The organism is Microcoleus sp. T3_A4, assembly GCF_036700465.1.
Classification (GTDB): Bacteria; Cyanobacteriota; Cyanobacteriia; order Cyanobacteriales; family Microcoleaceae; genus Microcoleus.
Genome location: NZ_JAUBOY010000003.1, coordinates 63,805 through 179,147 on the forward strand (window position 1 = coordinate 63,805; position 115,343 = coordinate 179,147).

The 115,343-nt window shown below is 43.8% G+C and carries 68 protein-coding genes (1 of these 68 running past the window's edge); 43 read left to right on the forward strand and 25 right to left on the reverse strand.

All coding sequences use genetic code 11. The features are described from left to right. The 9 genes from QUA07_RS02550 to QUA07_RS29960 form a co-directional block, all read left to right on the forward strand. A protein-coding gene (locus tag QUA07_RS02550) for a GUN4 domain-containing protein (protein ID WP_333322360.1) crosses the window boundary here: on the forward strand, window positions 1-24 show its 3' end. The gene continues 2,151 nt to the left of window position 1, outside the view; 24 of the gene's 2,175 nt are visible here — the last part of the coding sequence; its start codon lies beyond the left edge, outside the window; its stop codon occupies window positions 22-24. Between the two features lie 84 nt (window positions 25-108). Further along, complete coding sequence (locus tag QUA07_RS29955) at window positions 109-264, forward strand: hypothetical protein (RefSeq protein WP_445305864.1); 156 nt, start codon at window positions 109-111, stop codon at window positions 262-264. Between the two features lie 88 nt (window positions 265-352). After that, window positions 353-1,891, forward strand: a complete 1,539-nt coding sequence (locus QUA07_RS02555; protein ID WP_333322362.1) for a VMAP-C domain-containing protein — start codon at window positions 353-355, stop codon at window positions 1,889-1,891. A 23-nt stretch (window positions 1,892-1,914) separates the two neighbouring features. Beyond that, window positions 1,915-2,961, forward strand: coding sequence for a MoxR family ATPase (locus tag QUA07_RS02560; RefSeq protein WP_333322364.1), 1,047 nt, complete (start codon window positions 1,915-1,917; stop codon window positions 2,959-2,961). After that, complete coding sequence (locus tag QUA07_RS02565) at window positions 2,958-6,911, forward strand: SAV_2336 N-terminal domain-related protein (protein WP_333322366.1); 3,954 nt, start codon at window positions 2,958-2,960, stop codon at window positions 6,909-6,911. Before QUA07_RS02560 ends, QUA07_RS02565 begins: the two co-directional genes overlap by 4 nt. Before the next feature lie 405 nt (window positions 6,912-7,316). After that, complete coding sequence (locus tag QUA07_RS02570) at window positions 7,317-8,705, forward strand: hypothetical protein (RefSeq protein WP_333322369.1); 1,389 nt, start codon at window positions 7,317-7,319, stop codon at window positions 8,703-8,705. Then, window positions 8,698-11,073, forward strand: a complete 2,376-nt coding sequence (locus QUA07_RS02575) for a hypothetical protein (RefSeq protein WP_333322371.1) — start codon at window positions 8,698-8,700, stop codon at window positions 11,071-11,073. The genes QUA07_RS02570 and QUA07_RS02575 overlap by 8 nt, the downstream gene beginning before the upstream one ends. Then, on the forward strand, window positions 11,070-13,256 hold the full coding sequence (locus tag QUA07_RS02580) for a WD40 repeat domain-containing protein (protein ID WP_333322373.1): 2,187 nt from the start codon (window positions 11,070-11,072) through the stop codon (window positions 13,254-13,256). Before QUA07_RS02575 ends, QUA07_RS02580 begins: the two co-directional genes overlap by 4 nt. Before the next feature lie 26 nt (window positions 13,257-13,282). Then, window positions 13,283-13,480, forward strand: coding sequence for a hypothetical protein (locus QUA07_RS29960; protein ID WP_445305865.1), 198 nt, complete (start codon window positions 13,283-13,285; stop codon window positions 13,478-13,480). Window positions 13,481-13,490: 10 nt separating this feature from the next. Here the strand turns inward: QUA07_RS29960 and QUA07_RS02585 are convergent, their stop codons facing one another. Together QUA07_RS02585 and QUA07_RS02590 are read right to left on the reverse strand one after the other, a co-directional pair. Beyond that, window positions 13,491-14,909 (reverse strand): hypothetical protein, encoded by a 1,419-nt coding sequence (locus tag QUA07_RS02585; protein ID WP_333322375.1) that lies wholly within the window; start codon window positions 14,907-14,909, stop codon window positions 13,491-13,493. A 14-nt stretch (window positions 14,910-14,923) separates the two neighbouring features. Then, window positions 14,924-16,153 carry a hypothetical protein gene (locus QUA07_RS02590; protein ID WP_333322377.1) on the reverse strand — a complete coding sequence of 410 codons (1,230 nt, stop codon included), beginning with the start codon at window positions 16,151-16,153 and terminating at the stop codon, window positions 14,924-14,926. 510 nt (window positions 16,154-16,663) lie between these two features. Between QUA07_RS02590 and QUA07_RS29965 the strand changes: the two genes are divergently transcribed. Continuing rightward, complete coding sequence (locus QUA07_RS29965) at window positions 16,664-16,843, forward strand: transposase (RefSeq protein ID WP_445305866.1); 180 nt, start codon at window positions 16,664-16,666, stop codon at window positions 16,841-16,843. Window positions 16,844-17,035: 192 nt separating this feature from the next. Continuing rightward, window positions 17,036-17,986, forward strand: coding sequence for a tyrosine-type recombinase/integrase (locus QUA07_RS02600; protein ID WP_333322381.1), 951 nt, complete (start codon window positions 17,036-17,038; stop codon window positions 17,984-17,986). A gap of 392 nt (window positions 17,987-18,378) precedes the next feature. On the opposite strand, the gene QUA07_RS02605 is transcribed toward QUA07_RS02600, so the two are convergent. The 6 genes from QUA07_RS02605 to QUA07_RS02630 form a co-directional block, all read right to left on the reverse strand. Further along, the gene (locus QUA07_RS02605) at window positions 18,379-18,525 is read right to left on the reverse strand and encodes a hypothetical protein (RefSeq protein ID WP_333322384.1); all 147 of its coding nucleotides are present in this window, start codon (window positions 18,523-18,525) and stop codon (window positions 18,379-18,381) included. A gap of 93 nt (window positions 18,526-18,618) precedes the next feature. Beyond that, on the reverse strand, window positions 18,619-19,938 hold the full coding sequence (locus tag QUA07_RS02610) for an MFS transporter (protein WP_333322386.1): 1,320 nt from the start codon (window positions 19,936-19,938) through the stop codon (window positions 18,619-18,621). Between the two features lie 19 nt (window positions 19,939-19,957). Then, window positions 19,958-24,910: an amino acid adenylation domain-containing protein gene (locus tag QUA07_RS02615; protein WP_333322388.1), complete on the reverse strand. Its 4,953-nt coding sequence runs from the start codon at window positions 24,908-24,910 to the stop codon at window positions 19,958-19,960. Beyond that, window positions 24,910-31,515 carry an amino acid adenylation domain-containing protein gene (locus tag QUA07_RS02620; RefSeq protein WP_333322390.1) on the reverse strand — a complete coding sequence of 2,202 codons (6,606 nt, stop codon included), beginning with the start codon at window positions 31,513-31,515 and terminating at the stop codon, window positions 24,910-24,912. Before QUA07_RS02620 ends, QUA07_RS02615 begins: the two co-directional genes overlap by 1 nt. Beyond that, window positions 31,515-34,910, reverse strand: coding sequence for an amino acid adenylation domain-containing protein (locus QUA07_RS02625; RefSeq protein WP_333322392.1), 3,396 nt, complete (start codon window positions 34,908-34,910; stop codon window positions 31,515-31,517). The genes QUA07_RS02620 and QUA07_RS02625 overlap by 1 nt, the downstream gene beginning before the upstream one ends. Then, the gene (locus QUA07_RS02630; RefSeq protein ID WP_333322394.1) at window positions 34,907-38,314 is read right to left on the reverse strand and encodes an amino acid adenylation domain-containing protein; all 3,408 of its coding nucleotides are present in this window, start codon (window positions 38,312-38,314) and stop codon (window positions 34,907-34,909) included. Before QUA07_RS02630 ends, QUA07_RS02625 begins: the two co-directional genes overlap by 4 nt. Window positions 38,315-39,630: 1,316 nt before the next feature. Here QUA07_RS02630 and QUA07_RS02635 point away from each other — a divergent pair. Continuing rightward, window positions 39,631-39,786: a hypothetical protein gene (locus QUA07_RS02635; RefSeq protein ID WP_333322396.1), complete on the forward strand. Its 156-nt coding sequence runs from the start codon at window positions 39,631-39,633 to the stop codon at window positions 39,784-39,786. Window positions 39,787-40,119: 333 nt separating this feature from the next. On the opposite strand, the gene QUA07_RS02640 is transcribed toward QUA07_RS02635, so the two are convergent. Further along, complete coding sequence (locus QUA07_RS02640; RefSeq protein WP_333322398.1) at window positions 40,120-40,797, reverse strand: hypothetical protein; 678 nt, start codon at window positions 40,795-40,797, stop codon at window positions 40,120-40,122. A gap of 58 nt (window positions 40,798-40,855) precedes the next feature. Between QUA07_RS02640 and QUA07_RS02645 the strand changes: the two genes are divergently transcribed. The 3 genes from QUA07_RS02645 to QUA07_RS02655 all read left to right on the forward strand — a co-directional run bounded on the left by QUA07_RS02645 (window position 40,856) and on the right by QUA07_RS02655 (window position 49,237). After that, window positions 40,856-42,226, forward strand: a complete 1,371-nt coding sequence (locus QUA07_RS02645) for a calcium-binding protein (protein WP_333322401.1) — start codon at window positions 40,856-40,858, stop codon at window positions 42,224-42,226. A 357-nt stretch (window positions 42,227-42,583) separates the two neighbouring features. Further along, complete coding sequence (locus QUA07_RS02650; RefSeq protein WP_333322403.1) at window positions 42,584-47,773, forward strand: tetratricopeptide repeat protein; 5,190 nt, start codon at window positions 42,584-42,586, stop codon at window positions 47,771-47,773. Window positions 47,774-47,794: 21 nt separating this feature from the next. Next, window positions 47,795-49,237: a tetratricopeptide repeat protein gene (locus tag QUA07_RS02655; protein WP_333322405.1), complete on the forward strand. Its 1,443-nt coding sequence runs from the start codon at window positions 47,795-47,797 to the stop codon at window positions 49,235-49,237. Window positions 49,238-49,257: 20 nt separating this feature from the next. On the opposite strand, the gene QUA07_RS02660 is transcribed toward QUA07_RS02655, so the two are convergent. From QUA07_RS02660 to QUA07_RS02680, 5 genes are read right to left on the reverse strand one after another with little or no spacing between them, the layout of a single operon-like run. Continuing rightward, the gene (locus QUA07_RS02660) at window positions 49,258-51,699 is read right to left on the reverse strand and encodes a glycosyltransferase (RefSeq protein WP_333322407.1); all 2,442 of its coding nucleotides are present in this window, start codon (window positions 51,697-51,699) and stop codon (window positions 49,258-49,260) included. Window positions 51,700-51,710: 11 nt separating this feature from the next. Next, window positions 51,711-53,984: a glycosyltransferase family 4 protein gene (locus tag QUA07_RS02665; protein ID WP_333322408.1), complete on the reverse strand. Its 2,274-nt coding sequence runs from the start codon at window positions 53,982-53,984 to the stop codon at window positions 51,711-51,713. A 48-nt stretch (window positions 53,985-54,032) separates the two neighbouring features. Next, a complete protein-coding gene (locus QUA07_RS02670) occupies window positions 54,033-54,683 on the reverse strand; it encodes a Uma2 family endonuclease (RefSeq protein WP_333322410.1) in 651 nt (216 codons plus the stop codon). Next, window positions 54,632-55,516 (reverse strand): hypothetical protein, encoded by an 885-nt coding sequence (locus QUA07_RS02675; protein ID WP_333322412.1) that lies wholly within the window; start codon window positions 55,514-55,516, stop codon window positions 54,632-54,634. The genes QUA07_RS02670 and QUA07_RS02675 overlap by 52 nt, the downstream gene beginning before the upstream one ends. Further along, entirely contained in the window at window positions 55,435-55,998 is a 564-nt protein-coding gene (locus tag QUA07_RS02680) for a phytanoyl-CoA dioxygenase family protein (RefSeq protein ID WP_333322584.1), read from the reverse strand. Before QUA07_RS02680 ends, QUA07_RS02675 begins: the two co-directional genes overlap by 82 nt. Before the next feature lie 25 nt (window positions 55,999-56,023). Here QUA07_RS02680 and QUA07_RS02685 point away from each other — a divergent pair, with 25 nt between their 5' ends. From QUA07_RS02685 to QUA07_RS02695, 3 genes are all read left to right on the forward strand, one after another. Continuing rightward, a complete protein-coding gene (locus QUA07_RS02685; protein ID WP_333322414.1) occupies window positions 56,024-56,872 on the forward strand; it encodes an AMP-binding protein in 849 nt (282 codons plus the stop codon). Window positions 56,873-56,951: 79 nt separating this feature from the next. Next, window positions 56,952-59,534 (forward strand): tetratricopeptide repeat protein, encoded by a 2,583-nt coding sequence (locus QUA07_RS02690; RefSeq protein ID WP_333322415.1) that lies wholly within the window; start codon window positions 56,952-56,954, stop codon window positions 59,532-59,534. 31 nt (window positions 59,535-59,565) lie between these two features. Further along, window positions 59,566-60,777: a sulfotransferase domain-containing protein gene (locus QUA07_RS02695; RefSeq protein WP_333322417.1), complete on the forward strand. Its 1,212-nt coding sequence runs from the start codon at window positions 59,566-59,568 to the stop codon at window positions 60,775-60,777. Between the two features lie 1,230 nt (window positions 60,778-62,007). Here the strand turns inward: QUA07_RS02695 and QUA07_RS02700 are convergent. Further along, a complete protein-coding gene (locus tag QUA07_RS02700; RefSeq protein WP_333322419.1) occupies window positions 62,008-62,169 on the reverse strand; it encodes a hypothetical protein in 162 nt (53 codons plus the stop codon). A 930-nt stretch (window positions 62,170-63,099) separates the two neighbouring features. On the opposite strand from QUA07_RS02700, the gene QUA07_RS02705 reads away from it, so the two are divergent. The 5 genes from QUA07_RS02705 to QUA07_RS02720 all read left to right on the forward strand — a co-directional run bounded on the left by QUA07_RS02705 (window position 63,100) and on the right by QUA07_RS02720 (window position 67,755). Next, the gene (locus QUA07_RS02705; RefSeq protein ID WP_333322421.1) at window positions 63,100-63,513 is read left to right on the forward strand and encodes a plasmid mobilization protein; all 414 of its coding nucleotides are present in this window, start codon (window positions 63,100-63,102) and stop codon (window positions 63,511-63,513) included. Between the two features lie 65 nt (window positions 63,514-63,578). Further along, complete coding sequence (locus QUA07_RS02710) at window positions 63,579-65,177, forward strand: relaxase/mobilization nuclease domain-containing protein (protein ID WP_333322423.1); 1,599 nt, start codon at window positions 63,579-63,581, stop codon at window positions 65,175-65,177. A 384-nt stretch (window positions 65,178-65,561) separates the two neighbouring features. Next, a complete protein-coding gene (locus QUA07_RS02715) occupies window positions 65,562-65,912 on the forward strand; it encodes a hypothetical protein (RefSeq protein ID WP_333322425.1) in 351 nt (116 codons plus the stop codon). Between the two features lie 70 nt (window positions 65,913-65,982). Continuing rightward, entirely contained in the window at window positions 65,983-66,267 is a 285-nt protein-coding gene (locus tag QUA07_RS29970) for a GIY-YIG nuclease family protein (RefSeq protein WP_445305863.1), read from the forward strand. Between the two features lie 213 nt (window positions 66,268-66,480). Next, window positions 66,481-67,755 (forward strand): alpha/beta hydrolase, encoded by a 1,275-nt coding sequence (locus QUA07_RS02720; RefSeq protein ID WP_333322427.1) that lies wholly within the window; start codon window positions 66,481-66,483, stop codon window positions 67,753-67,755. A gap of 75 nt (window positions 67,756-67,830) precedes the next feature. On the opposite strand, the gene QUA07_RS02725 is transcribed toward QUA07_RS02720, so the two are convergent. From QUA07_RS02725 to QUA07_RS29975, 5 genes are all read right to left on the reverse strand, one after another. Then, the gene (locus tag QUA07_RS02725) at window positions 67,831-68,316 is read right to left on the reverse strand and encodes a GNAT family N-acetyltransferase (RefSeq protein WP_333322429.1); all 486 of its coding nucleotides are present in this window, start codon (window positions 68,314-68,316) and stop codon (window positions 67,831-67,833) included. 27 nt (window positions 68,317-68,343) lie between these two features. Further along, window positions 68,344-73,305, reverse strand: a complete 4,962-nt coding sequence (locus tag QUA07_RS02730; RefSeq protein ID WP_333322431.1) for a CHAT domain-containing tetratricopeptide repeat protein — start codon at window positions 73,303-73,305, stop codon at window positions 68,344-68,346. 58 nt (window positions 73,306-73,363) lie between these two features. Then, window positions 73,364-74,134, reverse strand: a complete 771-nt coding sequence (locus tag QUA07_RS02735; protein WP_333322433.1) for a DUF1822 family protein — start codon at window positions 74,132-74,134, stop codon at window positions 73,364-73,366. Further along, the gene (locus QUA07_RS02740) at window positions 74,131-74,826 is read right to left on the reverse strand and encodes a hypothetical protein (RefSeq protein ID WP_333064885.1); all 696 of its coding nucleotides are present in this window, start codon (window positions 74,824-74,826) and stop codon (window positions 74,131-74,133) included. Before QUA07_RS02740 ends, QUA07_RS02735 begins: the two co-directional genes overlap by 4 nt. A 100-nt stretch (window positions 74,827-74,926) precedes the next feature. Beyond that, complete coding sequence (locus QUA07_RS29975) at window positions 74,927-75,172, reverse strand: HNH endonuclease (RefSeq protein ID WP_333064887.1); 246 nt, start codon at window positions 75,170-75,172, stop codon at window positions 74,927-74,929. 450 nt (window positions 75,173-75,622) lie between these two features. On the opposite strand from QUA07_RS29975, the gene recG reads away from it, so the two are divergent. Continuing rightward, window positions 75,623-77,716, forward strand: coding sequence for an ATP-dependent DNA helicase RecG (gene recG / locus QUA07_RS02745; protein WP_333322438.1), 2,094 nt, complete (start codon window positions 75,623-75,625; stop codon window positions 77,714-77,716). Between the two features lie 419 nt (window positions 77,717-78,135). Here the strand turns inward: recG and QUA07_RS02750 are convergent, their stop codons facing one another. Beyond that, window positions 78,136-79,182, reverse strand: a complete 1,047-nt coding sequence (locus QUA07_RS02750) for a Fic family protein (protein ID WP_333322441.1) — start codon at window positions 79,180-79,182, stop codon at window positions 78,136-78,138. Between the two features lie 74 nt (window positions 79,183-79,256). Further along, a complete protein-coding gene (locus QUA07_RS02755; RefSeq protein WP_333322444.1) occupies window positions 79,257-80,384 on the reverse strand; it encodes a hypothetical protein in 1,128 nt (375 codons plus the stop codon). Window positions 80,385-80,449: 65 nt separating this feature from the next. Here QUA07_RS02755 and QUA07_RS02760 point away from each other — a divergent pair, with 65 nt between their 5' ends. Together QUA07_RS02760 and QUA07_RS02765 are read left to right on the forward strand one after the other, a co-directional pair. Next, window positions 80,450-80,623, forward strand: a complete 174-nt coding sequence (locus QUA07_RS02760) for a hypothetical protein (protein ID WP_194060205.1) — start codon at window positions 80,450-80,452, stop codon at window positions 80,621-80,623. Window positions 80,624-80,625: 2 nt separating this feature from the next. Continuing rightward, entirely contained in the window at window positions 80,626-81,249 is a 624-nt protein-coding gene (locus QUA07_RS02765) for a siphovirus Gp157 family protein (protein WP_333322450.1), read from the forward strand. A 235-nt stretch (window positions 81,250-81,484) separates the two neighbouring features. Here QUA07_RS02765 and QUA07_RS02770 read toward each other — a convergent pair whose 3' ends face one another. After that, complete coding sequence (locus tag QUA07_RS02770) at window positions 81,485-81,724, reverse strand: hypothetical protein (RefSeq protein ID WP_333322453.1); 240 nt, start codon at window positions 81,722-81,724, stop codon at window positions 81,485-81,487. 174 nt (window positions 81,725-81,898) lie between these two features. Here QUA07_RS02770 and QUA07_RS02775 point away from each other — a divergent pair, with 174 nt between their 5' ends. The 3 genes from QUA07_RS02775 (at window position 81,899) to QUA07_RS02785 (ending at window position 88,982) form a co-directional block, all read left to right on the forward strand. Next, window positions 81,899-85,468, forward strand: a complete 3,570-nt coding sequence (locus QUA07_RS02775; RefSeq protein WP_333322457.1) for a hypothetical protein — start codon at window positions 81,899-81,901, stop codon at window positions 85,466-85,468. A gap of 357 nt (window positions 85,469-85,825) precedes the next feature. After that, window positions 85,826-88,234 carry a hypothetical protein gene (locus QUA07_RS02780; protein ID WP_333322460.1) on the forward strand — a complete coding sequence of 803 codons (2,409 nt, stop codon included), beginning with the start codon at window positions 85,826-85,828 and terminating at the stop codon, window positions 88,232-88,234. Window positions 88,235-88,370: 136 nt separating this feature from the next. After that, complete coding sequence (locus tag QUA07_RS02785) at window positions 88,371-88,982, forward strand: hypothetical protein (protein ID WP_333322464.1); 612 nt, start codon at window positions 88,371-88,373, stop codon at window positions 88,980-88,982. 311 nt (window positions 88,983-89,293) lie between these two features. Here QUA07_RS02785 and QUA07_RS02790 read toward each other — a convergent pair whose 3' ends face one another. Then, a complete protein-coding gene (locus QUA07_RS02790) occupies window positions 89,294-89,704 on the reverse strand; it encodes a four helix bundle protein (protein ID WP_333322468.1) in 411 nt (136 codons plus the stop codon). Between the two features lie 112 nt (window positions 89,705-89,816). Here QUA07_RS02790 and QUA07_RS02795 point away from each other — a divergent pair, with 112 nt between their 5' ends. The 14 genes from QUA07_RS02795 to QUA07_RS02860 all read left to right on the forward strand — a co-directional run bounded on the left by QUA07_RS02795 (window position 89,817) and on the right by QUA07_RS02860 (window position 113,900). Then, window positions 89,817-93,020, forward strand: coding sequence for a hypothetical protein (locus QUA07_RS02795; RefSeq protein ID WP_333322470.1), 3,204 nt, complete (start codon window positions 89,817-89,819; stop codon window positions 93,018-93,020). Window positions 93,021-93,034: 14 nt separating this feature from the next. Further along, window positions 93,035-94,030, forward strand: a complete 996-nt coding sequence (locus tag QUA07_RS02800) for a hypothetical protein (protein ID WP_333322473.1) — start codon at window positions 93,035-93,037, stop codon at window positions 94,028-94,030. A 23-nt stretch (window positions 94,031-94,053) separates the two neighbouring features. Continuing rightward, a complete protein-coding gene (locus QUA07_RS02805; protein ID WP_333048758.1) occupies window positions 94,054-95,139 on the forward strand; it encodes a hypothetical protein in 1,086 nt (361 codons plus the stop codon). A gap of 238 nt (window positions 95,140-95,377) precedes the next feature. Next, window positions 95,378-95,974 carry a hypothetical protein gene (locus QUA07_RS02810; RefSeq protein ID WP_150111742.1) on the forward strand — a complete coding sequence of 199 codons (597 nt, stop codon included), beginning with the start codon at window positions 95,378-95,380 and terminating at the stop codon, window positions 95,972-95,974. A 169-nt stretch (window positions 95,975-96,143) separates the two neighbouring features. Beyond that, on the forward strand, window positions 96,144-98,171 hold the full coding sequence (locus tag QUA07_RS02815; protein WP_333322475.1) for a hypothetical protein: 2,028 nt from the start codon (window positions 96,144-96,146) through the stop codon (window positions 98,169-98,171). Window positions 98,172-98,280: 109 nt separating this feature from the next. Continuing rightward, entirely contained in the window at window positions 98,281-99,006 is a 726-nt protein-coding gene (locus QUA07_RS02820) for a hypothetical protein (protein ID WP_333322477.1), read from the forward strand. 591 nt (window positions 99,007-99,597) lie between these two features. Continuing rightward, a complete protein-coding gene (locus tag QUA07_RS02825; RefSeq protein WP_333322479.1) occupies window positions 99,598-101,934 on the forward strand; it encodes an ATP-binding protein in 2,337 nt (778 codons plus the stop codon). A 227-nt stretch (window positions 101,935-102,161) separates the two neighbouring features. Beyond that, window positions 102,162-102,917 carry a ParA family protein gene (locus QUA07_RS02830; RefSeq protein ID WP_333048754.1) on the forward strand — a complete coding sequence of 252 codons (756 nt, stop codon included), beginning with the start codon at window positions 102,162-102,164 and terminating at the stop codon, window positions 102,915-102,917. Next, on the forward strand, window positions 102,914-103,855 hold the full coding sequence (locus tag QUA07_RS02835) for a ParB/RepB/Spo0J family partition protein (RefSeq protein WP_333322481.1): 942 nt from the start codon (window positions 102,914-102,916) through the stop codon (window positions 103,853-103,855). The genes QUA07_RS02830 and QUA07_RS02835 overlap by 4 nt, the downstream gene beginning before the upstream one ends. A gap of 374 nt (window positions 103,856-104,229) precedes the next feature. Further along, a complete protein-coding gene (locus QUA07_RS02840) occupies window positions 104,230-104,679 on the forward strand; it encodes a hypothetical protein (protein WP_333322483.1) in 450 nt (149 codons plus the stop codon). Window positions 104,680-104,681: 2 nt separating this feature from the next. Then, window positions 104,682-105,179 (forward strand): hypothetical protein, encoded by a 498-nt coding sequence (locus tag QUA07_RS02845; RefSeq protein WP_333322485.1) that lies wholly within the window; start codon window positions 104,682-104,684, stop codon window positions 105,177-105,179. Continuing rightward, complete coding sequence (locus QUA07_RS02850) at window positions 105,176-105,925, forward strand: HIRAN domain-containing protein (protein ID WP_190663952.1); 750 nt, start codon at window positions 105,176-105,178, stop codon at window positions 105,923-105,925. The genes QUA07_RS02845 and QUA07_RS02850 overlap by 4 nt, the downstream gene beginning before the upstream one ends. Window positions 105,926-106,509: 584 nt before the next feature. After that, on the forward strand, window positions 106,510-109,992 hold the full coding sequence (locus QUA07_RS02855) for a hypothetical protein (RefSeq protein WP_333322488.1): 3,483 nt from the start codon (window positions 106,510-106,512) through the stop codon (window positions 109,990-109,992). Between the two features lie 29 nt (window positions 109,993-110,021). Then, complete coding sequence (locus QUA07_RS02860) at window positions 110,022-113,900, forward strand: hypothetical protein (protein WP_333322490.1); 3,879 nt, start codon at window positions 110,022-110,024, stop codon at window positions 113,898-113,900. Between the two features lie 244 nt (window positions 113,901-114,144). Here QUA07_RS02860 and QUA07_RS02865 read toward each other — a convergent pair whose 3' ends face one another. Then, entirely contained in the window at window positions 114,145-115,119 is a 975-nt protein-coding gene (locus tag QUA07_RS02865) for a tyrosine-type recombinase/integrase (protein ID WP_333322492.1), read from the reverse strand. Window positions 115,120-115,343 lie beyond the last annotated feature (224 nt).

Consider the following 115,343-nt stretch of genomic DNA (forward strand, 5'->3'; position numbering starts at 1 on the left):
CTGGCTGCTTGTTCCAACCTATGAGTTCCCAAATAGACTTAACAACCTGGAGTTAGAAAACTTTTTACAATATAATGAGTGTTCGTGATGAGCTAGACTTGAGATCGTATTGCCAACCACCAGCAAAGTAAGGCTGATATTGCCGTCCTGGGACAGTGGCTCAGCGGTGGTAATCTGATTGTGTCTCAGAGTGGTAAGTATACCATCAATCTAGGACAGGGGGTAAGATATTCAGGTTGGCGAGCGCATTTACCAAGATGTTGATGCAGAAAGCCTCAATAAAGTTTTGCTGAAGCAGTTTTCAATACCAAAATGCTAACTCATACAACTCATACATACACAAAGATATCAAATGACACTTTCTGAAGATATCAATCAGATTCTGAATCGGGTTGAAAAGGGACAGCAAACCGATGAGGATAAGACCATTTTACGCCAGTGGCTGCTGGCTGGCGAGCGCCAACTGTCTATCCAACTAGGTAAGTACAATGTCAATATTACGGAAGGAAAAGAAATTCACATCGGCGATCGCATCTATCAACAGTGGGATAAGGAAGCAATGGAAGCCTTAGTTAAAGTCATTCAAGAAACAAGTGGTATTCATCAAAATACTCAGGGTGGAGATGCAGCAGGAAGAGATATTGATAAACGGAATATTTATAAAAATTGCACATTTATTCACTTGCTCATTCAAGACAGTAAATTGAGTAACTTTTCTCAAGAATCATTTCAAGATTTAGATTTTTCTGGTATCCCCTTAGAAAGCATTCAAAAAGCGTATCAAGATTCCTTACCGGCCGATGCGGATGTATGGGATTTATCACCTCCCAATGCCGATATGCCTGATTTAGCAGGAAATAATATCAAAGCATTTTTAAAAAACATGGAGGAATCTAGACAGCTTTTCCAGTTTTTAGAACGCTTAAGCCAAGACCAAAATCTACCTATAAAAGATCGAGAACGAATCGCCAACCAATTAGCGTCAAAAAACCATCCAGAGAATCATAATAATAAATCAGCAACCGATTTTTCTTGTAAGCAATTAGGACCAGTTAAATCATATCTTATTGCTACACTTAATCCTGGCGATGGTGATGATAAATTCTTGCTAAATGCGTGGTTAATTATTGATGATTTGGTACAAGACTTATCAAAGTTTCAGTCCCTGCTTGACCAGAATGAAGAACAGGCCGGAAAATTATGTAAATTGACTCAAATTCCTACAGAAATTAACAAGTTTCTCGAAAAAGCTCTTAGGTATCTTATAAACAGAAAGTATAACTTAACCATAGAAATTTTCTTGCCCTGCCATTTAATGTGTATGGAGATAGATCGCTGGAAAATTACTGACCCAATTGTAGATGACATTACTTTAGGAATTAGGTATCCAGTTCGACTGAGATCGATAGAACGTCTCAACCGTAGGTATTTGTATTCTTATTTGTCTCAATGGTATCAATCTTGGGATAAGGTTAGGGAGATTTTACAGAATGAGCCTACCCAAGAAATTTTTGAACATCTTCAAGAAATGGAAAGTTTTAACTGCAAGTTATTGACCAGTAAGTTAAAAGAAAAAATTGGACTGAAAGTTACTTGTAGTCATTCTAAATTTATCACGAAAGATTTATTTAAAGCTATTTTAGCAGCAACAACGCCTATTGCTATTTGGACAAGAGCTGATATTGCTAATTTGGATCAAGTAACAGCGATCAATGACATCTTAACTTTTAAACCATTATGTAATTTAAGTGAATCAGTTAGACGCAATAGGGAAGAGGCTGATAATGCTCAAACAGAGGAACATTTAGGGCATCATTTAGCTCTTCTTTGGGAAAATCCTTATCGTTTAACTCCTGATGCAATGCTTGAGTTGAACTCGCCCGTACAATAACAAAAGATTGGAAATTCAAACATATGACAGACTGGAAAATTTTTAAAGGCAATAACGAACCTCATGATGATATTAATCGTCTTCCTGAACCTCCTAGTTGGCGTAAATTTATCACGGCAGAGGATTCAATAGTTCGAGAAATTGAACAACGCTGGCAAAAATATTGTCAAGGTTTAGATGACAATACCAGGAATAAGGAAAGAGGGCAAAGTTTTAGAATTCATACCGATAATAGCAGCGCTCGCAATAGTGTGATTAATATGGTCAATGCTGCCCTGTATTTAAGACGACCTTTGTTAGTGACAGGAAAGCCAGGAACGGGGAAAACTTCTTTAGCTTATGCAGTGGCTTACGAATTGAGGTTGGGGACTGTATTGCCTTGGTATATTACCGCTCGTTCTACTTTACAGGAAGGATTGTATCGTTATGATGCGATCGCACGTCTCCAAGATGTGCAAATGAAGGATGAAAGTAAAGATATTGGTCGCTACATTCAGCTTGGGGCTTTGGGTACAGCCCTGCTTCCTTCCCGCCGTCCCCGTGTTTTGTTAATTGATGAAATAGACAAAAGTGATATTAATTTACCCAACGATTTACTTAATTTATTTGAAGAGGGAGAATTTGAAATACCAGAATTATCTCGGATTGCTAAAGAAGTAAATCGAGTAGAAGTTCGCACCTATGATGGCATAGATGTTCCCATTATTAATGGGCGAGTGGGCTGTCAGAATTTTCCCTTGATTATCTTGACTAACAACGGTGAACGGGATTTTCCGCCTGCTTTTCTCAGGCGTTGCCTGCGGTTAAATATGCCCTATGACCCTGATGCCAAAGCGTTGAAGGATATTGTCAAAGCACATTTGGGTAATGATGTGTTGACGCAGGATGAAGGTAAAATAGAGAATTTAATCGAGAAATTTATAGAATTACGAGAGGGAGGTGATATTGCCACCGATCAACTGCTGAATGCGATTTATATGGTTACTCGTGAGTTTAAGCCAGAAAAAGCCGATGAAAAAGATTTGGTTGATGTTTTGATGAAATACTTAACCAGTGCGGAGGACAGATGATTGATACTTTAATTACTGCACTTAGTAAGGAACTGGACTTATCAGCCGAAGAGATTGCTGATACGATTTGGCTGGCACTGCAAATACAAGAATCTCAATCTGAATCAACTGCTACCCAGAAGTTAAAAAATGATGTCTCCCAGCACTCCTTAAAAAGCAAGGAGCTAGAGGGGGAAACATTGCCAGAGATAAAAACTAAAACTTCAAACTCACGGGAAACCGCATCAAAACAGTCACCACAGGAACAAAAAGCGGGCATTTATCCTCGAAATCAACAAGAAACTCTTTTCAAATCAGAATTATCTTTTAAAGTCCCTGATGCCCCTTCTTTGCGCGAACCTCTAACCCTAGCCCGGGCATTAAAACCTTTGATGCGTCGTATTCCCTCTGGCACAACCTTGGTTTTAGATGAATCTGCTACTACTCAACGAATTGCTAATGAAGGGTTTTGGCTACCTGTATTAAGACCAACCCTAGAACCTTGGTTAGACCTGGAATTGGTGGTAGATGAGGGAATTTCGATGCAGATTTGGCGACATACTATCAGGGAATTGGAACGGTTACTGAAAAACTATGGGATTTTCCGAGATGTGCGGGTTTGGGGATTGATTGCGGATAATCTCGAACAAGTGCAGATTCGTCGGGGCATCGGCGCAACGGCTAAAAATCAATCTCCCCGTAGTCCAGCGGAATTAATTGACCCCAGCGGTCGTTGTTTGGTGTTGGTGGTGAGTGATTGTGTATCATCCCTATGGCGCGATGGGAAGGTGACAACTACGTTAGAAATCTGGGCAAAACAAGGTTCTATGGCAATTGTGCAAATGCTTCCTAAGTGGTTGTGGAAGAGAACCGCTTTGGGAAGGGCTTCAGAAGTACGGTTACAAGGGTTGAATCCTGGGGATTTTAACCAGAAATTAATCGCCAAGGAAGTGTCTTTGTGGGATGAATTGGAGGAGACGCGGGGGGTTAAAGTTCCTGTATTTACTTTAGAACCGGATAAGGTGGCGACTTGGGCGCAAATGTTGTCAGGAAAGGGGGGTATTTGGACATTGGGATATGTATTTAAGTTAGATCCAATTCCTGTTAATAAAGAAAGAGAGTTATTTAATTTGAATTATGGTCAACAGAGTGCGGAACAGCGCGTTCAGGCGTTTCGGGTGACGGCTTCACCAATGGCGCGTAAATTGGCGGGATTATTGGCGGCTGCACCTAGGATCAGTTTACCCATTGTGCGATTAATTCAGAAGACCTTGTTAAAAGAGTCTCAACAGGTTCATGTGGCTGAGATATTTTTAGGCGGATTGTTAAAGCCATTATCTGAGATTAATGCAGAGACGAATCCTGATTATGTTCAGTACGAGTTTATGGATGGGGTGCGGGAGTTATTGGTTGATTCGGTTCCTTTAGGATATGTGTTGAATGTGATGAATGAGGTGTCGAAATATGTGGCGAGGAAAGCGGGGTTATCCTTGGAGGACTTTGCTGCTGTTTTGAAGAATCCGCAACAGGTTAGGGATAGTGAGATTGCTGGAGGTGTTGGCTATTTTGCAACAGTTACGGCTCAGGTGTTGAGGCGTTTAGGTGGGGAGTATGTGAAAGTTGCAGAGGAATTGGAATTACACAATTATGAGTATATGCAGGCGAAGGTAGAGGAACAAGTGACGCTCAACGAAGCCAAGCTGATTATAATTGGTGAAGGCGAGGTAGGCAAAAGTTCTTTGCTAGCAGCATTGCGGGAGGATGAATGGCTAGAAAGTCGTCCTACCACTCACGGCATTGAAATTAAGCCAGTTATCGTCACCGATCCCGACAGTGGCACAGAGATATCACTCAATGGTTGGGATTTTGGCGGTCAACCGATTTATCGACCCACGCACCAGTTGTTTTTCAGTGCACCAGCCGTGTATCTGGTGGTGTGGAAGCCGCGGGAAGGCCCCCAGCAGGGCTTTGTCAAAGAGTGGATTACCCTGATCAAGCATCGGGAACCAGATGCCAAGGTGCTAGTAGTCGCAACCCACGGCGGCCCTGGACAGGGACAACCGGACATTGACAGACAGGAAATTCAGGATCAATTCGGGAGCGATACGGTGCTTGGTTTCTTCCATGTAAACAGCAAACCTGACCTTCAGAACTCCTGCACCGGGCTGGCAGAATTAAAAGCAAAGATTGCTAGTGTCGCCGCATCTCTTCCCGAAATGGGACGTTCTGTTCCCGCCAAGTGGCAGCGAGTGCGGGAAATCTTGCAGACAAACGACAAAGCCTATCTGCCCGACAATGATGTCCTTGCCATCTGCGCTCAACACGGAATCGATAAAGAACAAGCAGAACTTTTCCTTCGCATTTCCCATAGGTTGGGGTATTTGATCCATTACGATTACGATCCAATACTGCGGGATATCGTCATCCTCAAACCCGACTGGCTAGCAAAGGCAATCAGCTTCGTACTCGATGATGAATTGACACGCCGTCGCAACGGTTTAGTAGATTTTGAGCATCTGGGCGAATTATGGAGTAATCCCCCGTTTCCAGGCGAGGACGGCTACCCGCAAGAACTACATCCCATCTTTCTCAAGCTGATGGAACGCTTCGATTTGTCCTACCAGGTGGTAATCAACCCAGCTAAACCCAGCAATACCAGCTTGATTGCTCAACGTGTACGCGATACACGCCCGGAATTGCCCAATTGGGGAGAGCAACCCGAAGCGGGAGACAGACAACAAGTGCAAATCTGCCGGATTGTGGACAATCAAGGACAATTTGCAGTAGCAGAAGGATTGTTTTACCAGTTGATTGTGCGCTTGCACAAATACTCACTGGGGCGACGTAATTACGAAAAAAGTATCCATTGGCAACGGGGTTTGATGCTTGACAACGACTACAACGGTCGGGCATTGCTGGAATATGTTAAGACTGATGTAAAAATTACCGTGCGGGCAGCTTATCCAGAACGGTTTTTGTCTTATCTTATGGAAGAGATTAAATGGCTAGTCGAGAATTTCTGGGAAGGATTGCGATGTAATATAATGGTTCCCTGCATTACGCCCTGCGGTATGAATGCGCCGGGAAACGCGCTATTTGAAGTAGAGAAACTAATTGAAAGCAAAAAGAAGAATCGTCATGAGTATCCATGTTCCATTTCAGGTTGTGGTGAATGGCAAAACATCGATCGTCTGCTAAATAACGCGCCGACTACTCAACCCCCATCGCAAGAAATCGGCATTCAGCAGTTCCGAAATAGTGTCAAAGACGAGCTAGAAATTATCCGCAAAGATTTAGCGATATTCGATCGTCGAAGTGAAGAACGCTTTCAGTCATTGTCTCAGGATCAGCGGATCATTCTCAGCAAAGTCGATGAGGAATTTGCGTCACTGATGCAAATGTTCACTAATGAAGCGAAAGATGGCCCGCGCCTGTTCAGTTTCAAGCCCGTCGCTCCGAATCCTTGGGATAGCCCAAAATGGATAAGTACAAAATTGCAAATTACCCTCTGGTGCGAACACTCTCGTCAACCGCTTCCCGCCTTAAATCCTAACGACAAAAAGAAGGGAGTTTATGAATTGGAAGTGTCGCGCGAATGGTTTACCAAAGCAGCCCCCTATCTCAAAATTTTGACAGGAACCCTTAGTCTAGTCTTACCAGTCGCAGCCTTCGCAACCAAGCTAAGGCTAGATGAGGCAACCTACAAAGGTATTGAAGAAGAACTCGATTTAGGACAAAAAAGCATCGAGTCTACCTTGAAAGGAAGTGATTTAACGACTAACTTGTCTACCGAAAGTGATGCCCCTGATTGGCAACAGGGCGAAGCAGCCATCCGCGCCCAAGGCTCGATTTTGCGAGAATTACACGCCCTGCTAAAAGCAAAAGATCCTGGCTTTGGTGGCTTGGTGCGGGTGCAGAACAGACGCCGCGAATTTCTGTGGGTTCATCCTCAGTTTGTGGATGAGTATTAATTTATGCGATAAACTTTATTCTATCAAATACACCATATGAGTTATGTACCAGCCACTCTGCGTCGCGTCGTGATTCAACGCACCGGAGAACAATGCGAGTATTGCCGATTTCCTAAATCAGAAAAATGTCGATCGCGATCGCCCTTTTGATATGCTGAGTTCTTGATGTAGCGATCGCCGCGTTGCTAATTCTCAACAATTTCTCTATAATAAAGAGAATTCCAAACCATCAACCCCTATCTCTATAGCGATATCACTGTTTCAGCAGATTGCTTTTCTGTATGAAGAGGACGAAGATGTAAGGTAATTTCTGTATCGAGTCAGTTTAAAAAAATGAGTAGTTTACCCTCACGAACCGTTATCGATTTGTCTATTGGTATAGAACAAGTATGGAGAGCCTGAAAAATGATCGATCCTGATGAGCTAAGTGGTATTATTAGCCGGATTGCTACTAATAAGCAGACTGAAAAAGATATTGCTTTTTTGTGTCAGGTATTGAGTGCGGGCGATAATCGTCAAGCTAGCACCCAACTCGGCAAGTATAACGTCAACATCGGACAGGGGCAAGGAATACAGATAGGTGATCGTACTTACCTAGAACTAAACGAAGAAGCAATACAAGCCCTCATCCGCGCCATCCAAAAACCATCAACCGTTCTCAGTCAATTTCAGTCGCTGATTCAAGATAAAACAGAAGGCTTCGTTGGACGCGAATACGTGTTTGATGCCATACAAACCTTCATACAAGAAAACAAAAAAGGCTACTTCACTATTATTGGCGACCCCGGACAGGGCAAAAGCGCAATTCTTGCTAAGTACGTGCAGGATACGGAGTGCATCGCTCATTTCAACGTCCAACTGCAAGGGCCAAATCGGGCAGACCAATTCTTGGAAAGTGTCTGCAAGCAACTGGTTGCCCGCTACCAACTCCCTTATGACCCTTTACCATTCAATGCGACGCAAGATGGAGAGTTTCTGGGGCACTTGTTGGACGAAGTAGCCCAAAGAAGGAATGGTCAACCTGTAGTAATAGCTGTTGATGCTTTGGATGAAGTTGACTCAGGCAGTTACAGGGATGCAAATATCTTATACCTACCGCCTCATTTGCCTGATGGGGTGTATTTCATCATAACTAGACGACGGGGTGTCGAAGTGCCGTTGACAACCTACGCACCAAATCAGATTATCAATCTGCTGGACTATCAGATTGATAGCCAGCGTGATGTGCGCCTATACATCCAGAACCGGGTTAATGACAGTGAGAATCTACGGCAGCAGATTATTGAGGAACGCCAAGAAACAATTATTATATTCACTGACAAAATAGCCGATAAAAGTGAAAACAATTTCATGTACTTGCACTACGTGCTACTGGATATTGAAAAGGGATTATATAAGGACTTGAGCCTTGAAAGCTTCCCTCAAGGTCTGCAAGGCTACTATGACTTTCACTGGCGGCGCATGGAAATAACAGCGAATCCCTTGCCCGATGCTAAAATTAAAATTGTTTACATTCTAGGAGAGGTGAAGCAGCCTGTTTCTCGCCAGCAAATTTGTGATTTTTCTGGGGAGGATACTCGTACAGTACAGACTGTATTGAATGAGTGGGAACAGTTTTTACACGAGTTGCTTAAGGACAATTCAAGACGCTATAGTGTCTACCATTCCAGTTTCCGGGATTTTCTCCATCGTAAGGATATTTTGGATAAAACTGGGCTGACAATTCCAGGTATTCATCTACTAATTGCCAAAGACCAGTTAAATAAGTGGAAAAATCGTCGTCGCCGTGAGTGAGTTTGATAATCGTTCGCCTGAAGATGTGGAATATGGCTTGGATTTACCTTATCACCTAGCGGCAGCTTCTAGGAAAGAAGCTGCTATGGCAGATGAATTGTGTGAATTGTTAACAGAGTTTGAGTTTATTGAATATAAAGTTTCGGGGTTAGCACCACAGCCGCTGATTGATGATTACGAATTTGCTTTAGCACCTGAAATCCATATACCTGAAGATAAAAAAGAAAGCTTGAGATTAATTCAAGGTGCAATTCGGCTGTCAGCAAATATTTTGTTTAAGGAGCCAACGCAACTATCTGGACATTTACTAGGGCGCTTACTTGCTTACAAACTGCCAGTAATTCAGGAAATGCTTAAACAAGCCCGAGGAGAAAAAAAATTACCTTGGCTATGTCCATTAATAGCAAGCCTGACACACCCACATGGGCCACTATTAAGGACAATAGATGGACATACAGGTGCTTTACAGGCGTTGGCAATAACTCCCGATGGGAAAAACTTTATCTCGGGCGCTATCGATAATGAAATAAAGCTCTGGGATATAGAATCAGGAACACAAATAGGATTATTGAAAGGTCATAATCATGCAGTAACAGGTGACAAGAGAGCGGTATTAAGTTTGGCAATAACGCGAGATGGGAAGAAGATAATTTCTGCGTCAAATGACTTTACTATAAAAGTCTGGGATCTAGAATTAGGAGATGAAGTTTGTACCCTCAAAGGTCATAATGGAGAAATAGATGCAGTTGCAGTAACTCCAAATGGTCATTATGTTATTTCTGGTAGCAGCGACGACAATACCATCAGAATCTGGAATTTAGAACAAAAAAAAGAAATACGAACTATTAAAGGTCATAAATCATCATTTAAAAGTTTAGATATAACTCCCGATGGTAAGCAAATAATTGCTGGAGCAAATGATAGTACAATAAAAGCCTGGGATTTTAGTTCTGGAGAAGAACTATACACATTGATAGGTCATTCTAGAACAGTAGGAACTTTAGCCATTATTCCAGATGGTAAAATACTCATTTCAGGTTCTTTTGATAAAACGATAAAAATTTGGGATTTACAAACACAAAAGGAAGTAAATACACTTATTGGTCATAAAGGTGCTGTAATATGTCTAATTGTTACTCCCGATGGTAAACAGATAATTTCAGGTTCAACTGATAACACTATAAAAATATGGGATTTACAAACAGGAGTCGAATTAAATACCTTAATTGGTCATACCTTTTGGGTTAGGGCTTTGGCTGTAACTCCCAGTGGTAAATATTTAATTTCTGGCTCAGTAGATATGAATATAAAAATTTGGAGCTTGGGAATTAGCAAACAATCTCTTTCTCTAGAGAGTCATGGTCAATCAGTCGTAAAGGTCGCAATAACATCCCACTCAAAGCAGGTAATTTTCGCTTGTCATGACAACACTATTAATATTTATAGTTGGAAAAATAAAAACAAGTTATTTACTCTTAATGCTCATGATTCATTCGTAAGGGCTATAGCTTTAATTCCGAATACAAATATTTTAGTTTCCGGTTCTTACGACAAAACAATTAAATTGTGGAATCTGGAAACTCAAGAAAACATTGCTACTTTACTAGGTCACACAGGAAGCGTAAACTCCTTATTGATTACACCAGATTTTAGGCATATTATTTCTGCATCTGATGACAAAACTATTAAAATATGGAACTTAGACAACAGAGTAAATATATTGACTATTAAAGGTCATCTAAATTGTATAAACTCTATTGTCTGCACACCTGATGGAAAACAGTTAATATCAGCATCAAATGATTGCACTATCAAGCTATGGAATTTAAACACAGGAAAAGAAATATTTACTTTTATTGGCGACAATATATCAGCCGATTTAGAAAAATTCTTAGCAGAGCAAGATTTTACAACAGAAGATTCAGTACGAATGAGAATGGAATATTTGAGTAAAGGGGATTTTTTCATCAAGGAAAGTCAAACAAGTCACTGCCTAGCTGTAACTTCTGTAGTTTTTATTCCCCATAAAAATTGGGTGGTATCTGCTTCGTGGGACAATACTATTAAAGTATGGAGTATAGTTACAGGAAAAGAAGTTTTTACGCTTAAAAGTCATACAAATACTATCAAAGACCTAGCAGTTAATGCCGATGGCACTCTAATAGTTTCTGCTTCATCAGATCGTACTCTAAAAGTATGGAATTTAGAAAATCAGAAAGTGATTGCTAATTTTACAGGAGATAGTCGCTTTAATTGCTGTACTATTGCACCAGATGGAGCAACTATTGTAGCTGGCGAAGCATCGGGACGAGTACATTTCCTTCGCTTGGAAGGTATGGAAAAATTAGAAAGGCGATCGCACTTATGAATTATTTCAACAATCTTTCACCTGAAGATGCCGAATATGTATTGAATTTGCCTTACCATTTAGCGGAAGCTGGTAAGGAAAAAATGGTGATCGGTGATGATTTATCCGGGTTATTGACTGACTACGAATTTATCGAATATAAAAATTTCTCTCTCCCGCCCCAACCACTGATTGATGATTACGACTTAGCTTTGCATCCAGACATCCAAATTCATCAAAAAACAAAGGAAAGTCTGAAATTAATTCAAAGTGCTATTAAATTAGCCACCAATGTTTTGGCTGATGATCCAGCACAACTGGCAGGGCAGCTTTGGGGTCGTTTGCTGTCCTTTAAAAAGCCTGAAATTCAAGCGATGCTTGCTCAAACACAAGAATCACTAGGATATATATGGCTGCGTCCCCTAACATCTAATCTGACACCACCAGAAGGAACATTAGTCCGCACCCTCACTGGGCACCTTGACTGGGTGAAAGCAGTGGCTATTACTCCCGATGGAAAAATAGCTGTTTCCGCTTCACTAGATAAAACTCTAAAAGTCTGGGATTTATTTAGTGGTGTTGAATTGCGTACCTTGACTGGACATAGTAGTTATGTACAGGGAGTTGCCATTACTTCAGATGGGCAGCTAGTTGTTTCCGCTTCACTAGATAAAACTATTAAGGTCTGGGATTTATCTAGTGGCGGCATATTGAAAACCTTAACAGGACATACCAATGGGGTAAATGCAGTTGCTATTACTCACGATAGGAAATTAGTAGTTTCAGGTTCAGAAGATCATACTCTCAAAATCTGGGATTTAGATAGTGGCGATGTATTTCATACTCTTAGCGGGCACAATAGTTCAGTCACAGCAGTCGCCATCACTCCTGATGATAAACTAGCGATTTCTGGCGCATGGGATAAAACCCTCAGAGTTTGGGATTTGCAGAGCGGAAATCAATTGCGTATACTCACCGGACACACTGGCGCGGTACGAGCAGTCGCTATTACTCCAGACGGGAATTGGGTGGTTTCGGCTGCTGACGATGATACTCTCAGAGTCTGGGACTTAAGCAGTGAAAATGAAATACCCATTGTCATAGAAAAGGCTTATCGTTTCCACTCAGTAGCGATTACTCCAGATGGGAGACTAGCTATTTGCGGTGCAAATGCCAGTCCCATTAAAGTCTACGATTTGCAAACCGGGCAAAAACTACGAACCCTTTCTGGGCATACCTTAATTGTGAATGCAATTGCTATTACCCCTAATGGTCAATGGGCTATTTCTGCTTCCTCCGATACTACCATTAAAGTCTGGAATTTATATGCCGAAGATGTTACTCAAAGCCGGCATGAAGACTGGGTAAATGCCGTCGCCATTAGTTCCGATGGAAGACTGGCTGTTTCTAGTTCCGAAGACCGTACTCTCAAAATATGGGATTTACCAAGTGGAACTGAAATACGTACTTTAACTGGACATCAATATCATGTAAATGGAGTGGTGATTACTCCTGATTGCCAACACGTTATTTCCGCTTCAGACGATCGCACTATTAAAATATGGGATTTGTATAGTGGGAACGAACTTCGTACTCTGACTGGGTACTATTTAGGAGAGGTACTTGCGATTACGACCGATGGTCAAAATGTTATTTCTGAGTTTACTAACAAAAGCCTTAAAGTCTGGGATTTCCATAGTGGAAGCGAAGTTCGTATCCTTAAAGGACACTCCGCAGTGGCAGTCGCCATTACTCCCGATGGACGACTCGCTGTTTCAGCTTCACGGGATAAAACCCTCAAAGTCTGGGATATCAACAGTGGAACTGAACTGCATACTCTTACTGGGCATACTGACTGGGTAAATGCAGTAGCGATTAGTCCTAATGGAAAATTAGCAGTTTCAGCATCAAATGACAATACTCTTAAGGTCTGGGATATCAATAGTGGAACTGAATTGAATACTCTGATTGGTCACTACTATTGGGTGCGGACAGTTGCGATTACACCAGATGGGCGATTTGTCGTTTCCGGTTCATGGGATAAAACCCTAAAAGTCTGGGATTTGGAGAGTGGTGAGGATATTACAACCTTTGACTGTGAAGGAGAGGTAAATGCCTGTGCTATTTCTCCCGATGGTGTGACCATTGTTGCTGCTGGACGCTCAGATCAAATAAGTTTTTTACGGTTGGAAGGTTTGGCCTAATTGTAAAGGGCGATCTATTGAACCTCATGATTGACCTCAACAACCTTTTTGCTGAAGATACTGAATATATTTTGAATCTGCTCTATCACTTAGCGACTGCTGGGAGGGCAGATGAATTTTACGAATTACTGACAGAGTTTGAGTTTATTGAATACAAAAGAAACCATGCTTCTTCAAGTAACTGGGTTTCTCTGTGCCTCACTTACCTAAAAAGTGCTGTATGATTTATTTTCGTCACATATAAAACTTAAAATTACTCAGCGGTTCTCTATCAGCCGGAATCTCTCGCATAATATCTCCGACAAGCCGAGAAAATCGGATCGTGATGGGTAACAAACCACCTAAGCGCGATGAGTTCCAATTCATCTTAGTGAGAATGAGGATTTCTTTTAGCAATGTTTCTCGTGGGGTATCATAACCGATATGGTCGGCAATCTGAATGGGTGAGGGAACGTGCATTCCATGAAATTGGTTCAACTCTGCAATAAAGCCAGTGGTGTACAGATAATCTATATCTTCAACAGTGAAACGAGTCCCCCGTAAAGGCGGATATTTATTAGCTATAAGCAACCTTACTTTGTTCTGAGGGATTAAGGCAAGTAGGTCATATTGACTCACATACTTTTGCAAAGCCTGTTCAAATCCACTTTTCTCAGCCGGCCAATAGCGCGATGTCTTGTGAACGACTACACGTTTCGGTCGCTGTCCCATTTCTTCTTGGTATCGAGCGAGAACCATATCTACAAGTCTAATTGCTTGCTCTTCAGTCAGATGGGGTGATTTTGTGCCTTCTTTTTTTGAATTCCAGGTAAACTCGTGTCCTCTGAGTACCAGTCCGTCACCATGTTCGTCGAAAGCCTGAACAAGACTTGTCTGCATCGTTGAGAAAGTAGAGCCCAAAGGACGATAGAAACTGATACCAATATAACAACTTCCCGGTTGTAGACCAACAGGCCCCCAAGGGAAACCACCAGCCTTGAAATACAAACCTGTGAAAAAGTTCCAGGCAATCTTTGATGGGTGATCCTTATCGCGACCATTTACTGTTTCCATGTTCAGGAGCTGCGTAGGTATGCGATATTTCATTGCCACAGACTTAAACGCTCGCCGCAAATCCATGTGGATATCTCCAAGCTCGGTGTCCTTGTAATCAGCTACCCGGCATTTTTTACTTAGTTGCTCAGGCAGTGCGACAACAACATATTCAGGTGGTTGGTCTTTTCTTGATAAAAGATTTAACTTGCTTTCCAGAAGCTTAACAGCAGCTTCAAAGCACTCGCGTTCCGATTTAATTTTTAATACATCTTCAATTTCCGAGCGATTAAGTTGCCCAATCCAAGCATCATCAAACACTAATTCTGAGAAAAAACCGCGTTCTTTTTGGAAACCAGGGAAAGCCGGATGCTTGTCATTTCCTAAAACTCCTTGTGCGGTCTTTTCCATCCACTGCTTGGCAATTTCTATTGTCTCAGCAGAACCAATGAATCCAACCCGCACAAGAGATGGGTGTCGCTTTATTGGACTGTACGACTTGGGGCCAAAATTTAAGACGCCAAATTTTGGATCGATATGTTGCTTGCCATCGGCAAAGCATAGCAGAGGCTCCCCTAGATACTGACAATTTATTTTGGGAATGTCATGCTCATCATTCATCTGCGTTCCTCCTGCTATTCGTCCTCGTAACTATCCCAATCGTCCCAGCTATCGCTCTCTTCATTAGGCTCATTTTCAATGCCTGCTAATGCAGCCCAACTAAAGAGGTTTTCTGGATACTCTATGTTTGTGAAGGACTTCGCATACTCTTCAGGAATGCCTGGCCATTCAATTTCTGCTTGCATCATGGTAGTGGAGACTATAATACTTTGACCTTTTTGACCAAAAGGGAGGATAATGCGAGGCTGCCCGTCACTAAGAAAATCTCTCCAAAAGTTGACATCTCCCAATAAGTCATAGTTAAATTGTCGGGACTTTTTATGTGTAACCCTGCTGCCAATATTCTTGGAATTGATAGATAGCAGACCATCCTTCGTTACTCGCATTTCGGGGCGAATACTGAGACACCAATGTTCATTACTCACTTGATGAAACTTTAAAGCGACTGCTAGATGATACCAATAGGGTTTGAGTTCCTTAGTTTTTTTAGTGATGGGTTGCCATACCACTTTTCTACTTGCTGTTGATTGATTGAGAGGTCGATACCTAACCTCTAAAGTTTTTCCCGCTTCTTGGGGATGAAAGTAGTATCGGTGGTGGATTTTATCCAGATGAAGACCTTTGCGACCTGTAAGCTTATTTAAAGAGTGGTTCAGTAAAGTAATAAACCATTTCCGATACTCTGGTTCGTCACACCACTCGCTTACCTCATAACGCTCAACCTTTTGATTGCCCACGAATTGGCGAAAAGGGCCATTAGGGTCTTTGAGATTCTGAAAACAGAAAAGCATTCCCCCCCGGAGAAGAAAAGGGTATATCTCAGTTTTATCGACCGGGTGAATAATTTCTTGAGATGCTTCCTTAGCTTGCAAATCGTTGTATTTGCAAGGAACGCCGTAGATGTAGCGAGGCATTGCTAAAACTGGAAATAGTGTACTGTAAACTGTTTCCGAAACGTAGCTACTTTCTTTATTTTTTATCTCTGAATTTTTACTGCCGATGTACTCCTCTAGTAGCTTGCGTATAATAGCTTGTATTGCTTCTGCATCGGGGCCGTGGTAATGGCGATCGCCTACCTGAATATCTCGACCCTGGTTAATGTTGAGGTTGTATTTTCCTAATTGCACCACATTGCGATCGCTGCTGACGATTAGTGCCTGCCGTAAGGTGGTCATATCGCTCTCGGTATCGATACCGGCTGCAATGCGATCTAGAATAGCGTTCAAGTCATCAGGGTCTGTCATACTTTAACGAGCGTCTTTGTCTGCATCCTTGGCTGGAACGTTATTTCCCATCGACACATCTCTAGCCTTTCCTATATTGGCGTTGTATGACCCCAATTATCGTGCGGATCGTCGATCGCTTTGCCCTTGAGATTCATGTTGCGATTCTTCATTTTCCCCTTCAGGACTAATCCTGTGAGCGCTACCTTGTTGGTGTTCAGTTTTGTACGACGAAGCGGCCTTAGTCAATAAATACGCCACCAGAGAGCTCAGGGAACGCTGCTCGCTCGCTCATACTTCCAACACTTGCTTGACTTCTTTGTCGAGGTAGGCAGTAATTACCTCTGCCTTTCTTCGGCTTGGCCCTTTTATATCAATCTCTACTACTCCTGTCATCTTACCGCTTGCAAAGCTAAAAACAGTCCATTAAAGTATATAGCAGTAACTTACTGTAACAGACGGCTCACAATCAAAGCCAGCATTACAGGCTCACAATTAGCTCCACTGGCGAGCGCCCTCCTTTGTCGGCAGTTGAGGGATACGGAGTGCCACCTGAAGAACAACTGTGGCAAGAAAACACATCTCTCAAAGCAAACTCGACCGCCTAACTGGACTAAAGGAGAAATTTTGGATGGTATCTTTTATCAACTCAGAAATAATTGTAATTGGGAAGACTTACCTAAAGATTTACCCCCCTACTCAACCGTATAGTTGATACTTCGCTGACTCTGTAGACTTCGATCCTTTAGCCTTCCTTACGACTAACCGGTCGTGGCCACCTCGCAAACACACGAGTCCGTTCCCAGACGGTGAGGACGAACGAGAGAGGAGCCAAATTGATCGATATTTTGCGCCGTTAAAGGCGTAAGATTTAGTATTTATAATTACACTTTAAAAGAGTAAATGCTCAACCGAATCCCAGAGCAAGAGCCACAAACCTTGAAGCTGGCGTCACCGGTGCCGCTGGCGCTTCATCCCGCGGAGGTGTACCTCGACAGTTTGGGAAGCGATCGCTCGAAGGCAACGATGGTGGCAGGGCTCGACATCATGGCGAAGCTGCTCACTAATGGGGAGTGCGGCGCGATGACTTTGAATTGGGCAGCATTGCGCTACAGGCACACGGCAGCGCTGCGCTCGGCACTGGAGAAAAAGTACGCGCCAGCATCGGTTAATCAAATGCTATGCGCCCTACGGCGGGTGCTCAAGGAAGCTTTGCGGTTAGATTTAATCGACCCCCTGGATTACAGCAAGGCGGTGGACGTGAGAAGCGTCAAGCAATCGGGAAAACCAAGGGGGCGGGCGCTATCCCCGGATGAAATTGCAGCGCTGGTGCAAAGCTGCTCTGGCGAGAGTACCGTTGATGTTCGAGATGCAGCCTTGATTGCTATCTTGCGGGGGGGAGGCATCCGCCGCGCTGAAGCAGTCAGCCTTAATTTGGACGATTTCAACTGCTCCACGGGAGCATTGGAAATTCGATTCGGGAAGGGGAAGAAAAACAGGATGGTTTATCTCCCAGAGGCAGCGATGGCGTTGGTGGAACAGTGGCTCAAGTTGAGGGGAGAAGCGCCAGGGCCGCTGCTTTTTCCCATCCGTAAGGGAGGAGAAATTCAATTTCGGCGGATGACGGACGATGGCGTGTTGAAGATTTTGCAGCGACGGGCTCAACTCGCCGGAGTGGATTCTTTCTCGCCTCATGATTTTCGGCGTACATTTTGCTCAGACCTCCTCGATGCTGGAGTCGATATCGTGACAGTGCAGAAGTTGGCAGGTCACGCTTCCCCTGTGACGACAGCTAAGTACGATCGCCGGGGCGAAGAAACGAAGCGACGGGCTGTGCAGCACTTAGGGTTTTGATGCTGAGGGTGGAGAGCTCATCGCAGATTTTCTTGAGCAATGCTAGGCCGTGCCTTCTATTTTCATCTCAAGCGCGATAAAGTCTACGTCTGAGAGTCTGGCATACTTACTGCATTGCTGCATCCGTAGGCGGAGATTTCTTAATGCGGTAGTCCAGCTCACGGAGGGCGGGCGTAGAATACAGCATCCGTCGCTTGGTTCAATACGGGACTGGACAAAATTAGCCGATTCCTTCGCTGACCGTCATACAGCGCGATCGCTGCACCGGCATCCGAATAAATGCAGGCGCAGCAGCCCAAGCATTATTGGCTGTCTGTGGCGATGAGGGAAAGGAGGTACAGGCGAGTGGTGTGAAAAAACGCGGTGTGTGGGTTTTTCTGACACTTTAGGGGCTAAGCATATCGTAATGTTTGGGAGAGGGCGATCGCAATCTTGTTGTGAGGAAATAGTTTTTTGAGAGTATCAGATAATTGAGGCGGTGGCGACTCAGCCGTTTCCACCGGCACGACTGAGGCATCATTAGTCCTCGCCGATCGCATAAGGGGCGATCGCTCTCATCACCAGCAGCAAATGCTGAAGCTATCACGCCGACTGAGAATCAACACCGATACACTCACGGCTTTCCCCAAGCACTAAATCACATCTGGCAATTCATCTTCAACAAACCGCAAGCGCGGATATCGGTAAATAGCAACTGTTACCAGTATGGCTAGAATTTCCATCGTAATAAATAGCAAGCCAATACCGCGGCCCGGCCCCACACCAATGATTTGACCGATGCTTCCAGCTAATAAACCGTCCGCCGCCATTAAAGGTTCAAAGATTCGTTCGGCTAGGGGGCCAGCCATAGCATAAGCTAGGGGGATGCACGAGAAACAAATCATATTAATTGTGGCAAAGACTCGGCCTTGAATATCGGGAGCCACTTTTCGGAGCAAAATAGCATCACACCAACCATTGATAAAAGGTAAACTCAAGAAAAACAAGAAGTTAGCTAGAGCGAAAAGGGCAGTATCGGTGCGTAATCCCAATGTTAAGATGCACAGTTGACTGAGAAAGGTAAAACCAAATACACCACGAATTAAGGGTCTTGGCCCTCCCCAAACACTCATCACTACGCTGCCTACTAACATCCCTGCACCGCCAAGGGATTGAATCGTTCCGAGAACGGTAACTGAAGAGAAGGAAAGTACCAGAGGTGTGAATAAAACCTCAATCATTCCGAGTGCAACATTATTGATGGCAAATACAATGAGCAATGCGAACAGTCCAGGGCGAGTGTAAATGTAAGTCCAGCCTTCAATTGCTTCACGCCAGAGTGAAGGTTTCTCATCTTGGAAAACAGTAGCAGTTTTAACATTAGGAAAGCGAACGAGTAACAGAGTTGTTACAGCAAAGAGGAATGTGGCAAAGTCAATTAAAATAATCCCTTGAAGCTCGATGGTTCCTAGCAAGACCCCTGCCAACAGCGGTGAAATTAGCTGGGCGCACGCTTCTGCTGATTGAACCATACCACTAGCACGAGGGAGAAATTCTTTCGGCACTAATGAAGAGGTCGAAGCAGTGTAAGCGGGCAACTGAAACGCTTTGCAGATGGAACTGAGGCTGACAGCCAGGTAGATGTGCCAGATTTGAAGGCTTCCGGTAGCGAGTAATAGGGCGATCGCCACTGTTGTCATCCCCGCGCCGGAGTCAGATAGAATCATGCACCACCGTCGGTTCCATCGGTCAACGATTGCACCGGCTACTGGAGAAATTAGAATATTGGGCAGCAGAGCAAATAACAAAATCAGCGAGAATTGAGTAACTGATCCTGTACGCTGGTACACCCACACTCCCAGTGCAAAATTAGTCAGACCCGACCCGATTAGAGAGATCATTTGTCCGAACCAGACTACAAGAAAAACACCTATTCCAGTTGTAAAGGAGCGGAGATTCTTAAGACTACGCATAATGGCTAATTAATTCGTGCTAAGCAGACGGTTGGTTTGGCTCTAAGTGCAACACATAGCCTTCACAATGTAAGTCGGCTGCCTGAAAACCCAACCGTTCTAAACCTTGATAGTGCTGCACGCAAGTTTCCAGATTTGGCAATCCTACAGTGGGCTGGATATTGTCAAAACGAGAAGAGAGAAGACTGGACATAACGCACCCCATAATGTTTAGGGGATTGGTAGGCTTAAACTCGTCTGACAATGAATCTTCATCCATGTTTTTCTTCATTGATTCGGGTAGGTAGATGACCGTTTCTATCGGGTCAGGTGCGTGAAGCGCTCCACCTTCGGTAAACAAAATATCTTTGTGTTTCTCAAAGCGCTCGATCGCCTGTTCTGGAGAAAAGCAGTGTGGGCCAGAATCATCAACAATTAGAGTGCCTGGTTTCAGCCGATCGATGTCGAGAATATCTGGGACGTTGGTAGCCCCAATAATTAAGGTAGCATCGTAGATTTCCGGTGGGAGTTCCGATGAAGATGAAGAGGTAGCGATTTGAACAGAACCTCGAAATCCTAACTCACCGCTCAGTTCGCCTTGAAGATTTTGAAGCGATTCGAGTTTACTGTAAATATCGCACACTATAATCGATTGAGGATGTGGCAAACATTTTAACATCAGGCGCAGGGTATTAATTCCAATTGACCCCAATCCGATAAAAGCGACTTTCTCTCCCTGTAAATAACGGTTACTAATCTGTAAAATTTTCTTAATGGTCAGAACAACAGAAGAGCAGGTAGTAGCGTGTCCCGTAGTGATTTTCGGTAAGTTGTTACGCCCCTCAATAGCTTTAGCAATCGCACGACCGTAATCGGTTGCCGAGGGAATTAAACCCGTTAAGGAAACAGTTTTCGCACCGATTCGCCCTGCCATTTCTAAAGCTTCAACAACCATTTGTACGAGTGTCTGCTGGTCGCTGTATAGTTCATCCTCGAATATAGGGAGGATTAGACCCGCTATTCGACCCCATTTAGTTTCCATAACAGCATCCCACATCGGAAGGTTTTCAAACCACTTTTGGAGGACTTCATCGCGAGTCAACTTGGTTTCTTTTAGTAGGGAAAGAGGAAGATAACCCAGAGCTGCTGAATCAACTGGTGCTATTTTTCCTACAGCTAACAAGGATAGCAAGGAGCGCTGTTCTAGTTTAAAAAATGGAGAGGAGTCTGTAATTTTGGGTAAAGAAGCAGTCATCGGTTTTTCAACTTCGGTTTGAAGTTCTTGTGGGTTGACAGATGGCTCAGTGGTGAACAGCGGCTCGATAGCTTTGGCTAATTTAGCTATAGTGGGATGCTCAAATAGAAGCTTGACTGAAACTTTAAGGTTCATCTCTGCTGAGAGCTTGGATACGAGTGAAACTGCTTGCAGTGAATGTCCTCCTAGTTCAAAGAAATTATCATTAATGCCGACCTTTTCTAATCCCAGAACTTGAACCCAGATAGCAGCCAGTTTTGTTTCAGTCGGGGTGTCAGGGGCGACAAATTTGTCTTCCTGTTCGTTGTGAAAGTTATCTGGTGCGGGTAAGGCGCGACGGTCTATTTTACCGTTGGGTGTCAGCGGCAGCGCTTTCATCAGCACAAACGCGCTCGGTATCATGTAATCAGGTAGCTTTTGTTTCAGGTAGTGGCGCAGGTTGCGAGTTACAGTGCGCTGCAAAGTTTTCCACAAGTCTTGAGTGTCCAACTGATAATCTACGCTTTGCTCGATTTGAGCCTGTTCGCTGGGTGTAAGATGAAAGCGAATCCCAGCCTGTGGTGGACGCGACCAAACTACTGTCCCAGAAAGCCAGCGCGGTTCGCTCTCTCCAGGTAGTTGCATATGCACGCGGACACTCTCACCTCGCTCGATAGCTGGCACCCCCACCAAACCAACGCCGCCAGTGGAGATATCCTGTGTGTGGATTGTGATGGCGTTACCGTCTAGTTCTACTTGGCATTCACTGTGATAAGGGACACGTTCTGGAATAAGGTTAGAGACTAGATAAGCTACGAGGCGCTTGTTTCCAGGTGCATCTTCTCGGTCAATGACTGTCACTGAGCGCACGTTCGGATGTTTTGCCAGTACAGCCTCAATTTCTCCGAGTTCGATGCGGAATCCCCGAATCTTCACTTGGTCATCTATCCGACCTAAGTATTCGATATTGCCGTCGTTCAGGTAGCGAACCAAATCTCCAGTTTTGTACAGGCGAGAAGTGGGAAAGTCACTAAAGGGGTTGGGGATGAACCGCTGAGCGGTCAAATCGGGACGGTTGAGGTATCCCCGTGCTAAACCAGCGCCGCCGATGTGCAACTCAGCCGGAACGCCAATGGGTACAGGCTGTCCGTTCCCATCTAGAATGTAGGTTTGGACATTACCAAGCGGACGACCGATCGGCAACTCCCTGAATGTGGCATTAGCTGCTGATAAATCATATATCGTTGCCCCCACAGTAGCTTCTGTCGGGCCGTAATTATTCACCAGACGAACTCGCTGTTCCACACACTCAAGCCAAGTTTTCAGTCGTTCGGGCAGTGCTTTTTCTCCGCCAATGATTATTAAGCGCAATGATGGGGGTAATACCACCGTTTCTTGAGTCAAGAAAGCAGTCAGTTCGTGCCAGTAGGCTGTCGGCAAAGCCATTACAGTGATTTCCCAATTCTTGCACTTTTGCAAAAATCCCTCAATGGAGTCCAGCATGGAATCAGTACGCAAGACAAGCGTCGCACCAGAACTCAAACTGGTATAGATTTCTTCAGCGCTAACATCAAAACTAATTGAGGAGAATTGGAGAATCCGATCGTACTTCTCTATCTCATACTCAATATTGACGGCAGTGGTATAGTTTACCAAAGAGCGATGCTGGATAGTAACTCCCTTTGGTTTTCCAGTAGAGCCAGATGTATAAATAACATAGGCTAAGTTCTCGGCATTTACGCCGCAGGCAGTGTTTTCTTCGCTGTGTTGGGCGATCGCCTCCCATTGTGTATCCAGGCAGACTACCTGTACTTCATGCTGGGCTAGTCTGTCAACTAATCGTTGTTGAGTCAGCAACACTGGTACAGCCGAGTCTTCTAGCATGAAAGCCAATCGCTCAGACGGGTATGCGGCATCGAGCGGAACGTATGCGCCCCCAGCTTTGAGAATCCCCAGAAGTCCTACTATCATCTCCAGAGAACGCTCGACACAGATGGCAACCAGTGTTTCTGGTTTTACCCCCAGTGCTTGTAAATGGTGTGCTAATTGGTTAGCTTTGGCATTTAGTTCTCGGTAGGTTAGGTACTCCTCTTTAAAGATTACTGCTACTGCATCTGGTGTTTGTTCTACCTGTGCTTCAAATAATTGATGAATACATAGATTCTGAGGATAGCCTTGTTGAGTTTGATTCCACTCTACTAATAATTTGTGTTGCTCAATTGCCGTCAAAATCGGTAAATCTGATAGCCTTTGTTCTGGATTCGCTACAATACCTGCCAATAGCGTTTGCCAATTCTCTATCATTCGAGCAATGGTCGTGGTATCAAAGAGGTCTGTACTATATTCAAAAGCTCCTGTTAATCCCTGCTTGGTTTTCTGTAAAGATAAGCTTAAATCAAACTTAGCCGTATCATTGCTTCCTGGTTCAGATATGTTAACTTTTAAATCTTGGAGAGTAATATCAGACGTTGATTCATGCTCCATATCGAAACTTATTTGAAACAAGGGCGAGTAGCTTAAGTGACGCTCTGGGTGTAGTGATTCAACTAACTTATCAAACGGTAAGTTTTGGTGATCGTAAGCTTCTAAAACAACTTGTCTAACTTGTGGTAATAACTGAACAAAGGTAGGGTTTTCTGATAAATCTGTACGTAGCACTAAATTATTAACAAAAAATCCAATCATTCCTTGAATTTGAGGGTACTGGCGATTAGCAACGCTCGAACCAACAACAATATCGGGCTGATTAGTGTAGCGATAAAGTAATATTTTAAATGCTGTGAGGAGCAACATAAAGAGCGTGACCCCCTGCTGCTGACTCAAACTTACGAGTGCTTCACTAATATCTTGTTCAAGGGTAAAAACTTGAGTTTCTCCGCGAAAGGATTGTACAGCAGGTCGGGGGCGATCGGCTGGCAATTCTAACAGCGCTGGCATCCCTGCTAGTTTTTGCTGCCAGTAAGCGAGTTGAGATTCTAAAACTTCTCCCTGTAACCACTGCTGTTGCCACACAGCAAAGTCTACATATTGAAGGTGGATTTTAGGCAGAGTTGGTGCATGATGCTCAACTAAAGCTGAGTAAATTGTGGTTAACTCTTGAACAAAGATATTGACAGACCAACCATCAAAGATAATGTGGTGAACTGTTAGCAGTAGAACATTTTCTGTTGGAGTAAGCTGAACTAACTGTGCTCGGAGTAGAGGCTCTTGGGCGAGATTAAACACATACATTACTGACTGAGAAGCTAATTTCTCATATTCAATCTCTCGTTCACTTGCTGGCAGAGGACGAAAATCCACGACTGGCAGCGTAAAATCTCTAGTGGCAGCGATCGCCTGAACGGGTTCTCCATCTACAGCAATAAAGTTAGTGCGTAAGATTTCATGGCGATTGATGAGTAATTGCAAGCTTGACTCTAAGGCGACAATATTGAGTTGACCGCTAAAATGCAAGCCAACAGGAATATTATAGAACGCGCTGTTCGCCTGCAATTGGTTTAGGAACCAAAGACGCTGTTGGGCAAAGGAAAGAGGGAAGGTGTTGTTTTCTGTTCGGGATATAGGAGCGATTGTACTGGCATTTTTCTGATTATTGGCTTGGTGCAAAAAGGAGATAATTTCAGCTTTACGCCCATTAATTTCTGACTTGAGAGCAGGGGTGAGTGTCCCTTCAGGAGCGTTGCAACGCAGGCGATCTCCTTCCATAAATAAGTTGATATCCAGCTTGCGTAGATTATTAATAAACTCAATTGTATTCATCAAAATTCCACCTCTTCTCGGTTATTAATAGTTGTGTTGCTCGTTTCGATATTTTGATTCGCCCAAGAGATTGCTTCAATGTAGCTAGAAATACCCGCTACAGTGGGAGATTCAAACAACTTCGATAAAGGCAGATTCAGCCCAAAGGTATGACTCACTTTGGAGAGCAGTTGAGTCGCTAGTAAAGAATGCCCACCTGATTCAAAAAAATTGTCATTTATACTCACTTTCTCTACTCCCAAGACCTTAGCCCAGATGGATGCTAGTAATTCTTCTGTAGGAGTCCGAGGAGCTACAAAATCTCCTTTTTGAATCAAACTATTGAGGTCTGGTGCTGGCAATGATTTGCGGTCTACTTTACCATTGGGGGTCACTGGCAAGCACTCCAAAATCACAAAAGCACTAGGCACCATATAGTCTGGTAATTGCTCTTTCAGAAAATGGCGCAGTTCACTAAAAGTGGGTGCTGGTTCCTGAAGAGGGATAATATAAGCCACTAAGCTCTTTTGACCCGGAATGTCTTCTCGAAGCGTAACAGCGACTTGGAGCAAGTTTGGATGTTGGCTGAGTGCTGCTTCGATTTCTCCGAGTTCGATACGAAAACCGCGCACCTTCACTTGGTCATCTATCCGACCTAAGTATTCAATATTACCATCGGGCAAATAGCGAACCCGATCTCCAGTTTTATAAAGGCGCTCAGTGGGAAAGTCACTAAAAGGATTGCGAATAAACCGCTCATCGGTCAACTCAGGACGGTTGAGATACCCCCGTGCTAAACCAGAACCACCGATATGCAACTCACCAGGAATACCAATGGGTACAGGCTGACGATTCCCATCTAAGATGTAGGTTTGGACATTACCAAGGGGACGACCGATGGGCAACTCCTTCAATGTGGTGTCCGCTACCGATAAATCATATATCGTTGCTCCCACAGTAGCTTCTGTTGGGCCGTAATTATTCACCAGACGAACTGGCTGTTCCACACACTCAAGCCAAGTTTTCAGTCGATCGGGCAGTGCTTTTTCTCCGCCAATGATTATTAAGCGCAATGATGGGGGTAATACCACCGTTTCTTGAGTCAAGAAAGCAGTCAGTTCGTGCCAGTAGGTTGTGGGCAAAGCCATTACAGTGATTTCCCAATTCTTGCACTTTTGCAAAAATCCCTCAACTGAATCCAGCATTGTATCGGTACGCAATACAAGCGTCGCACCAGAAGTCAGGCTAGTATAGATTTCTTCAGCGCTAACATCAAAACTAATTGAGGAGAATTGGAGAATGCGATCTGACTTCTCTATTTGATATTCAGCGATCGCAACCGTCGTGTAATTAACTAGCGATTTGTGTTCAATTAAAACCCCTTTGGGTTTTCCAGTAGACCCTGATGTGTAAATAACGTAAGCTAAATTTTCTTGCTTTACTAAACTCGAAGGGTTTTCTTGATTATGGAAAGAGATTTTTTCCCAGTCTGAATCTAAGTAGACAACACGAGCCGAATTAGGAGGAAGTTTCTCGACCAGCTTCTGTTGGGTGAGCAGCACTGGTACTGAGGAATCTTCTAACATGAAAGCCAAACGTTCTTTTGGATATGCTGGGTCGAGTGGAACGTAAGCACCGCCTGCTTTGAGGATGCCCAACAAGCTAATTACCATTTCGAGCGATCGCTCTACACAAATTCCCACTAAAACTTCAGGTTTTACCCCTAAAGTTTGCAAACAATGTGCTAGTTGATTGGCTTTTGAATTCAATTCTCGATAAGTTATTCGTTCCGCTTCAAAAACCACCGCCACAGCATCAGGAGTTAATTCCACTTGTTCTTCAAACAACTGATGGATGCACCGATCTTGAGGATAATTTCTCTGAGTATGATTCCACTCTATTAACAACTGATGCTGTTGGGTTGCCGTCAGTAAAGGTAACTCTGAAATTGGCGTTTTAGGATTGGCAACAATTTCTGATAATAAAGTTTGTAAATAACCCGTCATCTGAGCGATAGTTGACCCATCAAATAAGTCAGTATTATATTCCCATTGCCCGATAAACCCATCATTAGTATTTTGAAACGATAAATCCAAATCAAACTTAGCGTAGTTAGTTCCTACTATCAATCGGTTGACTTCTAATGCAGGTAAAGAGAAGTTAGATATTGGCTCATTTTCAACCCCAAACATGACCTGGAATACAGGGGAATGACTTAAAGAACGCTCTGGTTGCAATGCTTCTACTAATTCCTCAAAAGGCATATCTTGATGAGCGTATGCTCCCAATGTCACTTCCCTGACTTGACGTACTAACTCTTCAAAGCTGGGATTTAAGGATAAATTAGTAGTTCTCAGAGCTACAGTATTGACGAAAAATCCGATTAGCTTTTCTGTTTCTCGATAATGACGATTAGCTACTGGCGTACCTACTACAATATCATCTTGACCTGATAAGCGATAAAGCAACGTTTGAAATGCTGTTAAAAGGAACATAAATGGGGTAACAGCCATGCGTTTACAGAGTGAAATAATAGCTTCACTTAGTTCAACAGGAAGTTGAAAAGATTGGTGTGTACCTTGGTAAGTTTGAATCGCTGGTCTGGGTCGGTCTGTTGGTAATTCTAATAAAGCGGGAATCCCTTTGAGTTGTTCCTGCCAATAGTTAAGCTGTGTTTGGAATACTTCACCAGTTAACCAGTTGCGTTGCCAAACAGCAAAGTCAGCATATTGAATGGGTAATTCTGGCAAGCTCGGAGTTTGATTATTACATAATGCTGTATAAATTGTACTTAGTTCTCGTTCGAGTATCTCAATTGACCAGCCATCAGCAATAATATGGTGGAAGACTAATACAAAGATATAATCTTGTTCACCTAATTTCAGCAAAGAACTTCTTAGTAAAGGTTCTCGTTGGAGGTTAAAAGGTTGATGTGCCACCTGAGTAACTAATCTTTTGGCTTCAATTTCTCTCGCTTCTTTAGATAAAGGTTCTAAGTCTATAATCGGTAATTCCAGCTTGTAGTTTGCCTGAATAATTTGAACGGGTTTACCATTTTGAGTAGTAAAGTTAGTCCGTAAAGCTTCGTGACGAAGAATAATCTCATTGATACTATCCTCTAAAGCACTGATATTGAGTTGACCGTTCAACCGTAAAATGTTCGGGATGTTGTAGAATCCACTTTCTGGTTGCAATTGGTCGAGGAACCACAATCTAGCTTGGGCAAAGGATAATGGGATTTCGGTTGTGCGTTGAACTGGTAATATGAGTGGTCTTTGTACAGGGTTTTCGTTACTTAGTAAAATTTGAATCTGTTCTGCTAGTGAGGCAATAGTAGGGGATTCAAATAAATGGCGTAACGGAACTTCCACAGCTAAACTTGCGCCAATTCTAGAGATAATTTGAGTCGCTAATAAGGAATGTCCTCCCAAGTTAAAGAAATTATCATTAATTCCTATTCGTTTAATTCCTAGTACCTCCGCCCAAATGTTGGCTAATATTTCTTCTAAAGGAGTGCGCGGTGCAACAAAAGTTAATTCGAGTTCCGGTCGAATTTCTGGGGCAGGTAAAGCACGACGGTCTACTTTACCATTTGGGGTTAAGGGAAAGTGTTCCAGTGTGACAAAAGCACTGGGTATCATGTAATCGGGGAGTTGCTGTTTGAGGAAATGACGTAGGTCAGCAACGGTGGGTGATACTTCTGTTTGGCGAACGAAATAAGCTACTAATTGTTGGGTGTCTGTGGTATTTTCAATGGCAACAACTACAGTTTCTCGTATAGCTGGGTGTTGCAATAATGCTGCCTCAACCTCGCCCAATTCGATGCGGAAACCTCGGATTTTTACTTGGTTGTCGATGCGGGACATATATTCGATGTTGCCGTCTGGAAGATAACGGGCTAAATCTCCAGTTTTATAGAGGCGCGAACCCGGTTCATTGCTAAAGGGGTTGGGAATAAATTTCTCATCAGTCAACTCAGGACGGTTGAGATAACCTTTGGCAAGTCCCACACCCGCAATGTGAAGTTCTCCCGGAACGCCTATCGGTACGGGTTGATTGTGAGGGTCAAGAATATAAACTTGAGTGTTATCAATCGGACGACCAATCGGCAGCACGTCCATACCTTCAAAGCATTGTGCGACTGTAGCGCAGACAGTGGATTCAGTTGGCCCGTAAGCATTAAAGAAGCGCCGTCCTTTTGCCCATTGAGTGGCTAGAGAAGGAGGACATGGCTCTCCCGCGACGATGATATTCTCCAACGCTGGCAACTCCTCACTCGGCAGAGCAGCAAGTGCTGATGGTACAAGAGTAAGATGGGTAATCTTTTGCTCCTGTAATAGCCTCAGCAAAGGGTTTCCCGGTTGCAGTGACTCCCGCGTTCCCAAACAAAGTATTGCTCCCGCACAAAGAGCCATGACAATTTCTGAGATAGAAGCATCAAAGCTAATGGATGCAAACTGGAGAACCCGACTATCGGGCTGCACATCGAACAGCTTGATTTGTCCCTGTGCTAGATTACACAATCCTCGATGAGCAACGAGAACTCCTTTAGGCTTTCCGGTTGAGCCAGAAGTATAAATGACATAAGCCAAGTTCTCTGATGTCACGCCAGTAGTGGGAGAAAGTTCACTTTCAGTAGAGATTTTTTCCCAATCAGAATCTAAGCAGACTATTTGTGCTTGATGTTCTGGTAACGAGGAAACCAGTTTTTCCTGAGTCAATAGAACTGGTAGTTGTGAATCATCGAGCATATAGGCGATGCGCTCCGATGGATAAGCAGGGTCTATCGGAACATAAGCACCACCTGCTTTGAGAATGCCCAAGATTCCTACAATCATCTCAAGGGAACGTTCGACACAGATACCTACCAGTGTTTCTGGTTTTACCCCCAGTCCTTGTAAATGGTGTGCTAATTGGTTAGCTTTGGCATTTAGTTCTCGGTAGGTTAGCTGCTCCTCTTTAAAGATTACTGCTACTGCATCTGGTGTTTGTTCTACCTGTGCTTCAAATAATTGATGAATACATAGATTCTTCGGATAGTCTTGTTGGGTTTGATTCCACTCTACTAATAATTTGTGTTGCTCAATTGCTGTCAAAATGGATAAATCTGATAGCCTTTGTTTTGGATTCGCTACAATACCAGCCAACAAAGTTTGCCAATGCTCTATCATTCGAGCAATGGTCGTGGTATCAAAGAGGTCTGTACTATATTCAAAAGCTCCTGTTAAACCGTGCTGGGTTTTATGCAACGATAAGTCTAAATCTAACTTAGCTGTGTGATTCCTTTCAGATTCAAATGTGCTAATTGTTAAATCTTTCAGTTCAAGAGTAGTCTTTGGCTCATTTTCTAAAGCGAAAACTACTTGAAATAAGGGGGCGTAACTTAGATTTCGCTCTAGATGTAGTACTTCTACTAACTTCTCAAATGGTAAGTTTTGATGATCGTAAGCTTCTAGGACAACTTTTTTAACTTGTTGTAATAACTGAACAAAGGTAGGGTTGTCTGATAAATCTGTACGTAGCACCAAATTATTAACAAAAAATCCTAGCATTCCTTGGGTTTGTGGGTGCTGACGATTAGCCACTGGGGAACCAACTACAATATCGGGTTGATTAGTGTAGCGATAGAGCAATATTTTAAATGCTGTTAGCAGCAACATAAAGAGCGTCACTCCCTGCTGCTGACTTAAATTTACAAGTGCTTCACTAATCTCTGGCTCAATCGTAAAAAATTGGGTTTCTCCGCGAAAGGACTGTAGAGCAGGTCGAAGACGATCTGTTGGCAATTCTAACAACTCTGGCATTAGAGCTAGTTTCTGTTGCCAGTAAGAGAGTTGGGATTCTAAAACTTCTCCTTGTAACCACTGCTTTTGCCAAACAGCAAAATCTACATATTGAAGATTTATTTGGGTCAGATTTGGTTTACTTTCTTCAATTAAAGATGAGTAAATTGTAGTTAATTCTTGAATAAAAATATTAATAGACCAACCATCAAAAATTATGTGATGAATTGTTAGAACTAAAACATTTTCAGTTGAGGTTAATTGAACTAACTGTGTCCGCAGTAAAGGCTCTTCGGAGAGATTAAATACATAGCTGGCTGCAATAAAAGCTAATTTCTGACACTCCAAATCTCGTTCACTGGCAGGCAAAGAACGCAAATCAACGACTGGTAAATAAAATTCTCTAGCCGCATTTATGACTTGAGTAGGTTTTTCGTCTACGGTAATAAAGTTAGTGCGTAAGATTTCATGGCGATTGATGAGTAATTGCAAGCTCGATTCCAAGGCAGCAATATTGAGTTGACCGCTAAAATGCAAGTTCAGAGGAATGTTATAAAAGGGGCTGTTAGGTTGTAGTTGATAAAGAAACCACAATCGCTGTTGAGCAAAGGAAAGAAGAAAGGTATTGTTTTCTGTTCTGGATACGGGAGCGATCGCAGTGGTATTGCTTTGAAGATTCGCTTGTTGCAAAAATGAGATAATCTCAGCTTTGCGCTCGCTAATTTCTGCCTTAAGAGCAGGCGTAATAATCCCTTCAGGAGCCTTGCAACGTAGGCGATTGCCTTCCAGAAACAGCTTAATATTTAACTTTCGGAGGTGATTAACAAACTCAATCGTATTCATTAGAATTCCACTTCCTCTTCTTTGTTATTGATTGTGATGTTGCTGGCTTCTAGACTTTCTTTGGCCCAAGAAATTGCTTCAACGTAGCTAGAAAGGCACGCTATAGTTGGATCTTCAAAAAACTTAGATAATGGAACGTCGATTAAAAAATTTTCCTTCACTTGTGCGATGAGTTGAGTGGCTAGTAAAGAATGCCCCCCTAATTCAAAGAAGTTATCATTTATCCCCACTTTTTCTACTTCCAAGACCTGAGCAAAAATGGATGCTATCAATTTTTCTGTAGGAGTCCCAGGAGCTACAAAATCGGGTTTGTGAATTAAACTATTGATATCTGGTGGTGGCAATGATTTGCGGTCTACTTTACCATTGGGGGTCAGTTGTAGTGTCTCCAGCACTACAAAAGCATTCGGTATCATGTAATCAGGCAATTGTTGTTTAAGGAAATGGCGCAAGTCGCTAATTGCAGGTGCTGGTTCCTGATATGGGACAACATAGGCAACTAATTGCTTATCGTCTGTAGCGTTTTCTCTGACTATAACTACAGTTTCTCTGATAGCTGGATGCTGGGCGATCGCTGCCTCAATCTCGCCCAGTTCGATGCGGAAACCGCGAACTTTTACCTGATTATCGATACGACCGAGGTATTCGATGTTGCCATCTGGGAGATAACGCGCTAAGTCGCCGGTTTTATAGAGTCGGCTATTAGGTTCGTTACTAAATGGATTGGCAATAAATTTTTCAGCGGTTAAATCAGGCCGGTTTAGATAGCCTCGCGCTAAGCCGGCACTGGCAATGTGTAGTTCTCCAGGAACTCCAATGGGAACGGGTTGGAGGTAGTAATCGAGAATATAAACTTGAGTATTATCAATCGGACGACCAATATGAGGCAATGTATTATCTGTGCTACCGCAGGTCACTAATCCAGAAGTCGTGACCACAGTGTTCTCAGTTGGCCCGTAGTTATTGACTACCTTGAAAGGAATTGAAGCTGATGGATACTGATGAAGCTTATCTCCACCTGTCAGCATAATTCGTAAAGCTCCGTCACAGCGCCATTGCAGAGACAACAGCTTTTCTGCTATTGGGGTAGGGACAAAAGTAATTGTTATTTTTTTCTCAACTACCCAGTCGCGGAGCTTTTCTGGAGAGAGAAGAATCTCTGGCTTAACTAAATAAATACTTGCTCCCGATGCTAAATAAGGCCATACTTCCCAGACGGAAGCATCAAATGCAGTTCCAGCTAGCTGAGTAGCTCGATCTGACGATGTTATTTCAAAAGCGTGTTGGTGCCAAAAAACTAGATTTAACAGTCCTGAATGGGGAATTAAAACCCCTTTGGGCTTTCCGGTTGAGCCAGAGGTATAAATGACATAAGCTAAGTTTTCTGGTGTCACGTTAGTGAAGGGAGAAAGTTCACTTTCAGTAGAGATTTCTTCCCAATCAGAATCTAAGCAGACTACCCGTGCTTGATGTTCTGGTAACGAGGCGACCAGTTGTTTCTGAGTCAATAGAACTGGTAGCTGCGAATCATCGAGCATATAGGCGATGCGCTCAACCGGGTAGGCGGGGTCTATGGGGACGTAAGCACCGCCAGCTTTGAGAATGCCTAGTATTCCCACAATGGCATCAAGAGAACGTTCGACACAAATGCCCACTAAAACTTCTGTCCCAACTCCGCGAGAGCGCAAGTAGTGTGCCAACTGATTCGCTTTTGCATTCAACTCTCGATAAGTCAGTTGTTCCCCTTCAAACATTACTGCCACAGCGTCAGGCGAATTCTCAACCTGTTCTTCAAATAATTGATGAATGCACTTATCCTGGGGATACTCAGCTTCTGTGTTATTCCATTCGACTAATAGCTGGTGTCGATCGATTTCTGTCAGCAGGGGCAATTCAGAAAGCTTCTGTTTTGGATTGGCTGTGATCGCTTCTAGCAAGGTTTGGAAATGATCTGTCATTTGAGCGATCGTGACATCATCAAACAAGTCGATATTGTATTCCCACTCCCCGATAAGTCCCGATGCAGTCTTCTCTATAGACAAAACCAAATCAACCCGCGCCATGCCAGTTTCTACTGCTAATGGACTTACCCTTAAGCCTTCCATTTGGATTTCAGGTAATTCATCGAGCAGCATGAACATCACCTGGAACAGTGGTGTGTAACTCAAAGAGCGTTCTGGCTGCAATATCTCTACTAATTTCTCAAACGGTAGCTCTCGATGACCATAAGCTCCGAGCGTTACTTTTCGCACCCTAGAGAGTAAATCCTCAAAGCTTGGGTTTCCTGCCAAACAAGTGCGTAATACTAGCGTATTAACAAAATATCCAATCAAATCCTTAAATTCGGCGCGATCGCGATTCGCAATGGGCGAACCGACTACAATATCATCTTGCCCTGTATAACGGTAAAGTAATGTTTGAAACGCCGTTAAGAGCGTCATAAAAATAGTCACTTTTTGCCGCCGACTTAAATCGAGCAGAGCTTCGGTGAGAGGCTTTGGAATGACAAATCTATAATGTTTTCCTCGAAAAGTTTGTGTAACTCCTCGCGCTCGGTCAGTGGGCCGTTCTAATAGAGGTGGGGCATCTAATAGTTGTTCTTTCCAATAAGTTTGTAGGGAATCTAATACCTCACCTGTCAAGTATTGCCTCTGCCAAACTGCAAAGTCTGGATACTCAGCCGGGAGTGGAGGTAATTCTTGGGATAAGTCATTGTAGAAAGCTGCTAACTCCCGCCACATAACACCTAATGACCAACCATCCCAGACAATGTGGTGAGTTCTCAGCAAGAATATATATTCTATGTCTGTTAGCTTAAGTACAGTCGCTTGGATTAAGGGTTCACTAACTAAGTCAAAGGGCTTTTGGGCTTGTTCCGTTGCTAATTGTTGGACTTCTGTTTCTCTGTCACTAGCATGTAGATTGCTTAAGTCTATAACTGGCACTGTCAAAATCAAGCTTTCAGCAATAACCTGAACTGGCTGCCCGTTAACCGTCGTAAAGTTTGTTCGTAAAGCTGCGTGGCGATCAACGATTTTGTTCAGGCTTTGCTCTAGCCTAACGATGTTTAGTACGCCCAAGAATCGTAAAGCAAATAGTTCGTTGTAAGAAACGTTATTTGGATCTAACTGGTTCAAAAACCACAGTTGTTCTTGGGGAAAAGATAGAGGTATGTCCCTTTTTTCTGAGACGGGTACAATTGTTCGGTCAGTATCGTTCGCACTTGTCTTATTCTGGGATAGCAACGAGATAATTTTTGCTTTATTTAATACCAGAAAATCCCGATCTTCTGATGTCATTACTCCTTTGGGAGCGCGAAAACGCAACGTATCACCCTCTAACCACAATTTGATACCGCGTTCGGCAAGTGCAGCTAAAAATTGATTGATATTCATAGTGCGCCTTCCTCCATCTCATAGGAACGGAGTTCGCCACGTCTGCGGACATCTAATGTCGCGCAATGGAAAGAACCCATGAAAGGATAGTAACTTTCAAATTCACAAGGAATCGGTTTAAACCCCCAGTCTTTTAATGCTTGAATCGTAGATTCCTGTGATTTTTCGACGATTACTCGCTCTTCATCGAGACTAAGTACGTTCATATTGACCCACTGACTGATCACTTTTGTGTCATACAGTGTCATCGGCGTTCGGTTCGGTTTAGGTGCGAGCAGGATATCCCAAGATTTGAAGTAGTCAGGCAGGTTGTCAACATCTATGAATAGGGGGTTTACTAACACTTTTCCTGGAGCGAGGGGAACTAGGGTAGTGTCAATATGCAAGGCTTGGGGGCAGAGTGACTGAAGCTCGTGAACTCGATATTCATCACCCAGGTGCCGCCGCACCCATTCAATCCCAAGACTGTTAGTGACATGACTCTTCTGTACAAAAATATCCCGTCCAAAGCGCACAAAGTCGGCGGCATCAAAAGTTGGCTCAAACTCAGTGATCACAAAGCGCCTTTCCTCACCCGGAGCGGGAGTTGTGTAATCTGGGTCATATTGTGCATCGAGTAGCTGTGGCTTGGGTGCAGCGACCCACTTAGCTCCTCCCTTTAAGTATTCTTTGAGTAGAGAGCGATAAGCCCAGGACTCAAAATAACGAGTGCGATCGGCCATTGGAGCTTCAATAATCTCATTCCCAATTACCAAGAAAACGTCGCGGGGATTGGCTGAACAAAAGCCATTCATTACTTCCCAATCAGGTGTGCGGAAGGAAGCAGAATAATCAACAACATCAGGCCGACGTACAACAACTCCTTCGGATTCAAGAATATGAGCAAATTCATCAACACACTTGCTAGCAGCCTGAACGAGCCACTCTGGATAGGGGAGGGGCTGTTTCTCTGTCCGCTTGCTCAGGCTTTCCATTTGTTTCTCCTGACCGGGAAGCACGGTAGCGCGATGGATGGTATGCCAGGAGGGAACCATTGCCCCATCAACAATGCCCACAATCACTTCCTCCAGTGGGTCCCATTCATTGTAAGAACACACGGGAGATGGGTTAGTAACTGTGGCGGAGCGATCGAATGACTTGGGGGAGGCGAATTCAGTGACTGTTCTTTTTTCTAAAGACTTAAAATCCTTGTGTGGCTTATCGTTACGTAAAAGTTCAAGCTGTTGAGACATTAATTGAAGCTGTTGCGCGATAATTCTTTCTACACTGGGCTCAGATTCTACATTTTCATTTGGTTTTTTCATTGCTTTATATTGGGGGACGGCTACTGCTGCATTAAATGTTTTGGCTTGAGCTAGTTTTTGGGGCGTTTTACTGGATTGAAAAGTGGATGTTTTAACTGTATCAAGCGACTTTAATTCGGAATTTAAGCAAGTTGATAATTTCGATTTTTCGGACAAATTTCTCTCGATATAATTAGCTAGAGTCTCAATAGTTTCTAATTCTTCAAAAAACTGTTGAACTTCCACATTGACTCCAAAATTGCTTTTAATGCTTTGCATTATTTCTAAAAGAAGGAGTGAATCAGTTCCCAGTTCTAAAAAAGTGGTATCATCATCTATTTCCTCGCTCTTTATTTGTAGCAACTTCGCTACAAAAGAACGTAATGTTGAGCTAATACTGTCGGAGGATGTAGTTTGTAATCCAGTATCTCTGTGCTTAATAGAGGAAGTAATATCCATTTTTTGATTAGATATATTAGTTTCTAATGGATTTAGCTCCCTCGTTTCACCATATTCATGTAGCACCTGACGATTTACCTTGCCATTCGGTGTTAATGGCAGGGCATCTAACATAACGAACACTCCTGGAATCATGTAATCGGGTAGTTTATCTTTGAGAAAACCGCGCCAGTCACTGCGAGAAATCGCCCTGGCATCCCTAGGGACAATGTAGGCTGCTAGATATTTGCGATCTGCAACATCTTGTCGCGCCACGATCGCAGTTTCTAAAACTGCTGGGTGTTGAGACAACACAGCCTCAATTTCGCCGAGTTCGATACGGAAACCTCGGATTTTCACTTGGTTGTCGATGCGACCAATAAATTCGATCTTGCCATTTGGGAGATAACGAACTAAATCTCCAGTTTTGTATAGGCGAGAATTTGGTTCGTGGCTAAATGGATTAGGAATGAACTTTTGCTCGGTTAAATCAGGACGGTTGAGATATCCTCGGGCTAAACCAACACCCCCGATATGGAGTTCTCCTGCTACTCCAATGGGGACAGGTTTGTTCTCAGTGTCGAGAATATAAATGTTGGTGTTAGCGATCGGCCGCCCGATAGAGGGCTTTTGAGTTTCGTCAGTGCACAGGGTGAGGGTAGCCCAGATAGTGGCTTCTGTTGGCCCATAAGCATTGAAGAACTGACGACCTGATGCCCAACGTGCTACAAGGTTGCTGTTACAAGCTTCCCCAGTGGCAATCACTGTCTGCAATGTCGGAAGGTCTTCAGGAGGCAGAAGCGCCAAAACTGTCGGTGGTAGGGCAACAGTCGTAATGGCTTTGTCGCGCAACAACCCAATCAAAGCAGGCCCCAGCATTAATGAGTCCAGCGAAGCCAGTACCAGTGTCGCTCCCGACACCAGAGCCATGACAACTTCTCCAACTGAGACATCAAAGCTAAAAGAGGCGAACTGAAGAATACGGTTCTTTGGCTGCACATCAAATAGCTGAATTGTTGATATGGCTAGGTTGCACAGCCCCTTGTGCGCTACTAAGACGCCCTTGGGCTTGCCTGTAGACCCTGACGTGTAGATAACGTAGGCTAGGTTATAAGAGGTGACGCTGCTGCTAGGGTTTTCTTTACTTGGTTGGACAATTTCTTCCCAGTCTTTGTCCAAGTAGACAACACGCGCAGAATGTGGGGGAAGTTTCTCGATTAGCTTAGACTGAGTGAGCAACACTGGTACAGAAGAATCTTCCAGCATGAAGCCCAGGCGTTCAAAGGGATAAGCTGGATCGAGCGGAATGTAGGCACCACCTGCCTTGAGAACACTCAGCAATCCCACTATCATCTCAATGGAACGTTCGACACAAATTCCTACCAATACTTCTGGCCCTACACCCAGCCCTTGCAGGTAATGTGCCAGTTGGTTTGCCCTTGCGTTCAATTCGAGGTACGTCAGTTGCTGTTCTTCAAAGACCACCGCCACAGCGTCAGGTGTCCGTTTTACCTGTTCCTCAAATAGCTGGTGGATGCACTTATCCTGGGGATATTCTCTTGTAGTGTTATTCCACTCGACTAATAACTTATGCCGTTCGGTGTCTGTTAAACTTTCTTCGCTTCTAAATTGCTGTTCTGGATTAAATACTGAAATTTCTGATTCATTAAAAGGAGATACCATGTGTCTAAGTTCAATTACAAATAAGAGAGCTGTGAGAACGAGCGTTACATTGAGGGCAATTTTGTAGTAGCAATTTAATGGCTTGCCCTAACCGAGTATAAATGCGTAAGTTTTAGGAAAGCTAAACGAAAAAACCTAGGCGTAACGCCCTATCAAGCAAAGAAACGGAGAACAGGATACCGCCCTCGGTATAAGAGGTTTACAACGGCCAACAGGAATATCCGGGAAGTTTTTTATCCAATCAAGTTAAACCTTATCCAATGCTAAAACTTGTTGGGAATAATGCCTGAAGCTACGGCTTCCACCACCCCTTGATTTTCTTGCGGATAGGTGCTTTCGTTGTAGTTAAGAATGGTCATAATCCTGGTCATTAAATAATTTGTGTGGTCAATTGGCAGGGGTCTAATCAATGCTCATTTCAGTTCCAATCGCAGCCAATTTAGGCACGTTGCTATTGTTGGATAATTTTGTTAAGCAATAGGTGAATTATGCTATTGCTGTTGTGTTCGTAGATCACTCGCTTTGACTTGGAAGACAGCTAACTGCACCCACTGTCCTCCCAAATCTTTCGGTACCTTTCAAAAAGTTGGCTCGGTACGAAATTTCTTGCCGGACGTTGCTATTGCACCCTACGTCCGCTCTTGAACGCCTTGATCACACTAAGAATCTGATTTTGTGAGCCCCTACCCCCTATAGATTCAATTTAATCTTTTTGCCACCTATATTCCTCAGTTTGTTTATTTGTCATCTATCTCTAGACATACTTAAGATAATTCTTTGGATAGATGCTTGTCAAGCGAAATCAATAAAACTTGTGTAAAGGAAACGTCATGGAAGGTAAAAATTCAACATTTCCTGGTTTGGACGTGAGTAACGTAGAAAAAGCTTGAGAAGAAATGCCCCAATTTACATTCACTTCTAGAGCAAATAGTTCTTGAGATAATTGGTACATCCTTATATCCCTCCGTCCATAGGGGATTTACTGATATAAAAATGATGGACGCACTATTCTGTAAATTACGAGCTAAACAATAGCCGTAATTTCACGCTCGACGTGCGATCATCGCGCCCACTGTAAACAATAGGTCAGTAATTAAGTAGAAGCCCCTTTTGTAGCGTTAAACCCTAATTATAACTGTATCGTTCAAAAGCTATGAAAGTCTATTAATTGCTTCCACAGGTTGTGAAACGGCATCTTATCTCTATAATACTTCCTCTCCCCCGCCTTTGTAAGTCGGAAAAGTCGGATCGTAAAGTCGGAAAAGTCGGATCTTGCATAATCTATCGAGCTCAGGTTCCTACAACTTCAGGGAACTGTGTCGAAAGAGGTGACTCAGTTGCCAGTAAGTTACAACGCCAGAACCGTGAATACGGTGGAGGAACTCCAACAAGTCTATCAGGAAACAACTCGCTGGCGTCAAAAAACGGCACGTCGCCCAGTCGCAAAAAAACGCGATCGCCAGATCCACTGAGCAGCCTTCTCCCTTTTTAAATACAACTCAAGCATATAAGATAGAGATTAGTTGGTGGACAAAGTGATTCAGGGTAAATGATTCGCTAATTGGGGCCCGCCCGCGTGGCTGGTGGTGACAGAAGCCCCTCAAACGCTGGAAATTAACGCTTAGGGCGATCGTTAAATCTTTTTTGAACAGACGATGCCCACCAACGCGATTGATAATGCAAATCGGTTGATTGCACTGGGCCAGCTAGCTCGCAATAGGAGACCTATCTTTTTTTAACACCGCGGGGCTAACCCTAGATTCTATGCAGGTTAGGCATCACGCACTCAAACAAAAAAAAGGCTTTCAAGATGCTTTCAGTCCCCTCACTCCTAGCAGAGGAAAGCTCAAATCCTTAAAAATGGGTTTCGGCGCATAAGAGCAATTGGTTTGATGCGCGGTTATCACGCAGCGTGAATAATTTTTATTTCCAAAAAACCTAATGTCCCAAGTAACAACCCCCAACAATTCGACTGCGCCTTCTTCCCCAATCCTGCCCTCTCCCCCCCTTCCTGCGGGCGGTATGGATATCCAAGGCGTCGAAACACCGCCATCATCAAGTGGTGATGGTACTTCTACACCCCCCTCATCGAGTGGTGATGGTACTTCTACACCACCATCATCAAGTGGTGATGGTACTTCTACACCCCCCTCATCGAGCGGTGATGGTACTTCTACACCGCCATCATCGAGCGGTAATGGTACTTCTACACCCCCCTCATCGAGCGGTGATGGTACTTCTACACCGCCATCATCAAGTGGTGATGGTGGTTCTACAACGCCATCATCCCCAGTAACAACTCCCAACAACTCAACAGCGCCTTCTTCTCCAATCTTGCCACCCTCCCCAAGTAATGGTTCTTCTACTGAGTCAATACCACCAGTAACAACCCCCAACAACTCAACAGCGACTGCTTCTCCAATCCTGTCACCATCTCCAAGTTCAAGCCCAACTCTCATTACCACCCAAGTCAGCTTACTCAATTTAGACGCAGAGTGTCCAGAACTCCCAGAACCGCCAACGGTTATATTTCAGTCACCAGTGCAACCGCCAAAAGTTACTAGCGACGGGCGCATCACGATTATTGGCGATAATGGTCGCAGTTTTCCCGACAGTGGGGTTAACGATGACATTTTAATCTTTGATGGAGGAAGCAACGATCTTATTTTTGGCGGCAACGGCAATAACTTAATCTGGGGTGAGTTCGGTGCAAATACCTTAATTGGTGGCAGTGGCGATGACACGATCTATGGTGGTGTCATAGATTTATTGAAGCGCAATCAGAATCAACCTTTGTCTGCCCAAATGCAGAATCAACCTGCATTAATCTTTGGTGGTAGTGGCAACGATCTACTGTTTGGGATGGAACAAAACGATACCATCATTGGCGATAATGGCAACGATCTCGCTTATGGGGGTAAAGGAGATGACTTGATCTATGGCGAAAAAGGGCCTGATACTCTTTATGGCGGTCAAGGTCAAGATACGATTATCGGTGATTACGGCGATCCAAATACTACGGATACAAATGATCGGGGAGATTTGCTCTTTGGCAATCGTGGGGATGATGCGATCGCGGGTGGAATTAACAACGATACTATTTATGCCGGAAAGGGTAATGATATCGTTTTGGGTGGCAAAGATAATGACTTGCTCTGGGGCGAAATTGGTAATGATACCTTTGTAGGTGGTGAGGGCAATGATACTGTATACGGTGGTACTAGAAATCCGAACAATCTAGATTCTCAAGGGCGTGACTTGCTATTTGGAGGGTCTGGAAATGACTTGCTTTTTGGCAATGAAGGTGAGGATTCGCTTTCTGGCGGTGAAGGTAATGATACATTATACGGAAATCAGGGTAATGATATCGTTGACGGCGGCAGGGGAGATGATTTGCTGTTTGGCGATGAGGGCAACGATACAAGTTGCGGTGGTGATGGCAATGATACTATTTATGGCAGTACAGGAAATAACACCTTCTGTGGTGGTGCCGGCAACGATCTCTTGTTTGGTGGGGTCGGCAATGACTTAATAGCAGGGGACGAGGGGGCAGATACGTTCCAGTTCCAGTATCTCGAATCGGGCGAATCAGCGGTATCAGTTGGTGGCGGCCTAAACGGAAATCCTTTTGGGTTAGATACGTTGACTGATTTCACACCAGCACAAGATAAGATTCAATTGGATCGCAGGGCCTTGCCCGTGTTGCAACCAGGTACGTTGCCAGCAAATCTTTTCAGCGTTACTAATAACTTTAACGTCAATAATCAGGGCGCGAGTCCGGCTCGGGTAATTTACGACAAAACAAGCGGTTTGGTGTACTACAATTCTTTGGGTACGCTAGGGAATGAAGTACCGTTAATGCAGCTTCAACCGAATCTGAATATCACTTCCAACGACTTTGATATCGTGTAAATATCTATGGAGGCAAAGCCTCTACACAAGTGCGTTTACTAGGGGCAAATCCCTCACAGTTGCCCCTAGTAAATGGTGATGCTGTGTCTAGGAGTGATATCGATTCCGGTTGCACCGTCCGTGATTGTTGACTGTTGACTGTAGAAGGAGGGGTCAAAAAAATGAAAATTGCGCGAATTATTTGTTGGCATCGGGATTTGACTTTACGCCCGACGATGAACCGCGGATTTGATATCATTCCGGCCTGACTGCCGGAATTGATATGATAAAGCTAAACCTGTTTCCCGAAAGAACAAGCAATCGAATGTTTCAAGGCTTTTAGGTTGCCATTCCCCAATTCCCCATTTGATAGCGATCGTGGAAAACAAGGCAGATATCTACTATAGTCGCGGTAACGTCTTTTACCCACAAGAAGAATTAACGGACGCGGAAACTAGCTATCGGCAAGCGATCGCCCGCGAACCCAACAATGCAACCGCTTACTATAATCTTGGAGTCGTCCTTGACGAGCGGTATCTGCTACCTGAAGCAGAAAGCAACTACCGACAAGCGATCGCCCTTAAACCTGATTATGTCAAAGCTTACAGCAATCTGGGTTGCGTTCTTGTCAAGCTGGATAAGTTATTCGAGGCGATCGAGGTTTTCCAACAAGCGATCGCTCTTTCCCCCAACTGGGCTACCTTACATAATAACCTCGGTCAAGCACTTCAGGCACAAGGAAAAGTTGGTGACGCTATATCTGCTTACATCGAGGCGATTCGATTACAGCCCGATCTGGTTTTAGCTCATTATAACGCCGGCCAAGTTTGGCAGAGCCAAGGTCAGCACGGGTCGGCGGGTCGGTGTTTTGAGAAGGTGATAGAACTCGCTCCCGGTAACGCTTCAGCTTATAGTGAGTGGGGCTATTCTCTCATGGCAGAAGGCAAGCTGGATGCAGCAATGGCGTGCTTTCAGCAGGCAATTTCCCTACAGCCGACATTTGTTGAAGCTTACTGCGCTCTGGTTCTCCAAACTATACACGAAAGCTCTGTAGAAGGTAAAGAAATTGACGAACTGGGACAAGCTAAAATTGCCTGTGCCAGATTTCTTCAAGCACTACAGCGACAATCAAACGCTCCCGAAGTTTATGCCAATCTCTGGCAAACTTACGTTCATTTAGGAAATGTTTTATTCCAGTATGGTGAATACAAACAAGCAGAAAAATATTATCATAAAGCTTTACAGGTTAAACCTAATGACGTAGATATTTTAGGGCGGGTGAATCATTGTTTAGTAAAACAGAAACGGCTCAAGGCGGCAGTGATAGTAGACCAAATCGCAAGAATTATTCAACCAAATGCTAGTTTGATTTACTTTCAGTTGGAAAAAATGAGATCAAACTCGCTTCCCAAAGGCGCTTTATCTGCAAAAGATTGGGTTATTACCACAGAATTAAAGGGGGCTAGCTATATTAGCCATTTCCATAAAAGCAAGTCAAATGGAGCCAAAATGCCTGTTCCACAGGGCTTATTAGAGATGTCTGTTGGTGTTGAGACGGAATTTGAGTCTAATCCAATCTGTAGCAAATTACTTAACTTTGATGCCTTCCAAGCGGGATGTGAGGGATTAAACTGCACGCCGTGCTTGAAGCGAATTTACCAGCAGTTTGCTCCCATTCATCAGGGGTTAGGAATTCATGTTTTTAATAAGGGAGCGAACATTTCTATTGATACACCCAGTAATTTTGTAGCGGGAATTCCAGAGGGGCGCGCTTGGGTTGTTCCGCAAAAAAACTCTTGGATGATTTGTAATGCTATTGCTATTATTACTCCCGATAATTATCTGTTAACAGATGTTTCTCGTGAGTATCCTGGTTCTTTGCCGGGGTGTATGCAACATGATACAAACAAACATCGGGTTTTTAATTTAGAAGAATTACCAATATTAGAACAAATTGATGGGACAGTTGCAGTATTATCTGGACTTTCTGGAAATGTTTACTTTCATTGGATGGTGGATATTCTGCCCCGGCTCGACATTTTACGTCAAAGTAAGGTAGATTGGGAGAAAATAGATGGGTTTTTAGTTAATAGCATCGCGCAACCTTTTCAGCGAGAAACGCTCTTACTGTTAGGAATTTCACCATCCAAGATTATCGAGAGCGATCGCCACCCTTACATTCAAGCTAAAAAACTCATTGTACCATCTTTTTCGGGTTCGCTCGGTTGGCTGCAACCGACCGCTTTGAAATTTCTACGGCAGCAATTTCTAAAACAAATTTCATCGTCAAGTTCCCCTTACCCAGAACGTATTTACATTAGTCGAGCCAAGTCTCAATATCGGCGGGTAATCAATGAAGGAGAAGTGATTGATTACCTGGCTAAATTCGGTTTTCAAACTTTTGTAACAGAATCTTTGTCGGTAGTGGAACAGATTGCGCTATTTTATCATGCTAAAATAATTATAGCCCCGCATGGTAGTGGGTTAACTAATATTATTTTTTGCCGCAATGGTACTAAAATTATTGAACTTGTTTCTCCTCACTATCTTAGACCTTATTATTGTATCATCAGTCAACTTGTAGGGCTAGAACATTACTATTTAATAGGGGAGGTATTTGCCTGTTATCCCATCCGAGAGCTGATGTATCAAAATCCGCTGACCGAAGATATTAAAGTTAGCTTTAGCCAATTGGAAGAAATGATGAAAATTGCCAATATAATAAATCATAATTCCTCAATAATCGCGAAGCCGACTCAGAAGCAAAATTCTATGAATTCTGAAATTACCGCTGTGCAGTATCCTTCTGCAGCCAAACTTACTTCTATGCAAACTACTATCAATTCTGAAATTACCGCTGTGCAGTATCCTTCTGCAGCCAAACTTACTTCTATGCAAACTACTATCAATTCTGAAATTACCGCTGTGCAGTATCCTTCTGCAGCCAAACCCACTTCTATGCAAACTACTATCAATTCTGAAGCTACCGCAGTGCAGTATCCCTCCGCAGCCAAACCCACTTCTATGCAAACTACTATCAATTCTGAAGCTACCGCAGTGCAGTATCCTTCTGCAGCCAAACCCACTTCTATGCAAACTACTATCAATTCTGAAGCTACCCTAGCGCAGTTAAATGAACAAGCCGAAGTTTATTTAACACAAGGAAAATTAGAAGAAGCAGAAACAACTTGTTTGCAAGCTTTGAATATTCAACCGAAGTCAGCACCGATTCTCAAAATTCTGGGCAATATTTCGCACGCAAAAGGTAAGATTGAAGAGTCCCGACACTGCTACATTAAAGCGATTGAAATTCAGCCTAATTTTGCCGCAGCTTATGTAAACTTAGGCAGTTTATACGCACAGCAGCAACAGTGGGATTCAGCCATAAAGTATTATCAACAAGCAATACACATTGACTCTAGTTTAACGGCAGCTTACCGCAATTTAGCAAAGGTTTGGACCCAGTTAAATAAACCGAGCGATGCGGCAGACTGTTGGTATGCTTTACTGAGTCTGGAACCGGAAAAATTTTCAGCACAAGAATGCGTCAATCTGGGAAATATTTTTGTGCGGTTAGATGATATTAGTCGGGGCATTTATTGTTACCAACGCGCTTTGGAATTAAACCCCAATTTGGTAGGAGCTTATCAAAATTTGGGGGAAGCTATGAAGCGCCAAGGAAAATTAGAAGAGGCGTTAGTTTATTATCAAAAAGCTATAGAATTAACTAACCCGGCGGATGTGTCGGATTTATCCACCCAAAAAAATGGGGTTTTTGATAGCCATAAATCGGCGAAACTGTTGGATTTATCTAGCCCTAAAAACAAGCTACATGATAGCCATAAATTGCTAGATTCGCTTACTTCTGAAGATGCCGATGCGTTAATTGTTTTGGCAAAACATTATTATAATAAGGGGAAATTGTCTGAGGCGATCGCGCTGTGTCAACGAGCAATTTCACTTCAACCCCAGGCTGTTGGTGCTTACCATATATTGGGGGAAGCGCTGCAAGTGAGTGGGAAACTCGAAGAGGCAAAAAATTGTTATTTTAAAGTGTTAGAAATACAACCAAATTTTGCTGAGGCTTGGGCAAGTTTTGGTAATGTTTTCGCACAGCAGCAACGATGGCAAGATGCAATTAATTGTTACCAAAAAGCAGTTAGCTTACAGCCTAAAATCGCAGAATTTTATCGAAAGTTGGCGAACATTTTTGAGCGAATTGGTGCCACCGATGAAGCAGCAATTTGTTCGTATAAGGCAGTGAATTTAGAACCGCGAGGAACCACCGCAGAGCAATGCTTAGTTCTGGGGAATACGCTGTTGGGACAGGAGAAAGTTGATGAGGCGGTGGCGTGTTATCGTCTGGCTATTCAGTTGAATCCTAAGTTATCACCAGCTTATCATAATATTGGGGAAATTTTGAGCAGGAAACAGGAGTGGGAAAGGGCAATTAATGCTTACCGTCATTCCATTCAAGTTAAACCGGATAATGCGGGGTCACATTATGGTTTGGCAAAGGCTTTGTCTGCACAAGAATCTTGGGAAGAAGCCGTTATTAGTTACCGAAAAGTTATCCTGTTTAATCCTAATTCGGCGGAAGTTTATCATCAATTAGGAGATGCGCTAACAAAGCTGAATAAGTTGGATGAAGCCGTCAGTGTGTATCGTCGGGCAATTGAGTTAAACCCGGATAATTCTTGGTCGCACAATAATTTAGGAGATATACTGATTAAATTACAACGGTGGGAGGAGGCGATCGCTCCCTACCTTTATGCTACACAGCTTAACCCAAACTGGGCTTGGACTTTCTACAATTTAGGGGAAGCGCTAGCGCAATGCCAGTATTGGGAGGAGGCGATCGCGGCCTACTCTCGGGCTGTCGAGCTCAACCCCGAACTACCGGGCATTGAAAGCAAATTAGCGGGTGCTTTCCGAGAACGAGCTAGATTAGATTTAGATGCAGCCTTTAACTGGTATCACAAGGCGATTAAAGTCAATGCCAATGAAGTAAAGACTTATCACGAGTTCCTAGAAATTAAGCAAAAATCGCCGGAAATTGGTTTACAGTTGGGCACTACTTTGGTGAACCACAATCGGCTGGATGAAGCGATTAATTTATATCAAACAATGCTCCAGACCTTCCCTGAAAATCCAGCTATTCACTTAGATTTAGGTAAGGCTTTTGCTCGGAAGAAGGACTGGGAGTTGGCGGTGGCTGCCTACCGTCGCGCTATTGAGATTGACCCCAATCATTGTTGGTTTCATCACGAACTCGCCGAAGTTTTAGCAGCACAAGGTAAGCGAGAGGAAGCAATATCTAGCTACTATCGCGCGATAGAAACTAATCCTTCTCCTTCATTTTGGCATTATCATAACTTGGCAAAAGTTCAGTCGAGTAAAGGTGAATGGGAGCAAGCGGTACTCTCCTACCGCAAAGCAATTGAAGTAAACCCCGATTATTCTTGGTCGCACAGAAACTTGGGCGATATTCTAGCGGCACAGGGGAAAACTGATGAAGCAACTGTCTGTTATCGCCGCGCTATTAAGCTAAAACCTAGAATCTTCTAAATTTTGAGATGAAAAGCCCCCATGTCTGAGCAAATTGATAGATTAATTGTACATTATCAAAAAGCCTTGCTAATTAAGCCAGATAACGCCGAAATTTACATCAATTTGGCAGAATTATATTACAAACGGGGTCAACTTGATGAGGCAGTCACAGCTTGTGAAACTGCACTCAAAATTCACCCCACTTTGACAGGTAGCTCGAAAACCTTGGCTGGTGTGCTGCAAGAGCGAGGAGAAGTCGATGCTGCTTTTGAAATGTATAATGCGCTAGGCGAGCGATTGGTCAAGGAAGGAAAGTTAGAAGAGGCGATCGCTGCCTACCGATCTGCAATTGAGCTAAAACCAGATGCTTATCAAACTTTTTATCGATTGGGGGAAATCTTTCAACGACAATGGAAGCTAGAAGAGGCTATATCTTGTTGTCTCAAAGCGATTGAGATTGAACCGCTATTTATTGAAGCGCACTATAACTTAATAGAATACTATAGAGTAAGTTACTCTATAAAATACGAAATAGAAAATCCCCTAGCCTTGGAGAAAGCAGTTCGCTGCTATCGTTACGTAATTCAGAACCATCCTAATTTTGCTCTGTCTTACATCGGTTTGGGAGATTTATTAACTTATCAAGGAAACTTGGCAGAGGCTATCTCGTGTTATCACAACGCCTGTTACAGGCAAATCCTACAGACACGACCTGATTTTGCTAAAAATTATTGGGATACAAAGAACCCACGCCACCCTCATTTTCTCATCATTGGTGCCGGCAAAGGCGGTACCAGTTCTTTATATGCCTACTTAACCGAACACCCTAATATTTTACCAGCTATTAGAAAAGAAGTGGGATTATCTATGGAAATTTTTGATAAGGGGATTGACTATTATTTCTCTCAGTTTCCTCCGATTCCAAAACAATCTATTTTTTTGACCGGAGAAGCAACTCCTTGGTATTTTGGGAGCCAAAGTTCATCCCAAAAACTAGCCTTAATTTTTCCTAACATTAAACTTATTTTAATTCTAAGAAATCCAATAATCCGAGCATTTTCTCATTATAAAATGCTGGTTAATTATGGCAGCGAACAAAGGGCTTTTGCTGAGGTAATTGCTTCAGAAATAGAACATCTCTCATCTGATGGTGAAGATGAATTTACCTACTGGCAGACAGAAAAAGGTTATTTATTATTGGGTTGGTATTTCCACTTTATCAAGAAGTGGATGGCTGTATTTCCGAGAGAACAGTTTTTGATTTTAAGGAGTGAAGACTTTTATGCTAATCCAGCGGCTACTCTAACTCAAGTTTTCGAGTTTTTGGGGGTGCCGGATTATCCCCTTCCAGAATATTCCAATTACAATCCGGGGTCTTATAATCCTCTAAGCGATGATTTGCGGCAGACTTTAGCCGAGTTTTTCCGACCTCACAACCAGAAATTAGAGGAATATCTGGGCATGAAATTTGATTGGAATTAACCCATCTTAATAGCGAGGTTTTAGCGGGTAGTGATTGGCTTTTGAACTTGTTGCTGTTCTGTTTTAAAACGTTCAATTTCAGCTTGAGCCTGTTGGAGTTGAGATTGCAAGCTATCCAGTTCGTCTTGGGTTTCTAGCGCTGTCTGCATCCAAGCTTGGGATTGAGATGCTAAAGCTTGGTATCGATTTCTATCTTGCTCAAGTTGCCACATTTGGCTTTGCTTTTGTGTCTCCGACTGCCAAAGTTGTTCTACGCAGGTGAGGAGAAGATTGAGTTGGCGCTGAGTCCATCGAGACACCTCTATTTGAGATAAGTATTGACGCAAATAATACCGTTCTTTTGGGAATTTTGCTGGGTTAATAAGGAACGCAGAGTGGGAATCAGAGAGATAGAGGGGATAGGGATAGTAGGCAATCTCTTTACCAGTGGCGATCGCAGCAGCTAAAATATGCCAATTTAAAGCTAGCAAATCCCTGACCTCGGAATACCGAAACTCTCGCAGCAACTCCACCGCAAATAGAGCGCACAAGTCCTGACTTTGGTTAAATTCCAGTAGCTTGAGTAAAGAGCCGTCATTCGAGTTGATAATTTCCAAATCTTTGTCCAGCTTCATGTCTGGACATACGACAGCTACGGCATCAGATTCACAAGCCGCCGTGACAAATTTTTCTACCATCAGAGGGAGTGCGATGCGATCGCCCGCAAACTGCAAGAAATATTCTCCCGTCGCCAGTTCTACCAAGCGGTTATAAGCCACTCCCAAACTTTTATTAATATCGAACTCGACAAACTCATAGGTGGGAAACTGCTCCTTAGCCAGAGCGATCGCCTCTGGTATGGATTCGCCTGCGGGTGTCTCGTACAAAACGATAACTTCTAAATTTTGATAAGTTTGTCCCGCCAAACTTTCCAGGCAATCCCAAACTTTTATTGTATCAAAAAAACAAGTTACGCCTATAGTTACGCGGGGATTTTGAGGTTCTTTGGGTGCCGATTTGATAAATGCTTCGCTCATATATTCAAGTTTTTGGTTGAGTAATTTTTGATTCACTTGTTCTAATAAAGTGCGCTCTGGGGCGATCGGCGTTTCAGGACAAGCTGAGATAGCTTCACTGATGGTGCCGGCGAGCGAGCGTGCGTCTCCTGGCTCAAACCAGCGCACCCCATCGGTTCTTGAAATTAAATTTAAGGTTTCTTGAAATCCTCCCGTATCTGAAACCACTAAACTAACGGCTAACTGTCCCATCTCTAAAGCGGTATTGGGAAAGTTTTCTTGCAAGCTGCAAAGACAGACAATGGGTGTCGGTGACTGGCTGACTAAATTAATTGCTTCTAGGCTGGATAAATCCGGCAAAACATGGTAATAAAATTTACCCTTTAAAGCGCCATCAATATACTGCTGACTATCCAACCCTTGAAGCACAGTTGACTCTAATTTGATGATTTTACCAAGAAACAGAATGTAAATTTTCTCGGCTATATCCGGGTTAAGCAACTGAAGAGCCTCTACAAAAGTACAGATTCCTTTTCTCTCCTCTAACCGCCCAAAAAACACCAGCGGTATCTGTTTGCTATCAAGTTGAGTAGTCAGAATATCGGATATTTTTAATCCTTCGGATGGCGAAGTATTTGGACACAAAACATGGGTTTTTAACGGTAAATTATCGCCCGAATGCTTCGCCCCTACATCCGCTGATAAGTTGAGGATAGGAATAAAATAAGGTAAATGAACAGCATGAGCAGTTTTCCAGCCATAACTTTCTACTTTTGACTTTAAAAAGTAGGAGGGAAAGCAACTTAAATCCGCATTGTCATAAGAATATTGTTCGTAGTGACAAGCCTGCCAAAACCATTTCGGATAATCTAGCGTGTATCTGCTATTGACTTCCCGCAACCACTCAAAACCACCGTGATCTGTAACACCAACGAGGCAACTATTACCTAGCACACCTGATTTTTTGGCTTGAATCGTGCGATAACCCAATCCCCAAATTGCGGGAAATTCAACATAAACAACTGCTTCGGGGAAAGTAGCAACAATTGCTTGAGTAAAGAACAAACAGCAGAAACTTTCGCCATCAAAGCATTGACTGATAGAGTCTTCTTGGCATTTCGATAAAATTGCTTGGTGGATAGGTTGAAGATTTAGGACTTTTTCAACTTCGCCGGTAGAGAAGATGTGGTGGAGATTTGGTAGTTGCGATCTCCCTTGGAAGTTCTCATGGCTGTGGCAAAGCAAGAGGATGACATACCAACCTTCTGCTGCTAATTTTTGGCTCAATGTGGTATAATAAGTGCCGATACCACCATTTTTAGAAAATCCTTCAAATTCGTTGCTTGCTAAAATCGCAACTTTTTGAGCTGAGGTGTTAAAAGCCTTTAAGAATTGGGGCTGAAAGCCTAATTCTGAATTATCAGGAGAGAGGATATGGGATACTAAATTTTCCGGTTGCATTTTCATAATGATACCAATTAAACAGATATCTTAGATAAGAGTTTTGCTACTTCTGGGATTTCAAGAATATTTCCAAATTTCTCTCTGGCTTTAATTAGTTCGCGTTTAGCTTGTTCTAAATCTCCCCAATGAATAAAAGCCATGACTTTTGCTGCGGCAATATTTGGGCGCAATTGCTCGATAACGATTTCAAGTGAGTATTCAAAAGCTCGATCAATATCTTCGTAAGAAAAGCTACTAAAGGGAGTATCCTGTTCCAGTAGTAAGGTGTCGATTGGTAGAGGATTGACATATTGAAATACTGCGGCTTGGTAGAGATTACAATGGTGTTTGAAGTATGGCCTCAGTTTGTAAATTAAGAGATGAATCCAAGCGGTGTAAAAGTGAGCAAAATCATTATAGTGTACCAGAGAAGTCATGGGGATTAGATGAGGGTAAAAGTTTAGGAAAATGCTTTTCGTGAGTTCCCAGCTTTTCATGGCATCCACAAATAAATATTCTATAGGACGTTGGTTCCAGCCAATTTGAACCACATCTCCTGGGTAAACTGCGATCGAGTGACTCCAGGGACTAATTCTGCGAACAAACTCGTCCAGAAAACTATCTCCCTGTTTATATCTGCCTTCTAGGGAAGTTCCTTTGACACAGTTATCCATATAGGATGGTGCCCAAATGAATATATCGTAAGCATGAATGCGTTTGTCTTTGACAGTTACTTTAATATTTTTTTCTAATCCCTTGGCTACAGAAATTGTTGCAGAACCAAGCCAGCAACCCAAGTCGATGATTTCGCCTTTACCATAATACTTATTTTGGGCATAATCTTGGAGAAAAACTTGCTCTTGAACAGAGGTCATCCCTAATAAGAAAGACGTTGATAAATCTTCATTAGACGAAGGATTGCGACTGGGAGATGTTTGAAAAAATGCCGATTTCATGTACTCTAGTCGCTGGTTGAATAACCCTTGATTAACTTGCTCTAAAAATTCCCGTTGGGGAAGGGATACGGTTTCAGGATAAGCGTCAATAGCGCTGGCAATTTCGGCTGCTAGAGACTGGGAGTTTCCGGGATAAAACCATCGTAAACTATTTGAGCGGTCAATCAGGTTTAATGTCTCCTGAAATCCCCCCGTACTTGAAACTACTAAACTTACGGGTAACTGTCCCATTTCTAAAGAACTATTGGGAAAGTTTTCTTGAGGACTGGTAAGGCAAACAATGGCAGGTGCTAATTCGTGGACTAGGGCAATGGCTTCTTGGCTAAATAAGTCCGATAATATGGTATAATCAAATTTGCCTTCCAGTTCTTGCTGGATGTATTGCTGACTATCCTGGGGCTGAAGTTGATTAGAATGAAGCGGAACGTTTTTACCTAAAAATATGATGTGAATTTGCTGGCTGATTTTCTCTCCTAATTGCTGAATGGCATCACTGAAAGTCAGGAGTCCTTTTCTTTCTTCTAATCTGCCAAAAAAGATAATTGGTATCTGTTCCCGTTTGAGGTTAAGCGAGGCTTTCGCTAACATGAGTCGGTTTTTATCTAGGGGTGCGACAATTGGGAAACAGTAGGGCAAATGAACCGCGTGAGAAGTTTTCCAGCCATAACTTTTGACTTTTGCTTCCATGAAATAAGACAGGAAAAATGCTAAGTCTGCATTCTCAAAAGAATATTGCTCGTAACTATAAACATTTCTAAACCAATTTCCCCCCTCTATAATATATTTCTCATGGGCTTCATTTAACCACTCTTGGCCGCTGTGCATTGTTACGGCTGTGACGCAATTTTTTTCTAACACCCCTGAACGTTTTGCTTGAATTGTGCGATATCCCAGTCCGCACAAATCTGGAAATTCTACATAAATTGGAGATTTGTTAAAGTGCGCGGCTATTGCTTGGATCAAAAAGAGGATTTTATAACTCTCTAATTCTACCCAGTCCCATTCCTTAAATTGAGATAAAATTGCTAGATGAACCGGCTGTAGTTCCAAAACTTGCAGTGCTTCGTAGGCGGAAAAAATATGGCGGATATGGGGGACTGTTGATTCTCCGTGAAATTGTTTTTGAGTTTGACATATAATTAAAATAATATCTGTACCTTGGGCTGCTAATTTTTGGCTCAATGTAGCATAGTAAGTGCCAATTCCACCGTTTCGGAAAATGCCTTCATATTCAGGAGTGACGAGGATTGCTACGGGTTCTGTGGAGGCAAATAATTTTTCAATAAAGGGTTGCTGGAAGCGCACTGCAAAATGATTTGCAGAGATTTCATTTAGTAAAGTTAATTGATTCATTGCGTAAGTCTTTTTAAGTTGACACTAATGCCCCTACACCTAATCTTCCTATCTTTCTTCAATCTGTTTCTTCACCCAAGCTCGAAAGGCTTTCAGTGTTTTATTTCTTCCCTCGATTTTACTTTGTTCTAAATACTGGGTAATCACCTCCCCGAGCAATGGCAAGCCGGGAAAATGAAGACTTTCAGTAACCTGCACGTAACGCCCCGCTTGCAGCACGTTGATTTCTAATTTTGTCCCGTTAAACCGCCACAATTCTCCGACTCCTAATGCTTCATAATTATTCAACTGGGTGCGGGAGGAAATGTCAATCTCAATGGCTAAATCTGGGGGCGGTTCTACAGTTAAATCGATGCGTTTTTTACCCCGAACGGCTGCTTCGTTTTCGATATAGAAACAGCTATCGGCTTCTAAACCTTGTTGCATCGTTTCGCTTTTAAACGTAGTAGAAGCCAGATTTCTGAACTCAACGTCTAGTTCTTCCAGCAAAATTTCCACTAAGTTGCTAATAATAATTTTATCATCTTCATGTTCCGGTAATGGCACCATAATTTCTAAAATTCCCTGACTATAATTAATCCGCGACCCCCGTTTTTCACCAGACTCCTCTAACATTTGTTCGTACATTTGCCAACTGACATCGGTCATCAGGAGTTGCTGACCGGGGGGGACGATGATTTGTTTAAGTTGGACTTGCATAGTTTCCTCTCTTTTGTGTTAGGGATTCGCCCCTGAATTATCTGGGCCAGTCGAGTTTGGTGCTGCTGAGACTTCACTTTTTGCAATTCTACTGTTTTTTGATGCAGTTGAGCTTGAGACTGTTCTAACTCTGCCTGAGTGGCGTGCAGTTGCAGATCGGACTGTTGTAATTGAGCTTGGGTTTGCTGTAGCTGTTGTCGAGACTGCTCTAGTTCTGCCCGATTTTGCTGCTGCTGAGACTGTAGTTGCTCTACTTGCGATCGCCCCTGGTTGAGTTGTTGGTAATAAGCCTCTAACTCTGCCTGAGTTGTCTGCAATTTTTCCCCTTCCCGTTCAAGTTGCGATCGCGCCTGGGAGTGTTCCTCTTTTAATATTTCTAAATCTCTCATCTTTTGGTGCAGTTTTTCGTGAGAATCTACCAAGTCAGCTTGATTTTTTTGGAGTTGATGTCGATACTGTTCGAGTTCGGTCTGAGTTGTCTGCAATTGTTCCCGTTCCCGTTCAAGTTGCGATCGCGCCTGGGAGTGTTCTTCTTTTAGTGCTGACAATTCTTTCGTTTTTTGGTGCAGTTGCTCATTAAATTCTGTTAACTGATTTTGCAGTTGAGTTTGAGACTGTTCCAGTTCTGCTTGCGTTTGGGATTGTTGGATTTTTAGTTCCTCTAATTCGTCTTGAGTTTGGTGGAGTTGTTGGTTAGAATTTCTTAGCTCAGCTTGAGTCTGTGTGAGCTCGTCTTGAAGTTGCTGTGCGGTTAGCATCCAACCTTGAGATTGGGGAGAGACAACCTGCTTATTTGTTGAGGACAACTGACTATCTTTTTCGAGTTTTTCCATAAGAATTTCTGAGTGAGGGGTTCGACTTCGTAATCGAAGATGCCTAAACTTTTAACGTCTTCTGGTTTTTCACCGACGATGTAGCGATTGTAAAATTCATCTTCTACCTCAAATAATCCTATCTTATCAGAGGTTGGTGACTCTCTGTAACAAAAATGAAGGAGAATTTCTTGAGGAACTAAGCTGCATATAGCAGGCACTCTTTCAGTAGCAGTTGTATTGGGTGGTGAACCGTGAAAAAGGCGTTTGTCATAGATTAATGCCTGTCCTGCTTTCATGCGAATGCTAGTAAGATACTGTTGCTGTATAATTGATAAAATATCTTGGCTGTAAGGAAAGCCTTCAAATATCCAAAGTGCTCTGAGCTGTGAATTCAATAAATTGCTTTTTTTGACAAGTTGAAGACAGCCATTTTGCTCGTTGACCTCAATAGGTGGTCGTGTTTTAAGGGGATGTAACTTAATTGTAAGTTTAGTTAAAATAGGCTATCTGGCAAAAAACAAAGGTATGGCCCTGTTCACTCTCGTTAATCTCTTGCAAAATCTCGCTTCCCAACATCCCGTTCGCGCAGCGTCCCTGCAGGGGAATCGCATCGCCTATACTTTCCTAGAAGATGGGGAGAAACCGATCGCCAGTTTAACCTATCGCTCCTTGGACGAAAAAGCTAGGGCGATCGCCACTTACTTACAATCTCAACTCTCTGTTGGCGAAAGAGTTTTGCTGGTTTATCCCCAAGGGTTAGAGTCCATCGCCACTTTTTTCGGTTGCCTTTACGCTGGAGTTGTTGCCATTCCCGCACCTGCACCGGAAGCGGCGCGGTTAAAACGTATTTTACCGAGATTGGAGGCGATCGCCGCCGATGCTGGAGCTTCATTAATCTTAACCACCGCCAGTCTGCTAGCCAGCCGTGCCGACAACCATTTAACATTTAAGGCAAGAAGCTTTGTCAGTTGGTTTAAAGGCAGGACTTCACTCCTACTCAACTACTACGTGGCAGAGGGAGAAATCGCCGAAAAAACACCCCAACTCGCCACTATTCCTTGGACAGCCACCGAGAAAATTCCCTCCCAGCTAGTCTCCCAATGGCAACTGCCGAAAATTAATGGCGATACCTTCGCCTACCTGCAATATACCTCCGGTTCCACTTCCACCTCCAAGGGAGTGATGCTCGATGGCAAAAACCTGATGTGGCATTTAGCGGAACTTCAACAAGCTTGCGGGTACGACTCCAACAGTGTCACCGTGACTTGGATACCCTATTTTCCCGATTACGGACTGGTAGAGGGAATTCTCGCACCGCTTATAATTCATTTTAAACGAATTAATTTGTGTCAACAAACTTGTGTTAATGACTAATTGATGAAAGCTGATAGCTTTATACAACGAAGGTCAACCGGGAAATTATTGCTACAATAGCGCTATTTGGGACCGAGCTATGGATAAAAATGATGTACTTAAAATTTACAATGAAGACTACGCCCAAGAATATAATCAGAAATTTCTTCTCAACGACTGGTTTGAAACTGATGTCAAGTTTGAACAAGAAATTATCAATAAACTGCTAGATGAAATTGGAGAGGGGGCAACGTGGCTTGATGTAGCTTGTGGTACAGGCTACTTTTTGAGTTGCTTTCCTCATGTAAAACGAGCAGGAATTGATATTTCTCCTGCAATGCTAAAGCTTGCCAAACAAGCCAATCCCAATACTTTGGTTGTTCAAGGTGACTATGGAGATAAACGTCCTCAGTGGGAAGGAGAATGGGATCTGGTATCTTCTATGGGGTGGGCTTACAGTTATGTAAAGTCCTTATCAGAGTTAGAAAATTTAATTGAAAATTTAGCGGATTGGACATCTAATCGAGGTATTTGTTTTTTTCCAATTTGCGATCCCAATAAACTAGGAAGTGGGGAAATTCAACTTTCTTATACTAGCAAAAACTTAGATTTAAACGGAGGCACTACCAGATTTGAGGCAGTCATTTGGAGTTGGATTGAAAAATCTGGAAAACAGCACTTAAATATGTTCGCTCCACAAGTAGAGTATATGGTTAGTCTATTTTCTCAACATTTTTCTCAAGTCGAAGTTCTTGAATATCCTTTATTCCAGGGAAAACAACAAAAAGCAATCATTGCTCGTAATAAAAAGCAAAAATCCGTTCTTGAGAAACAGAACCCAAGTAAAGCAAAAGTAGAAGGAGCATTGTCATTATTATTTAAGATCATTCGACTAAAAAATTGGTGGCTGTATAAAATTCCACCTTTGCTGGCGATCGGTTATGCTGAAATACTTTTGATCGATTTTCCAACTGTTCCATTAATACTCGTTGATTTATGCTTGTTGATTTCTCTTGCTTCTCTATTCGCTTACGGGCATATTGTTAATGACATCTTCGATATCGAAGTAGATAGCAAAGCAGGTAAAAGCAATGCAATGGCTCATTTTCTGCCAAAGCAACGCTTTCTATTTTGCCTTTTATTTATAACCACAGGTTTTGCCGTACCCATCTTGATGAAATTCAGTACATTGGCAATTATCCTGCTAGCTATCAACTATTTGCTACCCACCCTCTACTCCGCTCCACCCTTACGCCTGAAGGAAAGAGGAATTTGGGGAATTTTTAGTGATGCTGCTGGAGCGCACCTTATTCCGACTCTATTTGTAGCTGCTACCTTTTTAAATCTCAGTGCAGCACCACAACCCAATGCTCTGACTTTTTCCATCATTGCTGCTGCATGGGCATTTTTTGCAGGAGTACGAGGTATTCTCCTGCATCAACTTTGGGATCGAGATAACGATTTTAACTCTGGTATTTCCACCTTCGTTACTCAATTTAAACTTGAATCAGTACGCTTGTGGATTAACCGCTTTATATTCCCGTGTGAAATTGCACTGTTTGGAGGTTTAGCTGTTGTTCTGTCTCAATTTGCCCCTTTGCTACTCGGATTTTTTATTGTTTATGTCCTAGTCACTTTTGCTCAATTTCGTTTTACTAAAATATCGTTCGATCCATCTCCCCTATCTCCCCCAATCGGACAAAATATTATTCCTCACGATCTGTATGAAGTCTGGTTTCCTCTTGCTTTAGCAACTTTACTAGCTACTCGCAATCTAATATTTCTAGTATTTTTAGGTTTGACATTTGTATTTTTCTACCCCTCAATCAAAATGCGATCGCTCGGGGTTATTGGTATTTTTAAGATTGTCTTCAATTACATTACTCTAGCTCTTAAAAAGACATCGAAAACATATCTGTTAGAAGAACGATTGGAAAACTTGCGAAAACAACTCGATTGCCGAACTCAGGAACTAGAAGTAGCAAAAACAGAAACCGATTGGCATCAAGAAAGCCTGCAACAAGTTCAACAACAAACTCAGAGACAGATTGAACAGTTACAAACTCAGCTACAGCAAACACAAGCTCAACTAGAACAAAGTCAGGGGGAATTGGTAAAATCTCAGTCTGATTTACAATATACTCAGGACAGATTGAAACAAATTGATTCTCAATTGCAACAAACTCAAACTGAATTGACCCAATCTCAATCTGAACTACAAACCTCGCAAACTGAATTAGCACAACTTAAGTCTTATCTCCAACAAACTCAGGGAGCAGAGGGGATGATGAGCTATTATCGTTTTCGCATCGCATCCAACCCTGACGACCTCCAACTTTACCATCAGGCATTGACAATTAAGCCAGATGATGATCAAATCCATTTACAGCTAGGCAATGCTTTAGTTCGACAAAATCGCTTTGATGATGCGATCGCCTCTTACCAAACCGCACTCCAATATCACCCGGACAACTTTGAAATTCACCTAGAACTAGGAAAGGCTTTAGAGAAAGAAAAGAAATGGGATGATGCGATCGCTTCTTACCGACGTGCGATCGAGTTAAACCCAGCTTACTCTTGGTCGCACCAACACTTAGGGGATGCTTTAGCAGAACTGGGTCAAATCCACGAAGCAAGTACCTGTTACCGTCGCGCTTTACAGCTTCAACCGAGAATTGTATGAATCGACAGGCGTTAAGAATAAAGGTTCCCTAATGTTGCTAGAAAACCCAACAAAAAATTTAATCGCGCACTACCAAAAGGCTCTACTGATCAAGCCTGACAATCCTACAGCTTTCTACAAAATTGGCAAACAATATCAGTATTTAGCCGAGTTTAACCGCGCTTTTGATTATTACTTAAAAACCATTCAATCTAATCCCAATAGTAATTCATGTTACCATGATTTAAAAATAGTTCTATTTTTTTCAAATATATTTAACCAATCAATCGACCCAGAGTATTTGCAAATCGGAAGTGATTTACTGAAACAAACAATTAAAAATCAGCCACAATATTTATTCGCTAAATATTTACTGGGTAATTTACTGAGTCAACAAGGAAAAGTAAAAGAAGCAATTGCTTGTTACCAAACGTTTAGTTATCAACAGATATTGGCATCTCATCCAGAACTAGCTAAACAGCATTGGAATCCTCCAACATCACGAAAGCCAGACTTTATCATTTGTGGTTTACCCAAGTGTGGAACAACTTCGATTTACGGTTATTTAACCTCTCATCCTCAAGTTCTGACTGCTGTTGAAAAAGAAATTGACTTTTTTTCTCACTTTTTTCATCGAGGGCTGGATTATTATTATGCCCATTTTCCGGCGATTGTAAATAATAATTACTTAACTGGTGAAGCAACTCCCTCATATTTCTTTTGGGCGAATCCTCAACAAATTTTTCAGTTATTTCCCAATATTAAGTTGATTTTTTTATTCAGGAATCCCGTTGACAGAGCAATTTCATCCTTTTACCTTTTCAATCGTTTAGGGATTGGACAATTTTCTTTAGAAAAAACTTTTACTTTTAGTATTGAGACTCTCAAAAAAAGACCAGAATTCGATTTGCTAAGCGTCCTGAACAAGAAATTCACCACAGACTCTTTGCTCGAAGAAATTTCATTAATCCATACAATACCGAGCGTGTATATTTATTTTATGAAAAGATGGATGAATGTTTTTCCAAAGGAACAGCTTTTAATTCTCAAAAGTGAAGATTTTTATAGCAACCCCTCAGCCACAATGAAGCAAGTTCATCGTTTTTTGAACTTACCAGATTATTCACTGGCTGAGTATCGTAATTACAATCCAGGTTCGTATTCTCTCATATCTGATAAATTACGTCAACAATTAGTGGAGTTCTTCCACCCTTATAATCAGGAACTAGAGGAATATTTAGGTATGGAGTTTAATTGGGAGTGATTATATTTGGAGCAAGGGTTGGCTCAATATCTCCTGCGATCGCGATCGCCCTGATGGGGTAGCGATCGTCGGCAACACCTACGCGATGCTCTTGTCTTTACCCCTGTCCTATAAATTAATATTGAGGCCTCAGACTTAATTGCAGCCGGCCTCCGATTGACCGTCGCCTCCTTCAGCTCCTTTTTCATCAGAGCTTGCTTATACTGGATGACGAGAGCGATCGCACGCTTGTCTGTCCAACTGAAGAAACGGAGAAACTAAAGCTGGTGGGGGTGGCTGTCCCATTACCACTACAAAGAATTATTTTAAGCCCTTCTCAGAAGCTAACCAGGTATTGGTACTCGTGCGATCGCGCATTCATCGAGCGCCTTAATATCTTGCTCGAAGCCTAAGTCAAAAGTAGCATTAGATGGTATTGTCGCATCTATGAGCTCGGCAGCGGCAGGCTGGAGGTTTACAACCTGAACAATAGGTTTTAGCAGCAGTGGGTTCCGAACTTGCGCGGCCCTGCATGCGATCGCGCCAATCGGCGTAGAGTTAGGACTGTGGCAGGGCAGCTATCAAAACCAGACACTGCTATGTCTGCGGTGGTGGGACACCGAGGGCAATTTGCTGCTGACAGGTGCACAACGAGCCTCTAGAACCCAACAAACACTTTTGGATGCAATTCCTCGGCTGTTGGGAATGGGATTGAATGCAGAGGAAGTGGCAGAAGCCCTTGTCAAGCTCGATCGGACAATAACAGTTTAGCCGATTGCAAAGCGGGGGCCCGACAACAACATTTCACTCGACTTTTAAGGCTGACATAACGGCTACTACGCTGCCAATTTTTTCGCACTTCTGAAACTTGATTTTTAATTCAATTTAGATAGCGTAACTTGACTATTAAATCAATTCAGCTTTTGTTAAAAACGCTAAAAAATAGCTAATTGTTGTGTGCCCTAAAGTCAGGCAAGTGCAGTATAAAGTCAGGCGTTTGCAGTACAAAATCAGGTATTTGCAGGTATTTGCAGGGGCTGCATTTTACCTGTATTTACCTGAAAATATCCTGCAAACGCCTGAATTTTTCGGTCAAATTGCTGCTTTTTTGTGTCGAGCGTGCATTTGTTTGTTGAGGCTGGTTATGGCTGTTCTCTCTCGGTAGCAAGCAATGGTTTTGTCCGTACAAAGATTTATTTATTACTTTTAAAGAAAAACAATCCACCCCATGAATAGAGATTACGGCCTGTACTAATCAGGTGGAGAACTATAACGAGCATTGATAGTTGGGAGTCGATCGGCTGCTGTAAACCAAGCCCGCCGTTTCCTCACGACTGCTGTAAACCAAGCCCGCCGTTTCCTCACGACTGCTGTAAACCAAGCGGTCGTTCCCTCACGACTGCTGTAAACCAAGCCCGCCGTTTCCTCACGACTGCTGTAAATGAAGCCACAGTTCCCTCACGGCTACTGTAAACCGAGTGCATAGGAGGTCACGGAGCTTCAAGCACAAGATTGAATTAAAGCGGAGGGAGCGAATAATTCGCAATCCTTTATCCGACCTTCGTAATTCTTCGGTTATTTGGCCTCTCACTAATGAGGGAGAATACTTTACGAGCGAAGAAAAGAAACAGCTTTCCTTTATTTCAAACATGGGACGATCGTCCCATGTTAATTACGAAGGTCGAGCGCTCGAAGGGCGGAGTATGCGTTGACTTTTACAGTTGCCAACACGATAGCCATCGACTGTAAGTAGCGATCGATCACAACGCAGGAATTTACCGTAATAAGTCAGGTATTTGCTGTACACAAGAGCGTGAGAATGCAGGCATTTGCAGGAACTGCACTCTACCTGTTTTTACCCCAAAATGTCCGGCAAGAGCCTGCTTTTTCCTGTCCCTTTACTGTTTTTTTGTGCAGAAAGTGCCAATTCCTGTTGGGACTGGTTATGGCGGTTCTCTCTCGGTAGCAAGCAATGGTTTTGTCCGTACAAAGCTTTATTTATTACTTTTAAATAAAAACAATGCACCTCATAAATGCGGAATCCTAGCCGCCAGGTCAGGTTTAAGACTTTCTTAAGCTTTAATGACAAATGTAGCTAACTGTAATACAAATCAAGCTGAATATTATACAGCTATAAGAAATGAGAGGGAGAAAGGAGCTGACAACGCCCTCGCCTGTCGAGCAAACACTTTAAGCAAATGGATAGATTGTCAGTTATTGATTCGCGCTCGCAACCAGTTATCCTCAAATGGCGGGGGTCACTTTACGCCCCTAGTTTGCTCTTTTGGGGTGAATTTGAAAGTAGTTATAAATTTATAAAATGAGATAAACTCAACTATTTTCATGGCTATGAAGCTCAATAAATTTCCTCAACCGCCGCAAAATCAGAGACTTTCGAGTCGGTTGGAACTGAGATTGTCTGACTCAGACTACAATCAAATTAAAGCTAGAGCAGAGCAAGTCAATTTGAGCATGAGCGACTTCATGCGCCGCGCAGCTTTGAGAAGAGCCCTGCCGCGCCCTCTAGCTGCATTTGACTTAAAATCCTATCAAGTTTTATGCAAGATTGATGCCCAATTGAGAATTGCAGGAAACAACCTCAATCAGATGGCTAAAGCTTGCAATAGTGCTGTGGCATTGGGAGAACCAGTTGTTGTCAATACAAAACTCTTAGAAAGCGTACAGCAACTCATTCGAGAAAACGGGAAGGCAATTAAAACAATAGTTGCAAACCTCGCCAAATCTACAGTACGCTAATTATTAACAAGCCAGAGCTTTACCGCCTGAGCAATCGATTCTGTGCAACTGACGCTTTTTCGGTTATGATTGGCAAACAAATCAAAGGTACAGGCTTTCGGGGCTGTCTGAACTACGTGCTGGGCAAAAAAGACGCCGCTCTAATTGGCGGTACTATGTGCGGACAAACTCCTGAAGAACTCGCTGCTGAATTTGCGATCGCCCGACAACTAAGACCTAACCTGAAAGTAGCAGTTTTTCACGCCACTTTATCTGTCGGTAGCACCGAAAAACTAGAAGATTCTGAAGAAAATGACCAACGCTGGCTGGCGATCGCAGCCAACTACATGAAAGCGATGGAATTTGACAACAACCAATACGCAGTTGTCAAGCACAGCGATACAGAACACGACCACATCCACATCGTCGCCAGTCGCATTTGCCTAGATGGAGGCGTTGTTGACGATAGCTGGGACTATTACAAAAGCCAAGAAACTATTCGCCAGCTCGAACGGAACTACAACTTGGAAACTGTTACACCCAGTTGGGAAACAGACAAGCGAGCTCAGACTACAGGAGAACACAGGCAATTAAAAAGCAAGGGAAACAAGAGTGTCAGGGTGCAATTGCAAGACCTAATTGATGAAGTTACCCAAGACAACCCAAGTATGCCAGAATTCGTTGAGCGGTTGCAGCAACAAGCCGTAGAGGTGCAAGTCGGATTGACTCGAACTGGAATCGGCTTCAGTAAAGGCATTTCTTACAAGTTAGATGGGGTCGCTTTAAGTGGCACTCAGTTGGGTAAAGCCTACACTTTTTCTGGATTACAGAAGCATCGAGGTGTTAGCTATGACAAAGGGCGAGATAACGCCCTAATTGAAGCTTTAATGCAGCCACAACACTTAGCGAACGCCCCTGGCGAGGCAGATGAAAAAGAGTTAGAGTCGTCACAATCCGAGTTAGCAGGAACCGCACTTGCTACTCCTGCAACAGCAAATGAGTTAGAGTTGTCACAATTTGAGCTAGAAACAACTACACCTGTAATTCCTGCAACAGCAAATGAGCTAGAGTTACAACTGTCTATCCTGCCTGAAAGGAATGAAACTCAGTGGCAAAAAGTGCGATCGCATCTAGCAGTCGAGTACAGTTTACCTTTAGAATTGCTTGAAAAATTGCACTCTCATTCTTGGCTGTATGCCGACTCAGAAAAGGCTGTCTTTACGGCACGGACGCTTGACGGGGAAGCCCGGTTCGCTTTTGTTCTCGATGAAAGAGGCAACTTTACTACAACCCATCCCCTATCATCTGAAGCTGCTTTCTGGGTGGCCACTACTGGAGAAATTGAGCGAGCTGTGATTGCTTGTAACCCAATCGAAGCCCTTTCAATTTTGCTTATTGAACAGGATAACTCTACAACAGCACCAGCGACACTTTACCTAGGAATTGAACGAGCTTCACAACTGCCTATACAATTCTTACAAGAACTCGATAGCGTTATTATAGCGATCGCCGAAAATTCTCAGCTCGCTCGAAATGCGCGATCGTTGCTACCGGATGCAGAACTTGTCAATCCACCGTCAAGTTGGAATGATATCTGGATACAATTAATTGAGCAAGAACAGCAAACTCCTAAACAAAATAACCAACAGTATAAACGGCACACCCAAGACCTCGAACTGGATTAGTTATTGCCACTTAACAATTTGACTTTTATTAAATAAAAGCGCTAGCTAACAAATTTCCTGGTTGCGACATAAATTACTGGGTAGTTCTGGCATCTCAGGGTTTTGATAACGGTGGGTCAACCCTTTTATCCCCCCAATTATTCTTACCAGGCAGGAATACCAATTACTGATATTGCTGCCACTAATTTTGACAGCTTTTTTAACGTATTTATCAACTATTTTGGCGTAACTATTAAGTAAATTGAGGCCGTGCTTGCTCAAATGATTTGTGAGTCAACATGGGTAAAAATAAATTATTTATACATTTTATCGTACTCACTAATATTTACGAAAAAACAAATTTGTGAGCGCTGTCGCGCCCAAAAATAAAGCATCGGAAAAAAAATGGAACTATCGCAAACCTACACCTATTACTTCAATAATTTAACCTGCGTCCACCAAACAGAAAACGAACTGTACATCATGGGCAAGGAAACAACACTTGTACTGAATTTTCAACAAACAAGCTATCAAACGCTCGACAAAATAATCCACGCTCTGCGACTTGTGAGAGACAAAAAAGTCCAAAATCGAAAGTCAATTATTGAACAAGAACTGCTGGCATTAAACTTCCAATTCCCTCTCGAAAGCAGCAACCGTAGCAACAACGACAGCAACAACGACAGCAACAACGACAGCAGCAATGGTAGCAGCAACGGCAGCCACAAAAACTGCGAGCTAAAAATTGACTGGTAATTCAATTATGCCGGAGAGACAAGTTTGTTTCTCCGGCAGCCAATAGCAAACATTAAAACCACATTCAAAAATGGCAAACACAATAGCAGGATATGTATATCTCCTGCACTTTGAGCAGCCGATATGTCCGACTCGTCCGTCTCAACACTATGTCGGCTGGACTAAAGATTTGGACGAAAGGCTTTATCACCATAAAAAAGGCAGAGGGGCTAAGTTTTGCGGCGCCGCCCGAGAACGCGGAATAAAATTTGTTCTGGCAGAATGCTGGGTTGCATACAAAAGTTTTGAGAGAACAATCAAGAGGCAAAAGAACCACAAACGCTTCTGCCCTATTTGCACAAATTTGGTAAACTAAGATAATGCAATGTTTGCAACACTGATGCTTGACCGGAACTGTTTTGTCCTACAAATGCGTGTAGGCGTAAACTATCGTTCTGTATCTTTGACCTACTTAATTCTCTCTCAAATCCTGGCTAGCTGGTTTACAGATTACTGCTACCATACCTCACACTTAGTAGTAACCGCCATATTAGTTTAAGCTGATTAAAAATTAGGAGCAGAAAATCCGATGCTCCCCAAGAATAACCGCAAAAAGTTACCATTATTGGCAGCGTTCTTAATCTCGCAATTTATCCCTTGGTTCTTGAGTGCGATCGGGCTATTTCTCAGTTTATGGGTCATCGTACCAGCACCCACGCTGTTTCTGTACCCTTTGGCGGTGGGAGCACCAGAAATTAGTCCTTGGTTAGTCGGTATCAATGCGATTGCTCTTCTGCTGAATCTGCCCAGACGACATCTAGGCAAAGTCTACATTATTTTACCGATTTGTAACCTGTTCGCCCTAATTCAGAGCCTGCTGCCACTGATGCAATTCCCAGCAGCCAATGCAGCGATAGCTACCGAAATGCAAGCAGTTCTAGGGACAAACTATTTAGCTACCGTTCCTCAAGCTTTACGCGCGCCGCTACGCCCTCAACCGTTTATCTTAGCAGATGCGTTCCGGGGAATTCCCATTAGAGACATGAGGATTGATCGTACTATTGTATTTGCCAACCCTGACGGAGTTTCACTGAAACTAAACCTTTACCGGCCGATGCAAATTGGCAAATATCCAGCGATTATCACGCTTTACGGGGGAGCTTGGCTCAGAGGCAATCCCGATTACAATGAGGAATTCAGTCGCTACATGGCCGCTCTTGGTTATTGTGTTGTGGCAATTGATTACCGCCACGCTCCGAAGTATCGCTTCCCAGCTCAGCTTGAGGACGTACAAGCCGCTCTTTCCTACATCAAAACTCATGCCAATGATTGGGAAATCGATCTCAATAGAATTGCTCTGATGGGAAGGTCTGCCGGTGCCCATTTAGCAATGCTAACTGCTTATAATTCAAGCGTGCTTCTAGTTAGAGCAGTGGTGAACTATTACGAGCCAAATGACCTGATTGGGGGATACAATGACCCACCTTTTCCTGATGCAATCGATGTTCGAGCCGTCTTGCGTGCCTTTCTCGGAGGAACCCCAGACGAACTCAATCAGCTTTACCGTCAGGCTTCCCCTATCAATTACGTTAAACCCAATCTTCCCCCTTCTCTACTGGTTTATGCAGGTCGCGATCATATCGTTCAGGCTAAGTTTGGTCGATCGCTCTACCAACGATTGCGAGCCACAGGCGATTCCCGACGGGATAGCTTCGCTTCACGGGCTATTTTGCTGGAAATTCCGTGGGCTGAACACGCCTTTGATGCAGTTTTTAATGGACCGAGCAATCAACTGGCTTTGTACTACACAGAACGCTTTTTGGCTCATGCTCTGAAGTCTGCGGATTACCAACCAATTAAATAAAACTGAAAAATTTACTCATTTATGCTTAAATAAATGCCTCTCAAACTGTCTTAAGTTTTGTTGCTTCAAATCCCTTTAACTTAAATCCATATAAATCCCCATTACTGCGCCAGGAACGTTTTCGGCAGTGGGCGGGACTATATGAAATCCATGCTTTTTATACCAATCAACTAGATTTGGATTCCTAGCGATGTCCTCCTGCATCAAGGAACCGTAAATCCGCCTTGCACCACGCCTGCGGGCTTGAGCGATCGCAAATCGCAGCAACTCTGTGCCTAGCCCTCTGCGACGGTAATCTACGGGCAGAGGCTTAAATACAAGTTGCAAAAGTGCGCTCGCCAGGTTTTGAGGAGTGTGGACGACAGCATCATCAATAATTAGGTCGCCAAGGGACATTTGATCTGGTGGATGAAAAAACCACTGAACCCTTCCGATTTCGCTGCCTTGCTGTAACACCTTGACAATGAATAAACCACTGTCACCGTCCACTCGCAAGCGGTACTCGCGTCCTTCACAATCGCGAACAACATGATAGATGGGGTCAAGTAAATTATCGGACATAAAACATCTTTTTTAGCTCTATTTTTTTTAGCGAACTCCCGCGCCTATAAAAGCTGCCCAGTAAATAGGGTGAGAGAAAGGCTTTGATTCTTGACAAATTCTATCCAAATTTTTGAGAGACTGATGAATTTGTTGGCCAATCTTATCATACTTTTGGTATTCTTCATGCAATTGCCGATAAACTTGGGAACCGGAGGAGCAAGTATCTCGTTCTGCCTTAGAGCTTTTGCGGAGCGTCTCGGTTTCTTTAAGTTTCTGTTTCAACACTTCTTTGAGTTGGGGTTTGTAACTAGCAGCTAGGGTATCCCCCGTAAGCATCCGCAACTTAAATTGAGCTTTTCTAATGGCTTCTGGTCGATTCTTTCCCTGCTGCCACTCTTGATAGTAAAAAATCGAAAAAAGCGCTGTGGCTAAATCATCGACAGCCCAGAGCGTACTGATAACACTTCTAGCTCCCGCAGACAAAAAAGCCGTCGAAAAAGTAAGGACATCATCCGTAATATCAATCATCCCCAATCCTGTTTCACAGCAGGAAAGAAATACATCCGATAACTGAGGGAAACGCCATGCAGGAGTCATTAACTGACCTAAAGTAATGCAGCCATCTCCTAAAATTAATGTCGATTCTAAGGGATTGTCGAGGCGGGACTGGGCGTGGTGGCTAGAGTGAAGGATTTGGACGGTTCGCGCTAGTTCTCGATAGTTATTAACTGTAGCTTGATGGCGACCTTTTAAGCGTTGATTGTCTGGGATACTATAAAGAAGTGCGAGTTGCTCTCCTTCAAAACTGGCACAAGGCAAGTCGCCCGTTGCATCTTCAACAGTGCCACAATTAAGGTTACTGCGGAATGAGGGACGCTGCTGGCAGAATTCTAACACTTGGCAACTGGGCGCGTAACGAATGAGAAACTTGTCTCCTAAATAGCGGTTATCTGCAATAGGAAGCGCAGCAAAGGGAATGTGGTGAAGGGCAACATGAGGAATTATAATGAGTTCATGAATTCCATCTAAATGCCATACTATTAAATCATCCAATTTTAAAAAATTGGCGATTTCAGCTAGCATCCTATTCAATTGCTCTTGCCAGTAAATTTTCTCCTCAACGTATTGCTCTAACCACTGCTGGAAAATCCACCCGTGTAAAGCCTCCAATCCTAAATTGGCGCAACTTTGCAGGGTAATTTGGTTTTGCCGCACCACGAAGATAAAGGTGTCGCTAACGGTGGTGTAAAAGCTGAGAATTGCAGTAGTGGGTTTATCGATAAGTTGCTGGATGGATGGGAAGTTGAGAGGATTGACTCGAATTTGACCAGCCAGCACCGGATCTAGGCGGCGAAGTTGTTCCCAAATCAGGAGTTTTTCAGCTTCCAGATCAGCAATTGTTTGATTGTAAGCTTTGACAGCAGCACGGCTGTTATCAAGTTTGCTATTATCAATGTCGCTGCTAGGTTGATTGCGCCCTCGTTCCTTGTCAATTTGCTGCTGTAGCTGTTCAAAATCCTGTAAATATTGTTTAATTTCAGCAGGAATTTCTGCACTTGAGTAGAGGTCATTGCTTGCCATCAAGTCTACGAGGCGTTTAGAACGCGATCGCTCTACATATTCAACAGCTTTATCTAACTGCTTGTTATTGATGCAGGCTTCCACCATCTTTGCATAAACGTCGATCGCGTCTGAGAGAATTTCTTGGCGGCGAGATTCCGAAGTTGCCCAAGTACGGCTGGTTTCTACAGCTTCAATCGCGATACTATATCCCTCAATGGCTAATTTCCAATTTCCCATTACAAATGCTCTGTTTCCCAGCATTTCTCCAACCTTCAAGCATTCAAATGGGAAAGCAGTTGGCGTGAAGACAGCCATTGCTGATTGATAACAGGCGATCGCCTCTTCATTTCGATCGAGGCTGTAGCAACTGCCTAGATTCATTTGACCCATAGCCCACTCTCTAGGAAAATCCTCCTGGTTAAAGATTTGTAAGGCAGCTTTATGGGGTGCGATAGCTATTTCTAAATTCTCATTTCGATCGCCATTAAGTCGATGCAAATAAGCATTAGCCAGATTCATTTTTACTCTAGCCCAATCAACGGGAAACTCGTCTTGAGTGTAAACTTGCAATGCTTCTTGGTTAACTGCGATCGCCTTCTCAACATTTTCTACCGGATCGCCATGAAGTCGGTGGCGGTAGGCAGAGGCCAGATTCATTTGAGTTTGCGCCCAAAGTTCAGGGAATTCTTCGCGGGTGCGGAATACCAGGGCATTTTCATAACAGGCGATCGCTTTTTCCAAGTTTTCCGCCTTGTCGCCGCAGATGCGATCGCAGTAAACGATGCCCAAATTGTTTTGCACTTGGGCCCATTCTTCAGGCATTGCTTCGCGGGTGCGAACTTCCATTGCAGCAACGCCTGCAGCAATCGCCAATTCTGCATTCTCTAACTGATCTCCCCAAATTCGGTTGTCATAGGCAAGAGTCAATGTATTTTGAATCGTTGCCCACTGTATCGGAAAAGCTTCGCGGGTATATACTTGTAGGGCATCTTGACAGTAAGCGATCGCTTGTTCTTGATTTTCGGCGCGATCGCCCTTAAAACGGCGACGATAAGCCATGCCGAGAAACATCTGACAAAGCGCCCACTCTTCAGGAGTAGATTCGCGGGTTAAGGCTGTGGCAGCAATTTTGTAACCTGCGATCGCAATTTCTAAATTATTAGCCTCATTACCTTTTTTGAAGTCGCTTATGCGCCAGCTTAAAACCAAAATACCCGAAGCAATTTCTTTTCTTTTTTCAGGTGGAACTTCGGATAGCATAGCATCGTCTTCATCTGGCATCTCGTCAACAAAAATTTCGTCAAGTTGCTCTGGGTTAGCATCACGAAATATTTTCTGTAGCCACTTTATAAAAAGTTCGTCTATAGGTTCTGGGTTAGCTGTCAAAGATATAAGTTTTTGCGCTGTTTTAACAAAATACTTCTCAAGTTGCTCTCGCTCATGTTCAAGTAAGGTATCCACTCGAATTTTACCTTGATTTTCGGAAATAACTTCCAATAATTCCACTGGTAAATTAGGGCGAATTTTATGTTGAATAAAATTCCATTGTTCGGGGAAATTTTCTTCGGTAAAAACAGTAGCTGCAACTTCGTAGCCTGTTTTAGCAATCTTCCGGTTGTTTTCTGAATTGCCTTTGGGGAAATCTTCAATGAGACTGCTAAAGTTAAGAATTCTTGCCGCTAAATTGATTGCTTCCCCTGGTCCTAGTTGAGATATATCAAACTTTATTAGACTTAATCGTTCGACAAAACTGTTGTCCAGTTTATCTAGGTTGGCTTCTAGAAGCTGGTACAAAGCTTGCGAATTATTTTCGCTTTTGGCAACGGTGTCTAAAACTTTAATAAGAAACTGTGAAGTTGAAGTTATTTGCTGGATATGAACATTTTCTAGGATGTCTAAAATAATAGGAGAACTTGAGCGTTCAGCATATTCTCTAGCTTTTTCTAGTTCTCCACAGTCCATGCAAAGCGCTACTATTTTTGTGTAAGCAGAAATCTTTGCAGGAATTTCTTGATGTAAAGATTCAGAATCACCCCAACGGCTGAGCATCTCTACAGCTTCAATTACAATCTCAAAACCTTCAAAAGCTTCTGCCTTTTTGCCAGTAGCCAATGCTACCTTTCCCAACTCAAGTCCGGTTTCGATGCACTCTCTAGGGAACGAAGTAGGTGTAAAGACTTTTAAGGCCGCTTGAAAACAGGTTAAAGCATTAGCAATTTGTGCCAATTTGCGGTAAGCAAAACCCAAATCTAACTGGGTTTTAGCCCATCTTTCTGGATAGGTTTCGAGAGTATAAATTTGTAAGGCTGCTTGATAGGCTGCGATCGCCCGTTCCTGGTTCTGGATTTTGTCCCCTAAAATCCTTTCGCTATAGGCAAGACCAAGGTGAAATTGGCTACTAGCCCAATCAGAATCAGTACGAACTTTTAAGGCAACTTGATAACAAGCGATCGCTTTTTCTAAATTCTGTGCCCCATCGCCTTCAACTCGGCGAGTGTAAGCAAGTGCCAGGTTATTTTGCAGCGTTCCCCAAAGTTCAGGATCTCGATCGCGGCTAATAACTTGCAAGGCTCCTTCATAACAGGTGATCGCCTTTTCTAAATTCTCAGCTTTATCTCCGACGATTCTGTCACTGTAAACAAGACCGAGATTATTTTGCACCATCGCCCACTCTTGAGGAGAAGTGTCACGAGTGTAGATTTGCAAAGCATTAGTGCAAGCCGTTAGGGCTTTTTCAAGGTTGGGCGAGCGATCGCCCCAAATCCGATTCCGGTAAGCAGGGGCTAAATCAAATTGGATTTGCGCCCATACTTGTAGGTAAGCCTCACGAGTAAAAATTTTGGCAGATCCTTCAAAACCTGCGATCGCAATTTCCAGGTTAATTGCCCTATTGCCCAGTGGAAACAGCCAGAGCATTTTGCAGAAAGATATCAGAAAAAGTGCGATCGCTTTTTTTAGTTTTGGCTGGCTTTTCAGGAGCGTGTAATTTATCCAAATACAAAAGTGTCGCAAAAAAGCTTCATTGTTAATTGCTAGTATCAGGTAAACAGTTTGTTGGTCACTTGGGCTTAGCAGAATTGTCCGTAATACTTCCCACAAGAAAGCCGGAGCTTTAACAAAAGAGTCTGTTATTGGTGAGCCATCGCTTCCTGTGTAAAAATTCCTGAATGTTTCCAGGTTTAATTTTTCCCGGTTTTTAGTTAAAAAATCAGCCAAATCAATTAAACAATCAGCACCCGAAAACTCCCTCTGTGCTACCAGAATTGTAGCTACCATTTCCATCATTTCCAGCAAACCAACATCAACCAACTGCGGGTGCTTCCTTAAAATCTTCAGTTCCTTACCGCGAGGACATTCGAGGAGCGCTTGAATTAGCTTGAAATAAGCTGTCTGGCGTTTTGTCGCTTGGGGAGTTTTCGCCGATGGGCCGAATCCTTTTGCCATATTCTTTACAGGTTACGAAGGGGAGACTACATATATACATCAGCCATCCGCTCCAAAATTACGCAGCATCTCTCCAGATTCCTGCTAACTTCTCCAGCAAATCTTCGGCTAAATCCTGTAAATCAGTGTCGGCGCTGTCGGCGCTGTCGGCGCTTTCACGAGTCAACTCTCCTCCTGCGGGGCTACCGGCTAACACTTCTCCCGCAGCGTACCGCCACTCATACTCCTCGCAAGTTCGATAAATACGCTCTAATTGGGCAACAATATTGCTCCGCGATTGAGTTTCTATCTGAGATCTCACTTGTACCGCCACCGGATCGTCTGTTTCTAAGAAGGCGATCGCTTCTTCTAAACGAGTAATCTGTTCGATTAAAGCGTCGATCGGCATTAATTCTGCTACCGCTAACTGTTGTGGTGGATTTGAGCTATCTAAGCTTGGGGCAAATCCCAATAGCTGCACGGAGTCCAGGCGAGCGCTAAATTGTACTCCCACATATCCAATCCGATTTTCTATTACTTCTTCGGGTAAGAGAATGGTTGTTTCACAAGGTAAAACTGGGCGGCATTCTAAAGAGCCAATGCCAGTAATTACCAAGTCAGCAACATTAGCTAGCGCCGTTTTTGCTGGATTGAAGCTATCAGAACCTTCCAAATCAGTTTCAATTTGCAGCCATTTTAAATAGCTGTGAACAGCGTAAACTGCCAGTGCATTCAAGTAAACTCGTTTTCCTTTTTGTACTGTACTTTGAACGGCAGCAAGTTGCCGCGCCATGTCGTGCGCTTTTAACTCGATCGGTACTGTTAACAGAGGTAGTTCTGCGGTGTTCATGGTTGCTGCTCCTGTCCATATCCTAACTTGCTAGCTATTTTTTGCAGTAGTGGTTTACATTTTCTCTTCCAATGAGAATTCAGGGTTGTGTACTTAACGTTTAACTCTTCTGCTAAGTCTTGAAACTTGTCAGGAGGGTCTTTTAACACTCTTCTCAGACTTAGAAATTGGCAGTTGCACTCTGGGCAAGAACCAGGATAGCTATTTCTGAGATTTTCTTCGGGATCTTGCTCGATGTAAAGTTCTAGTTCGAGACCAATCCGCTGAATGGTTTCTTTCTGAGCGCTTTCAATCATGCCATCCAACCCACTGAGCGTAAAATCAGGTAACTGTTCGACCCGAGTTATTGCCCCAGCATCCACCGCAATCGGAGCATCTAAACTAATTGGAGCATTTTTTTTAGGAGAATACAAATCTTGAATTCGCCGACCCTGGTAGCCGTTAACCCAATTGCTCAAACTTGTTGCAATAGAAGGCTGGCGTTGCTCAAATTGAGTAATTTCGCGGCTCACCCATTCTAAAGTAAGGTTTAAGGCTTCGGGATAATTTGGATGAGTTGATTTTTTAAGTTTTGGTAGTTGCTGAATTTCCCGCAATAGCTGATTCATGGCTGTTCGCCATTTCCTGCTTTGGGCTGAGTTTTGGCGCACCTGTGCGATTAAAGCGCTTAACCGTTCATCTCGATCGTCCATGCCACTTTTTTAAAGAGCGAGTTAATCTGCTCTGTATTGTCTCATTAGTCGATCGATAACCTGTGTTAAGAGGGTTAAAAATTAATAAACGGCAAGTGACTTATGTCTTGGTGCGGGCTGATTCGCGGGCGGTGCGGGGAGGAAAGGGACTGTTACCGCGCGAATTATTGCAAGTGAAGCAAGCTAAACGCAGGTTAGGGAGTGCGTTAGACCCGCCCAAGCTTTTAGGCTGTAAGTGTTCAATAGTTCTTTCCGATTTCTGCATAGACTTTTTGCACCAGTGGCAGCGGTTTCCGTACAGTTCCAGAAGCTGGCGCCTCTTGTTGCGTCTTGAAGCTGGGGACATAAAGCTTTGGGAGCCTCACGGCTGTTACGTGTTCATTTACGTATCAGAGCCCTGCTAAAAATTTACGCAACTCCCCTTCAATTGGAGGAAATATAGTTGACCCGCTTCAGTTGGAGCGTTCAGTTTCACATCGGGGATGGAAGATTTAACGGCTCTCCTGGACTTTTGGTGAAAAAGTGGGGGTTGCTGATAGCTTCATCAAAAGATTGAATTGAAAGCCTTATAGGGCAATGGATTGAGGATTGATCAGGCTGGCTTATAACCTCAAGATCAGGAGAGCCGATTTAACTAGATTAAATGGTTCAAATTAATCGCGACCACTATTAAAAACCGAGTTGCTGCGACAAAATTCGATATAAATTGTCTTCCCTTTTTGATAGATAAATTAACTCTCTGGAGATGAGCCGCGTTCGCGGCTAACTCTCAGCCAATTCAACTCAACTAAAAAAGATGGATTTAACTCTCACCTTACAACATTTGTCTGGAATTGCTGTTTCCGAAGCTCAAAAACTAACAAAACTAGGTCTTCGCACCATTGCAGACCTACTCTACTATTTTCCTAGAGAACATCTCGCCTTCAAACGCACTCGGATTGCTGAGACAAAAACAGGAGATTGCGTAACAATTGCAGGCAAAATTATCAACCACAGTATCTTCGACTGCCGTACTAAACCAGAACTTACATTACAAAAATGGATTGTTTGCGACCAAACCGGCAGAATAGTTTGCACTCAATTTTACAACCACAGCTATTACCAATCGCAACTATGGCGTTCCCACCAAGCCGAACTTTACAAACAAGGTGCTATTGTATTAGTGACAGGAAAAGTCAAACAAGATAGCTATGGTAAAACCATCAGCAACCCAACAGTTAAAGTTGTTAGCTTTGAAGATGCTAAAGCCAGCACGACCTCTATTGTACCAGTTTACCGCTTAACTAAAGGCATAACTAACGAGCTAGTCCGGCATTGTATTCGTACAGCACTTGACTGTGTTGGTTTTATTGAAGACCCGCTGCCACAACGACTTCGCAAACGTTTTGGGTTAATAGCTCTCCAAAAAGCTATCGCACATATTCACTGTCCCCCAGACAGCAATACCCTCGAATCTGCCCGCCACCGCTTAGTGTTCGATGAATTTTTCTACTTGCAATTAAGGCTATTGCAGCACCGATATACCTTGCAACAACAGCAAGGATACTCCCTAAACTCAACAGGAAAACAGCTCAGAAAACTTTACAAGAATTTACCTTTTACCCTCACCAAAGCACAGCAAAGAGTCATTGCCGAAATTCTGTCAGACATGAGCAAACCAACTCCGATGAATCGCTTAGTACAAGGAGATGTCGGTGCCGGCAAAACAGTAGTAGCAGCAGTCGCCATCCTTGCAGCAATTCAATCCGGTTATCAAACAGCACTAATGGCACCGACTGAAGTGTTAGCTTCCCAACACTACCGCAAACTCAGTGAATGGTTTGAGCCGCTGGGATTGTCTGTAACGCTGTTAACAGGCTCCACAACAGCTAAGATTCGTCAAGAAATTGCCAAAGGATTAAACTTGGGGCTTCTTCCCTTGCTAATCGGTACTCACGCACTGATTCAAAATACTGTAAGCTTTAAGAAACTGGGTTTTGTGGCGATCGACGAACAGCATCGATTTGGAGTTCAACAGCGGCTCAAGTTGCAGCAAAAAGGCATTAGCCCTCACATTCTGACAATGACCGCCACACCCATCCCTAGAACTTTAGCCCTGACACTGCACGGCGATTTAGACATCAGCCTGCTGGACAAACTGCCACCGGGGAGAGAGCCAATTCAAACTCAGCTATTTACGAGTAGAACTCGCCACAAAGCTCACGAAATAATTCGACAACAAATCCAACTGGGCTATCAAGCCTACATCATTCTGCCACTTGTCGAAGAATCTGAACGGCTTGACCTCAAAGCCGCCATTGAGGAGCATCGGTACTTGAGGGAAAATATTTTCCGCAATGTCAATATCGGGCTGCTACACGGCCGCATGAATTCCGCCGAGAAAGAAACAGAAATCGCCAACTTTATTGCCCATAAAACTCAAATTCTCGTCTCCACGACGGTTGTTGAAGTCGGAGTTGATGTCCCCAATGCCACAGTCATGTTAATCGAACACGCGGAACGATTTGGCCTGTCGCAATTGCACCAACTCAGAGGTCGGGTAGGACGGAGCACGGCACAATCTTACTGCTTGTTGGTAAGCGATTCCAAATCAAATAATTCTAGAGAGCGGCTCAAGATAATGGAAACTTCGCAAGACGGCTTCTTTCTAGCAGAAATGGATTTGAGATTGCGAGGGCCAGGTCAGGTATTAGGAACCCAGCAGGCGGGACTGCCAGAATTTGCCAAGGCTGATTTAATCAACGACCAGGCCATACTAGAGCAAGCTAGGAAAGCAGCACAGTTGATAGTCGCAAAAGACCCCACTCTGGAAAGGTGGCCCGAACTTTCACAAGAATTGTTCCGGCGACAGCAGGTTAACAAACTCGATGCAGAAGCAGCACTTAACTAATAACCTGTTGTGCATCTAGATTAGACTTGAATTGCCTAAATCTTTGATTAATAGGTTAACCGCAGATTCAAGACTGCTCAACGCAAATAAACGCAGAGAATTTCCTGATTGGAGAGCGAATAAATGCAATGCAACTCTATTGTCTATGGTGCAATACGTTTGGGTTAACGCTCTCTAACGAATTCTATCTCTGTTACGATTTTATGACAATATATGCATCTTTTAAAAGTCAGATTGTTCTTAACCCAAGCATATTGGTCTATGGTCTTCGAGGGAGAGAGGATTTGACAATTTTTGAGGGTCATTGAGCTCTACAATTTAAATGCAGTACAACTTACTGATTGCATAAATAGTTGCAACTGAGTGTTGAGTTTTATGATTCTACTCAACACGCAGTTGCTTGTACATAAGTTCTGTGGCTACTGCTTTTGCCAGCGAGCATCTACCCCTCGCCCCCGACATTGCAAACGCCCAGCATCTCTCTCCCGGCGCAATAAACGCCGAATCAAATCAATTCCCACTGTCGGACACCTTTCCTGCAACTCTCTAATTGAAAATTCTTGAGGCAAATTGTTAATCGCATCCAATACAATCGCCGTTTTAGTTCCTTTTGCGGATGTAACATATCCCACCCGCTGTTCAAACTCCCGATAAGCTGATAGCAGCATGACTCCCAAGAAATACTCCCACCAAGGTAATAGATTGTGCTGCCCTTCATGCCAATCTTGGGAAGATTGATAAAGCGTATCGTAGTAGCTTTCCTTAGTTCGTTCTACAATCCGTTCTAAACTAATGAATCGTCCTACTTCGTAACCAGCTTTGTACAGCAGCAACAGCGTTAGCAACCTTGCCATTCGCCCGTTTCCATCTAAAAATGGATGAATGCACAAAAAATCTAAAATATAAGTTGGAATTAACAATAAAGGTTCTATCTCGCCCGATTCCCAGAGGCGATTAAACCGTTCTTGCAGGCGTTCCATTGCCGCAGGAGTACCATAAGCGGGAGTAGGTTGAAACCTCACCACTTTAGTCCCGTCAGGATAATTCGCGCTAATTTCATTATCCACTGTTTTCCAGCGCCCACCTGTATTAACAGCAAATTGGTAAAGGTCGCGGTGCAGTTGTAAAATAACACCTGTACTAAAAGGAATGTGAGTATAACTGGTGTGAATTGTAGTTAGCACGTCCCGATAACCCGCAATTTCTTGTTCTGAACGATCGCGCGGCGTTGTTTTTTCTGTTACTAATTTCTTAATGCGTTCTAACGGCACAGTAATGCCTTCAATGCGGTTAGAAGATTCGGTACTCTGAATAACCGCAGCTTGGCGCAAAGTGCCTAAAACTTGTGGGGCTTGTTGTTTGAATAACTCCTGCTTTCCCTTGTACTCTCCAAGCAAACGAATTGTTTGCAGAAGTCTTTGGTTGAGCTGTTGACTTTCAATGAACCCCTCTTCAAATGACAGCATATCTATTTTATCTCCTTTGTATTAATTATAAACATTTATTGCAGTCAATAAGTCGGATATTGCGTGCGCTCGCATCAAAACTTTGAAACCAGATCGCAAGCAGAACCGACGCCAAATCCAGGTAAATAAGTAAGGCGATAGTTGCTTTTAGCCATAGCCCTTGCCTCTCTTGTTGTCCAAGGTTTGACGCTCAGCAAATCGGGTTCAGTTTCCAGTTGCTTTAAATAAAAGCGATCGCCCGTTACAAAGGCGATCGCCTGAGCTAGGAACTTGCAACAGCTCAAAGGAGCCTGAACCACCTGCTTTTCAGTAAACCTAACCACAATCCAATTCCACTCTAAGAATAATTGATTGCGGCGCATATCCCTGTCAGCATCGCAGCAGTGAGTGGGCTTCTTAGATTTGCCAGCATAAGGTTCATCAATCTCGACATCAATTCCGAGTCCAGAGGGAGTGTGAATTACAGTAAAATCTGCTGAATAGCTCCTCTGAGATGACGGAATTTTAAACTCTGCTGCTTGGACAACTTCCTCGAAATATTGCTGCAAATATTGCAAAAAGCGTTGTTCACTCACTCCTTGCCGAGCTTGAGATGTGCCATTAGAACTAACCCGAAGTGACATCAAATCCTTGAGCAATCGATTTCTGTGATGTAAGTCAATTTTTACACTTTTAAAAACTGTCTGCAACCCTTCTTTTCCTAGCTTAAAACTAGAAAATTCCTGCTGTTTGTTGGATAATATCTCTTGTTGGGATAATATCTCTTGTTGGGATAATCTTTTTTGTTGGGATAATATCTCTTGTTGGGATAACATCTCTTGTTGTTTGTACTCAAGAACTTGCTGCTTATACCTGGATACCAGCTTTTGGCGACAACCAAACACATAACTATAAGCAGCCGCAATTAAACATGAATAAGCAGCTACTACCAACAGCACTTCCCACCACAGCCAACCCCAGGAAATAGCTAACAGCGGAAGTACGATCGCACCATAGAGCCAAAACACCCAAATTAACCACAGCCACTTGACAGGTAACACCACAGGTGGTTGAGGCGGAGTCAACAAAACAACAGGTTTCCCGAATTGTTGAGTTTCTTGAAGTTGGGATGAGGTGGCACAACTAGAAGTTACTTCTGGTAAAGGATATTGATGGCAAAACTGCATTACCGCTTTTGGGTAAAAAACTATAGGATAATTCATATTTTCAAATACTCCTTTTTTTTAGAGCGCGGTCGCGCTATTTTTAAGAAAGTTTTTTGAATTGTATGCAAAAACTCACCCAGTCAAACTCACAAAATTTAACTCATTCTCAACCAGGTAGCAAGATTCAAAAGGACAAACAAATCTCTCTTAAATCCGACGAGGCAACAATGGCTGCGCTTACTCAACTCGAAGAACGCCGCGATTATTATCACACCTGCATCAACGGAGGATACTAAGCATGAATTTAGCCACCGCAACGCTTGCTCAAAGTTCAATAACTGCGGCTCAACTTTGGCATCAACTAGAGTCAGCAGAAAGCTCAGAAGAAATTGACCAACTGCTGCAATCCCTTTGGCAAACCCAAGAAACCCAGGAACTTGCTGTTGATGCCCATGCCGACTTAGCCGACCAAATTGATGCCGAAATTGCAGGAATTACAGCCCGGATGCAGTATTTGATAGAGCTGCATTCAAGAGCTCTCAACAAACTCCAGGGGTGGAGAGAACGGTTAGATAAAACCGTTCTCTACTTCAACGAGTGCGGCGTGTTAACTTCCGAAATTATTGGCAAACACCGCCGCATTGCTGTCAAGGAAAATCCCCCTACCTGTGAAGTTTTGATTGACCCATCTCAACTGCCAGAACCCTATCGCCGAGTCGAAACCAAAACCGTAATTTCTGCCGACAAAAAGGCGATTTCAGACGCTTGGAAACAAGGAATGCCTGTAGATGGCACTAGGGTGTTCCGCAAGCGCAAAGTGGTTTACAGCTTGCTTCCCGGTAACAATTTGCACTCTCTTCAAGTCAACCAAACGCTTGAAAGTCGTTCTTCGGATAAAACGCCGTCCAAAAAACGGCGTTAGCCATCTTTTCAGGTGTCACAAATACCTTGATCTGACACCTGAATTGTTAAATATCTCCGAGTTAGACACCTCCGAATTATACCATTTATGAAAAGTCATGCAACAGTAGCAACAGTAGGTTGATTTCGTGAAATAAACCCAACGATGCAGATTGTAGCAAGACTTTTTACAAATGGTATTACAATGTGACACGTTTGTTTTGTAAGAGCGAAGACTTAATTTCGGTCGGTATCTCTTATAAATCAATCCAGTATTGAGGGTTCTCCACTTGTTCTTCGATGACGTTGAATAAGTGTGACGCTCTACCTTTAATAACCCCGTTAGCATCGAGGTTCAAACCTCCCAATTGCTGGCTGTTTTCACCTTCTCCAAAAGCAACACGAGGAAGTGCATCGCTATCGCTATCAGAGAAATAATCCCGTTGGCTTTCCATAGCCGTACTTGTGCGAACTACTTTCACTTTTTTTCTCCACATTGGGATTGTCATCCTGATTGTAACACGCTACTTCTTTCTTCTAAACCCCTCCAATTGGAGGGGGTGAATATCACTCAGTAGCAGGAATTTGTGAAGGAACAACCTTGTCAAAATCTGGACTATTGCTGTGCGTAAGTCCTAAAAATGTAAAAACTAGGATTCAGGAGCTAATCAATGAGCAGAAGAAAACTTACCCCAGAACATCGCTCCACAGAATGGGTAGCTGGGGAAGGACTAAAAATCCCAGTCTTTGATATGTCCTTGACTGACGGTAGAGCAAAGGGGCGGTACCAAGCTGAATCAGAAGTGCTGCGTAACTCCCTGCTTGAACTGCTTTTTGAACCTGAAGAATTAGCATCCCTAACCATCGTTAAACCAGACCCAAATGATAGCAGCTTCGACCCTCTCAAAAACATCGACTTCGGAGATGGTATTACCAGAAGAGTTGCTTTCAGCTCCGGCAAAAATGTGTACTTTGCAGACATTGAACTCTCAACCAAACTGTTGAGCGTATTCAAAACCCAACCCGACCACGCCTGTCGCTACGGCTCACTGCTAGTTAGCAGTTGCAACCAAGGAGCCAAATTGTTAGATAGCTCCCTTGACGGCGAAACCTTGCGACTCAAAATTGTTGATTCTCAAAGCGATGACCAAAGTGAAAAAGCGAAAGCTCATAAGTGGCAAACCGGAGACTGTCACGGTAAAATTTCACCGGCACTAGCCCAACAATTAGGAGGGAATTACAACCGACCTTTTCAATTCAGATTTGCCTGGATGCAGGAATGGGGACAAGAAGACTGCCACACTCCAGAAATTAGCTTTCTTGCCAAAGGAACGCTGTTGCCTGATGCTAATTTAACCTCGGACTTGGGTTATGATATCATCATGGATCGCTCCTCTATCAAAGGAGTTGCCGCATTGCAATTAGCTGAACTTATCCCCTGTGGCGACTACGAATTTCCCAAAGCTATACTGGGAAATCGAGGCAACGCCCAAGTAACTGAATACGAAAATTCCTGGCAATTTTCGATTTGGTATTCCGAAGCAGCTATTGGGGCTGACATAGCCACACCGACCAAAATTGAAGCCCAAAAGCTAGCTGACTTGCAAAATAACCGGCTGCAACTTGCCAAATACTTAGTAGAGCAACACGACAAAAAAGCTGCTTTTCAATCTAGCCTTCACGAAGACAGCAGCGGATTAGAAGACGAAACAGATGAAAAAGCCCAACGCAACGAATCCCGGCTAATTTCAATTTTGAGGAACGACAAACTCGGTCAACTCCTCGACTTTCCCAAAGTCGTCGATTTCATGCAAGAACAACTGGCTAAAAAGTGGAAAGACTTAGCAATTAAAGGAGCAATTCATCACGGTTCAGCAATGGCTCAACCTTGTGAAAACCTCCAACCCGGTACAATTGTTGCCCCCCACTTGCGACACGGCACAGAAGTTATCGTTACCCGATACCCAATTGTCAGTAAAGATAACATCCGCCGCTACACAGTAGACAACAAAAGCCATCCTGAATTAACGCAGTACAAAGGGTGCGTTTTCATTCGCTCTGACCAAGCCATGCAGCACCATCAATGCGATTTTGACGGCGATCAATTAGTGATTACGCCTGCTTCCCGAATGCCGAATATCGCCTCTGAAACCAGGCACGCTAATCAAGAGAATGAGTACGATGCAGTTGAGAAGCGAGAGAAAGTTGACTACAATAAAGCTACCGATAGTAATGGCGATCGCAAGTATACCAAATTGCGGCAAATTGCCGTAGCGATCGCCCAAAATAAAATCGGCTGGGTGGCTACCTTAATCGGGAGAGTGCAATCGTCAGCAGCAGAACCGGGACAGCCAGAAAGTTTATTCAATCAACAGAAGCGGCAGCTTCTTGGAAAGCTATTTGATGCCCTGCAAATTGAAGTGGACAGTCCCAAAAGTGCTACTCGTACCGAAGACCACCACCCCACCTTGTTGTCCAAGGCTAAGCAGTGGTCAGAACAGCACCCAAGCTACCTATTTGATTACAAAGACGACCCCAGGCTTTACAAAACGGTGCCATTACCTATAGGAGACGGCACCGCTATCAATTGCATTGCTAAAGAGGCTGTTAACCCAGAGTGGGAACCGACTCGTCTAAAAAGCCGCCACCGCGACGAGTTTCGCTACCTGTTCGAGTCTCCTTCTGACTTAGATGAGCGAGAAAAATGGGAGAAACATTATGTCAGGTGGGCGCAAGATATTAAGGAACGCTATCGAGAAAGGATGGGCGAAATTCACTTGGAGTGCGGCGGCGATTCTAAGGCAATTAAAGAAGCCGTCAGCAAGTTATACGAGAGCTTAAGAGCCGATGTGACCGAAGCTTGGACTGACCCTGAAGAACGGTTTTTAGCTGCTAGTGCGATGTGGCACGTCGAAACCGCAAATCCCAACTTAGAAGTCCCTCGCAAAGCTTGTAAGGAACTTTCTCGCCAACTGCTGATTGAATTCAACCTTGAACCTGAGTACGAGCGACTCCACGAAGCAATGCCAAAAGACACTTACGTTCTGAGTGTCCCTTTCGAGGAATTTGAACGGGACGGCAACAATAAAACTGTCAGGGATAAGAAGCGACAGCCAGTTGGCAAAGACTTAGCTGGACATTGGAAAGAATTGTTAGACAGCAAAGGTATTAAATATGAAGCAACTTTGCATCCGAGCCTGCCAATGGTCAATTTTGCCTTAATTGAACCCAGCGACAAACTGGTGGGAATTCTTGAGAAGAAGTTTGGCGGGAATGCCAACGACATCGACAGTTTAGACTTAACTTACCGGGATGGTCTTGGTCGCACCAAAGATGTCAGTTCACGCATTGTAGCTCCTGCTGATTATACTTGGCTTGAGTCCCAAAACCAAACACCTAAAGCAGCATTGGTTCTCAACTTGTTTACAGATGAAATTTGCCAGCAGTTGCAAACCTTTCAGTTTGACAGAGCTGAACTGATTGGACAGAAGTACAATGACTTGAAAGATGTTGACTTTAGTTCTCCTAAATGGAGGCAGAAAACATTGACTTTTGAGGTGGGTTCTGTTAGCGGTACCGATTCAAGGCGCGACGGCAGCCCTATTGTCCTCCTTGATGGACAAGAGCTAGCCATGTTCTCTGCTAATTCACCTAAATTGCCAATCGGCACTACCTTTGAGGCCACTATTGAACCCTCGCCTAAAGGCAGCGCTCTGATCTTAAACATCAACCCTAGCTCTGTACAACTAATTGAATCAGTTGAGGAACTTTCAGAAGTCGCGCCAACCCCTTGTCAAGACCGATCGCAATCCGTATCGCCAACTCCTTGTCAAGAGCGACCGCTTGTATCGTCAACCCCTACCCAAAAGCGATCGCAATCCGTATCGCCAACCCCTACCCAAAACAAACCGCCATCTCAACCCGAAAACATTGCTGCCAGCCCCGCCCACCTCTCACAATTGCTGAAAGATGCGATTTCTGAAGCATATAACCAAACTGGAGAAACTAAAATTCCTGTGGGAAACTGGACAGCTTTTATTAGCAAATCTCGCAATAATGTTAGGTGTTTAGTCAGAGATGAAGCTGATAATCCGGTCTTGGCTGCTGACTTGAAAACAGGTGAAATCATTAAGAAACTTTCTGACAACAGCAGCTCTCAGTTTATCAAATACCTCAGAGAGGTTGATGCTGAATTAGCTTCTACATCTTCAAAAAAAAGAGATGCAGATACACAACTTTAACATCAACTACCGCACAGCTAAGAGCGGGTAGGTGTGAACACCAGGAAAGCTCGTTGACCGAACAGTTAGTTTTTTAGTGAGTTTCAAACAGGGGATAAGCTGTCGCGCCTTTAAATTGTATACTTCAATCTTTGTGGGAAAAGCGTCAAAGTTTCTCCCCCTCTCCCCTTCTCTTTCTCCCCCTCCCCAACCAACAGATACTTTAGATGCGTAGCAGCTTAATTATTAGTGGGCGACGATTCCCCCTCCGATTGGAGGGGGTCAGTTTAACTCCCCAAAACCGCACTTTAGAGTGAAGTCACTAGCCACACTGCTCGAATTTCATGGGAAATATCCACTCACGCCGCCACAAAGATTATGGCTACAAAAACAGCATACCGAAGCCGAAGCCAGGGAAACTACATCACCCCTAACACAGCCGAGGGCAAGAAAATCCTCAACTACCTAAGAAATCGCTGCGAGAAAGCTTTAGATTACTGCCTGGAAAACGGACTCACCAGCGTAGAAGATTTTGCCGATGCAATTGAAGAACTAACGGAAGCAGATGGCAAACCTGGCATTAGCGTGGAGGTCAAGCACAACGGACTCGTCCTCAGTTTGAGCGATAGGCCCGAGTACGGCTCTACCACAGGAAAGTACATGATGGAACACTTGGGAGAGCCGGACGACAACCGATTTACTAAAACAGGAATTGAGGCGTTACTCGATTCGCCTCGAACTAAAACAAGGTCTAAAAAAGACAATTTACTAGATGAATTGGATGATGAGCAACCCTCCCCCAAGTCTAAATCAAAAGCGACAACCAAGTCTAAAAAAGACGATTTACTAGATGAATTGGAGGATGATGAACCCTCCTCCACGTCTAAATCAAAAGCGACAACCAAGTCTAAAAAAGACGATTTGCTAGATGAATTAGAGGATGATGAACCCTCGCGTCGCTCGAAATTTAAAGCCAATACCAAATCACAAAAGAATGAAAGAGCAAGTTGGGAGGATGACGAGCCATCACCCAACTCTAAAACCAAAACTAGACCTCCCAAAGATGACCTAGAGGAGTTGGATTCGGAGGAACCACTGGTTAAATCTAAAGCCTTAAACCGCTCTCCGAGAAATCAACTAAGTGAGTTAGATGAGTTTGAAGTCAAAGAACCTCAACCTAAAGCTAAGCCTCAAACTAAAAGCCACCTTCAAAACTCTGAGCGAGAAGATTTGGAAGACGAAGAATTATCAGCTAAATCCCAAACCAAAAGAAAACTTCAGACAGATGAAGCGGTAGAAGCTACGGAATCCTTAGCAGCCACACCTTCAAAAACCCGAACGAGCCAACAGCGACCTCAAGGCAAAAAATCAAACGACCAGAACATCGATAGTATCCTCGATGCTGCTGTACAAGTTAGTGGTAGAACAGCCATTTCTGGAAATGAGGTAGAAGGTACAACTGTCAGCGGTATGAGCGGTCAAGTTGCGGTTCTCGCTACTCTGATTGGCAAAAAAGCAGCTTCTCAAATTATAGAAGCTGCTCTTGGGGCTGGAAAAGAGCGCCAAGTTGCCGGTATTGTCAAAAGGCTCCAAGCTCAAAGCCAGCGGGCTGACTCGCTCTCCCAGCGAGTTACCAACTTGGTTGAAGCGGATTCAGTTGCAGATGCAATGGTCGAATCCGAAGCTTTACCGATAGCTGAACCGGAGCCAGAACCGGAACAAAACATCTTACCTGAACCGGATGCCGAATTTGTGTCAACACCCGGTATGCTCTTAGCTAAAGCTGTTAGCAAAGTTCACGGAAAAGTTGATAAAATTTCCGGCAGTGTGAGAGACAACACTTCTGAAAAAACGGCTGCTATTAAGATTGACACAGAGGCGAGTTTTGAAGAACAACTCGTACAAATAAATGAAGCACTCAACCGACTTGAAAAGCGACTCGATACCCTAGAAGAGCGAATAGAAGCTTTAGAGAACAAACTTTCTCTTCAAAAAAGCGAGACAGGCGTTCAAGCTGGCGATGCAAAATTAGAACCGCCCGACAGCTCGACTCCATCCCTCAGCGACCAATTCGTACAAAACGGAACAGAAATAGGTGAAAAAATTTCATTGGAATCAACAATCCCAGCTAGCAGCAGCGCTAGCGCTACTGCTAAAAAAATCACTGTGACAGCCCCAAATCTTATTCAGGACGCGCAACTTGCAGCAACACTGGCAAAAATTTACAGCCTAGCTGAAGAAGAAGCAAATGCGGAAGGCATTGCATTAGAAGACGGCGTAGATTTTGGACAAGCCAAACTTTATGTAACAAATTTTGACTTCTCTACCGCTGTCAGCTTAAAAACTAAGGAAGGCGAGGAAATGTTCTCAGCTTTACAGGATAAAACTGGAGAATGGGAAGTTACAAACGACTTCCTGAAACCTGAAGAAAAAGAAGAACTCGACCGCTTAAAGATTTTTCAACAAGCTCTCAACCAAGAGCGGCTAGCTGAAATGGTAAAGAGAAGCGGTCAGGATGAAGTCAGCTTTACCGATTCCCAGGGTTCGCGCCTCGACTTTGAAGTCGAATTCAGCGATAAATCCAAGTCGAAGGGTACTGTCAAAGGCTTTAACTCTCACAGCGAAATAGTTTTTGAGGCTAGCCTCCAAAAAGGTAATCTTGAGGTACTTCTGTGCGACATTCCACCAGAAGTAGTAGAAAATCTCCTCTCCCAACAGCAACTTGCTCCAAACCAGAACTCCAACAAGCAGGAAGCGAGAAAAACTGAGACCGAAATGGAAATTTGAAATAACTTTTTTCACTTGCACCCTCCATTTGGAGGGGGTCACTCTCACTGTATAAAATCACCTTTTTTGGCGATTTTGCAGGAATTAGATGCAACTTAAATTAGCATTAAAGCACTAATTTAATCGAGATAGTGACATGGCTACTTACTTAGACCAAACAAGAAATGAACGAAACCGCAACTCATTATCACGCTGGTTAAAACAACAGAAAATCAAACTGGGCGACATTCCATTCCTCGGCATTTGCCTAACCTCACTCATCTACTTCAGCATTCAAGACCCGCTCTTAATTGCGACTTTAGGCTGCTCCAGCATTGTGTTTTTGAGTTTATGGCATCTCACTAGAGCTATTCCCATTGTAGAGCGATACATAGGCTGCAAAATTCGTTTTTGGCACATTGCCACTGCCATTATCACCTCTACGGCACTTTGCTCCGTACTCGATTCCCCAGCCAACGCCCTCTTCCTCTCCGGCTTAGAAGAATTTATGCAAGAACTCGCAGAAGGAGCCTCTTCAGCAGGAGGCGAAGCTATTGATGCCGAAGTCATCGAACTGATTTTCAACTTAATTCGCGGAGCATTTCTTTTGTTAGTAGCAGCCGCTTCTCTTTTCGCCTACAACCAAGCACAACAAGGTAACGACTGGAGACCAATTGTTACCCAAGTTGCCTTAGCCTTTGCCATTGTAATTGCCGTTGACGTAATAACTTTTCTGTTCGTTGGCAATGGCGGAGGAGGCGGAGCTTAGGGAAGAATGGGAGAGTGGGAGAAGGGGAGAGTGGGGGAGTGGGAGAGGGGGAGAGTGGGAGAAGTTTGAAAACTTGCAACAACCCGATAAAAACTAGAGGGCTTCAACATCTAACATATACTCACCCAATTGAATAGAAAAGAGGGATTATGTAACTGCAATCTACCTGAAAATTCAAACAGCTTGCTGTTTACTGCACACATCTAATCTCCCACTCTTTCACTCTTTCACTCTTTCACTCTCCCCCTCTTCCCCTCCCACACTCTCCCCCTCTCCTCCTCTCCCTCTCTCCCCCTCTTCCACTCTTTCGTTCACCGACTCTTAGTATGGTTTTTTGGCACTGGAAGGAGCCACATAGAAGGGTTATTAATCATGTTGACCAGTGTACCCAGTATTTGATTGTAATGTTGATACAGCTCTCTACCAACCTGAACATCCAAGTAATTGCATCTAACAGCGAATTCAATCCAAGTTTGAGTTTCAGCAGCTTCAGCTTCAGAATCACTTAATTTGGATACAAAAGCTCCTTCATAACGCCGTTTACGCCATGCCTCAGACAAATTGGCACAAACAGAACGCGAAGACCGACGAATTTGATCTGTCAATGAATATCGTTCCTCAATAGGAAACTTTTTAGAGAGTTCAAAAATCTGCATAGCCACATCTAATGCAAGTTGATACACTTCTAAATCTCGGTGGGATTGAATTGGTTTTCTGTTCATTTCAAACTCTAATTTCTTAACTCCACTTTCTATTATCCCCTCTCCGAATCACCCCCTCTCCCCCTCTCCCCCTCCCCCCCTCTCCCCCTCCTCTTTCCCTTCCCCTATTACCATGCTTAAAGACCCAGATAAAGACTTTATTTCCGTCAACAAAATTCTCGGCAAACAAGCCAGCATCGGCATCATTCCAGCGGAACAGCTAATTCCCTGGATGCTAATCACTGTAATTTCCTACATCCTCACCAACGGCCTATTCAGCTTAGGAATGCCTTGGTTTTTCATCACTACTTTCTGGCTCATTGTAAGCTGGTGGCTCCTGACAGGTAACAAACCTCACCTTTTTGTAGACAGGTTTAGACCTCCGCCGGGGAATGAGTGGTACAACGGCAATCTTTTATACCTTTCTCCCGTTCCCCAACACCGACCAAACCCGATTCGCCACCGAATCAGCGATGCACAAGTCCGAGTCAAACTTAAACCCAAAGTTGCTCCCACTCAACAAGGAGGTAACAGCCGACTTATGCCCTTCCAAAACTACCAAAACCTCCTGTGTTTAGTCACTATCAAAAAGGATGGTCGAGAAGTTTCTGGTTACTTACTGAATGAAGGCAGTCAATACCAAATTGTATTCGGATTCGAGACGGCTGGCTTTCACAACATTCTCTACCGCCATGAAGTAAACAATGCAGCCACCGCCTTAGAAGAAGGGCTAAAAGATATTCCCCCAGGCGAAAAAATGACCTTTCATACCGGCTGCTACAGCAGCGATTGCCTTCGCCAGCAACAGTTAACTCAATTGGCTGACAACTGTCACCTCAAACCCATTTCTGTACTCGTTCGTAACGAACAGAAACGCATTCAAGAACTCAACTTAGCAGGCACCCGACAACTGTGGAACCAAACTATTTTCTGCACTTGGACATTCAACGCTCAATCTGGCTCCAAATCCAACGACCCTCTGAGTAAATTCATCAATGGAATTATCAACACAGCCAACAGCATTGCTGCACAATTTACAGGCAACCAGCGCATCTACTCTGAACGCTTTTACAAACAACTGCTGCTCGATGCTTTCGAGCAAGGCTACATCCGGTGGGAACTCTTGCTAAACACCAAAATTGGACTGGAAATTCAACCCATGAATGCCCAAGCATTGTGGGGATGGCTGTGGCAAAAATTCAACAGCGCACCCGTACCCCCTATTCCCCAACTTCTCACCTTAAAAGAAACCGCCTCCGACTACAAACTAACCGAAACCCTCAACAGTCACAAACACGCCTGCACCATTTTAATTGAAGGTATGAGCGGCCGTTCGAGCTGCCCGGAACACAGAAAAGCTAGCTCACGCATTTTGCTTCCTGGGAGAAACACGGAATGTGGCGTGCTAACAATGGAAGAGGGCCCCGGCGGCTGGCTCAATACCAGAGAGCAACTGCAATGGCTCTGGAAAATTATGAGCAACAGCTACGTCCGCGATACTGAAGCCGTTGTCGAAATTAGCGCCGCTCCCAACTTTATTATTCAAGACAACTTAGCAAGGCAAGCTAAACAATCTAAAACTGCCAAAAAACGCGCTTTAGAAAAAGGTCAAGGTCGCGATGTAGGAGCAGAAGTCAAACAGGAAGAATCCTTTGAAGCCCAGAAAAAAATGTACAAAGGTGCAAGAGCAATTCACGCTGCTGTCACCTTCTTAGTCTACCGACCAACCCCGGAGCAACTAACACACGCTTGCCAAATGCTCTCTCACAGCTTCGGCTCTGCCAAGGTATTAAGAGAGCGCAACATTGCTTGGCAACTGTGGCTAGAAACTTTGCCCATTACTGTAAGCTGGCTGTTGCACAGCAGTTCGCTAATTAACGAACGCCGCCTCACCTTAGACACCGAAACTGTCCCCGGTATTTTGCCCTTAACTGCTGTAAGGGACATCGACTCAAAAGGAGTTGAATTCATCACCAAAGGCGGCAAACCCGTGTACGTTGACCTCATGCACAACCAAACCAGCCGCGCCGTTATAACAGGCGAGTCTGGTTGCGGTAAAAGTGTTTTGGGATGGCGATTTGCAGCCGATGCAATAGCCGCTAATATCCCAGTAGTCGGTATGGACATCTCCGCAGGAAGCGGCAGTACCTTTGAGACAGCAGTGAAACTGTTAGGCGACGACGGTGCGTACTACGACATCACCTCTGGCAGCTCGAATCTACTCGAAATACCCGATTTGAGGCGTTTTGACAGAGAAGAGCGATCGCGCCGACTAGACCAATGGAAAGAGTTTATCAGAAAAGCGCTGACTATTATCAGCATGGGTAAAGTCCGCGACCCAAAATTAGCGCAGCGAGTCGATGCCATTTTGCTGCTAACTCTGAAAAAATTTCTGGAAGACCCAGACATTATCGAGCGCTACAATACTGCCTTTGAAAAAGGCTGGAAATCGACCGCGTGGCAAGAAATGCCAACCCTCACAAACCTCCTGAAATTCTGCACAAAAGAACAACTAAACCTACAAAACTTTACCGACTTCGACCGCATTGCCATCAACCAAATTATCACTCAATGCAACGCATTACTAGCCTCACCTTTAGGGAAAGCAATTGGCAGACCGAGTACATTTTCACCCGAACCCGCTGTTAAGTTTTTTGCCCTTAGCGGTTTGGGTAACGAACAAGACCAGTATTTAATGGCCATTAACGCCCATGCTGCTTGCATCCGTAACGCACTTTCTCACCCTAAAAGCCTATTTATCGGAGACGAACTTTCGATTTTGTTTAAGAAAGACGGATTTGCTGAAGTAGTAGGCGAACTCTGTGCAGTGGGTAGAAAAAATGGCATTTCAGTGCTCTTGCTATCCCAAGATATCGACAGTATTTGCGATTGTAGTGCGGGAACTATGATTATGCAAAACATGGTGTATCGAATTACCGGAAGATTGACATCAAACGGAGCCACTTCTTGGATAAAAAATTTGGGATATCCGGCTGAAATTATTAGCCAGAATGCCACAGAAGCTTTCCTTCCCAGAGCGGCCGACCTTTATTCCAATTGGCTAATTGAAAAAGGAGGTCGTTTCTGGCAAAGCCGATACTATCCAGGCGAAATGATATTAGCAAGTGTGGCTAACAATCAAGCTGAATTGATGGCTCGTGCGCGAATGATGGCTCAATATCCCAATACGTTAAAAGGGCAATTGCTAGCACTCAAACAATTTGCCTCTGAATACGTACAAGCTGTTAAAGAAGGACGTTCATTAACCAATATTGGCAAGAATGCAGTCACTGATATCAATGGACACAAATCCCCTCAAGACCTTATTGCTAGCTAGACGGAGAAAAACCGATGAAATCACCGAAATTGCTTGTTAAACTTGCCCTCGGCATTCCTGCAATTTGGCTGAGCTTAATACTAAATTCTGTTGAAGCAAAAGCTCAAACCTCTGACAGCAATCCGACTGCAACACAGCTTCCCAGCTTAAACAATCCTAACAGCAGCACTTTCAACCGCTCCAGCTTCACAGTTCCCAATCAACAAATAGAAAGCCAAATCCAACAATCAGCTAATAACTTCTTGAGCAACCCGAAAGAAATAGGAGGTATAGAAAACACAATTAGCGACATAACAGGCGAAATTTCCGATACCATCTCCACCATCTCCGACAGCATCTCAGGCATCTGGGACAATTTGTTAAATAAAGTCGAAAAATTTAGCAGTGAAATAGAGTCAACCCTCTCTTCATTCCTGGGAGAATTGAAAGTTCCAGACCTAAAAGAAGCAGTTAAAAGCATAATGGACGGCAACACCTCCGAAAGCGAAGGGACAAAACTATCCGCTGCTTTAGAGAAGAGACCGCAAGATTCTTACAGCCTCAAAGAGAATACCGCAGAACTCGCAGAAAGAGAAAGTGCTGTCAGTGAAGCCAATAAAGCCACTCTCAGTAAAGAAGCTCAACAAAAGCAAGCGACTCTGAAAGAAATTGTCCAGCAAAACGTAGAGCAAACTCATCGCGAGAGCCAAAATTCAATGGAATTGGGTGCTGATTCAGAAGGTCAAGATGTCACACAGAACATTATGAGAAACATATCTCAACAAAGTGCGATCGCAGCTAAGCAAGCAGCCTTATCAGCAGAAAATCAAAGTGCCTTAGTCATGCAGGGCCAGCAAGCTCAAATCGATCGCAGTTTTGCCAACATTCTCAACGCTCAACAAGCTGAAGAACTCAACGAAATTAACACAGCCCAGAGACGGCAGGATGCTGCGGCGGCTACCGCTTCTTCTACTCAAGCCGGACTGTTTCAAATGCCCGGAGGCATAACCCTGGGGGCAAGCGAAGACTGAAATCACAAAAAGGAGACACCGCGATGCTGACACAACTAATCGCCCAAACTAGCACAGCAGGACAAGCCCTGGACACTCTCTCAGATGCCATAGAAGTCTCTCAAAAAACCGTCGAATCCTGGAATTTAGTTTGGTTTAACACCTTCAACACTCAAGAATCCTCTCTCTGGATTGCCTTAGTCAAACTAGGACTAATTCTGGCGGGAATATCTGTTACTTACCTCGCTGTCACCAGTGGCAAAGAAATCATCGAAAAACAGTCTTGGTCAGAGCTAGTAGCCATGTTTATCTGGCCACTCGTAATTGTAGTATTTCTCAGCAACAACGGTAAAGTCTTAGCTGAAAGCGTCAAATTCATCAAAGCTGTAGGCAGCACTCAAGTTCAAGAAATTATGAAAATTCAAGTCGGAGAAATGACCTTCAGAACGGCCCTGAGTGACGTTAACCTCACCAGTGCTGGAAAAGAAGAGATTGAGAAACTCTACAGCGAATGTCAGGGCAAAGTTGGATCAGCTTTAGTGGAATGTTGGAACAGCAAAAAACAGCCAGCTCAACAAATCCTCCAGGCAGCCGAACAGCAAAATGGAGGACCTCTCAAAAGCTTGCAGCGATTTGTCGAAAACTTAGGCAATGTTGCCAATCTTCAGGATATAGGAAATGGCGATTTTGCAGGACAAGTTTTTAGGTCTACTGTCTTGCCCATCATTCGCTTAATTCTTAGATCAGTACAGTGGGCATTTGTCAATATTTTAGAAGCAGCATTGTTGCTAACAGCTTTATTCGGACCTCTGGCAATGGGTTTATCACTATTGCCACTACAAGGAAAACCTATCTGGGCTTGGCTAATAGGATTTATGTCGTTATTTGGAGTGCAATTGGGGTACAACATCGTCGTTGGATTAGTCGCTGTAGTGATTGTCAAATCCGATGCAGAGTTAGTTACAGATATCGCCTTTTTATTTTTTTTAGCTGTGTTTTCTCCCGTTCTAGCCGTGTTAATAGCCAAGGGTGGAGGAACTGCTTTGTACAGTGCGATCGCCAATAGCACCAAACAGCTTACAGATATTGCCAGTAACGCGATCGGCGTTATTGCCGGAAAACTAATCTAGGGCAAGGAAATTCCGATAGCTTTTTCTTCACCGAACCGAGTTGTTACTCACTACTCAAACCCAGTTTGCCAATCCATTCCCTCCCTATCTCCCTATTCTCTATCCCCCATCTCCCCATCCCTTCGATAATATGAAATTTCCACAATCACAACCCTTACTCCCTGAATCTAAAAACACCTTAGCCTTGTGCTTTGTTCTACTAACAAGCTTTGTTTTCCTCCTGACAATTACTGTTTTAGTGAATACAGTCAGTTTGAGAGCCTTATCTCAAAGAAAAGTTACCTTTGTCCAGTTAAAAGACGGAACCGCAGCACGAATTGCAGAACAAGATGAACTGTACAGAGAGCCGAAAATTATCCAAAATTTTGTATCCAGTTGGGTGAATTTAACCTGGGCTTGGTCAGGCAAAATTCCCGGCACAAATGACCCCGACCCCGGCATTAAAGTTAAAGGTTCCCAAGTTCCTACAACTGCTTGGATGGGTTCCTTGATGATGGAATCAGAGTTTGGTAAAGCTTCTCTTGTTGAACTTGCCAAACTCGTTCCCAACACCATCTATTCAGGAAAAACCCGCTCAGGAGTTTATATCTCTCACATCTCAGAACCGAGAGAAATAAAAAGAGGAGTTTGGGAAATAGATGTAATTGCTACTCGCGTCGTGCTGGAACAAGGCATTGGAGAAAGCCGAGAACAGTTTAATCGAACCTTCACCGTCAAAGCCGTAGAAATTCCCAAATCGCCTCTCAAAGAAAACGCTAATGAATTAGAGAAGACTATTCACTCTTTGAGAGCAGCCGGATTAGAAATTTCCCGAATTGTCGAATTCAAACCATAGAAGAGGAAAGAGACATGGAAAGAGGACGAACCGGCAAGTGGGTAAATTTAAAAACCTACCGTAACAACTAAATAATTTAAACATTTAGTATGTTTCATCCCTTTGCTTGAAGTCTTCTCTTTTTGCTTTTTTATGTACAGTTAAACACAACACATTGAACTCTAAAGCCATGACTAACAAAAGAAATGGATTAACCGAAAACCCAATTAATACCAGTCCTGATAATAGTACCACTACAGCCAATATGAATCATACAACTGCATCAAGTGAATATACCCCCAATAATGATGACGATAACATCAATTCCCCTATTTCCCCTTCTCCAAACCCTTCCCCTTCTGACGATGATATTGATGAAAACTTCATTGCTAATTTCGACCCCAATGCACCCCTAACACTTGAAACTCAATATCAACTCGCTCAAGATGAGGAAAGACCACTGCCCCCGCCTGTTTCCGAAAGAGGCGTTCCTAGAGCAGTGACAATGCTGCTGTTGACTGGTGGAATACTATTGCTAGGACTGCTAATTTGGCAATTTATCAAGCCTAAATCACCTCGCGAACCTATCGCACAATCAACACCAAAAGAAAGCTCTTCTGGCACCATTAAAGATGAAAAACCGGAGTTGCTGGCTAAATTAGCTTACCAAGACCAACAAAAACTGTTAGCCGAAAAACCGCAAAAAACCGCAAAACCCAAAACAGAACCGTCGCCCAAACCGTCAAGAACCCCACGAACTCCGCGAACTCCGCGTCTAGTCGCTACCCGGAGCGCTGCACCGCCACCTACTCCTCTACGCGAACCCCTACCCGCACCCCGAACAGTAGTGCGGACGGTAACAGTACCCGCACCCATACCTCAAAGAGTACCCTCAAGAACACCCGCACCAGCCCCCATACCCAAACCGTTAATACCCCCACCTTTAATTCCAACTCCAACAGAAGAAAAAATCGACCCGTTTGAGCGGTGGAACCAACTCGCCCAACTCGGACAAATTAGGGGAAATTTTGACCCTAACCGAATAGCGAATGCCGTGAGTGCAACACCAAGCACTCCAGCGACAACAAGTGCTACCGCCGCCGCTCTGACAAAGCCAGCTCCCACAACTGAATTCCTAACAGTCAATATCGGCAACCAAAAGTCGCCACCCTCATACGTTTCTTTCGAGCAAATCCCAGAAAAACTATATAGCCACCCAAATAACGCCAGCGGGGAAAGGCTACACCCGGAGTTTCCTTATGGAGGGGACAGCCTCGAAACCACCGACAACTCCCAAAACCCCACTAACCAATTAACTCCGGCTCCCCTTTCCCCCCAAATAAGTTCCGATTCTACCGATAACCCAATCGAGACGGAGGCTCGACTGAGCGCTCGTCCAACGTCCTTGCCCGCCGATACAGAATTTCAAACCCTTTCCCCAGAAACTGCTCCAGAGGCTTCTGCCTTAACAAACTCCCCAACCCTAGAACAAGTAAATTCCCCAGGGGCAAAAGGCATTCTCAACCGCACGCCCCAAAGTTCCTCAACCTCCCAAACAGCTCAGGTTCCCCTTGGAACCACAGCCAACGGCATAGTTTCGGTTCCCCTGTTGTGGGATGAAGGCTCAGGCAAACAGCTTTACGACAAATTTGCTGTCACCCTCACAGCCGACGTAACGGCAACTGACGGCTCTATTGCTTTTCCTGCCGGCACAGTTGTCATTGTCAAAGCCAACACCGTCAGCAAAACCAATCGCATGGTACAAGCTAGTGCTGTAGCGCTCGTCTACTCTGATAGAAACGGTCAGATTAAACAGCAGCCCATTCCAGAAGGCGCAATTTTGATTGCAGGAGAGGGCTCTGGGCCGCTGATTGCTTCAGGCTACTTCGACCCTGGTTCCGATATTGCCGGACAAGATATGCTCACCGCAGTGCTTAGTGGAGTTGGACGAGTCGGGCAAGTATTCGCAGAACCTAAAGTCAGGAGTTCTAGCAGTATTAGCGGTGGGTTTGGGGGCAGTACAACCACCGTTGAAAGTCGAGACCCCCAAATTTGGTCAGCCGTCCTCGATGGCTTCTTCAGCCCCCTGGCAAAACGGATGGAAAGCCGCTCAGATAGAGCAACTGAAGAACTTTTAAACCGCCCCAATGTAGCTGTGGTTAATAAAGGAACCCCGGTTTCTATTACTGTTAACAGCTTTCTCAACATTTACCGATAACCAAACCGTCGGTAAACGGTTAAGTCGCCCCAACGCGACTGCGGCGATTAGTAAAGGAAATCCCCGTTTCTACTGTCAACAATTTTCTCCACATCAACGAATAACTGCCATGACGAATCGCATCCAATCCCCAAGAATGCTTTCCCTCGGAGGGCTTTTGTTCACAGCAGTGTTCGCTACTGCAAGCTACCCCGACTGTGCTTTTGCTCAATCAAGAGTAACAGGCTATCAAACTGTGGGTCGAGATATTGCCGTCAATAGTGCGATCGATATTTTAGTCTATCCCGGTCGCGCGAGTGCGATTGACTTCAGCTCAACCGATGAAGCTCTCGCCTACGTTTTAATTGCCGACCCCTCAAAAATAGTTTTCAGCACCGATGCACAGTTGGCAAGCGGCCAAGCCAAAACTGTTTTCTTGCGTCCCATTCAAGCGCTCAATTTTCCGGGAGCTACCACAGCTACCATCACTAACCTTTCAATCAAAACTGTAGATTCAAAAGGGAAACAGCGACTTTACAACTTCAACATCGTTCCTACCAACAAAGAACCCGAACACTTAGGAATTCGCATCGCTCCCCTCACCCCAAGAATGTCGCCGACTGTGAACGTTGATAGAGGTCGCGCACCCTCTGCATCAGATGTCGAAAAAGGATTGCTGATTGCCATTCAAAAAGGCTACACAACAGCCAACGACCCAGTAGTCTACAGCGTGCGACAATTTTTAGCTCTGGTAAGAAATCAGAATCTATCGACGGCCGATGCTGCTGCACGAGCCGGAGTAGACTTGTCTGTGATTGTCGAACTAGCCAAAATAGTTTTTGAAGAATCAAACTAGCGCTCACACAAACCTACTCATATCTAACTCATGTTAGGCAGAGTTAGGCAAGTGCATTCGTTCCGGGGTCAAGCACAGAGCGGGATAAACGGCGAGCCATCAATTTAAAATCTCAAATCTCAAATTGTTCCAATTACCCATTACCCATTACCAGTCAAGAGCGGTTTTAAGCACACAACTTGGGTTAGTTGAGATGCCAATCATCTCCTTAATACTGCCCGCGCTGAGTCAGGTGGGAACCAGTTGTTTTCCTAACCGCTCGCTCTGAGAATTTATGGCTTTTGACTGATTCAGATTCGTTTGAGGTTGCGCTACTAATAGGGATTAGTCAAGGAGCATAACGAGAGTGAGAGGGGATGGTAACCCAGAAGAGGAGAACTCTTCTACGGATGGTGTTGCTCCCCTCTGAAGAAGAACGTTTTTTTCCTCATTCCCACTCCCTTTTTTTAATCAATGTTCCGCCCAAAAAGCTCAGTTCAAAAAAAGTCTGCCCTCCCGCTGCGCGTTGTGCTTACAGTCCCCAACGCTCTTCTAATTTCAACCTTACTATGTCTGACGGGATGGCTTTCTTTTCAAACAGGGCGGCAGACAATGAATGACGTAGTTGCACACCTATTGGGAGAAGCAACGAGCCGTATCTCTGACCGCCTTGACAACTACTTAAAAGAAGGGGTTGGGAAAGGAGAAGGGACTTACAATCAAATTCCAATTGGTTCGGTAAACCAACTTTCCCCAAGTCAAACAGCCGGAGTCACAATCAAACAAAATGGGAAAAAAAATGGGTCAGACTCTCCAAAGACAATATTCCGTCAACAAAAAACAAATCCTGCTTTTCCCACCCCAACCTCAACATTCAACTTGAACGATTTCCTCATTAGCCCTAACTGTCAAGCCTTTATCTTAGACCGTTCGGGACGTTTAGTGGCTCGGAACGAGGTAACTGAACCAAAACCGTCTATTTCTGTTGACGGACTGCAGCGAGAAAGCATCCAAGCTCTGCAACAAAAAGTAATCCAGCTTTCAACAGAGTATTTGCTTAAACATTATGGCAGCCTCGCTGCTATTAACAGCAGCCAAAATCTTAACTTTACTGCCAGCAACTCACTATACTTGCTACAAGTCAGACCTTTTAAAAACCCGAAAGGCTTAAATTGGCTGATTGTGGCAGTTGTACCCGAAACCGACTTCACCCAAAAAGTTCATGCCAACACCCGCAACACTATTTTGCTCGTGCTACTGGCTTTGGTTCTTTCTATCTGCCTTTTGCTGTCCATTTCCCTAAGAATAGAACAGCGGCTGCTGCGGTTAATTTCGGCAACAGAGGCGATAGCTGGTGGCGACTTCGACTCAACAGTTTCAGGTAGCGGTATTGCCGAACTCGAAGCCCTAGCCTGTGCTTTCGAGCGCATGAATTGCCAGTTAAAAGCATCTCGCCAGCGGTTAGAAGAATATTCTGGCGATTTAAAGCGGCAAGTTGCACAGAAAACAAAGGAACTAAAACAAGCTAAAATTGCCGCCGAAAGTGCCAATCGCGCTAAAAGTACCTTTCTGGCCAATATGAGCCACGAATTGAGAACGCCTCTGAATGCGATTATCGGCTTTGCCCACCTCCTTGTGAACTCTAAAAAAACTGCACCGGAACAGCAGTCGAGTTTAGATATTATCAATCGCAGTGGCGAGCATTTGTTGAAACTAATCAACGATATTTTGTCGCTGTCCAAAATTGAAGCAGGTCAAATCACCCTCGAAGAAACTGCTGTTGACTTGTACAGTTTGCTCTCGGACATAGAACGGATGTTCCAACTCAAAGCTCAGTCGTCGGGATTGCAACTTGTTTTTGAACTCCGGAAAGATGTACCGCAATACGTCCGAACTGATGAAAGCAAGCTGCGCCAAGTTTTGATTAATCTGTTGGGTAATGCTGTTAAATTTACTGAGGCCGGTAGGGTGAAGCTGACTGTAAAATGCCTTCAGTCTATGGCAAAAAAACCGTTACCCAAATTCTTTCTCCAATTCTCTGTGAAGGATACAGGCCCAGGCATTGCGCCTGATGAGGTTAGCCGTTTGTTTAAGCCGTTCGTGCAAGCTTCTGCTGGCAGAAAATCGCAAACGGGAACGGGTTTGGGATTGCCAATCAGTAACTCTTTTGTGAAGCTGATGGGTGGCGAGATTAAGGTCAAAAGTTCTGTGGGGAAAGGTACGGTTTTTAGTTTTTACATTAAAGTCAGTCATGCAACTAAGAGCGAAGTTTATGACAGATTGCCGCAAAAACGAGTGAAGGGGTTGGCACCTAACCAACAAATATATCGCATTCTGGTAGCGGATGATGAGTCGGCAAATCGGTTGCTGCTAACTCGGATATTGAAGTCGGCTGGCTTTCTTGTGTGGTTCGCGGATAACGGAACCCTGGCTGTTAAATTGTGGCGAAAGTACAAGCCGCATTTAATTTGGATGGATTTGAGGATGCCTGTTCTAGACGGCTTTCAAGCTGCTCAAAAAATTCGAGCACGGCCGAACGGTTCTAACACTAAGATTATTGCTTTGAGCGCTAATGCTTTTGTTAAAACCCAGGAACTCGCCATGTCGAACGGCTTCGATGACTTTGTTGCCAAACCGTTCCGAGAAACAGTAATTTTTGAGAAGATGGCGCTTCATTTGGGTGTTCGCTATATCTATGAAGAGGAGTCGTCTAGGAAGTCCGAACAGGATGAGCCTGCCCAGCAACTGACTTCTAAGTCGCTGTCTGTGTTGCCGAGGGAGTTGATTGAGAAGCTTTATAAAGCAGCCGCTTGTGGAGACGAGCAAGCGGTAAGGCTGTTGATTGAGCGAATTCCCCTGTCGCAGAAGTCTCTTGCTGCGGCTTTGACTAAATTAGTTGACAATATGAGCTTAGATATTATCAGCGATTTAACTCAACACTACCTTTGAACGAACCCCACCCAAATCCAAGATTATGAGTAGGGACTGCGCTGAACATCTCTAGTTCAATGATAACTGCGATAGTTCAATGATAACTGCGATAGTTCAATGATAACTGCGATCGCAGTTAGTTATCAGACGCGGTTCTCAAAGTTCTTTCAAGGATTAGTTTACAATAAGCCGCAGTCCACTAATATTGTTTAATCAACACGTTGAGTGAGCGTGCTTAAAAATAGATGAGCAAAATTATTGCGCTGTTCAACCAGTCAGGCGGTGTCTCCAAAACCAGTTTGACAATGAATTTAGGCTACCATTTGGCGAAGCGGAAGCAAAAAGTCTTGTTAGTAGATATGGACCCCCAAGCCTCGCTTACCGCCTTCATGGGCTTGGAGCCATCTGAGTTACAGGAGACTGTCTACGAGTCTATTATGAACGGTTCTGACGCGGCGCTCCGCAAAAACCTTCACAACATGGACTTGCTCCCTTCTAATATTAATTTGAGCGGAGCAGAGCTGGAACTGGTGGTGGCTGACATGAGAGATAGTCGGCTAAAAGAAGTCATTGACCCCCTTAGCTCAAACTATGACTTCATATTGATAGACTGCCCTCCTTCGCTAGGCATCCTATCCTATATCAGTCTAGTTGCATCCACTCACGTCTTAATTCCGATTCAGACTGAATATAAAGCTCTCAAAGGAACCGAATTGCTGTTGCAAACCATTGCTCGCGTCAGGAAACGCGCTAATCGGAAATTGCAGATTGCCGGAGTGATTCCGACGCTGTACGATCCCCGTACTGTACAAGCTTTTCAAAGTTTGCAATCAATTACTACTTCTCTGGAGAAGATTGCTGCGATTTACCCCGCCGTCCCTCGGACTGTCGCTTTCGCCGATGCGTCACAGCAACACGTACCTCTGGCCGCGTACAATCCAAAACATCCAGCCGTCGCTGTACTCGATACTATTGCACAAGGACTCTTAGCTCTGCGATGAATCAAAAGCGCGACAATCAGCCTTATCAAATCAAAGGGGTTGAGGCTCTATTAGGAACCAGCGACAGCGAAGATGCCGCATCCTCCCTAGTCTCCATAGACACAATTGTCTTGCCCCAGCAGCAGCCACGCCGCTATTTCGATCCGACAGCCATGCAAGAACTGGTGGAGTCAGTCAAGCAGCTAGGAATTCTGCAACCGCTCCTGGTACGCCCAATAGATGGCAACAAGTACGAATTGGTGGCTGGAGAACGGCGCTATCGAGCCGCTTCGTCGTTAGGTTTGACTGAGATTCCTGTTGTGATTCGGGAACTAACAGACACAGAGGCTCTGCAAATTGCACTGCTGGAGAACTTGCAGCGGGAAGATTTGAATGCGATTGAGGAAACCGAAGGGATTCTGCAATTGCTGGCAATGAAATTAAACTCTACCTCCTCGTCAGTTATTGCTTTGCTCGGAGCGGCCGCGCACCCAGAACGCGCTGGTGTGGATAACGTTATCCACAGCTCCGAGTGGGAAATAGTAAGCGATATATTTGCACTCGTCGGGAAGTACACTCCAGAGAGTTTCCGAACTAATCGCCTCCCCTTGCTGAACCTGCCAGATGATGTGATTGGAGCGCTGCGGAAAGGACGGATTGAGTATACCAAAGCCAGAGCGATCGCCCGAGTTAAGGATAGCTCAGAGCGATCCCAATTGTTAGAAGAGGCGATCGCTCTCGACCTCTCCCTGACCCAAATCAAACAGCGCATTGCCGATTTAAAAGCGAAAAGTACAGGGGAGGCGACTGCACCAAATCACTCACTTAAAAGTCGCGTAGATACAGCTTTGCAGCGAGTGAAAAAGTCTAAGGTTTGGGATGACCCCAAAAAGCAAAAGAAACTAGAGAAGCTGTTAGCTGAACTGGAAGCTTTGGTGGGTGAGGGATTGGAAAAATGAAGCTAATTTTAAAGTAAAACAACAGAAGCCTACACTGTGCCTTGCGGGTACAATGTAGGCTTCTGTTGTTTTAGGAAAACTCCAAAAACGCTCTAAATTCCTTGGGCTGAACACGCCTTTGAGGCGGTTTTTATGGGTTTAAAGCGAACGACCTCAAAAAAGAGCTTTTCGAGGCGTAAGGTTGCTGCAATCCGATCGGCTGCTGGTGTCCGATCGCTACAATATGTCAAATGGGTTCTATAGCAGTCGTCATACTGCTATAGACAAGGTAGGGTTCATGAATGACCCCTACCAGACTTTGTGTTCTAACCGACGAAAGCGGTTGCTATATTTGTGAACTGCGAGTGCGGCGCAAGAAATAGGTTGAACAATTTATGCCTGATGAATTTCCCATCATTATTGTCACCCCTCAAGCTTACGAACTCTCCAAGACTGAGGCAATGGGAAGCAAGTATAAGTTTTGGTTTGAACACCCAGAACTCGGCCGCTGCCTGTACAAACAAGCAAGACTTGATTTAGGCGAAGATTGGGCAGAAAAAGTGGCCTCCGAATTGTGCGAATTACTGGGAATTCCTCATGCTAATTATGAACTGGCTGCCACGAGTGAGGGGAATCTCGGTGTAGTCTCTTCTTACTTTTTGCCTAACGGTGGCACCCTCGTTCACGGTAACGAACTTCTTACTCCCATCGTGCCAAATTACCCCACCTTTGCAACCTACAACCTGTCACAACATACAATTGATCTAGTGTTGAGAATTATCTCTGATGAATCTGTGAACTTACCATTGGTTGGACAGTACCCAGTGGCATCCAAAAAGCTGTAGAAGTGTTTGTCGGCTATCTTCTGTTAGATGCGTGGATTGGCAATGGCGATCGCCACCACGAAAACTGGGGTGTGGTCCGAAATAAGGCAGTGTCTACCACATCTGAAACAGCACACCTAGCGTCGGCTACATCTGAAACAGCACACCTAGCACCCACTTACGATCACGCTTCTAGCTTAGGCCGTGATCTCTCTGATGAACAAAGGCAAAAACGCCCAGTAGAAACTTATGCTAACAAATGTTTCTCAGCGTTTTATGGCAGCGTTGATGACAAAAAGCCCCTCAAAACTGTTGATGTATTTGACTGCGCTGCACGTCGCTATCCGAATGCAGCGCATATATGGCTTGAGCGACTTGAAAGTATCTCAAAGGCGAGTATAGTGGATATTTTTCATCGAATTCCTAACACTCGTATCTCACCGATTGCAGCCGAGTTTGCCCAAAAAATTATTGAATTCAATCAACACAGACTGCTTAACTTGAGGAAAACGCTACCGTGAAAACACACTCAACGCTTTTTTTGGCTTGGCAAGATCCAAACAGCCGTTCCTGGTTTCCCATTGGCAGGCTAACATTTGACGGAACCAACTACCAATTTACCTACACGCAAGGCGTTTTAGAAGCTCAACAGAAGTGCGGTTTTGAACCCTTGCCCTCGTTTCCGCGCTTAGGTGAAGTATATACATCAACCTACTTATTTCCCGTATTTGCTAATCGGTTGATGCCGAAAAATCGCCCCGATTACTCAAGTTTTTTTCACTGGCTAAATCTGACTCAACATGAAAGCGATCCAATTGCCATGTTAGCCCGCAGCGGTGGGCGGCGAGAAACAGATACTCTAACTGTTTTTCCCATTCCTGAGCCAGATTCAGAAGGGCGGTATCGCCTTCACTTTTTCTTGCACGGACTGCGGTATTTGCCACAGGGTGCAATTGAGCGAATTAACCGCTTAGAGACAGGAGAAAAGTTGTGGTTAGCTCACGAATTTCAAAATCATTATGATTCTAAAGCCTTGACTTTAAATACAGAAGACCACTACATTGTCGGGTATTGTCCGCGATATTTGAAGAGTGAGATTTTTGAACTTCTCTTGAGGAATCCTAGTTTTGTAGAAGTGCGTGTAGAGCGAGTAAATCAACCGCCAACACCGTTTCAGTTTCGCCTGCTGTGTAATATAACTACTCAATGCTATAATGACTTCCGCCCATTTTCAAGTCATGAATATCAGCCGCTCAGCAGCTCTTAGGTACTGGAAAACCCTTGCAACTTCGAGTTAGACTCCTCTTGGCAAAGTTGAGCCAAACATTCATCACCGCAAGTCGCTCAGGAGCCTTTTCGCAATCCGGCTTGCTCGATCGGCGCTTTCTTCCCCAATCCGGTCTCACCGGAGTGCTACTGATGTTGACTCCCGCTCCCACGATCCATTCGTAACAGGCTTGACCCTCAAAGAGGATAGCTCTTGGGTGCTGAAAAGTCCCTGCAAAGATCGGGATTTACTCAGTTGCAGTTCTTTGCCCCACAATGTCCGACCTCTTTGCTATTATATGAGGGCGTTGGTTGCTGACCCTGCTGCTGCTTGAGATGAGGGTAAAAGGAGAATCGGATAGCAATTTTGTAAACCAGTTTCGTAGGTGCTTGGGAATAAAGTGTACTCTATTCACCAGCAATCTGCTGTAACTTTAAGCTCGACACTGACCTCCAGAGATGATTAATTATTTTTTTTGAACATGAAATGATATTTTAAATCATTCTACTTGTATGAGAATAATTCATCCCCTTAACCAGTGAACAATCCGCAACCAGTTCTCATAAAAGAAGGAGCTAGTCCCCGTGAAAAATGAGTTAAAAGAAGACAGGAATGAACTGGCGAGGCTGGATTATAGCGACTGGCTAGCAAAAACTATTGACGAACTGAATCGAGAAACCGGAGCAGCACTATTTTGCTTAAAACAAGATATCCCTTCAGGAAGATTTAGGTTAATTATAGACATTCATTGTTTGGCTTTTCAACTCGCAAAAAATCAAGAATTAAGACCTCCATTAGAGCCAGGAGAAAAAGCCTATAAAGCGACAATAAACATGGTTGAAAAATGCCGTGAAACCTTCGGAGAAAAAATTCAAGAAATCAAAACAGCTTTATCAAATAGATTAATCGAGGCCATTAGGAAAGCCCACGCTTCGTTGCCCGATCGAGAAAGCTCTGAAGTGACCATTGATGAGTTAATCGAGTCAATGCTTGTACCCCTGGCATCAATGCCAAAGCAGCCCTCCTTGTTTGCTTGGCAATTCCCTTCGATGACTGGATTGAGTTCGCATGATTTGACCTTGGCTTCTGAAGTGGCGACTCCTACAATCAGGAGCCACAAAGTAACAATAGAAATAAATAGTGCAACTCGCTTCCGCGAATTTGTGGTGACTGGGCTGGAAAATTATGTTCAATTTTTGAAAACAAAACAGGACTTGGATTATCCTGATTATGTAATTCAAAATGTGAGAACGAGCATCGAGTCACTCAAAACTAATGGTTCTAATGAATTATGCCAACTTGAAAAGTTACTCAATCAAGAAACAATCGGTCGCCTGAAAAGAGAGGCGGAAGTAATTTACTTGGAATACTGGGCCAATATAATTGGTGAAGATTGCGCTCGCGTTAGAGACTCGAAGCAAAAAAGTAAGTTAATACATCAGTTTACCCTTCAAGGGGAAAAAGAGCCTCGCGAAATATCGCTCGACGAAGCCTCATTTTATTTGAGGGACTACAGCCGGCGTCTTAGATCACTGGAAAAATTCATCAACGACAAAAAGAAACCAGAGGCTTATTACGAAGTAACATACCAGGGCATACTTGTAGACATCCAAGAATTATTTTCTGGGCGGGATGCCTTCTCGGAGTTACCTCTTTTAGGTAAAATCGATGGCTGTATTGGAGAAACAGAAGACTCTCTTCAGAGTATTACCTCAATAACTTTTGGACTCAAATTCAAATTAAACGGGCGCGTCAGTAATCCGGTTCTTTTCAATTCTTCATTTTTGTATGGGATTGAGATGATTAAGCCGGATTCACAATTGCATAACTTTGACGATCTAACGCAAGAGGGGTGCAAGAAACAAATTGAGAAAATACTTAAGTTTTTCGTTCTTTATTACTTTGCATTTGCTTGTCCCAACCCTCTTGCGCCAAATTATTGTTACCAGGAAGTGCTCAATTTTGATGTAATCAAGCAATTTACCGAAGAAGTATTACCTCAGTTGAAAGAAGACTCTCTTAAGAGTGATGAGGCTAAGAAAAATTTAATGAGAAAGTTTGTTGGTCAAATGAGTGAATACTTAGTTGCTGACAAACTGGAAGCTACGGTCAAGGCTCTTAAGGAATACTTAAAAACGGAAAAACTGGGGTTTTCTGCCGAAAAAAATGTAAATATAGGGCTGTCACGAAAACTGCTCCTGTCAGACTTGAGCGAAATCAGCAATAGGACTAGATTCTTCGAGAATGAATTGTCGGAAGATCTGAAGAAATGCCTCAAGTATGTTTTCATCTCAGCACAGGGGGCAAATAAAGACGCCATCATCCAGTTTCCTGTAGCGCTGATATTTAAGACGGATAACTTCTACCGGACGGGTAAGCAGCGCGAGTTCGACATGAGCTATCAAATTTGCGATATTCAAATGCTGCCTGTATTCTATAATTTTGTAATTCAAAATACAAGCCAGCAATTCGAGCGGGATAAAAAGAACATCGATATGCTCGCACGATTAGGTGGGAAACGTAACTTGCCTCAAAATGCTGATGAAGCATCTGAATACATGAGTCGCCTTGTATTTCCTGGTTCGCTAATAGAATTTAAAGTGCGTGAAATTGCTTTAGAACAAGCTCCAGAAAAGGAGCGTTTCATATACGAACTTACTTGGCGAACATTGGGATTTATAATATTAGATATTCTGACAGTTCAAGTGCGAAAAAATAAAAAAATATTTATAGGTCAGTGGCTGCTGCACCAAACACCAGAAGATCAAACAACCCAGCAGGAAGAATTTATTCATCAAATGGTCGAGGAATGGAGTTACGTATTGAGCGACTCCTTGTTGATTAATTCTCAAGGAATAGTGTTACCCACGATTAACACTTATAAATTTACAAATGCTAAGCGTTCGCTCTACTCAATATTGCCACAGGAATTCAAATTTAAAAATAATAACAATAGCACCATAGAGCCATTGTTAATAATGATGGTTTCAAGCAACAAATGCGACGCCCGTTCCTCACGTTGGGGAGAAAACTACATTGCCAATTTGACGGGTGAAGTTGTGGCAGTGGAGCCTACAGAAACAGGTCTAAAAGTGAGGATGGTGAAAACTCTGGCGGGAAATTACAGAGGGGATGAACTGCATCGCTGTCCAGCAGTGCTGGGCGACACAATTAGCGATATGTATCTCAAGGGGTTTCGCCACGTTATATACATAGCTAACACTCCCTTTTCTGAACACCTGCGCGTGACTGACCAACAAAATGAATTGTTCTTCATGTCGCCGGAACTCATCAAATACCTCAAGATTGCTGATGACTTGGTAATATATCCGGTTCTGTACGACAGTTACAGCGCCTTGCGGATTGATGGGGTACCGAACGAAGAGACTTTGTACGTTCAGGACGTGCGCCAGTTGAGTAACGTATTTAATGACCCCAATCGTTCCCAGGTAGTATTTTTCAATTTGTTCACCGGAAAAGCTGTAGAGCGAGATCGTATTTTCTACAACACTGTGACAACTTATTCTACCTTGCTCAACGCCCACCCTGGCGACGTAATTGACGTGAATAAGGTAATGGACGGTCTCATCAAAGAGGGAGAACTAAAAAATAACCTCATGCTTGGGTTAACGCTCTTGCATTATTCAAAATACGAAAAAAGCCAAACTAAGGCAGAGAAATCGTTCCTCAAACTCGACCCCCTAAATGATATTATCGGCGACAAAGCAATTGGCAGGTCAGCAGCAAAAAGTCGGCACTGCATCTCTTCGGTGCAAATAAATTCTCTCGCATTTCTCACAGAAGTGTACAACGCATTGATAGTTCCAATTTCTGAAGATAATGCGATTAATAGCAACATTAATCTATCTCACTCCTCTCTCTTGCTTCTCGATGAAATTAAGAATTACTTAGTAGAGCGTGAAGTAAGCGCTCCCGATGAGCTGCCTCAACATTATGTTGACTGCTTGGTTGAGTCCTATTCCAATCCGATGCTTAAGGAGCGAGTTGAATCGATAATCGCTCCCCAGTGGTGGGTTATTAGCAACGGCGGTATTGTCCCGTTTTAAAGGATATGTAAGTTTTAGAGGATCTGTAAATGCAAATAAGAGAGGCACAAGGACATCTTTTCGAGCTAGCATTTAACGCGGGAATATTGACGGCGATTCATCAAACAGGGATGAAATATGCCCACATGGGTTTATTCATCGATGATTTGAAAAAACTCAATCATCGAGGAGTCGTCAATAGCCTCGTCCAAATGAAATTGAAAGAGGGATTTATTGACGCGGAGAGTCAGCGAATATGGACAACATGGGGCAAGTTGTTACTTCTGCGGGGTCATCTTGGCGGTTTGGGTTTATGGCACGAACTGATGGATGCGTTCGGGTACTCCTCTAATACAAGCAGATATTGGGAATTGCTGTACGTGCAGTGCTGTCTTTCGGATGCAACCAGCATGAGAACGCTGGAAAAAAACGAACATGACCGCTATTCTCAAATCCTTTCCCAGTTGGGCATTACCCCAGATAAGGTTTTCCCATACATAAATAAATACGCTACAACGGGGGAATTTTTAAAGGCGGACACATTAATGCTGATGTCGAAAGAGGGGGAGGGAGGCGGAAAAAAGGAATATCGCATCGTCTGCGTTGATTTGTCTGCATTCACCGTTGATAGCAATGACAGCAGCGAGTTGAACGAAGGGGAAAATCAGGGTGCAACTGATGAACGAGAACATTGCGATTTGTGGAATTTATCGAGTGCTTTATCAATCCTTGAGTCTCTCGGAGTGGAACTGCACCGCTTAATGTCCAAAAGTGTTTATCATCACTTAAAAATTGACACAAAGGAAGGAAGCAATCGAGAATTAATAATTGGGCGTGACATAAAGGATTACCTGACAGCTTTTTCTTATTACGACAAGGACTTTGTTAAGTTGGTGCAGGCGGCATCGTACTCCGCTAGTTTTGTCAAGTTTCTCGAATCAGAGAACAGGATACCAAAGGATGCAACTGTCCAAGTCACGGCGATCGGTTACACGACGCAGGGAATTAGCACTCTGAATGTCGGACGGGAAGATTTCGACATCCTTGATCGTTGCGCCGACGCATATAAGTCGATGAAGAGACAGGAAAAGTCTGACACAGAGAATTCAATCGATAGTTATAAGCGGACGCTTGTTAAGATGCTCAATTTAATCAAGCGAAGTGTCGCCGATAGTTTATTGTACGCACCTGGTGGAATGGGAGTCAGCGTTGGAAACAGTGCAGCAGGAGAATATGAACTCAAGAGCGATCGCCAGGAACAGAAAGTAAAAGAATTTGTTGACTCGCTGTGCGATATGAATACCACTGCGGACAGAACCGTGTCTTTCACTGAAATAATTAGTAATTTTCACAATCCATCGGATTCTCTGGATGATTCGATTACTTCAAAATACAACCTCCCTCAGAAAATTACGCTAAGGAATGCTCATGCCCAAATAATAAAGGAACAACTGTCATCCGCCTGTCGCTATCTGTTCCTGACCGGAAATCCAGGTATTGGGAAAACAATGACAGTGGTGGATTTTCTTCGCGATCGCGTTAACGAGGGCTTCCTGCTGTTCTACGTCAGTCCGCGACTATCGGTTAACGAAGACACAATCAATAAATTTAGAACTGAATCGGGGCGCTTGTTTGCTGATGACCTGTACTGCCTTTATACCAGCCACGCTATTATTGCCACCAACAACGGCTTGCCAACAGTCAAATATTATTCTAATGCCGATACTAATACTTCTAATTGGTCAGGGGTAACTTTTATTGGCGTTGGAGATGAGGGAAAGCATCTCACAAGAGCGAGACAGGAAATAAGTCGTCTTTCAGGAAATTCGCTTGGCTACGATAAAAAATCAGGAACGGGAGTGATTAGGAGCCTGTGCGATGCTGGTCACGCTCTCATCAATAAGGGCGTGAGTAAAATTGTGATTACCTGCTCTACTCAGTCCCTCCGTAAAGTGAATAAATACGGAGACTCCTTAGATAACTTTCATAGACTATTCCGTTCGGTTACAAATCAGGGTGAAGTGATTTCAGAGGAAATGATTAAATTATCTTCACGCCTGAGAAACATCATTGTTATGGTTGACGAAGTGACGGGCGATAGCGCTGGGGTTGAGTGGTTTCACGCCATGCAGAAATGGCTGGATAAAAAGCTTGAACTCTTCGATAAATCGCATGGTTTTAATACTAAACTGATTGTTGCTGACGCTTCCCTAATAGGTGTTGAAGTTGTTAAGCCGCACCTCGGTACAAGGGAAGCGGAGCCGGCTAAGATTTACTGTTCTCCTGTTGAGAATGAGCGAGAGCCACTAGAGCTTAGTTTTCAGTCGTTTACTGATGAGTCAGCACGGCGAGGAATTATTGATTCCACCATTATTAACGCCAACTCATATCCAGCAAGACTTATTGAACTCACTTACAAAGTTTTCTTCGAGACTTGTAAAATTAATGAGGATGGCTCCCTTAAAAATAAACTGGGTCAGTCAGCGCGGGACGATTCCCTAGTAACCGAAATAATCCACCACGTCTCTGAGCAAAATTCAGACCAATTACTGGTTTACATTCAGGACAAGCAACGTCTGATACAATTAATAGATTTGGTCAAAAAGAGGCGGCCTCGATTCGATAAAAATAAGGCTTATCTGGAAATACATTCCCTTTCAGATCCAGACAAGGAAAGCCGCCTTGAATGTAAAGACCAGGTTAGAGTAGTATTTATGACATCATCAGCTTCTCGCGGCATTTCCTTTCCTCATGCAAAACACATAATCGTCGAGCTACCTAGGTTTCAGATAGAAAACAACCTGATGGAAATTATTCAGACCATCTATCGAGGTCGGGGCGATTTGGCCGAGGGAAAAAATAATGATCGCGAACCTAAGAAAGTGACGGTGTACATTGTTGAAAAAGTATTCACCAATGTACCCAGCAAGCAACAAAGTCAGATCACTCGCGTCGCAAATTTGATAGGTTCCTTGCTCGTCTTGCGAACAGCGATAATGACGAGAATTACGGGTGCAGGATATCTCTGCGGACGCAACACAGCAATGATTCCCATTGGCGGAAAAGGGATGTATTCGGGGGGCGAGACGTTTAGTACCCGTATCAAGTCTCTCATGCAGCGGCTGCGGAGCCATCAACGTCTACATCCAGAAGATCGAGATGTTAAACTTGCTCTCGAACATTTGCCTTGTTTTTTTGAATCGGCGAAATTCTTTATACAGAAGTCTACTTGCTCACCCAATTCTGCTGTTTCCTACGAACAGACAAGGAAGAAAATCAGCTTACCGTCTCTATTGGAGTTAGGCGTTGATTTCTTATTTGACCAATGCTCTTGCATGGCTGACTTGTTGGAGATCGAACTCAGCCCGCAGGTTTTTTATGTGGATGGTTCACTGTTGCTCGTCCCAATGAATAATAACACGGTGACATCTCTTTACAGGTTCGACCCTTATTCCCAAGTCAGTAAATACGCGACGCCAGAATTCATAAATGCTTTGGAAAATATCTGGCGCAAAAATTACCCACAAGATATAAAAAATGAAATTTACTTCGCTCTTGATTTCATCCAAAAGCTCAAGCAAAATGAGGAGATTACGCAGCAACTTAGCGACTCTAGCAATTTCAGCGACCAGTATTTCGCTGTTCCCCTACATTTCTTGGTTGCAGATGAAACTCTCCGGCGCTCATTTACAGAAGAGAGTGAAAACTCGCCTGTGAGTCACAGGTTTCGTATGTTACTGGAGCGTTATGTCAAGGCTTTGTACCCCGCTACTGATTTTCTCCCCATCGGCAATGGCTTCGTTGATTTTCCTTGGGTGATTTTTAAAAGTTACGACTTGGCGCAGATTCGTCGGGGTTTGTTCAGAGCAAACTACTTTCTTAACTCTCGCTCCCTGAATCTACTCAATCTTATTTTGTTCAGGGGGTGACAAGCGCCTTCTGAATTTTAGTCTAACTGCTTTGCTGCATTACCTGCAACCGTCGCTCGTTGACTTGCCCCGCATCCCTTCTATCAGCTTGCCTGCTAATAACGCAGTTATGCACTGCTGTAACTGGTAAAGGTTCAGCCAGTCGCACCCAACTAATCTTAGAGTGTCAGACGAAAGTTAACAGTTTCGATGAGTTTCCCCATAGTCTTGTATTCGATTACCATCCGAACATACAAATCTCAACTTAGCGTACCAAACCAGCCAGCAGCCCCGACGCTTCCCGCTGCAAGCTCTGCCGATTATCATCGTAGCAATTAAGGACGTTCGAGCTGGTATGGCGGCTCAACTTCTGCGCCATTCGCGTATTGCCGTTGCTTGCATCTAACAGCGTCGTAATTGCAGCGTGGCGTATTCTGTGCGGGCTGATTCTTTTAGGAATTCCCGCAGCGGAGCAAGTTGAGAAAACAAGCTTGTAAATAGCATACCCGCTCAACCTCAACCCGTATTCCCGCTTTGTCAAAGCGATAAATAAAGGCTCTTGGGGCATTGCAGCTCCCCGCACGCTCAGCCAATCAGAAATCGCATCTGCCGTCGCGTTGTGCAAGTCAATTAGCTGCGCTTGAGTTCCCCTACCTTTGCCGTAAATATTCAAAGTTCGGGCTAGCGGGTCAAAGTCGCCTATATTGGCTCCGCCGATTTCCCCCCGGCGCAACGCATTGTCCCACAGCAGCCGGAGAACTGCATAGTCGCGCTTTCCCTGGGGCGTACTCCGGTCAGGAATGGACAATACCGACTGCATCGCCGCCACATTCTCTGAAGCAACTCGGCCAAACCCTGTAGTATCCCGGTAAGGAACCACCTTCTCTCCTTCAACATCTACCAAACTCCACTCGCACTCGCCCACCTTGCGAGCAAAATTCACCAAACTTTTGATCGCCGCCAGTCGCCGATTAATCGTCGCTTCCTTGAGTCCCTTGTCGATTAGTTTGGCTTTATATTTGAGAACCACCGCGACAGCGGCGAAACGGTTCAGCCGTAGGAACTCGCGCACCAATGCCGGGTGAGGTGAGAGCCCCGTCATTGTCGCAAAGAAATCGTACAAGTCTTTCTCATAAGCACGCCTAGTGTTGACAGAGCGCTTGGCAGCTAACAGCTCTGCCACTAGGTCGCGCGTCGAAGTTATTTCTCCAAAGGAATTAGCAGCGTGTTCTAAGTCCATAGCCGGTCTGATAATTTGGCTTTCCAGACCAGATTACCTGAATCTGGGGTGCAAAAAGATGGATAATTTACCAGTCCGTTCGGCGAGCGTACTAATGATGAGCGGCGGGCTCCAAAACCTTGCAGGCGCAGCGGCGATCGCTGCAATTGAGTGAACGAGCATAAATTTTGATGGTCAAACAATTAAAGCTGCCTCTTGGGGAAGTTCTGCCGCTAGCGCCGCCC

Coding starts and splice junctions, on each gene's coding strand:
- QUA07_RS02670 (WP_333322410.1), bottom strand. CDS start 54,683: ATGCAAGTCCAACTTAAACAAATCATCGTCCCCCCCGGTCAGCAACTC.
- QUA07_RS02730 (WP_333322431.1), bottom strand. CDS start 73,305: ATGGCAAAAGGATTCGGCCCATCGGCGAAAACTCCCCAAGCGACAAAA.
- QUA07_RS02825 (WP_333322479.1), top strand. CDS start 99,598: ATGAATGACGTAGTTGCACACCTATTGGGAGAAGCAACGAGCCGTATC.
- QUA07_RS02805 (WP_333048758.1), top strand. CDS start 94,054: ATGCTGACACAACTAATCGCCCAAACTAGCACAGCAGGACAAGCCCTG.
- QUA07_RS02725 (WP_333322429.1), bottom strand. CDS start 68,316: ATGTCCGATAATTTACTTGACCCCATCTATCATGTTGTTCGCGATTGT.
- QUA07_RS02720 (WP_333322427.1), top strand. CDS start 66,481: ATGCTCCCCAAGAATAACCGCAAAAAGTTACCATTATTGGCAGCGTTC.
- QUA07_RS02690 (WP_333322415.1), top strand. CDS start 56,952: ATGGATAAAAATGATGTACTTAAAATTTACAATGAAGACTACGCCCAA.
- QUA07_RS29960 (WP_445305865.1), top strand. CDS start 13,283: ATGATTGACCTCAACAACCTTTTTGCTGAAGATACTGAATATATTTTG.
- QUA07_RS02860 (WP_333322490.1), top strand. CDS start 110,022: ATGCAAATAAGAGAGGCACAAGGACATCTTTTCGAGCTAGCATTTAAC.
- QUA07_RS02770 (WP_333322453.1), bottom strand. CDS start 81,724: ATGTGGAGAAAAAAAGTGAAAGTAGTTCGCACAAGTACGGCTATGGAA.
- QUA07_RS02705 (WP_333322421.1), top strand. CDS start 63,100: ATGGCTATGAAGCTCAATAAATTTCCTCAACCGCCGCAAAATCAGAGA.
- QUA07_RS02750 (WP_333322441.1), bottom strand. CDS start 79,182: ATGCTGTCATTTGAAGAGGGGTTCATTGAAAGTCAACAGCTCAACCAA.
- QUA07_RS02605 (WP_333322384.1), bottom strand. CDS start 18,525: ATGCGATCGGCGAGGACTAATGATGCCTCAGTCGTGCCGGTGGAAACG.
- QUA07_RS02630 (WP_333322394.1), bottom strand. CDS start 38,314: ATGGTATCTCCTTTTAATGAATCAGAAATTTCAGTATTTAATCCAGAA.
- QUA07_RS02820 (WP_333322477.1), top strand. CDS start 98,281: ATGACGAATCGCATCCAATCCCCAAGAATGCTTTCCCTCGGAGGGCTT.
- recG (WP_333322438.1), top strand. CDS start 75,623: ATGGATTTAACTCTCACCTTACAACATTTGTCTGGAATTGCTGTTTCC.
- QUA07_RS02555 (WP_333322362.1), top strand. CDS start 353: ATGACACTTTCTGAAGATATCAATCAGATTCTGAATCGGGTTGAAAAG.
- QUA07_RS02580 (WP_333322373.1), top strand. CDS start 11,070: ATGAATTATTTCAACAATCTTTCACCTGAAGATGCCGAATATGTATTG.
- QUA07_RS02740 (WP_333064885.1), bottom strand. CDS start 74,826: ATGGACGATCGAGATGAACGGTTAAGCGCTTTAATCGCACAGGTGCGC.
- QUA07_RS02710 (WP_333322423.1), top strand. CDS start 63,579: ATGATTGGCAAACAAATCAAAGGTACAGGCTTTCGGGGCTGTCTGAAC.
- QUA07_RS02620 (WP_333322390.1), bottom strand. CDS start 31,515: ATGAATACGATTGAGTTTGTTAATCACCTCCGAAAGTTAAATATTAAG.
- QUA07_RS02785 (WP_333322464.1), top strand. CDS start 88,371: ATGGCTACTTACTTAGACCAAACAAGAAATGAACGAAACCGCAACTCA.
- QUA07_RS02560 (WP_333322364.1), top strand. CDS start 1,915: ATGACAGACTGGAAAATTTTTAAAGGCAATAACGAACCTCATGATGAT.
- QUA07_RS02800 (WP_333322473.1), top strand. CDS start 93,035: ATGAAATCACCGAAATTGCTTGTTAAACTTGCCCTCGGCATTCCTGCA.
- QUA07_RS02755 (WP_333322444.1), bottom strand. CDS start 80,384: ATGAATTATCCTATAGTTTTTTACCCAAAAGCGGTAATGCAGTTTTGC.
- QUA07_RS02585 (WP_333322375.1), bottom strand. CDS start 14,909: ATGAATGATGAGCATGACATTCCCAAAATAAATTGTCAGTATCTAGGG.
- QUA07_RS02695 (WP_333322417.1), top strand. CDS start 59,566: ATGTTGCTAGAAAACCCAACAAAAAATTTAATCGCGCACTACCAAAAG.
- QUA07_RS02565 (WP_333322366.1), top strand. CDS start 2,958: ATGATTGATACTTTAATTACTGCACTTAGTAAGGAACTGGACTTATCA.
- QUA07_RS02625 (WP_333322392.1), bottom strand. CDS start 34,910: ATGAATATCAATCAATTTTTAGCTGCACTTGCCGAACGCGGTATCAAA.
- QUA07_RS02615 (WP_333322388.1), bottom strand. CDS start 24,910: ATGAATACAATTGAGTTTATTAATAATCTACGCAAGCTGGATATCAAC.
- QUA07_RS02655 (WP_333322405.1), top strand. CDS start 47,795: ATGTCTGAGCAAATTGATAGATTAATTGTACATTATCAAAAAGCCTTG.
- QUA07_RS02795 (WP_333322470.1), top strand. CDS start 89,817: ATGCTTAAAGACCCAGATAAAGACTTTATTTCCGTCAACAAAATTCTC.
- QUA07_RS02840 (WP_333322483.1), top strand. CDS start 104,230: ATGCCTGATGAATTTCCCATCATTATTGTCACCCCTCAAGCTTACGAA.
- QUA07_RS02610 (WP_333322386.1), bottom strand. CDS start 19,938: ATGCGTAGTCTTAAGAATCTCCGCTCCTTTACAACTGGAATAGGTGTT.
- QUA07_RS02660 (WP_333322407.1), bottom strand. CDS start 51,699: ATGAAAATGCAACCGGAAAATTTAGTATCCCATATCCTCTCTCCTGAT.
- QUA07_RS02775 (WP_333322457.1), top strand. CDS start 81,899: ATGAGCAGAAGAAAACTTACCCCAGAACATCGCTCCACAGAATGGGTA.
- QUA07_RS02830 (WP_333048754.1), top strand. CDS start 102,162: ATGAGCAAAATTATTGCGCTGTTCAACCAGTCAGGCGGTGTCTCCAAA.
- QUA07_RS02685 (WP_333322414.1), top strand. CDS start 56,024: ATGGCCCTGTTCACTCTCGTTAATCTCTTGCAAAATCTCGCTTCCCAA.
- QUA07_RS02765 (WP_333322450.1), top strand. CDS start 80,626: ATGAATTTAGCCACCGCAACGCTTGCTCAAAGTTCAATAACTGCGGCT.
- QUA07_RS02865 (WP_333322492.1), bottom strand. CDS start 115,119: ATGGACTTAGAACACGCTGCTAATTCCTTTGGAGAAATAACTTCGACG.
- QUA07_RS02600 (WP_333322381.1), top strand. CDS start 17,036: ATGCTCAACCGAATCCCAGAGCAAGAGCCACAAACCTTGAAGCTGGCG.
- QUA07_RS29970 (WP_445305863.1), top strand. CDS start 65,983: ATGGCAAACACAATAGCAGGATATGTATATCTCCTGCACTTTGAGCAG.
- QUA07_RS29975 (WP_333064887.1), bottom strand. CDS start 75,172: ATGTCCCCAGCTTCAAGACGCAACAAGAGGCGCCAGCTTCTGGAACTG.
- QUA07_RS02790 (WP_333322468.1), bottom strand. CDS start 89,704: ATGAACAGAAAACCAATTCAATCCCACCGAGATTTAGAAGTGTATCAA.
- QUA07_RS02570 (WP_333322369.1), top strand. CDS start 7,317: ATGATCGATCCTGATGAGCTAAGTGGTATTATTAGCCGGATTGCTACT.
- QUA07_RS02835 (WP_333322481.1), top strand. CDS start 102,914: ATGAATCAAAAGCGCGACAATCAGCCTTATCAAATCAAAGGGGTTGAG.
- QUA07_RS02715 (WP_333322425.1), top strand. CDS start 65,562: ATGGAACTATCGCAAACCTACACCTATTACTTCAATAATTTAACCTGC.
- QUA07_RS02675 (WP_333322412.1), bottom strand. CDS start 55,516: ATGGAAAAACTCGAAAAAGATAGTCAGTTGTCCTCAACAAATAAGCAG.
- QUA07_RS02735 (WP_333322433.1), bottom strand. CDS start 74,134: ATGAACACCGCAGAACTACCTCTGTTAACAGTACCGATCGAGTTAAAA.
- QUA07_RS02590 (WP_333322377.1), bottom strand. CDS start 16,153: ATGACAGACCCTGATGACTTGAACGCTATTCTAGATCGCATTGCAGCC.
- QUA07_RS02760 (WP_194060205.1), top strand. CDS start 80,450: ATGCAAAAACTCACCCAGTCAAACTCACAAAATTTAACTCATTCTCAA.
- QUA07_RS02815 (WP_333322475.1), top strand. CDS start 96,144: ATGACTAACAAAAGAAATGGATTAACCGAAAACCCAATTAATACCAGT.
- QUA07_RS02665 (WP_333322408.1), bottom strand. CDS start 53,984: ATGAATCAATTAACTTTACTAAATGAAATCTCTGCAAATCATTTTGCA.
- QUA07_RS02780 (WP_333322460.1), top strand. CDS start 85,826: ATGGCTACAAAAACAGCATACCGAAGCCGAAGCCAGGGAAACTACATC.